This window comes from Rhodoferax sp. (assembly GCF_028715765.1).
Classification (GTDB): domain Bacteria; phylum Pseudomonadota; class Gammaproteobacteria; order Burkholderiales; family Burkholderiaceae_C; genus Rhodoferax.
On sequence record NZ_JAQURE010000003.1, the window covers coordinates 1 to 106,374 of the forward strand.

Here is a 106,374-nt window from a genome sequence, read left to right on the forward strand (position 1 = left end):
AAGGGCAAATGGCGCTGGCGATCCGCTGTTCTACGGGGGCAGTAGCGATGAGACAGTGTTCGCGGAAATTCGCGCCACTGCAGGCAGCTCCGTCAATATCGCCGCCTTCACGGTCAAGTCTGGCCGCAGCATCACAGCACACGTCATCGGCGAGCTCGATCACTATCGCCGTTGGCGGCGGAACCGCTTCCTGCCCGCAGGCCTGGAAGACCACGCACAGAACATCCTTGCAGAACTCCGCCCCGACGTTGCACTGGCAGTGCAGTTGGTCGATGCATTTCTGGCTGACCGGTTCAGCCGCCCCGGAAAAGATGCCTACCGGGTCACCAATCTGATTGCCCGTGAATTCCTCAGATCTCAGTCGATAGACGCGATCATCTACCCCAGCGTAGCTCACCCTGGCGGAACGAACTACGCCATCAAGGCTAATGTCAGCCGGGAACGGCTCGAAGCACGGGCCTGTGTCGCGGTAGAAATACTCAACGACTATGGGTACGGCAGTTTTCGCGGTGGGCGATACGGTCTCGCCAAGCTACGCCCCGAGACCAGTGAGATCCCCTGGGTCACGCCCCAAGACCATCCTGAAGTCATCAAAAAACTGAAGCTGGAAACGGAAAAAGACCCCGATCCCATCATCGCTTGGATGATGAGACCGGGGTCTCGATAATCGAACTGTCGTGCGCTACCGGGTCGGCCCTCGCCACTTGTCGAAGCTGCGCGCCCCGGTGTAGCCCAGGTAGCCGGCACCGAACAGCCACCATAAGCTCTCGGGCACTGCGCCCAGCAGCTTGTTCAGGTTCTCCGCTGCCTGGAAGACGTGGGTCGGCCACCAGATGCCGATGATGGCGCCCATCACGCACAGCAGGATCACGCCGTAGATGACGTACAGAAAGGTCGGCCGTGCACGGCTGGTCCAGGGGTCGAGCGAGTTGGCTTCGGCCAGGATCGCCGAAAGACTCGTCTGCATCTCCTGAAGGGCCAACTGCCCTTCGGCTTGCAGCAGCGCGAGCTTGGCTTTCTCCCGTTCGGCGGGGTCCGGCACCAGGCGGTCGATCAGGCGGCTACCGGCTTCGAGCAGGCCCGGTGCCAAGGTGGTCAGCAATGGCGTCATACCGTGCCCTCCACAAATTCCGCCATCCGGTTCATCCAGCCAGCGGCGAACGCTGACTGCTTGGGGTCGTTGGTGATCATGCGTCCGAGATGACGCAGACGCTGTCCCAGCACCTTGCCGTAGAGCACACCTTGGTCGGCGGCAGCGATTGCTGCGCGGGTCTTGGGACCGATCACGCCATCAGCGGTGACGCCCAGCGCTGTCTGCAGCCACTGCACCGCTCGTTTGGGTCCGGAATGCACACCGGCATCGACCAGCAGATGCAGCAGCGCCGGATGCGCGATGGTCTCGAACCCGGGACCGGTGATGTACTGCTGGCGGTAGATCGCGCGGGCTTCCGTTTCTGTCAGGGCTTGCACCTCTGCTGCCGTGGCAGCACGACCCAGCTTGCGCCAGGCCCCCAGTGTCTGCGCTGTGATACCGAAGTTGGTCGCGCCGCCCCGGTCAGCGGGGTGATTCACGTAGCCGCCCTCGCGGCGCAGAATGTCATCGAGGATACTGTCGATGGTGCTCATGGCCGCTCCTTACCCAGGCGCGTCTGCGCCCAGCGCTCCAGTTGGTAGATGGCCTGGCTGCCCATGTGGCCGGAGATGCCGACCAAGGCTGCAGTGACCAGGGGATTGAACTGCGCAGCCTCGCAAAGCCAGAAGGTGATGAGGCCGGCGAAAGCCGAGGTGGCAATCTCGCCGATGAGCTCCACTACGTTGAAGGCCCGGGTCTCGCCGGACTTCACCTTGCGGTAGAAATTGACCAAGCCACCCCAGGCGGCCAGCCCGGTCACCCACAAGTAGGTGATCAGGCCGTAGGTCGAAGGATCTTTGTCAGGGGTCACAGTGCTTGTCTCCTTATCTGTTAGATTCGGTGGTGGCTGTAGTCGGCGTGTCAGTCACTGGCACAGGCGACGCCGTGAAGCGCTCGCACTCGACCTGCGTGGTGTAGCCCTGGGTGCCGAGGCGGTGCTCAACGCGCTTGATGCGCCACTCGGTTGGGATGCCCGGGCGCAGCGAAATCGACAGCCGTCCCTCGGCTGCCAGCCTCGGGTCACCGGGTAGGCTGAAACTGAGTTCCCCTTGCCCGCGCTCGCCGGTGTTCTTGCGGGTGGCTGCGGCGGCCTTGGCCTCGGCTTCCGTAGCGTGGACGTAGCGGATCTCCTCGAACGGTGGCTGGCCAGTGGTCACTTCCCGGCGCTCACCTTTCTCGAAGTCCCACCAGTACGCGCGTGTGCCACCGGTTGCTGTCGTCGGTGGTGTCGAAGTGTCGCGGTCACTGGTGGAGCCACTCCCGCCGGGTTTGCGCGCCGAGTGCCGATAGCGCCATTCGGCCAGGTCCCTGGCACTGAGAGAGATCGTCGGCATCACCTGGCCGGTGATGGTCTTGATCGCCCCCTGCTTGGCCAGCACCAGAAACCCCGCCACGGGCTTGGCCACGGCATCGTGCTTGGCGGCCAGCCTGGTGAGCAGCGCCATGTCCGACTCGGCCGTCTGGTCCAGATGCGGGATGGCAATGGCGCCGAGTTCGGGATCGATCCTGGCCTTGTACCGATGCTCGGCAGCGATGGCCTCTACCAGTTGGCCCAGCGTGGTCGCATCCCAGGAGCGGGTCTTGGGACTGCGAAACGGCCCGACCATATCGGCGGCCTTGGCCGAGACCGTCAGCGTGGCCGGAGGCGAGCGCATCTCGACCTCGTCGACGATGAAGCGCCCCATCGACACCAGCCGGGTTTCGGCATAGCCCAGCGACACCGTGAGCACCGTGCCGATGCGCGGCAGCTGCGCAATCGCGCCGTCCTCACGGCGGCGATCATCGAGGGTCAGCTTCAGCTCATCGGACTGGATGCCAGCTTCGTCGGTGACCACCAGCTCGATCAGCCGGTCGCGGATGGCAGCGGTGATCTCTTGGCTGTCGGCGTAGAGACGGAAGATCGGTTGCATCTGTCTGTCCTCATGACCACAGCCGGATCACCGGCGCTTCTACCGGCAGTGGCAACTCAGGCAGCTCGATCACCAGGCCAGCGGTAAGGACTGGGGGCAACTGCGCCAGTGAGGGATTGGCCTCAAGCACGGCGGCCAGCACTTCGCTGCGTCCATAGTGCTGCCAGATCAGGTCATCGAGCACATCCCCATCCCGGGTGATCACGCGCTTGAAGATCGCTCGGGTCATGGCTGATCCTCCCCGTAGGCCTTGAGCTTGATGCGGAACTCCAGCTTCCTGGGCTGGCCGTCATCGGCAAACACGGTGCGGGTGTCCCCGATCTCCGTGATCGCCCAGGCGCCCCAGATGCGGCCGAGACCATCGACCAGTTGCAGCGGCTTGCCAGCGTCCGCAAGGGATCTCATGGCTTCGATCTGCCCAAGACCACCCTTGAAGCTCGGGTAGATCACGCCGTCGAGTTCGATCTCACCAACGTTGCGTCCGACGAACTGCAGGGCAGGATCGCGGTTGATGCGCGCCTGCTCCTGCCAGCGCCAGGACTGGTTGAGTGAGAATTTTTGGTAAGCGAGCGTGGCGATTTCAAAACGAAATTCGCCCAGGCCCAACATCACCCGTTCGGCCATGGCACACCTCGGTAAAGAATGAGAAAAGGAAACGTCTGATCAGGATCAGTCGTACATCGCAGCCGCCGGACTGCGGGTGGTCTCACGTATCAGCGCGCGCAGGCGTGATTCGATGAGTGCGGCGATCTCGCGCGCATCCATCCCGGGCGGTGCGTTGACCGTGATCGGGGCCGACAGCGACACACTGGTGTTGCCGCGCGCAGCCATCGGTTGAGAAGGCATTGCCATCGGCCGGGTGTTCGCTGCAGGCGGATTGCCCGCTGACATCGGCATTACCCCAACGGGTGCAGAGCCGACCGAGGGGCGTGGTGCGGTCAGCGAAGTCGTGCTGCCCAGCGCTGCTGGACGCGAGGACGTCGGTGCCGTGGATGTCGGCGCAGCCTGCTGCTCGCCGCCAAAGAGCGAAACGAACCAGTCGCCGACCTGCTTGCCGGCGTTCATCACCCAGCCGATCTTGTTGGCTATCCAGTCGATAGCTTGACCAACGGTGGCGGTGATGCCCGACCAGAGACCGGTCATGAAATCCGCCACCGGCTGCCAGGCGGCGCTGATCAGGGTCAGTGGTGAGAAGGACGTGAGCAGCTGAAACCCCTCGATCACCCACCCCACCAGCGTGCCCACGGCCCGGATCGGTAGGGTCAGCACCGTAAAAGCCGTGCTCAACACACCACCGATCACCGCGCCGAGGGACTGGCCGGATGCGGAGAGCGTGTTGAACTCCTCCGTGGAAAGCGTCACCGGCGCGAGCAGTCGCCCAATCCAGCCCACCACCCGGCTCACGCCATCGGCGATGAAGCCAAAGACGTTGGCGATGAGAGTTCCAATCGGCGCCAGCGGTGCCAGTGTTGTGGAAAGACTGCTGATCGCCGGCTGCACGGCGGCGCGAATACCCTCGAACACCCCACCGACGTAGGCTGCTATCGGGTCCCAATACTTGCGGATCACCAGCGCGAGACCGGCGACAGCAGCACCAATCCCCGCCACAATCCAGGTGATCGGGTTGGCCAGCAAGGCTACCGTGGTGGCACCAATGGCCGGCAACATCGACCAGAAGGCCAACGCTGCCGATTTGATCGGTGCGATCAGACCGAGGGCGCCGGTCTGCAGCCGCTGCCAGGCAATCGACAGAAGACCGGCACTGCTCCCGGTCGCTGCGGCCTGCACTTGCAGTAGCGCCAAGCCAGCCCGCGCCGACTGGAACGCCACCTGCGCCCCGAGGATCGGCCCCTTCACAAAGGTCCAGGCATAGCCCAAGGCGATGGCCGCCACCTTCAAGGCCAGCACAGCACCGACCGTGCCCACCACCACTTGCGTGACGATGGGAAAGCGTTCGGCCAGCGCCGTGATGCCTTCGATGGGCGCCATCAGCGCACCCACGAGGTTGTTCAAAGCCGGCAGCAGCGCATTACCCACCGTAATGCCCAGCCGGCTCATCTGGTTCTTGAGAAGCTGCAGGTTGTTGGCCGTGGTGGCCGAGCGTGCTTCGTACTCGGCCTGCATCGACCCCGCGTAAGCCGTCTGATCGGCGACCAGCCCCACCGCCTTCTCGTAGGTGGCCATCGAGCCCACCAGCTTGGCGATGTCGTCGGCGTACTCCATGCCGAACAAGTCCGACAAGGTGCCCATCAGGTCGGGCGCCTTCTTGACCTGCTGCAAGAAGGTCGTGAGCGCCCCCTGAGCATCACGGGCGATCATCTTCTTCATGACCTCGGCCGACAGCCCGATATCCTGCAGCCCCTGCTGGAACTTCTCGTTTTGCTTGTCGGCGGTGGCCAGCTTCATCAAGAGCGCATTGATGCCGGTGGCCGCCACCTCAGGTGGCGTCTTCAAAGCGAGAAAGGTCGCGCCCAGGGCATTGAGCTGCGCGCCAGACAGGCCGAACAGCTTGGCCGTCGAGCCCGCCCGGTTGGCGATGTTGAGCAGGTCGGACGCCTTGGCATCCATGTTGTTGGACAGGTGGTTGATGGCATCCCCGAGCTTCACCACCTCGTCTTGCGTCAGTCCAAAGATCGAGCGCAAGCCCGTCATCGCCGCCCCGGCCTGCTGCCCCGACAGATCGAAGGCCACGCCCATCTTGGCGGCGTCCTCCGCAAAGCGCAGCAACTCCTCGCGGGCAATACCGGCCTGACCGGCAGCCGCGACGATGGCCCCAATGCCGTCAGCGGCCATCGGGATGCGCGTCGACATCAAGAGCACATCTTTGGACATCTGCCCAAACTGATCGGGCGTGTCGAAGTTGACCACCTTCTTGACGTCGGCCATCACCGACTCGAACTGGACAGCCGGCTGCACCAGGCCGTAGAGCGCCCCGCCCAAGGCCACGGCATCCATCATCTGGGCGCGATAGGCGCTGCGGTTCTCCAGATTGCGGGCTTGGGCCTGCTGGGCACGGGTCAGGGCTTCGGTGCGGGATCGCAGGGTTTCGAGCTGGCTGCCGAGTCGGGCAGACTCGCTACCCATCGCGCGGGTGTTGACGCCTGCGCGTTGCAGCGATCCCGAGAGTTCATCCACCGCTGCCCGCTGACGACGGTAGGCCTCCTCGGCTCGGGTGGCTGCCGCGCGGGCACGCTCCAACTCTCTGGACTGCTTGGCCGTGGCGCCTCCATCCTGGCCGGCGATGTTCGCTTCCAGCCCAGAGACCTTCTGCTGCGCCGCGCGCATGGCCAGCGCCGCATCCTTGGCTTGGCTACGCAGGGTTTCCAGCTGACGGATGCCGGATTGCTTGTTGCCCAGTTCGGCCATCGTCGAGCCCAGCTGGTTCAGTTGGGCCTGAGCACCGCGCACCGCCGACCCGAGCGAGGCCGCCAGCGTGGCACCGATACTGATCTGAACGGGATGCGCAGTGGCCATGGCGTACCTCAGGAAGACGGGGTGGCCGACAAGCGCCGCGCCAATGACAAGGCCTCGACCAACTCACTCACCTCCAGGGCAAGCAACTCGGATCGAGGCCAATGGGTGTAGAGGGCGAGCTCCACCACGAGGGCGGAGAGCTCACCCGGATTTACGACAAAAAACCGCCCAGCACCTTCTGCAGTTGGGCGTAGTCCTTCATATCGAGCTGATGGATCGCGGCGGGTGGCAGTTCAGCCAGGTTGGCGATCAGCCGGATCTCGCGCTCGGCATCGGTGCCGGCCGACTTCTGCGCGGCCAGGTGATCACCGACGGTGGGACGGCGTAGGGCGATGTCGGCAATTGGCACGCCGTCGTGCTCGATGGGAAAGTTGAGTTTGATGCGTTCAGCGGTGTTCATGGGTGGGCTCCTTGTTGTTCATCACGGCATTCATCACAAACCAATCGCCGCGCGAATGGCTTCCATCTGATCGGTACCGCCCACCTTTCGGACCAGGTTGATGGCGTCGATCTCAATCAGCTCTTCCTCGTCAATGGTCAGCTTGTAGTAGCTGGCCGCTACCGAGACCTTGAGGGTGCTTTTGTCGCCAGGCTTCCAGGTGCCGGCATCGAGCTCTTTCCAGCCACCGCGCAGGTTGACGATGACGGGCTTGGCTTCCGACCCTTGTGCCTGGATGGCGCCCCGGATGGTGATCTGCGTCGCGGCGTTGTCCAGCAGGCCGAAGAGCTTGAAGACTTCCGGGTCCTGGTCGGCGATGGTCAACTCGGCTTCGAGCTTTTCCATACCGAGGTCGATCTCGACCGGCAAATCCATGCCACCAGCGCGGTGCTCTTCGGTCTTCAAGGTGAGTTTGGGCAGTTGGATCTCGTCGATGCGCCCGGCGTAGCCGCGACCATCGACGAAGAGGTTCATGTTTTTCAGAACACGTGGCAGTTCGATGGCCATTACAGAATCTCCTCAAGATAGTCATCGACCAGGTGCGAGCGGAAGATGATGTGCTCGGCCGGGTACGGCGGGGTGAAGTCGAAGTTGAAATAAATCTTGCCGTCGGCAATCGAGGTCGGTGAGTTCAGATCGGGGTCGGCCCAGCACTTGCCACCCAGGATTGCGCCTTGGGCTTTGAGTTGGCGCAGGTAGGCGTTGACGCCTTCGGTGACTTCCTCAACGTAGGTCTTGGTGATGTTGCGATCCACCGCCCAGAGGTGGGCGCGCAGCAGCGACTCGTTGATCATGTCGGCGGTGCGCCGCACCGAAAGGAAGGCCCACTTGGGGTCCGAAGAACAGGTGCGGTTGCCCCACAGGCGGTAGCCATCCTCCTGAATGATCGTGGCCACCTCGTTCTCGTTGAGCAGGTTGGCCCGGGCATTCGGATCGCCCAGCGCGAAGTCCACCGGACGGTGGCTGCCGACGATGCCGTTGATGACGTTGTTCGACGGCGACCACCAAAAACCCCGGTCGTTGTCGATCTTGGCAATCAGGCCAGCGACGCGCGCCGACACCGGTTCGGTCACGACTGCGCCGCTCTTCATCACCTTGACGTGCGGATCGACCACGTAGATGCGCGGCGAGCCCCAGTCCTCGCGGTAGTCGATGGCGGCAGCGTCCGTGGTGTTGGGGCCATCGGCGATGATCACCGCGCGCAGGCGTTCGGCAATGCCCAGCAGTTCCGCCACCACCGGGTTCGCCAGTTGGCGGGTGTCGTCATCGGGATCAATGGGGCGCTGGTGCGTAAAACCCGGTGCGATGAGGATGCGTGGCGTGACCTTGGCCACCGACTGGGCAGCCAAGAGCGCCTGCAGGCCAAGGTACTGACCGGCCTCATCAACGCCACCGAGCACGTGGGTCTGTGTCTCGGCCTCGGTCGCCCCTTCGGCCACCCGGATCACGACCACCAGCGCACCGGCCTGATCGAAGATGCCGTCAATGGCCATCGGCAAGGTCCCAGTGGCGCCCAGCTTGGCCGCCTCCAGGCGAGAGCCGGCAATCAGCACCGGCGTGTTCAGGGGAAAGCTGTGCTCATCGGCATCCGGTGCGGTGCCGACAAGCCCGATCACGGAGGATCGGACCGTGCGAATGGGACGTGGGCCGTTGTCGATTTCAACGACCTCGACCCCGTGAAGAAAGTGATCTGCCATGGGTGGGCTCCAGAAGTAAAAAATCCGCCAGCGGCGGATCGGTTGAATGGATGGTTGCAGTGCGGCAGGCTCAAACGGTGGGCTTGCCCTCATCGGGTTCGATGGCCTTCTCGCAATGGTTCGGATCGAGCCGATCCAGCAGCCGACACAGCACACAGGCCCAGCGCTTGCCGTCACGCGCGGCCTTGCCGGCGCGGGAACTGAGCGTCTCGTCCTCGTGCCCGCCGAAAGCGGCATTGGCTAACTGGTCGTGGGCGACCGCCAAGGTCCAGGCACGCCGACTGCCGGTCAGGGCAGCGGCCAGCATCCAGATTGACGCGATCACCGCCGCGATCTGGCACAGCCCCCACAGCCCCAGCATCGACAGGCGATGTTGGATTGCGGCCATCACTGCAGCACCTCCTGCACCCGAGCCTCGGTCAAGAGGCCGCTGGCGGCGAGCGCCTGCAGGCCACCGATGGTCTGGGCATCGGCCAGATTCACCTCTTCAGCGATCTTCAACTTGTCGAGAAACACCTCGACCATGACCTCGGTCTTGGCGGCGGTGTAGATCGCGGCCAACTCCTCCATGGTGAAGCGATTCATGAAGGCCAGTTTGGTGATGACCTTCTGGGATGGAGCAGCCACGACCTGGGCTGCTTGTTCCGAAGCGATGAGGGCCAACACCTCCTCATCGGTTTTGCCGGGGAAGCGATCAACCGCCTTGCCGTCCTGCAGGGCATAGCGCAGGGCCAGTGTCGAAGTGGCTTTGCTGGGTGCTGGTAAATAGCCCTCCAGCGCCTCGGTGGCGATATCGCACACCACCCCGTTGTCATGAAATGCAATGTAGAGCTTGGGCATCGCGGTCTCCTTTAGATCTTCCAGTTCTCAACGGGCATCAGGCAGGGGTAATTGGTGCTGGTGTAACCGGTATCGATCCAGTAGCGACTGGTCGACAAACTGACCGTACCCCCATTGGCCAGCACCCCCGTGGTCTGGAACCCCGCCCCCGCAAAATCCATCAGGCCGACATTCAAGCCCTGGCTGGAGTCGGCGTTGTTCTCGTGGAAGGAATAGGCAAAGGCGCTCGCCCGGATCGGGAGGATCGACACGCCACAACTAGAGCTGCTGTAGGACAGCCGGTAGTAGCGCGTGGGGTCATCGGTGTTGACCACGTGCCCCGAGAGGCCCGAGCCGTAGTAGTAATAGGGCGCAAAAGCCGCCACCCACTGGTTGTCCCAGGTGATCTGGTGGCGCATCCCGTAGTAACTGCCCTGCTCGATGCCGTAGGACGTGGTGCAAGACACCGTCGTGAAGTTGGTGTCCAGCGCGCCGGTGTTGCCAGCGCCTGGGGTGAGCACGGCCATGTGCGAGCAGTTGCTCGGCACAAAACGCACCAGGGCGATCTTGCCGCTCTTGGTCGGGATGACCCGCATCCGGTACTGGCTCTCGGTATAACTGGTCGAGCCGTTGGCATTCCAGCTGAAGTCGACGTGCTGATAGCTGGCCCCGTTGGTACCGGCCTTGGCCTCCAGGATGAAGCGATCCAGTTCCCCAGGTTTGCCCGAGAGCTTGGCGCTGGGGTGCTTCCAGATGTGGGCGCGGTAGTTGCAGCTCGCATCGCGCGCTTCGATCAGCACCAGGAGCCCGGCAGCCCAGTGGTAGCCCACGGCGCTGCGCATATTGGTATTGGCCCCGGCCCAGGTGGCGGCCGAGGCAGTTGCCAGGCCGGTGGTGAGTTGATCCAGCTGGGCAAAGCCACCGCGTGTGTATTGGCGCAAGGTGGTACCGGAGAACCACAGCGACATCGGCTGACGGTAGCCTTCGGGACCCACAACCACTCCGAAATTGGCCATGAAGCTGCCCATCTGGTCGGGCTGGCGCATCGCCATGCCGCCGTTGGCCGACAGGCGTAGCAACTGGTGACCGTCGACCGAGTAGCAGGGTGTGGCCTTGACCCAATAGGTACCTGCCGCGCTCGAGCTCACCTGGCCATTGGTGTAATTCCAGCCGGTGTAGTCTGACCAGATCTCGCCTGAGGTCGCCCAGGCGTTGCCGGCATTGGTCTGGTTGGCCCGGCTGACCAGATTGAAATCCGAGTCGTAGATGCTGCAGTCCGGGCTGTTGTTGTATGAGGAAAACACCCCCACCAGCGGCAGCGGCTGCTTCTCATAGGCCGGTGCGGTGTCCACCGGCAGCGTGCGCAAGAATCGTCCCATTACGCCACCTCCTCAATGCCCCAGGCGTTGAAGCTGACCGTGGCGGCGCTGGCCTGCACCACGATCTTCTGCCCCGCAGCCAAGGAGAGCGCAGTGCGTTCCAGCACCTCGGTCGCCGCCAGACTCACATCGAATTCAATGAACTCGCTCTCGGCCGGCGTGGCGGACGCGGTCAGCGCCACGCGCAGCTTGGAGGCTGCCGTGCCCTTGTTGCAGGCCGCGACATTGACCACGGCGCGGCGGCCGGTGGGCACTTCGTAGAGGGTCGCCAGCGTGTTGGCGGCTGGCAGCGCCGTTCCCAGAATGGACATCGAAAAGGCTCCTTAGAGTTGGGCAAGGAAGAAGGTCTTGCGCCCCAGCACCAGTTGCTGGGTGACGCTGTTGGCAGCGGCCTGAGCCGTGGCCACGGCCTGATCGGCTGCGCTACTGACGGCCGCAATCGCCTGATCGCGGGCACTGGCAGATTGCTGGATCGAACTCTGCGCGGCAGCATTGACGGTGGCCACTGTGCTGGTCTCGGTCTGTGCCATCACCGCCAAGGCAGCCTCCTTGGTCTGGGTGACCGCAGATTCCGCCGCCGTCTTGGTCGCCGTGATGGAACTCTCAGCGGCGATCTTGGTGGCCGTGACGTTGGCAATGGCCACATCGGCGGCTGTGGCAATGGTGTCCAGCGTCGCCGTCTCGACGGAGGTAGCATGCTCAGTAAGCTCCGCCATCTTGATGTCGCCCATCTCCTCGACTTCGAGGACGGTGGCGCGACCACCGATGCGGTCGATGGCGGTGCCGAGATAGGCCAGTTCTTCCGGGGTGGCGATCTCGGCGGCGGTTTCGATCTTGGCTTTGATCGCGCGCACCGCATCGCGCAGCAAGGGGTCTTTGGCCATGGGAGGTGCTCCTTAAAAGCCGAACTGGTGAAACACCCGCAATTGCTGGCGGTGTAGGCGTTCGGTGAGTTGGTCTTGGCCCTGCTCAGAGGACGTCTCCTGCGCAGCGACATCCGCATCGATGCGGGTGATGGCTTCGCGCAGGTTCAGGACGTCTTCAGAGAGCAGGTGCTCGGGATGCGGCAAGGGATAGCCGCGCGGTGTGCGCTCAGGGGTCATCGCTCACCCCCTTCAGGTAACGATCACGCGCAGATTGCGCACGAAGGGCCGGTGCTGAGGGTTGCCGGACAGGGCCAGCTTCACGCGCGTGGTGCGATCCGCCCCCACGCCCACCAGGCTCGTGGCCTTGTAGGTGCGCTCGACCCAGCCGTTGCCGACCTCCACCCCCGAGGACAAGGAGAGCGCCTGGAAACTGCCGGGCGTGCCGGACTCGGCCTGCACTGCCACGCTGGACGTGCCCGGCGTCAGTGCATCAAACGTCACCGACACATTGAAGGTAGCGGCAGCGGGAATCGCCCGCGACAGGTAGTCCCCGGCCGCTTCCAGCGTGCCGAACACCAACAGCGTGCCCGGATACAGGATCGGGCTTGCCGTCTCGGTACCCGTCAGCTTGGCCGATACGGCCAGATTGCCGGAGAGCTTCTCGTTCAAGGCCAGCCCCTGGTCTTCCGACAGGGTGTAGATCCGCCCCTGCGCATCGGTCGCCAGAAACTGCACATCGGTGCCAGCGGCCGGACGCTCGACGCCCGCGAGCGCCATCACATCCGACAGGTTGGTCACCGTGTACTGGCCCAGCGAAACGGTCTTACTGGTCTGCGTGAAGCGGCACCCCAAGAGCCGGAAGGTCAGGTCCTGCGTCTGGTGCGGTGTCCAGGTGATGCCATTGCTGGACGAGAGCAGCACGCCGATCTGGTAGGGCTGAGCGGTGACCCAACCGGTGCGCGGGTCGTACTTGCCGAGCTCGGCCACCGACACCGCGTGGTTCGCGTCGTCGGTGAGCACCACAATGGCGTACTCGCGGTTGGCTTCCAGAGCGACCGGGGCGAGCGTGATGCGCGTGGCATTGCCGTCGGTCTTGATGTCGGACGCCAGCAACCGGCCTTCGGTCAGCACGGTGGTGGTGGGCATACCGACTTGCGTCTCACGGATCTGCACGATCACTGGCGCCGATCCCCCTTTGGTGGTGAACCACAACTCCAGCCCGCCGATGGTGCGGCGCTCGGGCAGTGTGAAGGTCTGGGCCAGCGGGTCCCAGCGGCGCACCACCGTGGTCAGGATGCGGCGGCGGGTTTCGGTGACGATCTGGCCGCGCCCGACGTAGGTCGCTGAACCATAGCTGCCACCCGCCCCAAGAAACTCCACCAGCTTCGCCCCGGCCGGAATCGCCTGCGGGATCTGGAAGCTGCCGGTGAGCAGGCCCGACGCATTGGCAGCGATACCCGCCGGTTGCGAAATACCGATGCCATCGAAACGCAGTTGTGCCAAGGCTTCACTGGGGCCAAAGCCTTCCACCCGATACGCCACCTGCAACGCACGCAGAAACTGCGCCTCCTCGCTGGTGGACGCCAGCACCTGTTCCGAGCGCCGCGTTTCCACCACTTGTTCGAGCACACCACTGCCGGTGATCAGACGCTCGGTCACGTCCGAAGCCCAGGTGGTGTTAGTCACCGTGAACTGGTCGACAGCCGGGTTCAAGGTAACCCGGGCCGGCACCGGCTCGAAGGCTTGGTAGGGGTTGATCTTCATCGACCCAGTGCGCGCCAGTTGCTCGATCACCGGGATCAAGGTGTAGTCGAGCGTGATGAGGGCGTTGCCGTTGTCCTTGGCGTGCTGCGCACTGGCGGTGATCGGCAGGGTCAGCACCCCGGCCACAATCGCACCGGTTTGCGCCACGCCCTGATCGCGCAGGTCGTCATCCAGGAAGTTGTCGACGAAGAGGCCCTTCTTGGCAGCGGGCTCGCGGATGTTGGCATCGACCCGCAGGCGCTCCAAGGCCATCAGATCGTAGAGGTCGGCGATCTGGCGCTGCATCGCCGTGAGTTCCGAGACCTTGATGGTGCGAATCGCCACGTTGCGCACAGTGGGTTCCGAGCCCCTGCGCCAGTCGTAGGCAATCTCGGCCAGCGCCAGGCGCGAGGCCGGCACCGTGGGTGCGACCGGATTCCTGACCTGGGAGATCCCCTTGATGCGCTCGACCTGACCGTCAGCAGTGAGCGCCAGCACATCGACGCGCGGCAGCTTCCACTGGTAGTCGATGTACATCGTGGAACCCTGAACGACGCCTGTCACCTTGAAGCCGGTATCGGACAGATCCGTCGGGGTGATGCTGGCGATGTACTGGTAGGTGACCTGATAGCTTGATCCGGGTGCCGGCTCAGCGCCACCGGGTGACCAGTCGACCTCATCACCCACCACTTTGTAGTCGGTACCTTGGGTGTAGGTCGTGCCGCCTTGTTTGACCTCCAGCACCGCGACCACGGTCGGTTCAGTCAAGACATCGCGGCTGCCAGTGAAGGCGCCATGGACCACCGTCTCGGTCTTCTGCTGCGTGACCTTAATGTCGATCACCTGGGCGAGCGGCGGCCGGTTGATCGTGACGACCATGGAGCCGTCACCGCTATCGTTGAAGACCTGCGGTTCGCTGGAGACGCGCTGCAGATCGGGATCAATGGGCAGACGCAGCCGCTGCGATTGGCTGCGCTCGACCTTGAAGCCATCGATGTTGGCACGGCCTTCTGCCACGGAGAAGATGTGCTCTTGGGCATCGGCATCGGTGCTGAGGAATCGGACACCCAATCCTTCGGTGACGTAATGGCCATTGGCGTCATAGTCGTAGCGCGCCAGACTCGCAATCACGCCATCGAGCACGGGCGGCTGGCGGCGGTTCTCCAGCAGGCCATTGTCCAAGGCATAGACAGCGTGGAAGTCGCCGGGCTGACCGTCACTGGTTCCCGACCCTTCCCAACCCCAGGCCAGGGTCTCTTGCAAACGGCCGGCACCGGGTTCCTGGTAGTTGCGCACGCCCACTGCGGGCTCACGCAGATGGGGGTCTTCCAGTTCGGTGATGGTGCGGGTGGAGAACCGCACGCCAACCGCGACACGTCCCTCCGTGGGGACAGTGAAGGTCGCTGCCGGCACTTCGCGTACCGCGCCGCGCAGATAGACGCGACCTGCCTCCAGCGTGACCAAGCCGGTATCGGCGTCGATCTGCAGGTTGGCGCCGCTGACGATGTCGCCGTCCTTCAACAGCGCATCGGCCACGCCTTGCAGGCGGTGGATCAGGGTGGTCTGGATCTCGTTGAGTTCTCGGGACTGCAGGCCGTCGCCAGCACGGAACAGCAGCTGGGTGTAGTGCTTGGCCGGGTCAAACAGGTTGTAGTAACGCTCGATCATGGGTGGCCTCGCGGATTAGAAAGTGACAACGAATTCGAAGGTCTCGCGCGTGCTGGGCTGGCGCACGATGGGCACCGAGTTCTGCAGCACGAGGAGGATGCCGGGCTCAACGACTTGGCTCGGCACGAAGAATTTCTGCCCAACGGGCAGTTCGGGATCGGTCTGGGTGCCGACGAAGAGGCCTTGCTCGCGCACCACGCTGGTGGCGGCATCCTCGAAGTCGAAGCGCACCCGGATGAAAAGGTGGTTCGTGGGCTCGGTGACCAGCCGGTAGCGCCCAGTCGGCACCACGATCTCACCCTCGGGGTCGGCGGCAACGAAATGCACCTCGTCCACCACCCGGCGGCCCACTTCGCGCAGCAGCGCCGTCTGGCCAATCGACTCGGGCGGGTGCGAGATCTTGAAGTAGACGGTGACGTCTCCGCCTTGCGGGATGGTGCTGGCCGGCAGACGGTGGATCACGCCCTCACGGGCATTGGCGCTATAGTCGATGTCGAGCGCGTACTCGGTCTGGTCATCCAGCGAGGTGACGCGGATGTCGGCCAGGTGCGTAAAGCCCAGCTCGATCACACCCGCCTCGTCAAAAGGTGTGCTGATCGCCTTGGTGGTGTCCCACAGCGGATCGCCCTCGCCCAGGGCGAGGTGCAGGGTTTGTTCTTTGATCGCGGCGGCAAGCGCAGCGCGACCGCTGGCAGTCAGGATGGCCATCGGGTGCTCCAGAAAATGAATGAGGGAGAAATGCAAAGCAGCAGCGCTCAGTGCGCCGCCGAATCAGTTCAGCGTCTGATGGGTCGCGCCGATCAACTCACGGGTGCCGGTCCAGGTTGAAGACGGCCAGCGCACACTGGTCCAGCTCTGGCCCTGCCAGCCAGCTTGGTGACTGGCCACGGCAACACGCGATGGCGCCGCTTGCGTGCTTGTGTTGCGCTCGGTGGCGCGGGTGAGCAGGCGCTGCAGGTTGGAGGGTGTTTCCTCAAACCCGTAAGGCGCCACATCGGTGAAGCCCGAGACGGCGATGTGCATCTCGGTCAAGGCTCGCCATTCGACCTCGGCCAGATCACCCAAGGTGAGATCGCCCAGGGTGGGCAGTGGACGTGTGCGAAACAACGAATGCCGGGGCGTGCGGGTATTGACCTCGCCCAGAATGACTTCACTGAGCACCACCTGCGCCCTCTGGTACAGGCGTGGCCGCCAGCCAGCGGCATCGGGCAGGCCCAAGTTGCCTCGGGTGTGATCCCGACGCACGAAGCCCCGATCCAGACTGGGTACCGATTCGCCCAAGGCCAACATCCCCAGCGCCTGATCGGCGCGGGCCTGGACACGATGAACAGCGAGATGGTCGCGGTGGGCCAGCAGGCTCAAGGTCGGCACGACCAGGTCGCCCGGATGGCCTCGAGCAAATCGCTCCAGGACTTCGACGCGAATCAGCCGGTGCGGCGTCGCGGACAGCTTGTCACTGCCACCCAGGGTGATCGCTTGCCCCAGCTCCTGCCAGACAAAGCGCGGCAGGTTGGCGTTGATGTCGCCCAAGGGCGGGCTGCTTGATAGCACCACCATCGCCCGTGCAAAGCGGCGTTCGGGCAGCAAGGTGGTCGCATCCGGCACGCCCAGCGCATTGGCGAGCGTGAACAAATGCGAGTGCAGGATCTCCTCGTTGAGCGTGTGCCCAGGATCGCCCAGCGCCGAGAAGTCGAGTAAATACCGGTCGATCAACCTCGCCACGGCAAAGCGCGTCGCTTCGCGCGTGGGCGTCAGCACGATGCTGGCCGGTGGGCTCGCCAATTGGCAGACCCGGCCAAACGACAACTTGGTGCGCCCGTCTCGCCAGAACACCCCACTATGATCCGACAGCAGCGCCTCGCCCAGCCGACTCTCATCGAGCACGACGCGCCGCAGGTCATGGCCGTGATAGATACGTGACAGGCGAGAGCGGGCCGGTGCCGACAGGCGGGCAATGGCGATCAGGTTGGCAATCTCTGTGTCGCTGTCGAGCACTTGCCCCGGATCGAGTTGGAACTCGGCAAAGTGAACACCGGGCGGTTCCTGCTCGACCGTGGCGCGCATCCCGATCCAGGACAAGGCGGTCGCCAGTGCGGCCGGCGTGCCACGCAGTCGCTGCCAGAGGATGCCCTCGGCGATGGCGCGGCGCGGCTCCGGCAAATAGGGCAACAATTCGCCGAGGCCATACTCCCAGATCAGCCAGGGCAGCAGCGGGTCCGACGGATCGGTCTTGAACTGGCGGATCGCATCTGCCGGCAGTGCCAGCCTGGACAGCGGATCGGTCGCCAGGGATAACGCCTGCTCCAGCGGTGTGGCATTGGCGGGCAGCAGATGGTCAGCAGTCATGTGCCCTCCAACGCAGGGGGAGAAATGGGAAGGCGCGAAGCGCTATCGATCCCGCCCCGCAAATTCCAGATTCAGATGGATCAGCCGCACCGCCTGGTTGGCGTTGGCGCGAATGTCGGTGCTCGGCGCGAGCAATTCGACCTTGTGCACGCCGGCACGCTGCAGCTCGCCGATCACCCAGGAGGGCGTCAGATCCCAGCCCAGGCCCGACTGCGCTGCCAATGCCTCCTTAAACCGTGCCTCGATGGCCTCGAAGGCGGCCATCGGCGTATCGGGGTAGAGCCAGATCCGGGCGGTCACAGTGACGGGAATGAGTTCGGCCGGCACCACCTCGACGGTGTCGGTCAGCACCCGGATGTCGTCACGCAGCACCACGGCGCGCACGGCATTGAGTACAGCATTCGATACCGTCTGTTCTTCGCCCTTGGCCAGCACACTGATGCTTACCCGCCCAGGCTCCGGGCTGCCGACCTCTACATCCGCGACCGCGGGAGAGGCCGAGAGCGCCCAGTACCTGTAATGCGCCGCGCCACCGGCGTTGGCAAAGCCGATGATGCGTTGGCGGATGCGCAGGCGCAGCGCCTCGTCGGTCTCATCGGTCAGACGCGTGACACCATAGAAGGCCGCCAGGTGGTCGAGATCGCTACCGGTGGCAAAGGCCAGGAGGGAAGCTTTGGCCGCTGCGTTGATGCGATTCCTGAGCAGGACCTCCCGGTAAGCCGCGACCTCCAGGAGCTTGACGGCCGGGTCTGAGGCCAAGAGGGCCGAGTAGTCCGGGTAGCGGGATTGAAACTCGGTCTGCAGTTCCGAGAAGATCGTCTCGAAGGACAGGGTCTCGATCACTGCCGGGGTTGGCAAACTCGCCAGATCGCTGAGCGTCGTCATTCACACCTCCACTGCGGTGAGCACCGTGGCCTGGCCATCGGGCAGATAGATGCCTTCCAGATCGAGCACGACTTGCCCGACTTCTGCCCTGGCGATGCGCACGCGGGTGAGCTTGAAACGCGGCTCCCAGCGCGCCAGCGCCTCGGCGGTGGCTGAATACAGATCCATGGCCAACCTCGGGGTCATCGGGCGGTCGACCAGCGTGGGCAGGCGCGAGCCATAGTCGCGACGCATCACCCGGGTGCCGATGCGAGTGGTCAGGATGTCGCGGATGCTCTGGCGCAGGTGGTCGATGCCAGCCAGGGGCTGACCGGTTTGGGCATTGATTCCGAGCATCGCTGATTACCCTGCATAGACATTGGGTGACCCTTCGGCCACGCTCGAACCACAGGCCACCGGATCGCCGATGCGCCCGACGGCCTGACCCTCGGCAAACACACTGGAACTGCCCTCCGCCAGCAGGCTGGCGTGACAGGCGGGACCACAGCAGTGGGTCGCCCAGGCATCCCCCACCCGATGCACCGCGATGCTATTGATGAACACCGATGCGGCAGCGGAGCTACTCGGGCGTGCCGGGAAACAGCCGTGGCCGGTGCATTGATCACCAAGACGAGTGACGGCTGGCATGGCGATCTCCTTTAGTGTCGCGAAAGACTTGCGCGACACCATTAATGTCGCGATAATGGTTTCGCGACACTAAAGTGCGTTTAATGTCGCAATTTGAGCGATGCACGACAGGAGGACCCGTGGCCAGAACCATCCCGACAGACACCTACGAGTCGGTGCTTACAGCCATCGCTTGCTTTCCAGACGGCGCCAGCATCGAGCAGATTGAGGAACATCTGTCTGCGCCGCCAAATCGTCGAACGCTGCAGCGCTGGCTCAATAACCTGATTGATCAGGAGCGAGTGCGTCGTGAAGGCCAAGGGCGCGCTGTTAAGTATCTGCGCGGCAAAGTCGTCAGTGCTCAGGTCAATATCGTCGCAAGTGCAACCGTAACCGCTCATGCCGAAATCCTGATCCCCCTCTCACCTGAAGCAAAAGAGGTCGAGCAAAAGGTGCGGCAGCCCCTGATGTTGCGCAAACCAGTGGGTTACAACCGAGCGTTTCTGGATGAGTACCGTCCCAACGAAACCTACTACCTCAGCCAATCGATTCGAGACGAACTGCTGTCACAGGGACAGGCCGTCAGCAGCAATGAACCGGCAGGAACTTACGCCCGGCAGCTGGCCAATCGGCTACTGATCGACCTGTCCTGGAACTCCAGCCGACTGGAAGGCAACACATATTCCCTGTTGGAAACCGAACGGTTGATCTCAGCTGGCGAGGCCGCATCAGGCAAGGATGCACTCGAAGCGCAGATGATTCTGAATCACAAGGAAGCCATTGAGTTCTTGATCGACTCGGCCGGGGAGATTGGCTTCAATCGCTATACGCTGCTCAATCTGCACGCTTTGCTGTCGGACAACCTGCTGGACGACCCCACCGCCAGTGGTCGCTTACGCACCATCGCGGTTGGCATTGGCCAGACCACTTTCCTGCCGCTGGAAGGGCCACAACGGATCGAAGAGTGTTTTGACCAGGTGCTGGATACGGCCGCTGCCATACGAGACCCCTTCGAACAGGCGTTCTTTGCGATGGTGCATTTGCCGTATTTGCAGCCCTTTGAGGACGTCAACAAACGGGTGTCTCGCCTGGCCGCCAACATTCCGCTGATTCAACGCAATCTTTGCCCTCTGTCTTTCGTCGATGTATCGCAAAGCACCTACATCAGCGCCATGCTGGGCATCTATGAAATCAACCGTGTTGAGCTTCTGCGCGATGTATTCGTCTGGGCCTACAAACGCTCCTGTGCACGCTATTCCGCTGTGCGCCAGTCGCTAGGCGACCCTGATCCCTTCCGTTTGCAACACAGGCAGCACATCACCCAAGTGGTCGCTACTGTGGTGCGCGAAAAGATGAGCAAGCCACAGGCCATCAGTCACATCCACCGCTTTGCACAGGAGCAGATCGAGGCCCCGGATCGCGAACGATTCATTGAAGTGGTCGAGAACCAACTGCTCAGTCTTCACGAAGGCAACATTGCCCGATATCGCCTAAGACCCAGTGAATTTCATGCTTGGCGAGAGGTCTGGAAATGAACCCAGTGAACAGAAACGAAACGGTCGCCACAAAACTGGCGAAACTCGACCGAGACATCGAGACAGGTAATGTTCACCCTCTGCCACCCGATCTCGAAAGATCCATGATGAAGGTGCTTGAGAATAGCGGTCGCATCGACACCAACGAAATTGAAATCACCGGGGATGTCGATTTGTAGCTGATCAGTTCAGATCAATCCGGGGTGCAGTCAGCCGCGCGCCCTGATCGCTGAGTTCTAGTCGCGTCGGGCCAATCTCCAGCACGATCTTTCCACCTGCAGGAACGGCTAGGCGCCAGTGATGCTGCGCCCGGTCGTACTCCATCACCGCTCCATCCTTGAACAGGGTCCGCGAGACGTCTGCTGAATCGGCCGGAGCAGGATGCTCGCTGCGGTAGATCGATCCGACCACCACACCTTGGTTGAGATCGCCACCTGGCGCGACCAGCAATACCTGCTCACCGGGCTCTGGTGGATGCCAGGTCCGGTCGAGTCCTGCGCGCACCGTCGCAAAGGGCAGCCAGCCCGTGGTGATGGGACCGGCCTGCACCCGCACGCGGGCACGAGCCGTGTCGAGCGCCACCACTTGGCCCATCAGCGCCACATTGCTGATGCGCCGCTCCGCCTCGGTCATGTCCTGGTGCAGGTTGCGCTGGCTCATGAACCTGGCTCCCGGTACTGGGTGCCGACCGGCTGATAGCTGTGCTCATGGCGAGTGCCGATCTCCGGCACCCAACTCACCAGCACCTGCAGCGGCAATTGACCTTCTGTCACTTCAACGGGTTTCGTCCAGTAGCTGACCTCGAACGACAGGCGAGCAGCCAGCACCGGCGTATCGCCCTCTCCACCATGATCAACCTCGGTACGGGTGAGGCGCGTACCTTCCACCAGTAGGCCCAGGGTCTCATCAGCATCGAGGGTGGCTTCCACCGCCTGCGCCAGGAGATCTGCCTCTTCGGCAGCGGCTTCGCCACTGGCGATGATCTCGACCGACAACTCCAACTTCCGATAACGCAGCCCCGGATCGGCGTTGGGCTGATCCTCGATGCGCTCGTCCCGTGTGTAGATCAGGACGGCCGGCAACTTGCCGGCAAAGAGCGGCGTGCTGCGGTGGATGCTGATGCGTGCGGGGGTAATGCGCGCATCCACCTTCGGCAAATTTGCAGAAAGTTGGGCTGCCACCGCCTCACGGATCAGGGTGCGCGGATGCTTCATGGCCACTGCCTCCCTTGTGCAGCATCAATTTCAGAAAGCCGTGCCCATCGGGTCGCACCTCGACGATCAGGTAGAGCACACCTTGCACCGTCACCACATCACCTTCAGTCGGGGTAGCCGGCAGATCCGCCTGTCGCACCTCCAGCACCGGCTGCACCATGGACACCGGCACACCCGTGCTGGCATCCACCTCCTGGTGCGCCGCCGAGAACACGCCCCGACCTGGCAACGCCTCGGCTTGCCCTTCAAGGTGAAACACCACCGGCTCACCGAAGGTGGTGAGCACGATGGCGGACATGGCCCGGGTCAAGTCACCGAAGACCGTCATGACCATCACCAGCCGTTGCTAGAGAAGAGCCGCACGGTCAGCGCCGGGCGTTTCACAATCGGCAGCGGGTTGGACTGGGTGTAGATGTCGACGCCGGTACCGTTCGGACGCGCCAGCTGGTGGGCGTAGAGCTCCTGGCCGTAGGTGCCAACCGCCTCCATCAGGTTCGCCGGGGCGAAGTAGGTGCGGAAGGTGTCCAGCGTACCCAGGGGGAACGCCACCCCTTCGCGCGGCGGGATCAGGCGAACGCTGGTGCCGTTGGCCAGCGTCACCGTGCCGAAATATTCCTCGAACAGGATCGAGCCAAAGCGGAAGCCCCGGCGCACATCGTCGCGCAGCGGGTTGGTGCCGGCGGTGCCTTGGTAGAAGGTGTAGGCCTCCTTGACGGTCTTGTGCTTGACCAGGGCATCGAAGAACTCGGGGCTGACCAGGGCGTGGATGGTGGTCATCATCTCGCCCTTCAAGTTCTCCTCGATGTGGCGGGCCACCTGGGTGCAGTGAATGACCATGTCCTCGGTACCACCGAACACAAAATCCACCTCGGGCTTCTGGATGTCGAACTCGTCGTGCCAGTCGTAGAGGGTGTTACCAGCACCATCCTTGGTAATCCCCAGCAAGGCGTTCACACGCATGTACTCCAGCGTCTGCGCGTGCTTGGCGCGCATTCGGGCGAGCTTGCGGGTCATCACCGTGACCAGCGGATCTTCACCAACGGCCAGCCCCAGCCCCCGGATGCCCTGGATCTCCTCGGGTAGCACCACGTCGTTGTGCGGGATATGGGGCACAGCAAACGAGCGCACCGAGCGTTTGTCGGTGGTACCAACAGTCGCCGGAGCCCCCGGCGCTACCGCCGGCAGCAGCCGCAGTTCGCCTTCGATGGACTCGATGGTGACGTTGCGCTGCGAGATAGGCTCGGGTGCAAACAGCCCCAACTGGCCCACCCGGCCATAAGGGTTGGGCAGCATCTGGATGGCTGCCGACATCTCGGCCAGCGTGAAGCCGCCGGCGTCGAAAGGATTGACGATCACGGTCATGAGGAAACTCCTGTTCAGGCAGCGGCGCGCACGACGATGCCGTGGGCTGCCAGTTGCTGGTGTTTGAGGGATTGGGCGGCAGCGTCCGTGACCGAGGCATCAAAGGTCAAGGCACGGTCGGCGACGATCACCTGCCCGCGCGCGAGCACCACGGCTTGGGTATCGGTGTCAGAGGCAGACACAGCGTGCAGCAGCACGGCCGACGCAATCTCGGCACCTTCGATGCCTGTGGTCGAAGCAGCCGGCGACAAGGCATAGACGCCCGTGGCGGTGATGCGGCCGAGTACGGCGCCCAGGGGATAGGCGGCACCGGCCTTCAGGGTCACGGTCTCGCGGGTGTAGTCCGGGTCGGACTCGCGCTTGATCAGATCACCGAGGGTCGCAGGCGAAATCAAAGGTGTGCTCATTTACGGGCTCCATAAGCTTGGGCCGCTTTGACCAAGGGGCTGTCAGCGACGGATTGGGGTTTGGTTTGGGGTTGCTGTGGGGCCTCGGCGACGATGTCTTGCGCCACATCGCGCTCAGCGGCCTGCTTCAGCACCGACTGACGCAGTGCATCCGGAGTGACACCACGGGCCAAGGCCTGCGCCGGATCGACGGTGACCCCGAGGCGTTTGGCCTGGGCGGCGATCTCGGTGAGCTCGGCAAGCTGGCGGCGCAGTCGCTGCTCCACTTGGGCAGTGATGGCCGCCTCATCGAGCGGCGGCGGGGTTTGCGGTGACTGCGCCGGGGTCGGGGCTGTGTTCTCTTGGGTGTCGTCCACCGGCGTGACAGGGTTGTGATCATTCATGGAGATCTCCTTCGGGGATGGTTGGGATCGGGAAGTGGTGCGGGTGGCCGACAGTGCGGCGGCCTTGTTGCGCAGGCTGCGACCCGCAGACATCGCCAGCTTGCGTTGCAGGGCCGTGACCGCCTCATTGCGGGTGCCGATCTGATCGGCCAGGCCTGCCTGCAGAGCCGCCTCACCGCGATAGACGCGGGCTTCGGTGTCACGAATCGATTCGGGTGTCAGACGCCGAAACCCGGCGACCAGGCTGATGAACTGCTGGTGCAGCTGCTCGATGTCGGCCTGGATATCGGCAGCCACTATCGCTGGCAGCGGCGCGTGCGGATGGCCATCGACCTTGTGGGCACCGGCGTGCAGGAAGGTGTAGGTCATCCCGGCTTTGGCATCGGCCACCGACTCATCAACGTGCACCGCAACCACCCCGATGGACCCCACCTCGGCGGTGCGGGTGAGCCACAGGCGGTCAGCGGCACAGGCAATCGCGTAGGCGGCAGAGAGTGCGGCTTCATCGGCAATCGCCCACAGCGGTTTGCCCGAGGTCTGCGCCAGCTGCCGCAGGCGCTGGGCGAGATCGAACACACCACCGGCTTCGCCGCCGCTGGAGTCAATCTCTAGGAGCACGGCCTTGACCATCGGATCGGCAAAGGCCTGGCAGGCCTGCGCCTCGATGTCGTGGTAGCTGGTCAGGCCACTGGCCGCGCCGAGATACGACGAGCGGCGCACCAGCGTGCCGAGGACCGGGAGGATGGCGATGCCCTCCAGGATTTGGAGGCCACCGGTCATCCCGCCATCGACATTGGCCGGCGGTGGCGTGGCGAGCGTGTCGCCCGCCATCTTTCTGGCCACGACCCCAAGAATCACTTCGAGTTTGGGGCGCGCAATCAGGAGCGGCGTCCCGTACAGGCGGGACGCCAGGTAAGGCAAATCGGTCATGGGAATTCCTCAGTTCGAGGGGGCTGGCGGTGGTGCCTGCGCGGGCACTGGCACAGGCTCCCGCCCAAAGCGCAGCCCTAGGCTGTCCTCGCGCCGGTGGTCGCCTGCGATCTCTGCATCGACCATGGCCGCATCGAAGCCCCGCTCGGCAATGGCCTGGGTACGCGACTTGAGTCCTGCCTCAATGGCGTTGATCTCGGCGCGAATGTCCTTCAAGGGATCGACCCAGTCCCAGCGTGGCGGCAGCCAGCTGCAGTCCAGATAGTCGGCGCGGCGTTGCTCGTAGTCAGGCAGGTCCAACGCCCCCGAGAGCACCGCCGTGTCCATCCAGCGCGCCCACACCGCCCGGCACAGCTGAAACACCAGCACCGAGTGCTGGAAGGCTTCAATACGGCGGCGAAACTCCAAGAGCGCCGCGCGGGTGTTCGAGTAGTTGGCCTTCAACATATCCGCCGAGAGGTTGGCATAGGGCAAGCCCAGCGCGGCGGCCACCTGCAGCAAGGTGCGGTACTGAAACGACTCGTAGTTGCCCCCGACATCGGCCGGGGTCGAGAAGGTGATGTCCTCGCCGTCGTCCAGGATCTGGAGTTGCCCGGGTTCGAGCGGCAGCAGCGGCTCGCCCCGGTCATCGGTTTCATTACCGTTGTCGAAGTCGCGCTCGGGCCGGCGCACGAAGCCGACGAACATCGCCGCGACCTTCTTGCGGTCGAGCTCAGCGTCGTCGTACTGATCGAGCAGAAAGAGCTTCACCAGCGCCGGAGAGAAGCGCGACACCCCGCGCAACTGCCCGGCATCCACCGGATCAACGATGTGCAGCACCGACTCGGCCGGCACCCGCACCGTCTCCCCGGCCAGGCCCGGATCGGTGATGTCGCCCGGGTGGCGGCGCAGGAAGTGGTAAGCGACGCGCCGACCGATGCGGTCGAACTCGATGCCTTGGCGGATGCGGTGGCCGTTGTCGAGTGCCTGGTTGTGGTTCAGGGGCAGCATCTCGGCCGGGAGCATCTGCAACTGCAGCGGCACGCTCAGGCCATCCTCCGGCCGGCGTGGGCGGATGCGGAAGAACACTTCGCCAGCGATGAAGAGCTCCCGGGCGGCCCGGCGCTGCTGGCCGTAGAAATCGGTCAACCCCTCGGCGTCCGACTCGTCGGTCCAGCGCAGCCACAGCCGTTGCACCCGATCCTTGAGCACCGCATCGGCAATACCCGAGGAGGGCTTGATGCCCGTGCCCACGGCATTGCCGGCCCAGGACTCGACCGCATTGGCGGCGTAGCCGTTGTTGCGGATGAGATACCGGGCACGGGCGGTCATGTCGGCGCCGGCCGCCTGGATCAGGGTGTTGACGTGGGCACGGCTGGCTTGAAAAGTCTTGAGGCGGCGGGCGGACAGTCCGCCCTCGAAGCCCCCCACCATGGCACCCACCATGCGGCGCAGGTTCTTGAGCATCCCCATCACAACCCCTTCCCGGCGTAGGTGCGGATGCGCCGCGCACGCGGGCGGCCTTCTGTCTTGGCGATTTCACGTTCCAGATCTCCCAGGGCCGACTGCAGTTCGGCATCCGACTTGTAGGTCACCCACTTGTCGCCGGCCTTCACAGTGAGCACCCCATTGAAGCGCGCAGCCTGCAGGGCTTCGCGCTGGGCCTTGAGTTGTTCGAGGGTCATGGACAGCACTCCCGGCCAGCGGGAGGCTGGCGGTGTCAGAGGTAGTTGGAGGAAATCGCCATGCGCCGACGGCGCGGGCTGGCGGTCATCGGAGTCGTCACGGGCGTGGCGTTGCTGGCTGGCTTGCGATTGACGGGTGCGGGAGGCAGCGCCTCGACCCGTTTGTTGAGGTTCAGCCCCATCGACAGCAGGCCGTGCAGCGCGGCGTAGGCGTACACCCGGCAATCGAGCGCTTCGTTGCGCCGGCCATCGGGTTTCCACCAGAAGCGCTGCGGGAAACCCTTCACATACCGGGTGCGAATCCGCTCGGCGGTCAGCTGCTCGAAATACTGCGCATCCCGATCCAGCGGAAAGTGCATCGCGCCAGCACCAGCCTCGGACTTCTTCAGGCGGGCGTAGATGGCTTCCTTGGCCGCATCGACACCCACCGTGAACAGATTGACCTTGCCCTTGTTCGCCTTGCTCGGACGCTTGGGCCAGATCGGGCGTTTGCCCGAGCCCCCCTTGATCGCCCAGATGCGCTTACGCTCCCGGCCCTTGCAGAAGGCGTAGGCCGCCAGGGTGTGGTGGCCACCGGTATCGAGACACCCGGCTTCAATCGTCAGGCCGTTGGCCAGGGTCTCGTGCTCGAAGCGATTGCCGAGATAGGCATCCAGTTGCGACCAGGTGTCCGGCACCGAGGGATCGCCCCACAGCACCTTGTAGTCGATGGACCAGGACTCCTCATCCCGGCCCCAGCCAACCACTTCGAGTTCGAGCCGGTCGTCCTGCACGTCGATGCCGCAGGTCAGCAGTGCCACCTCGGCAGGAATCGCCGGCCCGTAGGCTTCGCGGCGTTCCATCAGACCTTCAGCATCCAAGGTCTCTCCCTCCCGGTCTTCCCAGGTCTCGGCCAGCTTGGTGTTCACCCAGACTTTGAGCCGCACCGGATCGTCCTTGGCGGCGTGGTGCTCCTGCGCGATCTCGCCCCAGGTCAACCACGGGCTGTACAGGCTGGAGAGGTGAAATCCCACTGTCTTGCCATCACCCTCAGCTCGTGACGTCCAGCGACCGTTGGCCAGCAGTGCCGGCTTGCGGTACTCGGGATGGACGCCGTCGCAGGCTGGGCAGTGCCAGGCGGCATCCGCCATGTTGTCCTTGGGCCAGCGGATGTCGCGCCACTGGATCTGGCTGTGCGCCCCGCAGTGATCGCAGGGCACCTCGAACACCCGCTGGTCCGACTCGAGGTAGGCCGCCTCGATGCGCGAGAAGCCTTTGAGCGTCGGGGTTGAGCACAGATAGACCTTGCGATTGACGAAGGTGGCGGCCCGTTGCACGGCGAGCGCTACCGGATCGCCTTCGCCGTCGGCGTCGCCCGGATAGCCATCCACCTCATCCAGAAACAGGTAGCGCACCGGCATCGAGCGCAAGCCCACGGCACTGTTGGCGCCGGTCATGATCAGCACGCCGCCCGGGAATTCCTTCATCAGCTGGGTGTTGCCCGAATCGCGGCTGCGGGGGTCCTTCACCCGGCTGGCCAGCTCGGGGCTGGCTTCGATCAGCGCATCGACCCGTTGCTTGGAGACGCGCTTGGCGCCTTCCACTGTGGGCTGCACCAGCAGCATTGGCCCCGGAGCGTGGTGAATCACGTAACCCAGCCAGTTCAATCCGGCTTCGGTCTTGCCGATTTGAGCCCCGGCCATCAGCACCACACGCTCCACGCGCGAGGTCGCCGACAGCGTTTCCATCACCGCCTTGAGATACGGCGTGCGGCTGGTCGACCAGCGCCCCGGCTCAGCAGAGGCCACCGACGAGAGCATCCGGTGGCGGTTGGCCCAGTCATCGACGGTGAGGATGGGGTCGGGTGCCAGGCCCCGTTTCCAGGCGGCGTCAACGAGGGATTCAACAGTGTCGAGCACACGCAACCCCCGCTGAAAAATTGTTCAAAAAACAAGCAGAACCCGCTTGGCTTCTGAGGCGAACAGAGCGTGAATGGACCCATCGACACACGCTTTTGAAAGGAGCACCGCCATGAGCCAACACCATCCTGCCAGCCCTAAACACGCCCCAGAGCACGCCCTGCTGATCGATGAACTGCGCGACATCCAGAGCGAATTGCTCGATGCCGTGCAGCGCGCCGAGTACCTGCTGCGCCAGTCCGGATTCGACGGCGCCCGGCTGCGCGCCGAGGCCTACTGGATTCCGCACATCGTCTGCGCGCTCTCGCGCGATCACGGCTACCTGGGCGGCTCGATGGTGACCATGGAAGACACCATCCAGGAGATCGCCGAGGCCTTGGGTGAAGAGGACGAGGACGACTGCGCGTCCGACCCGCTCACCGAAAGCCTCGGCGAAGAAGTTGATGCAGAAATAGATGCGAAATCGCTGGAATGAGCTTGGCTTCTGCGCCGAACAGAGCGTTCATACAGACACGCCCACACACCAAAACGGAGATTGAAATGGCCAAGACCACGCCCCAGACAACCCGCCGCAACACTGCCCAGACGCTGGATGCACTGCTGACCCAGATCGCCCAGGAACACCTCTTCATTGACACACTGGAAACCCGCAAGAGCGACTCGCTGGACTTCCACGATGTCAGCGTCTGGGGCGTCAAGGAGGCCCTGATCGCCGCCTACCAAGCCGGCCTGGCTGCCGCCCAGAAAGCCGCCTGAGCCCACCCACCACCGAAGGAGAAACGTCCATGAGCAACCAGATTGCCCCAATCACCGAACGCCAACTGGATCTGATCACCCGCGCCCATTGCGATGCCAATGGCCTGATCGAGCCTCTGCTCGAGCTCAAGGGTGGCGCCAAGCTGAAGATGATCGCCAGCCTCGCCAGCCGCCACCTGATCGAGCAGGCTGATGGCCAGTGGCGCATCACGGGCGCCGCCATCGCCATCATCAAGGGCGATGCCAAGCCTGAAGAGGTATTGCCAAGCCCTGTGGCAGCCGATAACGCCACCGAGGAAGACGCAATCGCCACCACCGCCGCCGCCACGACCCCAGCCCCCTTGGCCACACCAGCGAGCGATTTCGCCCCAACCGGTCGCGGCCACAGCAAGCAGGCGCTGGTGATCGAGATGTTGAAGCGCCCCGAGGGCGTGACCATCGCGCAGATCTGCGAAGCCACCGGTTGGCAAGCGCACACGGTGCGCGGCACCTTTGCCGGTGCGCTCAAGAAGAAGCTGGGCCTGAATATCGTCTCCGAGAAGATCGAAGGCCCTGCTGGCACCCCGGGCGCCGGCCAGCGCCTCTACCGCATCGCCGAGGAGGTCAGCGCATGAGCACCATGACCCTCAGCATCGAGCGCACGCCGCGCACCTTGACGATCAACGGCCAGCCAGTGGTCGTGGAGGAGTTGGGGGTACGTCTGCCCTTTGCCCGCAAGCCTGTCGACCTCGATGAGGTCGGCGGCCATGGCCAGACCAAGGTTTTTGTGACCGAGACGCGGGTGATGACCCCGGCCGAGTTCGATGCCTTTGCGCGCAGCTTGATGGCCTCGCGCGATTGGCTGGCCGGCAAAGGGGGTGGCGTGAAGGATGAAGGAGGCAGCGGCTACCTCTGCGTGGAGGTCACAGCCCCCGGTCGCCCCTACCTCTACGTCAATCCCGAAGGCTGCGATTACGCCCGCTACGTGGCCTGCTTGGGCTGAGGCGGGCGCTGTGGCACACCCCCAACTTTATCAAAATACAGTCGATCCTCTGCTTGCTATATCGTCCAGGTAGAGCGTTCATAGACCCAACGAAACACCACCCGCAAGGAGCCCAAAATGAACGCCACCACCCCGATCCCCGCCACCCAGAACGACACCTGGGGCTTTTACGGCACGATGAACGAGCAGGCCGAAGCCGCCTGGCCCTTGGCCATGACTGCCATCTCGGACGCCACCTGCCAGCCGCTGGAGTCGGTCCGCACCTTCCTCGACAGCCGTCACGGTCGCCACTTTGCCGACGATGTGCAAAACGGCCTCTACACCGGCGCCACCCTGGCCGACGCCATCAACGCCGCCACGCAACGTTGGATGGGCTGGACGATTGGCCGCAGCACCAGCAAGCAGTACGGCATCCCCAAGGGCCTGCCTTACCTCACCGGCTTCGTGATCCAATGCGAGATCATCGAAGAGTCCCTGGCGGCTTGAGCCAAGAGCCGCACGGTTCGCGCCCAGCGCTTTGACGCCAACCAGCGGCCACGTGGCCAGTGCCTGATCGGTCTGGAGTGGCGCGGCTGCACCATCGTAGCCGTTACCCATCAAGAACGTCGTTACCTGCCCACCGGCCGAACGACCACCCACCCCACGGGCGAGCCAGTCATCGAAATGATGGCGCGGGACTATTTTGTGGAGCGTCTGTGGTTGAGCACCGATGGCACAGCACTGTGGGAGCAGCAGCCGCTGGCGCTCTGACCCGCCAGGCCTCGAAGGCGCGGCGCAGCACATAGCTCCGGACCAGCGACACGGCCGTGAAAATCAGGCCGATCAGCAAGTTCTCCTGTAGCGTGGCGTGCAGACCAAACAGCGGAAACACCGCCCACTGGGTCGCCACCGCCACGCCATACCCGACCAGCACATTGGTCACGGCTTCCAGCAGCGACATCCAGCGCGACTGCTTCACAGCGCCTCCTCGGCATCCACATCACTGGCTTCGGCAGCATCGGCTGTGCCGACCAGGTCATCGAATTTCACTCTATCGGCTTCACGCATCGCCTGCGCTCCGGCGAATTCCTGCCAGCGGCGAACAATCACGTCGACGTATTTGGGATCAAGCTCGATCAGTCGTGCCTGACGCCCCGATTTCTCGGCGGCGATCAGCGTCGTGCCGGAACCTCCAAAGGGATCAAGCACCACATCACCCGGTCGGCTGGAGTTGCGGATCGCCCGCTCGACCAGCTCCACCGGCTTCATCGTCGGGTGCAGGTCGTTCACGCGCGGCTTGTTGAAGTGCCACACATCCCCCTGGTCGCGGTCGCCGCACCAGTGGCGGGTAGCACCCTCGGGCCAGCCGTAGAGGATCGGCTCGTACTGGCGCTGGTAGTCCGAGCGCCCGAGCGTAAAGGTGTTCTTGGCCCAGATGATGAAGGTCGACCACTTGCCGCCAGCAGCGCGGAAGGCGGACTGCAGGGTGTCGAGCTCACTGGAGGACATGGCGATGTAGATCGCCCCCTGGCAGTGCGCGATCATCGGGGTGAGCACCGCCTTGAGAAAGGGTTCGAAGTCCTCGCCCAGGTTGTCGTTCAAGATCGGGCGGTTCGTGCCGCGCATCTTGTCCTTGGCGCTGTTGGCGTAGTTAACCCCATAGGGCGGATCAGTGAAGGTCATCGCTGCCTTCTCGCCAGCCATCAGCAGGGTGTAGTTCGCAGCATCGGTGCTGTCGCCACAGAGCAGCCGGTGCTGGCCCATGACCCACACATCACCAGGCTTGGACACTGGGGTGACAGGGACCTCCGGGGCGGCATCCTCGTCGGTGTGGCCCTCGGTGGTGGTCTCCTCACCCGCCATGATCTCGAGCAGTTCGTCGGCGTCAAATCCGGTGAGTGCCAGATCGAAATCGGCCTCCTGCAAAGCGGCCAGTTCGACGCGCAGCAAATCTTCATCCCATGTGGAATTGAGGGTCAGCTGATTGTCGGTGATGACGTAGGCGCGCTTTTGCGTTTCGGTGAGATGTGCCAATTCGATCACTGGCACTTGTTTGAGTCCCAACTTGCGCGCGGCGAGCAACCTCCCGTGGCCAGCAATCAGACCATTCTGGCCATCCACCAGAATCGGGCTTGTCCAGCCAAATTCGACCATGGAAGCGGCGATCTGGGACACTTGCGCTTCGTCGTGTAAACGCGGGTTTCTGCAATACGGCAAGAGCACATCTATCGGTCGCAGCTCGACCTTGATATTGGATAGCTCACGCATGGAGGCTCCTTCAATTCAGTGCTGATGCATTTTTTTCACGGCGCCGTCCAATGGCCCCAGGCAGATGCCGCCAGGTGGTTCCAACAACCGCGTCGTACAACGTGAGCTTTGGAATTCGGTATCGCCTAGACATTTCCGGATAGGTCATCCCGTCTCGTCGTTGCTTGCGAAGCTCCAAAACGAGTTGATCATTGAGCTTGACCATTGGATGGCGCTCACCTTTTCGATCTGGGACGGTGCCATGTAGCCGTCTGTCCATCGAGTTTTCTGAAGGCGTTGCCCAGCGCAGGTTGCTCAGATGGTTGTTCCTTGGATTGCCATCGTTGTGCGCAACCTGGTGTCGTCCTGACGGCGGATCCCCTAGAAAAGCAAGTGCAACAATCCGATGTACGCAGAAATAGCCATACCGCCCCTCATCGCTGAGTGCGATTTGCTGATATCCCTTTGCATCGGATTTTGGCTTGATGAGCATTCCTTTTGGGTAATGCCTGAAAGAACGCGCCCGGCGAATTTCACCCTGATCGGATACTTCATAGTTGGGGTACCCCGGGACCGCCTTCCATTCGATTTCGGTCATGGTCAACCTCCTATGTGAGTTTTTTTGGGCGGCTTGTCGCTACCTGGAGAGTTCCTCCAGGGCTTCGCGGATCGCGTCCATCAGCAGGTCTTCCACCACGCGCTGGTCGGGCTGTGCGACCACGGCCGCCACGATCTGCGGGGCGAGCTTGCGAGGGATTTGTTGGATGCGGTCACGCAGCAGCCGCGCGAGGTTGAAGTGCTTGACCTTCACCTCGTCGGCATTGAGCAGCTTGCCCGTGCGTTCTTCAAATTCGAGCTTGGCCAGGCGCGCGGCATAGGCCTCGCGAATGGCGCGACTGGTCTGGTAGTCAGGCGCGGCAGCCCGGGTTTCCAGAGGCACTTGCACCTCACGAGTGGAAACTGGGGTGGAAACCGCAGTGGTTGCCACCTTGGCCGCAGGTTTGCTGGCTCCGGTGTTCAGGTTCTGCGACGGCAGCGTATTGCGCGCCCACTGGGCGTCGGCCTTGGCCGGGTCAATCTTGCCGTCGGGCTCGACGCTGATGCGCCCGGCCTTGATGGCCTTGGCCACAGCGGTGTGGCTCACGCCACGGTGTTGGGCATAGGCCCGGATGGACAGTCCCATCGCATTCCTCCGGGCCGGGCGGGTCAATCAATCGTCAGGGGTGGATCACCTCGGCGTGGAAACGGGTGGAAACCTGGGTGGCAACTGGCAACCTGTTTTCGGCTCTGACGCTAGGCAAGCGTCGCGCTGCGCGCGGCCCCCGCGCTTCAGATGGCCCGGGAGGACCCGTCAGATGTGTCAGATGCGTCAGGTCGCACGGGCGAGTTCCTCGCGCAGTGCCCGTTCCATCTGCCGCTGGTACTCACGCAGCGCCACACTGCGCACCGTCTCGGCCATGCCAAAGCGCGGCTCGACCTTCTGTTGTTTGCGCAGCAGGTACAAGGCCAGGATGCGCTTCTCGTCACGGCGCTCGAACACGGCACCAGCACGATAGAACACGTTCTTCTTCGCCATCACCTGGCCCGGCCACTGGCTCTTGGGGATGACGCGGGTCTGGGCGGTCTGTGCCATCGGCCCGACAGGAATCGCCAGCTTGCCGCTCTTGGTGCCACCGGTTTCCTGCAGCGCCATGAAGCGGTCGCGCGACCAGACCTCGGCCATCAGGGTACGGGGCTTGGACGGCGTGACGCCAATGCCTCGGCTGATCCATGGGCGGCGCAGATTGAAGCGCTCGGGCAGACCGTCGCGCACCGCATCACGGGCGTCGAAAGCCGTGCGAGTCAGGGCCTTGGCGGCAGCGTTGGGTACGTGCTGCTGTGCCAGTTCCGAGAGGTGCTCGGTCGCCTTAGCTATGTCGGCGGTGACGTCAAGTTTCAGCATCAGCAGGCTTCCGGCGGCGAGGAGTAGCTGGCGCTTCGGTGTTTGCAACAGGCTCGGCAGCGATGCCGGCTTGCTGCGCCAGGATCTGTTCGGCGGTGGCTGCGTCGACCTCGACCGTCAGGCCCGGGACAAACGAGCGCACGCCGCCGTCGCCGGCGATGACCACCGGGCGGGTGATGAGGATTTTCATGGGGGAGTCTCCAGCGCTGGGCAGGAGGCGAACGCCCCGCCCAGAAACGACAACGCCCACCGGAACGAATCGGGTGGGCGCAGTTATCAGCAGTACGTGAATACTCTACCTTGTGTGTTCAAACATTCAACTAGGTTTTGTCGTCGGGAGCAGAATTTTTTTCTGTGAACCGGGCTTCGATGTCCATGGCACCGTGCAGCACGCGGATGATCCGCAGCAAGCGACCATCTTCCGTGAAAAAGATCACGTAGTTGCCGTAAGCGCAAGAGCGGATGCCTTCGCCAAGTTCCGGCCTGGGCCGGTAGGCTTGGGGCGCCACCAGGATCTTGCGGCACTGCGCGCGCAGTTCCTGCAGGAATGTGATTGCCCGGCGCGGGTTGTCCTGAGCTATGTAGTCACCGATGCCTTCGAGATCGCGCTCGGCCTGCGGCTGGAACTCCAACCGCATCAGACCGCTTTCTCAGCCATCGCGCGATACTTCGCCTCCAGGCGATCAAAGACCTCCTCTTCCGGAACCCCAGGGCCGCTGGCCAAGCCCACCGCAATCGCTTCACGCAAGGCCTGCAGCTTCGTGGCCTGTTCGGCTTCGCGCTCTTCGAGCAAGCGCAGTCCAGCACGGACTACCTCGCTGACGTTGTTGAAGCGGCCCGAGTCGACCTGCTGGCGGATGAAGGTCTCGAAATGGGGGCTGAGAGCAACACTGGTTGGCATCGCTGTTCCTCCTGTTAGTTAATAACAGTTATTAAACTCAACCCCGCGTCTCTTGTCAAGGAACGGCCTCAGTCTGTTGAGGGCGTCTGCTGCGCGCACTGCCGCTACGGTCGTAGCCATAGTACCGAGCCAACACCCCCAGCCCCGCGATCAGAATGCCCTTGGCCTCGTGCAGCGAGATGGCCTTGCCTGCCCAGCCCTGGCGAAGTGCCCATTCCCGAACAGACTGGCCCAATCCGGCCACGTACCAGAGCGCCGATCCGGCCGGAGAGCCACTGCCGCCCACCGCATCCAGCGCATCCCGCACTGCCCGGGCAGCACCGGCATTCTTCTCGACCATCATCTGCCCGGGTGCTGTACCACCCGGCAGACCATCGAGCTTGGGACTGGCGATACCACTGCCGAACGCCCGGGCAAAGTCCTGCGAGAACTGCTGCCCCGCGTCGTGCATCGCGCCGGTGATGCTGCCGTTCCTGAGCATCAGCGCCAGCGTGTCCACGGTGCGGTAGTGGTCGACCGGCTTCTGGTCATCGTCCTCCTCACGCACGTAGCGGATCACGCTGCCATCCGGGCGGATGTGCTCCTCGCCGATGCGCGGCTTCTTCTCGGCACGGGCCTTGGCGCGTTGGGTTTTCTTGGTCATGGCCGTCCCTCCCCGAGTTGTCCGAGGGTCGCCAGCGCGCCATCACGGCTCCGCTGAAGCGTCACCGACTTCCCGGTGGTCGCCACCACCGTCCAGGTCTCGCCATCACCCCGGTCGATCACCTCGCCCTCGGCCCAAGTTGTGCTCTTGCGGGAAGCGACATTACGCGCGCCGTAGAGCTTGGTGGCGATGCCGGTCAAAAATGCTCGGTCCCAGTCATCAAAAATCTCGTCCAGCGGCACGACCACGATGCCTTGCTTGTGCCAGGCCGCTGCACGCATCGCGCGCAGTTCGTCGCTGCTGGCGGGTGAGGCCGGCGCCAGACGCCCAAGGGCGCAGGGGATGGAAGCGGTATGGGTTCTCATGCCACACCTCCTTGGGCCATCGCCCAGTCCAGCAGCGCCAGCGCATCGGCGTGGTTGTCATCGACCGGATTAAAGCCGCGCGCCTTGGCCGCCGCGATCATCTCGGCCTTGCCGGCATTGCCCTTGCCGGTGGCGTGCTTCTTGATCGTACCCACGGGCACGCCCTGGTACGGGATCTGGTGGTGTTCACACCAGGCCGTCAGGTGCGCCATGAAGCCGCCATAGGCATGCGCCGCATCGACGCCCATGTGTCGACGTACCTCCTCAAACACCACCCAGTCGAGCCCATCGGCGCACTGCTTAATGTCGGTGAGCCAGCGCTTGAAGCGCAGGTAACGAAAGCCACCACCTTCGAAGCGCTGCGGCTTGAAGGATTCGCTGCCGCCGTTGATGAGTCCGTCGCGGCCGGTCAGTGCCCAGCCGGTGGTCGTGCCCAGATCCAGGGCCAAAATCGTTGTTGTCATAGTGTTCAGTTCCTCATTCGTTTGGGAGCCGACACCGGGGCTGAAGGATTTGAAGGGTCTGAGGGTTAATCTCTCATACGTGTGTACGCGCACGCGTGTGGGCGTAAATCCGTAAACCCTTCAAATCCTTCAGGCCACCCCGGCAGGCTCGTCGTTTTCAGTCTGGGTAGCGGGCGTATCCCGGGTATTCCTTGGGCTGCAGGCTGATGCCTTGAAAGCCCATCGCCCCCTTCGGGTTTCGCCATCGAGCAAAGCGTCGCGAGACCAGGGTTTCGGAGAAGCGCTTGATCGAGCCGACGAATTCGCCGTGCTTTTCTGCCCACTCACGCCAGTCGGCAAACAGGTCTGCCGTGAGGGCGCGCGCAGCAGGTCCGACATAGCAGCGTTCACCCATCCACTGACCGATGGCGTCCTCGTCCTCGAAGTACTCGTCCGTCGCATCCAGCACCGATTGCGGCTGGCGCAGCCCTTCGCGCTGCCAGGCCAGGCACCCTTCAACGCCCCAGCTGAAGATGCCATTGGCCTCGGCCAGCAACTTGACCTGCAGCTGCTTGTCGCGCTTTTCCGGGGGCACGGTGATCGTGAAGGGGATCAGGTGCAGGCGCCGGCGCATGGCCTCATCGATGTTGCGAATGGCCGGCTTGTGGTTGCCGGCGATCACCAACTTGAACTGCGGCACATAGGTGAAGAAGTCCTGGCGCATGAAGCGTGCGGACACCCGGTCGCCGCCGGTGATCTCCTTGATCTTCGACTCGTTCCAGCGCCGACCCTGTTCGGTCTCGGTCGCGCCGACAAAGCGAGAACCCCGCAGCCCCGCCAGATCGGTCGGATGCCGATCCCCGCGTGTTTCCATGAAGGTGTCCATGGGCGCGTTGGCGGCGTAGTCCCCAAGCAGCGTGAAGAGCGTGTTCACGAACACCGACTTGCCGTTGGCGCCGGTGCCGTAGAGGAAGAACAAGGCGTGCTCACTGGTCGCCCCGGTCAGGCAGTAGCCGAACATCCGCTGCAGGTAGGACTGCAGCTCCGCATCGCCGCCGGTGACCTGCTCCAGAAACCGCATCCAGGTCGGGCAGGTGCTCCCCGGCACCAGGGTCGCCGAGGCGATCTTCGTCATCCGGTCGGCGCGGTCGTGCGGGCGCATCCGCCCGCTGCGCAGATCCACCACGCCACCCGGCGTGTTGATGAGCCACATGTCCGCATCCCACTCGTCGGTGGTGGCGGCGTGCCGGCGGTCGGTGCGGGCCAGACGTTCCACACCACCCACAGTGCTGCTGGCGGCGAGCTTGGCCGCGACCTTGACGCTGTCCGCGCGGACCGCCGCGTGGCGACAGACGTGACGGATGAGATCGGTGGCAGCCAAGGTTTCTTCGGCCCGCCAGCGCTGCCCGTCCCACATCAGCCATTTGCCCCAGGCCGCGATGTAGCGCCAGTCGCGCTGGTAGCGGCGGGTAAAGCTCACCGCCAGTGCATCCTCCGTGCCCCAGACCGTGGCATCGCTGTCGTGAGACTCGTCATGGTCGGCAGCATCGAAGTGATCCGATGGCGCCTGGTCGTCATCGAAGGGCTGCACCGTGATGCGCGGCCCGGTGGCAATGAAACCCGCCACATCAAAGCCCTCAACCAATGCATCCGCCGCATCCCAGCCCTCGGGTTTATCGTCGGGTGGCAGCAGAATGGCGCAGGAAGGGGCCCCGGCCATGAGCACGGCTTGCGAGGCAGCCTCAGCGTAGCCGAATCCCGGTTTGTCCCGATCCGGCCAGATGAGCACGGCTTTGCCAGAGAGCGGCGCCCAGTCGGTTTTGTCAACCGGCGCGTTGGCACCGTGCATCGCGGTGGTCGCCACGATGCCTGCCTCGATCAAAGCCTGCGCGCACTTCTCGCCCTCGACCAGGATCACCTGCTCGGCAGAGACGATGCCCGGCTGGTTGTAGAGCGGACGTGGCTCGGGTGGGGCCAACTTGCGGCGCTTGGCATCCCAGGGGCGGAACTCCTTGCGACCCGGTGCCGGGTCGTAGCGGTAGACGCAGGCGATCAGGTTGCCGGCGGCATCCAGGTAGTCCCACTTGGCCGTCGCCGGACCCAGCTCGTCGACCGGGGCTTCCGGCTTTTTGCGCTTCGGAGGATGGCTGGTGGCCCGACCGACCAGTTGCCCGGCGATCTCCAGCACCCGGGCGAAGTCCGCCTGGGTATCGAGCCCGTGGTGGGCGGCGATGAGATCAAAGATATCACCGCCTTCGCCGGTGGCGTGGTCGTGCCAGAGGCCAGCGGTTTCGCCCTTGAGCGAGACCTCCAGACTGTCGCCGGGACTGCCGAGCACATCGCCGACCAGGTACTTCTGGCCACGCTTCTTGCCGGCTGGCAGCAGCGTTATCAGCACCGATTCCATCCGCGCCAGCAGATCGGCACGGATGGCGTCGCGTTGTTGGTTGAGATCACCGCCAGCGGGGAAGGCCTGCGGCGGCACCGAATTGAAATCAAGCATGGATCAGTCCTCCCTGTGGCGGATGGTTGTGGGCATGGCAGGTGATGGAATGCACGGGCGCGCTGCTGGCGTTGACGACCGGCTCAGTCGGTACCGGCAGGACCGGCACCTTGACAGGGACCTTCTGCCAGTGCGCCTTCTCGTCAGCGAGGTAGCCGGCCTTGCGTGCCACGAAGCGCACGAAGTCCGGATGCAAGCCAACCAGGTCACACCAGAGCGTGAGGTCGTCCCCGAGCAGAAAACGCCTTGCTTCGCGCCGCATCCGGCGGTTGGTCAAACTCAGGCTGTCGTGGATGGCGCGGGCGAGCACTGCTACCACCAGCCGGGACTCCGGGCACACGAGGAAGGTGTGCCGGTTGAGCACCTTCTCGATGGCCTGCAGCCCGACCAGGGGTTTGGGCGGCGTCCAGCGATCCACCCACTCGGTGCGGTAGGTCTTGCGTGCACTGGCGCGCTTGGAAGCTGTGCTCATCACACACCTCCCCAGCAACGCTGCGCATAGGGGCAGAACTTGCACTCGAAGTGGCTGGCCTCGGCGAAGGCGCGTGGCAAGAGCTCACCGGCTTCGGTCGCCTGGATCACCCGCACCGCGCGGTCGGACATCTTCTGCGCCAGTGCGGCATCGAAGGGGACCAGCTCGGTGTAGATCTCCATCGAGTCGGCATTCACCGCCGTGAAGATCGCCGGGTGCTCGTGCAGTCCGAGATAGGCCTGATAGGTCACGACCTGGGCGTGGTAGATCGGCTTGGAGACCGCCAGGCCTTTCTTGGCGAGGTCGTTCCAGGACTTGCTGCCCAGCGCTTTGCACTCCCACAGCGCCGGGTAAGCAAAGCCCTCGGGACCGCCAACGAATACGCCGTCGCAATGCCCCTGCAACTTGCCATCGGCCACCGAGAAACCGAACTGCTGCCCGTCCTTGCCTTCGGTCTTGAGCACAAAGCCTGCCGCCCGCAGCCAGCCGACCATGGCCTCTTCCATGCGATGGCCGCGTTCGAAGATGCGCAGGATGCGGCCCGAGAACCCCTTGTCCGGATCGACCGGTGCCTGGGCGTATTCGTACTGCAGCTGGCGCTCGCAACTCACCCCGAGGCGCGAGGCCCCGAGGTACTGCCGACGCGCCTGCTGTTGCTCGCGTGCCTGCAGCCCAGCATCGATCAAGGCCTCGAAGCGTTCAGGGAAGGTCGAGGTGGAATTGAAGTCCAACATCACTTGGCCCTCCCACGCGGGGTGCTCTTGGCCACCACCGGCTCCCCGGTCTCCCAAGGCAGGTCGTCCTCCAGATCCGCGAAGGGATTGGTCGGATCGAAGGCGGTTGCTGTAGTTGCTGGTTCCAAACTGGCCACCGGCTTCGGTGCCTGCGTCTCATAGGGCTCGAGCCCACGCACCGGCGGATATTTCGCTTGGCTGTGGTGAGCCGCCATTGCCTCCGCCCAGCCGGTGACAATCGCCTCGATCACCTGTAAGGCCTCGGCCTCGCTGTAGTGACCCAGCGGTTTGTTAAAGCCGATCTCACCGGCCGCCTCGCCGAAGCACTTCAGGCAGGCGCGCATCGCCGCCCGCTCGAATTCGGTCGGATCAACCATGAGCACCTCCTCGTGCCTGGGGTCGGTTCGCAGCCACTGGCCGTAGAGCGCGTGAAACGCGTCCTGGCATTTGCGGCTGCAAAAGACCCAGTCCATCGGGTACCGACGGGATTCGCCGACCTTGAAGCGGTTGTCGCTGTGGCCGAGGCCACGGGCCTGCCGCTTGCAGACCCAACATTGGCCGGCCATTCATTGCCCTCCCTCCAACGCACCGATGAAGAGGGTCATCTGCAGCGGCTGGCTGCCAAACGCCGTGGCGCAGCGGGTATCGAAGTCCCGGTAGGTCATCGACGAGCGCGCGATCATGGTCACCGCGTGGATCTGCTTTTCCAGGAGGGCAAGACCGCCTTCGGAGAGCCACTGGTGCGCCTTGTCGGACAGGCGCTTGCGGTTGCGGATCTCCTCGATGATTTCGCGGGGCATGATCACGTCGTACACCCAGCGCAGCGTGATCTGACCGATCACCACCGGCGGATTCTGCTGATGACCCTGGTAGTGCCAGCCAAACAGGCGAAACAGCGCCCGGTAGTAATCCGGGCTGAAGCGCCGCTCCCAGCTGGCCACCCGTTCGCGCAGCAATCGCGAGATCAAGGCCTGCAGCGCATCGGGGGCACGGTGGTACTGGTAGCCGGTGGCCTCATCGATCAGCGCGACCTCGCCGGACTTGGCCAGCGCCTTCAGGATGCGCTGGCAGTTGGGCACCAGGTGCTGGCGTTTGCGGTGCAGCCGACCTTCGAGCGCGGCGTCGATCACGCCCGAGGCGACCTCGCTGATCACCCCGGCCGGAAAGAAGGCCGTGGTCTGGCCCGACGGCAGGCGGATGCTGCAGGCGTTCTCCTGCAAGACCTCCGCTGCACCGGGGGCGACATCAGACAGCAAGGTCTTGAGTTGGCTGCCACGGCGCGATTCGTGCAGGCCGATGGCTGTGGCCAACTGGCGCTGCACGTAGCCACGCGTGCCGTCTTCCAGCACCACGGCTTCCACCGCCAGGTCACCAAAGCGCACCACGCCGTAGTGGCTGGTGGTCAGGATAGGTGTGCTCATCATCGTCACGCCCTCCCTTACTGCGCCCAGGCAGGCTTGCCGCTGGGGACGGTGGAAGACGCAGGACGTGCAGCAGCAGGGGGCGTGTAGCTGGGTGCAGCGACCGCTGCCGGCGCACCGGAGTTGCCACCGGGATTGCCAGCCACCCCCATGACCAGGGCGTAGTCCCTGTGGTCTGGCTCAATGGCGGCCTTGATGGTGTTGCGGTCCTCGCCCCGGCCATCCTTCTCGATGTCGATGCGCGCGGCGAACTCCAGGCCATCGAGGTCGGCAAAACCGCTGATGCGACGGGCCGCCTGCGCCTGCGGGCTGTTGTCGGCCGGATGCACGTTGCGCGCGGAATTGAGCGCCGCCCGGATGAAGGTCCGGCCCATGTTTCCCCAGGTCGGCCCCTTGGCGCTGTGCAGGCCGACGTTCCACCAGATCTTGCGTTTGGCAAACGGGCCTTCCATCACCACGCCCTCGCAGGCGAGATAAACCGCGCCGGTCTCGAAGCTCTGGGTGGCCCAGCCACCGGTCCAGCCCTGTGCCGGGTCATCGAAGCCACCGGGCTTGATGCTCAGACGCAGCCTGGCCGCCGTGTTGCGCGGGATGAGGTCGAAAGACTGCTGCTGTTCAGCGTCGTTGAAATCGTTCCAGTTGGACATGGCGGGTTACTCCTGGGATGCGTGGAATTCGGGGGATGGGGTGCTGGCGCTCGAGAAAGCGGGGGCCGGTGCAGCCGGGCGTGCGATAGCATCGCGACCAAGGCACTTGGCGATGAGCTTTCCGAGGTGGGGTTCTTCGATGGGGTCGAGCCGGCCGCTGCGGTCCTTGCTCGGGAAGCCCCAGGCGTTGTCCGCGCCGGTGACGAAGGCGCGGTACGGCGTGCCGTCATCAGCCTTCAAGATGGCCAGCGTGATGACTTCATCGAGCACGCCCGGCAGTTCAGCCGAGGTCTTGGCGCCTTCAAGTTGCAGCTGGTAGATGCGGCGGTTGAAGTCGTCCAGCTTCTCTTCCAAGATGCAGACATAGATGACGTGCTTGTCGCGCACGTGCTGCAGGTGCGTGAGCGCACCGATCATTTCGGTGCCCAAGAGGCCGTAGGCGCCGCGGGTGTCGGGCTTGCCGGTTTTTTCGGAGAAGGCCGCCGGCTGGGTCTTGCACCAGGCCAGGCACATCCGCGAGAGCACGGTCAAGGAATCGACGAAGTAGGTGTCGTACTTGGCGAGCTGAGCCGGATCGCCGTACTTCTGGCAGACGTGGTCGAAGTGGGCCTGCGAGAAGGCCTGCTCGGGCGAGGCGCTCGGGCTCGGCCCGGCCAGGAACACCACCAGGTCCTTGAACTCAGGCCAAGTGCGCGGGCGCAGGGTGTCGCCCGCCCAGTCGAGGATGGACAGATCGCCGGCTTCGGTGTCCACCAGCAAGGTGCGCTCGGCATTGAGGGTGCGGATCTGGGAGGTCTTGCCGGCACCCGGTACGCCCACGAGGGCGACCTTGGCGCAGCGTTTTTCTGACAAGCGCTGATCAGCGCTGATGATTGGGAGTGCCATCACTTGCCCTCCCCGTTGATCGCCAGGCGGAAGGCCGGCTTGGCGGGTTTGAGGGTGCGGGCGGCCTCGAAGGGGCGACGCAGGGTTTCGGGCCAGGCGGCGAACTTGCGCTCGGAGACCGAATACTTCACGTCGATGTATTCGGCCGGGTCGTCGCCGTTGCTGGCAATGCGCTGCGCGATGGCGGCCAGTTCATCCTGATCCCAGGACACCGATTTCTTGATCTCGACCGTGATGGCCAGATCCCCGTCGGTCAGATGCGTGGTGCCGGTGTCCTTACCGGCGTCGAGCAGCTGCGCACGGGCCGCGTCGCCGTAGAGATCATCGAGCGCGGCGGTCAGCTGCTCACGGGCGTGGCCAATGCCACGGTCCATTTCGGCAAGCAGGACGGAGAGTTCCTGCAGCGCCGGCTTGGGCAGCGCCTTGATGCGCTCGCGGGTCAGGTCTTCGAGTTGGAGGGGAAGACTGCCGATGTCGAGGACGGTGGCAGCCGGTTGTGGGGTGGCCGCGAGGGCCGAAGAACGGGTTTGCATTTCGCAACTCCTTGGTGGTTAAGGAGTTACCCATTCTTCGCACGGCTTGGCAGACGTTTAGCCCATGGTTTGGCAGATGATTTGGCAAAGATGCCGATTGGCCTATGACCGCCGCAGCCGATATTTCCCTCGCGTGACGATCTCGATGAAGAGCTCGCGCCGCTCCTTACCACCCATCGCCTTGTCGAGCGTTGGGGCCACGGAGCCGGACCGGCCTTTGACCTCGGCGGTCCACGACAGTGGTGCACCGTCCCGCGCCTTCCAGAAGAACTCGATGATCTTGGCCTGGATGCCCTCGAACATCACCGGCGCCTCCAGATGCTTGAGCTGCAGTCGGCCCGTCTTCGCATCGAACCATTCCTCGGGCTCGTTGGCCGGGTCTTCGGGCAGCCCGACCAGAATGCGCTCCAGCACCGGCAGATCGAACTGCTCCTCGCCGCCCTCCACGATCAACAGATCAGCGACGGCGCGCACCTGGTGGCCGTTGGGCAAAGCCTGCTTCGGATCGGTCAGCGCCAGCACTACGCCACCCGTGCCGAACGCCGGGTCGGACAAGGCCGAGGTGATCTGCTCAACTGGTGCATCCTTGAGCCGTCGCCCGAAAAACATCGGCGCGAAGGCATGGCGATTGCCGACACGAATCTCACCGAGATACCAGAGGTGATGCTCGACCAGGCAACGCCGGCGACTGGCAAACCGGGGCTCGATACCCAGCAGGGTGGCCAGATGATCAAAGAAGGGCTCGCGCTGGAAACGGTAGCGGGTGATCTCGGCCAAGGAGCCGCTCAGGATCACCTTGCGCCGGAATGGGTGCGGGTACGTGTAACGGCCAGCGGCTTCGTCGACCGTGACCTCGACCTCTTCAAAGATGTCGTCCATCACCTCGACATCGATCCGACTGAAATAGCCGATACCGGCGATCCAGCCCTTGTCCAGTAGCAAGCGGCCAAAGCTCAGCAGTTCTCTGCCGAACAGCGTGCTGTCCATCCCGTCCAACCGCTCCAGCCGTTGCAGAGTCTCTGTCAGCATCGGCAGCCTCCTCAGAACTCGGTGACGATGTGCCAGCGTTTTAGCAGTCGCATCACCAGCTGGCGCTCGTCTTCGGTCTTGGCGTTGTCGTTCAGGCCGTTGGGCGCAGTGATCTGCACGACGATGTTGTGGGCGCGACGGTCCTTTTGCTTGGCCATGCGCAGCACCAGTTTGACCTGCACCAAGTCAAACCCGCTGAGATCGTTCTGTTTGTAGTCTTCCCGGGCCACGCGATAGACATCGCGCTGATCACGGCGGTCGCGGTGGATGGTCATGCCGCTCGTGACTTCCAGCGTGCCGTCTTCGCCTTGTTGTTCGAGGCGCTTGGCCACCTTGATGAGGTTGATGCTGATGCGCTCGATGCCGTCGCCGGGCTCAGGTTTCAGGAGGTTGAACACCTCGGCGCTGCCAAAGGCGGTGAGACTGAACTCGCGCAGCGGCATCTCGGCGATTTCGGTGTCGCTGGCCAACACCACGTCGCGCAGTGCTTTGGCGAGCTCCTGGCGGGCATTCCGGTCGTCGCAAAACACCGACAGCGCGCCAGTGCTCGGCTCATACGAGAAGGTGATGCGCTGCAGGGCTTGGTCATGGCGGGTGGTCACTTCGCCGTCGACGATCTTGTCCCAGTGGGTTTCCTTACCGTTGAAGCCGACCACGATGGTGTGCAACCAGACCGGCGCCGCATCCTCATCACCACCACGATCCTCTGCCTGGGTCAGATCCCGACGCTGGAAATGCTCAATAACCACGTCGTGCAGCGGCGCTTCTGGGTAGATGGCAGCAATCGCCACCTTGAGCTTGTCCTTCAAAACCTCATCCAGGGCGATGTCGAGACCCTTCGGCCCCCGGAAGTGGCTGGCGTAGGCCTCGGATTTCCACTGCTTGTTCTGCTGGCGTGCAGTCTCGGCCTGTTCGAACCGGCGGTCACTGTCGTCTGCCAGCCGGCACAGATACAAGTAGAGCGCGCGGCCGTACTTGTCACCGGCATCCGCCACTGCCTGTTGCTCGGTTTGGTCGTCCTCGCTCAGCAGCGACTTGACGGCCTCGCACCCAAAGTCATCCGACAGCAGCAGGATACGCTGCGCTGCTTCCTCCAGCCGCTGACGGATGGCGCCGGGCAGGCCCGCGACCACGGTGAACAGGCTCTGCTTGTAGCTGGTGCAGACCTTGTGCTCCCATTCAATGGTGGGCAGTGGGTCAGGGTGCAAGTGCTGCAGCCATTGCGCCGCCAGCGCGCGATGCTTGATCTTGCGCACTAGCGTCACGTAGTGCCCCATATCGGGCAGGATCTCCGGCCCACCATCGGTGGCCCGTGGCTTGCGTGGTTTGCCGCCACCCGTAGCAGTCGCCTCGGCGGCGAGGGCCGTCGGATCTGACTCGCGGTTATCTTGTCCCTGGACTTCTGCCATTCTTGTTCTCCTTTACGAGTGGCGGGTTGTTATACGATTGCGCGATTTGTTAATCGCAACGTTCAAAAAATGCCGGCACCAGGCCGGCGTGTCGGGTACTTGTTCAGCAGCTCATCCTTGTCCTCTTCCAGGCAGAGCAGGCAGCAGCCCGTAGCGCTCCATCCGCACCCGGATGAATTTGGGGTTCACGCCAAAGCTCGCAGCCAGCTCGCGTCGCAGGCTTTCCATGCCGACAAAGCCGAAGGTGCCTTGCTCGACCAGCCGGGGCGTGGCGGCGTGCAGTTCGTCGGAGAGGCCGCCGTCGCGTTCGATGGCGACATCGAAATCCGGCGCGCGGGCCACCGCCAGCTCGACCAAGCGGTCGCGCGGTACCAGCAGCGAGCCCATGAACTCATTCGCACGGAACTCGGCGATGCGGATTTCTTTTTCGAGGGCGGTGTTTTGCGGCAACGCCATGGCGCCCAGATGTTCAGCATCCGGCGTGGCAGTACGGTAAGCACGGCGCTGACTGGTATCAGGCTCGTCAAAGAGCCCCGGTCCTTGCTTGGTGGCGATCAACCAAGCGGGGGCGTCGAAAATGGCATGACCCAGTTCGTGAGCGAAGGTGGACAGAGCCAATTCGGGCGTGAGTTGCTCGCCCACCGGGGAAACCAGTACCGACACGGCGTCTTCGCCGCAGTCTGGGTCAAACTCGCACAGGCCCAGCACGGGTTGGCCATCTTCGTCGGTGACGGGATGATCCAGGCTGACCCACAGCTGATACGGCAGGCCGTTGATGGTCAGGTCGGAGATGGCCGCCAATTGCTCCAGCGTCAGCGCATCCGCGCCAGGCGACAAAAGCTGTGCTCTGGCCTCGCGGGCCACTGTCTCAATGGCGAGCTTGTTCAGGTAGCGTGGTTTGTGAAGGGCGCAGTGGTCATACCGCAGGGAAAGCGCTGGCATTCGTCACCGCCTTAACCCAGGGATTTGCGATACAGGCGAACGACGGTGCTGACGTCCTTCTGCATATCCGGCGGCAGCCGGCTGGCCTCGATGAAGGCTTCGTCGGGGTTGAGGCCGAGCTTCTCGGCAGCCTTGACGATCAACTCGTCCTTGGGTGCCTTCTCCAGCTCGCGCTCAATGCGCGACCAGTAGGCCGGCGAGATACCCAGGCTGCGGGCGAACTCGTTCATCGGCACATTGGCCTGCTCGCGTTTTTCTCGGATGAAGGTGCCGAAGCCCATGATCGTTAACCGTTGCGTGATTGATTAACGGTGATTGTAGAGAAGGTGAAGGTTTGACGTCAACTGTTTTGTTAACGGTCAATCAAAGTGAGGTCCATGCAACCGCCCTGACCTGACTTGCCGGCAAGCCCAAGTTAACGAGCCGCTGAGTTTTTTCAGCAGCATCGTCGCTGTGGCGGCAAGCCACCGTCCAGGTGGCCGAGGCCACAGCTGGCACCGCAAGCAGCGCCCGAAAATACTCAGCGTCCACATTCGAAAGGGAGTGCCCAAGAACGGTGACCTGCTTGACCGCGCCCAAGGCCCGAAAGAATGCCTGATGCTGCGCGATCAGCTGTTGTGACGGCTTGAAGGTGGCGGTGAAGTACCGATCCAGGATCTGGTTCGCCTCGATCATTCGGGTGTCCACATCCTCGATGTCTGGACGGTCATTCAGCGACTTCCGCATCGAAGGATTCCAGCCGTGCCCCAGAATCAGTTCCTGGTCATGATCGGAAGCAGCGCCATGGATATGAAGCGTGCGCTCCAACGCCACGCCGTATAGATCAGCCAGGGTGGGCGTGTAGTTGAACGTCAAGAACGATGCACTGGGGTCAATGCTCGTCAGGCGATGGATTTCAGGCGCATTGGCATGATCAGGGACTTCGACCTGCCGGACCCATCGGGCAAAAACCGACCTCAGCTCCATCGATAGCTGGCGGACCACGCGATCCACCTCAAACTGAAAGTCATGGTGACCGGAGTCGCGCCAGTCATCTGCAGCGTAGGATGGCATGAAGCAGCTCAAATCGTCCTTGACGGTTTCGACATCAAGGGCGGCCAGGGCATCCTCCAGATCTGACCAGTTGGCGCTGACTGGCACATAGCGATCAACGGCACGGAACACATCTGGCGCAGCCTTTCGAGCAAAGGTGCGGAAATCTGCAAACTGGGTCGGCATCCCGTGATGGAGATCGAAGCCGTTGCCTATGACGTACAGCTTGTCGTGCAATGTGCGCCCCTCCTGAAGAGTTTTTCTCTATGGTAAGTCAGGGGCGCGACATTGGTCTCAATCAGCCATGGAGACCACCTCCACTGCCTCCCGCAGCCGCTCCCGGCTCAGGTGGGCATAGCGGCAGCCACCCGAAAGTCTGGAAATTCGAGCTGCAAGGTGTGCTCATCCATCACGGCAGCTTGATCGTGTCGCCGCTCGCCACTGTCGGCAACGCCGCCTTCAGGGCATTCGCGTAGGCCATCCGCGCCGTCTGCATCGCCGCCACCTGCGCCTGCAGGCGGGCGAGTTCCTGGTCTACGAACTGGATGCTTTGCAGTTGCGCCTTGGCGTCTTCTGAGAGGCTGTCGAGGTCGTATTCGATGTTGTCGATCTTGATGGTGGGCATGGTTTTTTCCCGATGAATGTGTTGCTGGTGCCAGCGGGCAAGGTGCAAATTCACCTGCCGTGCGTCCTGGATGACCCGGTTGGGACGGTGGGGGTCCAGGTGCGAGCGCTTGGCCTGCTGCTGGCGGCACTGCTGCAGCGCGAGTGTGCGGCCGTGCTCGGGGCTACTGGGAAGCTTGTGGCCTGCATCTTTGAGGGCGCGACAAGCTTGCTTGAACACCGATAGCGGCATGGGCGCTTCGCGCAGCACCTGTTGGCTGGGCAAAAACGCTTCAGCGTGGGTCATGGCGAGCGTGTACTGTGTCGCGTCGTGCAGCTTGATGCAACCGCCTTGGGTCACGTGTATCAGCGGGCAGTGGGGCGCAAGGCTGGGCAGTACATGGTTGGGGTAGATCTCGTCGCCCCAGTAGCGGCGGGCAATCTGGCGGAAGTGCGCAAAATCCCGAATGGGGACGAACTGTGCCTCATGGAAAGGCAAGATTTCCACCTTGGGCTTGGTGGGCGTGACGGTGTCGTTGGCCACATCGATGTACAGCGTGCCGACCTGAAAAGCATTCTGAAAATACTGGCCGCGCAGGTCACCCCAGACCAGGCGGAAGTCGCCGCCTGCGCGCTGAAACGCCCGCAGCGCTCTGAGGCCTATGGCGGCTTCTGCAGGCAGGTCGGACTCCCCCACCGTGCGCAGACGTGCCTGAACCGCCTCGGCAATTTCAAGGCACTGCCCCAGCGGGTAAGGCTTGCCCAGCTTGACGGGCTGCCGGCGTTCCAGCTCAGGGTCCAGTTGCAAACGTACCGAGAGTAGGAAGACTTCCAGTTCGCGCAGCACGGGCGGCAGGTAGCGCTCGGTCAGCGCAGTCTGACGAACGGGGTCGGCGATGCATGGCTCGTTGGGCAGCAGTGGCTGAAAAAATGCCCGGCGGATTCTGCGCGATCCATCCGCGTGAAGTTCCACTGCGCTCACTGTGCCGTCCAGCTGCCATGCAGGATGCGAAAGTACGCCAGCGGCGAGTCGCCGTCGGTGAGGATCAGCGGCAGGTAGGTGAGCTTGGCGGGCGTGCTGCCGCCTTCGATCAAGCGGAACAGCGCGACCTGATCGACGAACCACGGCTCGGGGTGCTGGCCCAGCAGGCTGAGAATGGTGGCTGAGAGGCGCTGGCAGAACGTGATGGCCGCCTCGGTGGGCTGGAACACCAGGGCCGTGGCCGGGTAGCGGTCCCAAGCATCGCGCACGGTACCAAAGCGGGTATAACCAATGTCGCCATCGTCCATGGCGCTCACCAGTTGGGTCGGGTGCCGGAGCGGGTCAACATCGATGTCGGTGACCAGCATCGGGCGGTTGTACTTCTGAAGCAGTTCATGCAGAAACAAAAAGCGTTCGCTGGCGAAGAAGGCCTTGCGCTGATTAGGCGTGGCGCCTTGCAGGTTTGCCTCTCGCTGGGTGAAGTGCAGAGAGAGCCGGGGACTGACGCCGGCCATGGCCTGCAGGACGTCCATCGGCAGTGGGGTACCGGCCTCGACGATGCCATGCACATGCAGATGGATGCGAGGGCTGTCTGGCGACGCGTTCAACAACGTGGCAATGCCCTGAGCCAGGCGCAGGCCGTAGCGCTGGATGTACACCGGATCAGCCGCTACCAGCCAGACGAGCTCGGCGCCTCGGGCATCAAGCCCGGTGAAGACGTCGCCAGGGGCTTGGGCGGCGTCAGGTACCGGCAGGGCAAACAACTGTTCCAGGGCGTAGGGGTAGCGACTGCGCAGGCTGGCGAGCAAGTCCCTGGCCCGGGCGTGCTGGTAGATCATCAGCCACAGGTCGATCAAGCGGAACTTGAGAAAGGGGTTGTCGGGACAGGTACTGAGGCCTTCGAGGTAGGCCGATTCCGCTTCGCCGTAGCGATGCAGTTGGCGCAGCGCATTGCCCCGAACGATGAAAGGCACGGGATTGTGCGCATGGGCAAGGTCCGCCCCGTACAGCGTGGCGAGGTGGCTCAGGTGCTGCTCGGGCGTGAAGGCTGAGAAGCGGCTGTGGATGCCCGCGTAGCGCGCGCAGTTCCAGAGGTTTGAAAAGTCGTGCGGTTGTTGTCTGCCACTGGCCCACAAGCGCACGCCCGCTTGCACCGCCCAGACGGGCTCGACTTCGACGCAGACGGACATCAGCTGTTCCAGTAGCATCTGAGTGCTTGATGGAAGCTGCGTCGATGCATATCCCGTCAGGGGGGCGTTCAGTTCCGCCACTACCTGGCTTAGTCGGAAAAACAGCTCTTCAGGTCGATTGGGCAGGTCGCGGTAACGCTGTACTTCTGTAATCAGGGTTTCCAGGTCGTTCATTAGCAAGGGAAAGGCTCACGAAAGCAGCTATTCAAGAAAAAACCTGCCCCTCGTGAGCAAGACAGCCGATCGAATCAGTTTCGATGGCGGCGAGCTCTTGCAGCTCTGCCTGCAGAACCAGAAGCATCTTTCTCACGCTGGCAGCGAAGGTCGTACATAGTAATATTTATCAAAAGCCTCAACCACTGCATCAGGCAACAAGTGACGACAATCTATATGCCATCGACCGCTTGCTCTACCATCACCCCTATCCGTTAGTGCATACACATCAAGGAATCCCAGACCGGAAGATAATGAAAACTCCTTCAGGATTAGGTTGAACGACTTGATGAGATGGATCAGTAATCTCTGCTCATCTGCAGTCATTGAATTCATATCGATGTTGCTAGCAGGCACACCACAAATGATGACAAAAAGGTTATTAAGGTGAGCAGTCGATATTACAAACCTTACGTATGCGCGAACTGTTTCTTCAATTAATGACTCCAAAGACTTCTCATTTTTTTTCTTCCAAGCCTTAATAATTCCCTCATCAGGGCGGCAGTCAATTTCGCCTATGGTGAGGAGAACTATTGATGACATAGGCAACCGCCTCATTACTGCCTCAAATTTTTTCTTATATCGATTTGCGAACTCGTTACCAAGGTGCCATTGTTTGCAACCTGGTATCCACTCGGCTAAGCACTGCATTTTCTCTTGCCGGCAGTTAACTACAGCACCGTGAGCTGAGAGCGCATGACTTTCACCTACCACGTAAAGTATTCTATTTTCCCGGTTAAGATCATACGATGCTCCCCTTCGCTGACCGGTCGATAGCAACTTATCCAAATATTCCCTATAGATACGAGCATTTTTATGCTCGATGCCGAGTTGACCTATAATTAACTGAGACGCATTAATATTGCATCTGCACCGATCATCATCTCCATTTATATAGTCAAGTACCGCTAAATTTACCGCAGCAACCAATCCACTTTTTTCTGGCTCTGTGTTCATCGCGTTTTGATAAGCTACAGATGCTTGGTTTAGATTATCCAAATCAAGAAGCGTGTGCCCAAGATACAAGTAGGCTCTGCCCAATCTCTTATTAATCTCAAGAGCCCTCCTGTAAGCGATTACTGCATCGTGCAATCGGCCGAGCGCTCTATACGCGTTGCCAAGATTCATGCATGCTTCTGCATAGTCGTGCTTGATCTCCAATGCTCGTCTATAGCAAGCAACTGCATCATCTAGGCGCCCTAATTCTTGCAAGGCGTTACCTAAATTATTATGCGCCTCAGGAAAATTAGGGTTTATTTCTAGCGCCCGAACTCCACTTCTGAATGCCTCGTCAGGACGTGCAAGCTCCGTAAGCGTAATACACAAATTGCTATGCGCTTCGGCATATTCAGGATTGATCCTCAGTGCTTGGTGATAACACTCAACAGCAGCATCATATTGCCCGATCTCATGCTGGGCGTTACCAAGATTATTGAATGCCTGATAATAATTAGGTCTAAGACTCAAGGCGCGATGATAGCTCACGATTGCATCGTCGAAATATCCGAGTCCTTTATACACAACGCCTAGGTTGTTGTGCACTTCAGCATCGTCTGGTAAAAGATCTGCAGCGGTTTTCATAGGTGAGAGCGCATCTGCTTCTCGCCCCATCTGGCTATATGCCGCCCCAAGGGCTTTCCAACCAATACCAAACGTTGGAAAGCAGTCAATCATCATCTGGGCAATTGAAGCTGCCTGTTCATATTGCCTCTCTTTGAATAGGGCAACCAACTTTTCTATATCAATGTGACTAGGTGTTGCTTCAGGTGCTGCTTGCTCCTTTAATCGTTGGGGGAGCTGTTGGGCTATTTCCTTCTTGCTATCCATGCAACATTTCTTATATTTTTTGCCACTACCGCAAGAACATAGTGCGTTTCTACTTGCTTTCATAGTGTTAGCTTGCTCTCCCGTCGTCTCGCTTCGACACTCTCGGCATTGATTCTCAAAAAAAAACCGCCTCATTGTCTGAGGCGGTTTTAAAGCTAATACACCCTCAATTTTTTGAGGATGTACTCCGCGTTTATTTAGCCGATGGCGACCAGGTTAACCGTAACAGCGCTTGCGCCGATTGCAGTAACACCGGTAACGCCGACCAGCTCGATCACGGAGTCGCTTGCACCCTGGTTGAACACGATGGTGGCATCAGCCGTACCGTCGCTGTTGCTGTCGAAAGCGAAAGCAACCGTGTCACCAGCGGTGCTGATGTTGGTCGCAACGTAGGACAGAACATCAGCCAGGTTGGCTTCATTGACAGTCAGGGCAGTCGTGAAGCTGTCGATGTCATCAAACGTGATGATACCGCTGGCGATGGCGTGCGACTTGATGGTGCCGCTGTCGGTACCGTTGGTGCCAGCAGTGTTAGCTGCAACGTTCGCGGTGTCGAAGTCGAGAACGTCGGAGCGGTCAGTGCCATCAGCCTTCAGGAAGCCAGTGATCTTGTCACGAGCAGCAGCAGTGGAGTCACCATCAACAACCTTGAAGCTGATCAACGCAGTAGCGGTCGTGTCGTTGGTGTGCGACACAGTGATCGTGTCAGCGCCAGTACCACCGTTGACCACGATGTTGCCCGAGGTGGTTGCCAGCAGGTTACCAATCGTCAGGCTGATCTTGTCGGCACCAGCGCCGCTTCCAACCGTGATGTTAGAAGCCGCACCAGCAGCACCAACCCAAGAGCTAGCAGTCAGCGACACATCATCAGCACCGCTACCAGTGTTGATGGAGAGGTCTTCGCTGGTTGCGTTACCAAGACCAGCGGAAGTTGCCACAACCTTGGCTGCACCAGTGAAGGAGGCCAAGTCGATAGAGATCGTGGCTGCGTCAGCGACGGTACCGGTGGTCAGCGTGACACCCGAAGCCTTGAAGTTGTTATCAAAGAAACCGCCGGTCGTGAAGGTCAGAGCGGTGGTGTTTGCCAGAGTGACTTTTTCAACATTCGTGACGTACTGGAAGCGTGCGTCAGTAAACGTTGCATCAGCAGCTGCAAACGTCAGCGTGTCAGTACCTGCACCGCCGTCGATCTTCAGAGAAGCCTGGGCGTTGTTGACGTTGTTCAGGCCAGTCAAGCTAGTAGAGATGGCGTCGTCACCAGCACCAGCGTTGTACGTGACATATTCACCAGCAACACCAGCCACAGCAGCCAGCGCGGTTTCGATGGTGTCACCGTTGGCAGTGGTAGTGATAGAGGAACCCTTGATCACTTCACCTTCCACGCGCATCGCAGCAGTGCCGGACAGCGTATTGGCAACAGTCACAGCCTTGCTGGTGCTATCCAGAATCAGATTGACAGCGTAAGCGCCAGCAAGGTTGATCGCGGTCAGGTCAGTTGCAGCAGCAAAGCTAACGATGTTGGCGGCAGCGTTGGTTTCGTCGACGTTACCAGAGGAGGAGGTGACGTTCAGAGTTTCAAAACCGTTGACGGTTGCGCCAGCCAAGTCAGCGGAAGCGGTAGCCGTGGCGTTCTGCAGCGTCACAGACAGCACATCGGCGGTGCCGGTAGCAGTAGTCAGCGCCAGGGTAACCGCGGTGTGATCAACCTTGTTGGTCACAGCAGCGGCTTGCGTTGCGTTCAGGCCAGTGAAACCACCGTTGATGCCGTTGGTGATGACCGAGGTCACGCCGGTGTAGCCATCAGCAGAGATGTTGCTGGTGGTGTTGTTTTGCAGCGTTTCGAAGCTGGTGTAAACAGCGCGCTTAGCGGCACTGTCCACATCCGTCGTCGCAGCCACAGCCAGCGTATCAGTACCGTCGCCGCCAGAGATTGCGCCAGCGGTCGTGGTGTTCACGGCTGCGGTAGTGACAACGTCGTTGCCAGCACCGAAGGTGGCCGTCTTCACGCCAGTGTTCAGGGTGATGGTGTCAACACCAGCGCCGCCCTTGTAGTCTTCGGTACCGGTACCCAGCGTGGCCTTCACGCCACCAGCGGTCAGACCAGAAGCGTTGATGGTCTTGATGGTGTTGTCGAGAGCGGCGGTGAGCTCAACCGTGGTCGCAGCGCCGGAGATGGTCACAGCACCGTCAGTACCCACTTGGTCGGTAGCCTGGGACAGGAGGTCACCCTTCAAGTTGGAGGCGGCGTTGATAGTGACGGAAGTCAGGGATGCCTGGGCCAGATCAACGGTGCCGATGGTATTGGCTGCGCCGGTGGAGTTGATTGTGGCAGACGTGGCAGTACCGGTAATGGTCACGCCGGCAGTCATCTTCGTGCCGTCAGCGATATTCAGGGTTACGGCGTCAGTCGTTGTGGCATAGCCAGCCACAACAGCACCACCAACAACGGTGCCGTTACCGATCACGCCGAATGCGGCGCCAGTGCCAAGATTGGAGAAGGTAACGGAGTCGGTGGAACGATCAGCATTGAAAGAGGTTGCGCCAACGAAGTTGCTCGCGTTAACCGTCAGAACCTCAGCAGTTGCATTGCCATCAACGTTACGGACATTGACAGTTTCGATGCCGCTAACCAGCGCGCCCGGCAGGGTCACAACTGCGTCGTCGGTCGCGGTGATATTGAGAACGTCGGTACCAGCGCCGCCAGCCAGAACGTCAGAGACGTTGAAGGTGCTGGTAGCAGCACCGTCGTAGGTGCCGGTGAAGGTGTCATTGCCCGTGCCGCCGGTCAGGTTGTCCGTACCAGTAGTGAGCGTGAAAGCCGAGCCAGTAGTGAGCGTGCCCAAGCCACTTACTGTAGTTGCCACACCCGTGACAGCAGCTGCAGCAGTAGCTTGGCTGGTCACGCCTGACAAATATGTGCGACCTGCAGCAGCAGAAGCGCTGCCCACTTGCGAATAAGCCGCATTGAGGGTTGGATCTGTCAGCGCATTGCTAAACGCGTCGATGGCAATCAGCTTGGACTGCGCGGGCAGTTTGTAAGCGTCAGGCACATTGGTGGCGCCCAGGTACGAAGCGAAGATAGTCCATGCAGCAGCTTCGCGCGAAACGCTGCCGTTGGCAATCAAATTGCCCCAGGCGGTTTGCTCAAACGCGCTAGCAGCAAAGCCAAACTGGTTCAAAAAGATTTTGTTAACAAGAGTCGACACACTGTCAGTGGCGGCAAACACACCTTCGGCCACAGCCACGTTGTAAAACGCGGTTTGCAATGCAGCCGATGGTTGGTCGCCTTGGGCGGTGGTCAGGGTGGCCGTGTTTGAGCGCCACTGTGTGTCAGCAGCACGCCCCATGTAGGCCAAAAATAGTTGGTCAGCAACAGCAATTGACATATAAATCTCCAAAAAAGTAAAACAACTGAAACCAAATTTTCGACAACATTCGACGCGAATCAAACGCTGAAGACATTGAGAATGTTAGCAGAAAGTAAACTTTCTACGCACATGCTCATTGTTTACGATGTGTCTGCACCCAAGATGTGATGTGCATCACATCGATGCATGCCGAGCCCGATGCTATAGGTGGCTTGCCAGTTTGGAGGCTGCACGCTGCCAATTGCATTTGGCAAGGATGTGGGCGCCATAGGCCAGCGATTCTGCTCGCAGGGTGGGGCTGTGGTGCATGCGCAACATCGCTTGGGCTATGCTTTCATCTGAACTTGGGTCAAATTGGCAGTTGGGAGGGGTGACCTCGGTCAAAGATGACGTGCCTGAGGCTAGGGCTGGCACACCAAAATGGTAGCTCTCTAGCACCGGCAGCCCCAAACCTTCATAGAGTGAGGGGAACACCGTAGCGAAGGCGTTGCTGTAGCAAGTGGCCAGTACCGCATCGCTGACATAGCCTGTGATGATGATGTCTACGCCGGGTTGCATTCGCAAGGTGTCTGCCAAAGACACCAGGTCTTTGCGCTGCGCAGGGCGCAGGTTGCAGGCAATCACTAAGGCTGGGCGGCCTTGCGCTGGTGCCAATTCAGCCAAGACGCTGGCAAAGGCGCGCACCAGGCCTTGCACGTTTTTACGAAAGTCGTCCCCGCCTACATACAGCCAATAAGGTGCACGCAGCACAAAGCGCTCGCCTTGCTCATTGCAAATTTCAATGTTTTGTGGATCTGCTGGCCGGGTTGGCGCTGTGAGCCAGCGGGTTTCGTCAATGCCGCCGTAGATATTGGTGATGCTGCTGGGTGGTAAATTACCAATACGTATGATATCTTCGCGCGCACATTCGCTGATGGCAAACAGGTGATGCACTGCTGGCAGTAGACTGAGCTGGTAGGCGTAGCGCCGCGCCAGGTAGGGGTCTGCCAGGTATTGTTGCGGATATAACCAGGGGATGAGGTCGTAAACAATGGCGCTGAGGTGGGGACGAAAGCGAGCCAGTTCTGCCGGAAACAGCTCTTCTGCATCTTTGTGTAGCTCAAAAATGCAGCTTTGCAAGAAATGGCTGACATGCGGCAGGGCGCTGATTTCGGCTGCTCCGTACACTATGCGGCCATGCGCCTTGAGAGCGGCTATGGCATCGGGCATGGGCTGAGTTGGGTCCACCAGATAGGCCATGTCGGCATCGACCAAATGCGTTGGCAGTGCCTGTGCCAGCGCTGTGGTGTAGCGGGGTATGCCGCGCTCGCGCATGCTGATTTGGGTGATGCGCATGTCCATCAAGACCAACCGGCGCATTGGGCTGGTGACAGGGCCGATGGTGCCTGCTGCAAGCTGTGGTTGACCCACACGCATGAGGTGCAGCGCCCCCTCAAGCTTAAGGAGTCTAAGCTCTAGCCCCGGATTGGGTTCGGTGACAGGAACCCGGCCTGCATCAGCGCGGCGAGAGCGCCAGTTGTGCCAAGGTGCTAATACACGATGTACCACAAAGTGTTTGGCGCGTGGAAAAGGGTGAAACAACATGCTGGCCAGGCGTAGTCCCCAAGGTTTGCTGCTCATGCTGAGCCTCAACGCGGTTTGTGTGCAAGCAAGCCGTAGTCTAGGGGGCCATCTATGCTGGGCAACACGTCAACGTCTACGGTGGCATGGTCGGGGCCGTCGGTGCGTAAATAAAAGCGGGCTGTGCGCACGGGGTCAAAACCCGCTTGCGCAACGTAAAAACGCAGCATGGCCGGTGGCAGTGGGCGAATGTGGGTGGGGTCGTACCAAAAGGTGCAGCCTCCCACCACCAGGTTTTCGGGGTTGGGGGTTTCGAGGATAAGCAAACCACCGGGCATGAGGGCGCGAAAGGCAGCCTCTATCAACACCATGATTTGATCAAAGGGCAGGTGCTCTACCAAATGGAAGGCGCTGACGACGGAGAGCGAACCTGAGTCCAGGTTGTTGAGGTGTGCCACTGCGTCTGCCAAGACCACTTCTAGGCCCTGAGCTCGTGCGGCATCGGCCATGTTGGGGTTGAGGTCTACGCCTAGCACTGTGAAGTTGTTGCGTTTGAGCTCTAGCATCCATTCGCCGCGGCCGCAGCCGATGTCTAGCATGGGTTTTTGGCTGCCCAAGGCCATGATTTCACGCACGTGGGGGATGTACCAGCGCACGCGCTCCTCTACTTTCCAACGTCCTCTGAAAGCATCTTCAAACTTTAGATAAATGTCGGGCGCAGTTAGGCGAGATGCCAGCGGTGCCAGCATGGTGTTGCCCTGTGCCGCAAGCAGGGCTTGGGTAGTGCGCTCTAGGGTGCGGCTGTTGGTGGCAAGCGTGGTTTTCCATTCGTTGCGCTGGCTGGTGATGGCGTGGCTGATTTCACCGCGAAAAGATTCAAACTGTCGATCAAATTGATCAGTCAAATTGGTGATGGCTTGCGAGGTGTTTTGTGCTGCTTGTGCTGTGTCCTGATGGGCACAGGTGGAAGCGTGTTGGACGGCTAGACCAAGCTCTGTGAGGCGCTGATTGAGTTCGGTTTCAATGCGTCCAATGGTGGCTAGCCGGTGCACCCACCGAAAAATTTTGCCCAAAAGCGGAAGCTGGTAAATGCCTTGATAGTTTTTCATGTTTGGGATCCAGCCTATGCCTGCGCTTTGCGTACAACAAAGCCAAAAGATGTGGTGACTTGGCCGCCCAAACTGAGCCGGAGATGGCGCCGATCGGTGTAGGGTGCAACATCAACATAGCGATCAAGGTCATCATCACCTAGGGTGAAGTTAAGCGTGACTTCGTGACCCGCGGCAGCGAGCTCACTGGCCAGTTTTTCAAAGTCTTGGCGGCGAAAGATCACAATGGGGCCGTTGTCAAGAGTTTCGTCGTTTGAGAAGCAGTTCAGCTCTGTGGTGTGCACCAAAAGTCCACCAGGCTTGATGCAGTTGAGTGAGTTTTTGACAAAAGCCAAGCCTTTTTCAATGCTGCCAAGATGCTCAAAGGCGCAAAGCGACCATGCAAAATCGTAGCCGCTGAGGTCTGGCGAGATGTTGTTCATGTCTTGCACCCGAAAATCAACCAGATTGCTAAAGGTGTCTGGCGGGCAAATCCAGCGCTCATTCAGATCAGCCAAACTGCCAGCGTGTTGGCCGGTAAGTACCCATTCCTGTTGTGCAGAGTCCATATCAAGATCTGTGGCCGTGACCTGTACCCCGCGCGCGGCCAGCACAGCCACTGATGTTTCACGACCCACACCAAAGCCCACGCCTTTGCGTCCGGGTGCCATCATTCCGGAGTGAGATAAGACTTGTAGTAAGTAACAGTATTCCCAGAGCTTGCGGTGGTAGCGAAAGGGCTCACGCACTTCACGGCACCAAAATTGAAATTCGGGGGTGTCAAACTGTGCTTGGCTACAGGCTTGGGATACGGGATTGGAAAAAGTGGGGGGGGTGGTGATGTGTGTGACGGGCATGGCGGGTGGCGTGTTGGGTGATGCACCCTGGCATTGAGTAGCTCTGATGTTGCCAGGATAAAGAATTATACTTATCACATCTACTCTATCGAGGATGTATGAAGCTCAGGTTTGTCAATTGTTGTGCACGCCAATGGCTGTGCATATTGGTGAGTTTTGTCATGCTGGGGGGGGCGCATCAGGCGTTTGCGCAAGGCGTCGCTGTGGTGCTGTATACGCAGGGCGATACGTTTATTGACCGGGCAGGGGTGTTGGAGTCTCTGTCTGTCGGCGCCACGGTGCCTGAGGGCGCCCTGCTGAAAACCGGTCCTGAGGGGCATTTGTATTTGCGCTTGGCAGATGACGGTTTTCTGGTTCTGCGTCCCAAAACTGTGGTTAGGATTCCGTTGTATCTTCCCGTGCCAGAGCATCCTTCACAAAGTGCTTTTCAGCTTGAGCTGGTGCAAGGTGTTGCGCGAGCGATTACTGGCAAAGTGGCTGAGCAGGCAAAAGAACGGTTTCGATTTAATACGCCTTTGGCTGCCATAGGTGTCAAGGGAACCGATTTTGTAGTTTCAGTCACATCTGGTGCTACCTTCATCATGGTGAACGCCGGTGCGGTGGTGGCCAGTCAATTTACCGCAGATTGCACCCGGGCAGGTCTGGGGCCTTGCAGTTCAGACACGGCAACAACGTTGTCAGCCTCAAAAGATTTGTTGTTGTCCATCACGGCCAGTCATTTGGGAGCGAAAACGCTTGACATCAGGGCTAATCCTGCTTATAAGCACATGATGCCAGATATTATCGCACCACCGGCCAGTCATGAGGATAGTTTGCCAGGCAAGCGCACTGATCGCAGTAGTTTGACTGATTCGATTTTGAGTCGCGATGAAAGCCTGATTTCAACTGCCAACTTGTTGCCAGCACCGGTTGTGCCCCCGGTGGCTGTGGCTTCTGTTGTGCCCAAGATGAGTGAGCAACAAATTTTTTGGGGGCGTTGGGCGCCGGTTGCCAACTTGGGGCCAGGGACTGATTTGGCAGAGTTTGTAAAAGGACTTGAACCGTTGGGTATTTCATGGCCATCGTATGTTGTGGCACGCCAGAATGATGCGCTGGTTATGCCTGGCGCAGGGGTGGTGCATTTCGGCTTGAGTGCGTTTGAAGCGGGTTTTTATCTTGATAACAATGCAGGCGCGGCTGTGGCTGCACAAATAACCAACCCCACTTTGTCCGTAGACTTTGGCAAAAAAACTTTTGTGACGCAGTTTAGTTTGGATGGTGGTGGCTACACAGGTAACTTTGTTGCCATGGGCAACTTGGTGCGAAACGGTGTTTTCGAGGCAAATGCAGGTCGCTCTAATATGACACTGGCGGGCGGTCTGGCGGGCAGTCCGGCAGACCAAGCTGCGTATATTTTCTCAGGCCGCGTGGGTCCACAGGTGATTGGTGCAGGTGGCACTTTCTGGCGCAAGAGAAACTAATTAATTTGATCGCTGGTACGGTTGATGGTTAGTTGGGGTTTAAGCAGCGCCATTCCAATGCAGGGGGGGTAATCCCGGTTGATAAGCTCAAACACCAAGGCTCCGTCTTTCCAGTCATAGGTGTGGCTGACTCCGTCGCTTGTGTCGGTCAGGCCAAAGCTGACCGAGTAGCTGCCGGCGCCCAAGTCTAGTGTCTGCTCAAATTCAATCGTGATCAATTCATTGGCTTGCAGGTTGGTCAGCGTTTGACCCATCAGGTGACTGTTGGTCCCAAAAACAGGGTTACCTACTTTATCGCGAAACATGATGCCGACCACCAAGGATGGGGTGTTCTGATACACCCGACACGCCAGGCGCAGCATGCTGCTTTCACCGCAATTGAGCAATGAGCGGGCAGCCCCATCACGCCCCAGCAATTCAATGGCTTCAACTTTTATTTCGCCACCGCCGGATTGGGTGGTTGTTCCGGTCTGCCCCCCAGTTTGCTGAATAATGCCGGCTTTGCGCTCTCTGTCTAACACGAGTGCATGATAAAAATCAAGTATGTCTGATGGGTTGCCGTCTTTGAGTTTGGTACCATTTTCAATTAGTACTACCCGATCGCACAGGGCTCGTATGGCACCAAAATCATGTGATACAAATAGAAGCGTCGTACCCAGTCGGCGAAACTCGCGGATGCGCGCAAAGCTTTTGTGCTGGAAGTAGGCATCACCAACAGAGAGCACTTCGTCAACGATAAGTATGTCTGGGCGTATGGCTGTTGCGATGCTAAAGGCCAACCGCGCTAGCATGCCGCTGGAATAGGTGCGCAAAGGTTCGTCTAGGCGGTCTGATAGTTCGGAAAAAGTTGCAATATCGTTCAGTGATGCGGTAATTTCAGCACCCGATAGCCCCATGAGTCGTCCCGCCATGCGTATGTTTTGGTGACCTGTGAGCTCGGGATGAAACCCAATGCCAAGCTCCAGAATCGCAGCAAGGCGGCCTTCCAGATGTACGCTTCCAGCTGAGGGGGTGGTAGTGCCTGCAATTAGCTTGAGCAGAGTGCTTTTGCCAGCACCGTTGTAGCCGAGTAACGCCACAGCCTCGCCCGTTGCGATAGTTAGATCGATGTTTTTCAGCACCCAATGCGGGGTGTGACGCATCAGACATCCAAAGGAAAAAATTTCAGCAGCCTTGCTGCCATTGCTGGCATAGCGTTTGTAGTATTTACCAACGCCATGCAATTGAATACTGCCGTTTGTCATAATTCGTCTGCAAATTCTGAAGCTCTGCTTCGAAACATGGCATAACCGATCCAAAGTGTTACTACTGCAAATAACGCTCCCCGCAGTAGACCCATCGTATCGAGGTTGCCAGAGCCAAGAAACAAGCTGTGCATGGCATTCACCATGGGCTCAAGTGGGTTTAAAGGCAGCCATGAACGCAGGGCTGGTGGTAGAGCTTCAACCGGCCAGACAATTGGTGTCAACCAAAACCAAAACTGCAGCAAAATGCCCTGCACCTGATGCACGTCGCGAAAGAATACATTCAGGGTTCCGAGCGCCAGCCCCAACCCCACCGCTGGCAAGATCATCAGTAAGCTCAATGGAATGCAGAGAAAAAAAGCAGACCAGCTCAGACGCCCGACAAGTAGCATGAAGAGCAGGAAAATGCCCAGCAATATTGCAAAATTAATCAACGAGGAAAATAGCACAATGACCGGCAAACAAACCCGGGGAAATGCTGACTTTTTGATCAGATTGCCATGCTCAATGAACATATTGGTGGAGCGCGCCACAATTTCAGCAAAACACGTCCACGGAATAAGACCAGCGCAAAGGTAGATGCTATAGCCCAGCACGTCTTCAGCTTGCCCCGGCATGCGCGCGCGCATGACGTGTGCGAACACAAGCGTGTACACAAGAATTTGCACAAAAGGGTTGATGACAGCCCAAAGCATTCCAAACGCAGACCCGGCATATCGGGCTCTGAATTCTTGCAACAGGCTGTGCACAATAAACCCGCGGTATTGCCATAACTTTAAAATCATAAGCGGCGCAGCCCCTTATCTGGCTTTGTTGAATTTCGTGTGTCAGGCATTTGCTGTAATTTGTTATGGACGGCAGGGGTTAAAAAATGGTGGTTATTTCTTCGCGTGGTCTTCTATGGGTATGGTCACAGCATCTACTACAACGGGTCACAACAGTGGCAGCAAATTCATGATGCCAGTGCTGCGTCGCTCAGGTTGTGTAACACCTCGCCGGTGGCTGGTTAGCTCCCTGTGGCATGCTTCGCTTGGCCAACAACTATTTGCCGCTCTGGCAGCACACAGCCATTTGTTAAAAAACAGAGTTGTCACAGCGCTTAACGTGGCTGTATTATCGTTCAAGCCTATCCTCTGGGCGATTCTGATGTTGACTCTTTGTTTGGCACCTTTGCAGCTCAGTATCGCAGCACCACAGGCCGATGACGACGACAACATTTACAGCCGCGCGCTTGGCGACTTGGGTGAAGGCAGAACACAGTCTGCCATCGATGGGTTCAGGGTCATTGTGGAACGTCACCCCAATCACCAGGGTGCATTGCTGGATTTGGCTTTGGCTTATTGTCAGGGGGAATTTCTGCAAGATGCATCACTGCTGTTTGAACGTTTGCTAGCAATCCCCGATTTGCCCCCGGCTATTCAGGCGCTTATCAAGTTTTATAGGATGAGAAGTTGCCAGCCCCCTGCTACAGCTTGGCACGCGGTGTTGAGTACGAGTTTTGGCCGGGCAATCAATTTGAATCAAGCACCCGTAAGTGGACTCCTGTATTCGGCACCGTTAGGTGTAACGCTGGAGCTGTCTGAAAAATCGCGTCCCAAAAATGACAACTTTTGGGCTACCGAAGCCGTCTATTCTCGTCAACCCGGTGGCTCCGGCTGGAGCGGCGGGATCTTTTTAAAGAATACATCGCACGCTATGCAACACACTTTTGACAACACTACTGTTCAAGGCTTGCTGGCGCGTCGAACACAGTTTGGGGGCGTCCAGGTGGAGTGGCAGGGCGTCTTGCTGCGTCAGCAGTTTGGCGCTCAGGTTCATTTGAATTCAGTGGTATTTGCAGGCTCGACCATGTGGGGGCAATCAGAGTGGGTTGCTTCAGTTGCAGACTTTAATTATCCGACTTTACCTGACTATCATTCGCGCCAGGTAGAGTTACGGGCACGATTACAAATACTGAACAATTCAGCCTTTAATCTGGCTGCGGATTTTGGTTGGAGCTATGACCATGCACTTGCTGATCGCCCAGGTGGTAACCGAGTTGGACCATTGGCACAGGCGACCGCTCATTGGACGTTTGCGCCAAATCAGTCTTTAGTAGTTACGCATCGGCGCATCTGGAAACGTGACAATCTCGCTTACAGCGCTGTGTTTTTGGGTGACGTGAAGCGGCAAAACATGCAAACGTTCTGGCAAGCCGCATGGCGTTATCGTATTTCAAAGCATTGGCAATGGGGGGTGGATGCACAGCTGTCACGCAGTGTAGACACTGTCGCACTGTTTACTCATGGTGCTTCAGCCATCACAACGACGCTTGAATGGGATTGGCGTTGAAGCATTGGATCGGCTTGCCAGGGCTGGAGTCGTTCGCATAGCCGCTCAAGAGATCACCGGGCGAATGACGCGCTTTACAATATGTTTGAAGTGTGTTTCACACCCTGCGCGCGTTGACAGATTTTTCCCCTTGGTGTCCATGTGTTGATGGTTACTAAATTGCGAGGAACACTTTTTGCTAAATAAGCAATCTATTACCATTCACCTGCAGAAAATTCCGCTGCTTGCCGGGGTAGATGCAGAAACGTACAAAAAAATTGGGTCGAATTTATATGTAAAAAAAGTTGCGCGCGGCTGCCATGTGTTCCATAAGGGTAGCGTCGGGGAGTATTTGTTTTTTTTGCTTGTGGGGCGTTTGCAAGTCATTGATTTTGCGGAAGATGGTCGCGCCATTGGGTTGAATTTTTTGAATCCCGGCGACTATTTTGGTGAGCTATCTATTATTGATGGATTAACCCGGTCGGCATCGGTGATGGCTACAGAGAATTCAGTTGTTGCATCGCTTTCGCGTACACATGCCTTGGCATTGATTACACAAAATCCGCTGATTGCAGAGCGACTGCTTCGAAAGATGGCAGCATCTGTTCGCACAGTAACTAATTACCGGGCAATTCTGGGTATTCCAAATGCTTTCCAACGGGTATTTGCGTTGCTGAATCAGTTTGCTACTGTCGCACCGGGCGGATTGGTTGTGATCGATAACATTCCAACCCAACAGGAGATGGCTATTATGGTGAACACCAGCCGCGAAACGGTGTCTCGGGCAGTAAGGTTTTTAATTCAGGATGGTATTGTTGAAAAAGACTTACGCCGACTTATCATCAGAAAACCAAATGATTTGAAGAATATTTACATATCTATCGAAAATAAAAATGAATATTAAAAGTTTTATTTCTATGCTACCAATGAAAATCAAAGAAGAAGATAAAATAAAACATATTTTATGGAGTTTTTGGTTGACAGCAGTCGCTTTGATTTTTTTGTCGGAGCCGGTTTCATTGTTTCTGGTTTTTTTGATCGGGTTTTTTAAAGAAGTATGGGATCGATATTATGGTAGCGGTTTCTGTTTGTATGATTTGTTTGGCAACATGATTGGCATTTTGATGGCATTTATGACTTATGTTGTTTTAATTTGGAGTTTTGCTTTGACATGAAGGTTCTAGTGAATGGTGTTCCGCTGCTTTCACCATTGACCGGTATTGGTCAATACATTCGCCACTTATTTACCGCCATGGATCAACTGCAATTGGCAGAGGTCTGTGTGCACTACGGTTTGCGCATTGAAAAAGGGCTGCACCTGCCCTGTGAGCGCACGGCGCAAACTTTGACGCGTGTGAATGGGCTGGCACAACGGTTTGTGCCCTACCCCCGCACGGCACGACGCCTGGTCGAGAAGGCTCTATTTGCCTATCAGACCCGATTTGCCTTGCAGGACGCGTTGTATCATGAGCCTAACTATGTGCCTATGCCGTTTGATGGCCCCTTGGTGTTGACGATTTGCGATATGTCTTGCTTTGATCACCCTGATACGCATCCCATAGAACGGGTCAGGTTGATGCAGCGCGAGATGCCCAGGGCATTGGATCGCGCAGATCACATTGTGGTGATTTCAGAGTCTTCGGGGCATGCCTTACAACGTTGGTTTGATATTCCTTCTGAAAAAATAACCACCACCTATCTGGCAGCTGATGCGCGTTTTCGCCCCCACAATCCTGCTGAACTTGTGGTGCCACTGGCCGAGTTGAAGCTGGTGGCTGGTTCTTATATATTGTGTGTGGGTACGCTTGAGCCACGTAAAAATTTAACCACTTTGTTTACAGCGTTTGCGGGGTTGCCTGCAGCACTGCGGCAGCGCTATCCGTTGGTGGTGGCTGGCATGAGTGGATGGAATACGCAGCAGCTGATGCAGTCAGCCCAAGTGTTGATAGATAAGGGGGAGCTGCGATTGCTGGGCTATGTACCCGATGCGTTGATACCTCCCTTGTATGCCGGGGCTGCGGCGCTGTGCTACCCATCGCGATACGAGGGGTTTGGTTTGCCTGCGCTGGAGGCCATGGCCTCAGGCGTGCCGGTGCTGACATCAAACCAGACTTCGCTGCCTGAGGTGGTGGGTGATGCTGGGTTGATGGTGAATCCGGATGATGTGAGCGCTATGCGCGACAGCTTGCAACTCATGCTTGAAGACCGGGTTTTTGCGCAAGCGCTGGGTACCAAGGGTTTGGCTCGTGCTCAGTCATTTAGCTGGGAGCGCTGCGCACGGGAAACTGTCGACGTATACAAGCAGGTCATGCGAAGCCGTGGGCGTGCAGTATGAGCAAGGTTCGTGTCCTGCACCTGTACCGTACGTATTTTCCAGAAACCCAGGGCGGCTTGCAGGAGTCGATACGGCAGTTGTGTTTGGCTACCAGCCAGATGGGTGTTGAGAATGTCGTGTTTGCGTTGGCTCGAAACCCGGAGCCGGTTATGTTAACTTTACCAGAAGGGTGTTTGGTGCGCGCTCGCTCGTGGTTCGAACTGGCTTCTTGCGACTTTGGTGGTCTGGATGCGGTGCAGCGCTGCCGTGCAGCAGCAGCTCAATGTGACATCATTCAAATTCACTACCCTTGGCCTTTTGCCGACATGCTGCTGCCCTTTGTTCGCAGGCGTGAACAGCCGGTGCTTGTGACTTATGTATCAGACATTGTGCGACAAAATAGCCTGGGTTTGGGGCAGCTTTATGCGCCGCTGCGCCGCAAATTGCTGGGGGTAGCTGCCAGTGTGGTGGCTTCATCGCCTAATTACGCACAAAGCAGCGAGGTGCTGCGTGACTATCAGCACAAGCTAACTTGTATTCCACATTGCTTGGAAGATGCTCCACCTGTTGACGTTTCACTTTGTGAGCGCTGGAGTACCCGGCTCGGTCACAATTTCTTTTTGTTTGTGGGCGTATTGCGGTACTACAAAGGGCTGCAATTTTTGCTGCAAGCAGCAACGCAGGTGACCACGCCTGTTGTGATTGTTGGTGAGGGTCCAGAGGGTCAACGTCTGCGCGACTTGGCGCATGCTCTGGGCTTGCGTCATGTGTATTTTTTAGGTGCGCTCGATGATGCTGATAAAAACGCCTTGATAGCGTTGTGCCGTGCCGTGGTGTTTCCATCGCACCTGCGCTCTGAGGCTTTTGGCATTACTCTGCTAGAGGGGGCTCGCGCCGGCAAGCCGTTAATTTGTTGTGAAATTGGCACGGGCACCACGTGGGTCAATCAACATGGCCAAACTGGCTTGGTAGTTCCTCCCGGTGATGCTGATGCCTTGGCACAGGCCATGCGGACGTTGGCGGGCGACGATGCGCTGTGCCAGCGCTTGGGCGCAGGTGCGCGCCAGCGGTGGGGGCAATTTTTCAGACCCGAGGTGGTGGGTGCTGCGTATCGCCAGCTTTATGATGAATTGCTGGCTTGAGGCTTGACAGCGCTGATATGACCAGTCGACGCGCTCACTTATCAGGTGTCTGGTGGGTGCGCGCTGGCTTAGGTCTGACTGCGTTGGTGCTGGCGCTGGGTTTGGAATGGCTGCGTCCGCCCTGGCTAGACCGGTTGGACGAAGGCACGCGCGATGTGTTTTTGCGCTATACCGCAAGCCAGCAACAGGAGCAGCGCTTGGTGGTGGTGGATATCAGTGAAGCTGCATTACGCGACACGAGCTCTTGGCCTTGGCCGCGCCAGCGCGTGGCTGACTTGGTTGAAATTTTGCTTGAAACTTACGGTGCGCGTGCTGTGGGTCTGGATATTGTGTTTCCGGAGCCGGCAGACCCACAAGGAGATGCCCGCTTGGCATCCCTTGCCCAACATGCACCGCTGGTTTTGGCGCAAATTTTTGACTACAGCCGGCGGGATTCGCCTAATGTGCAGGGTGTGCTTGCTGGCGGTTGGCGCCCTCTGGACGAAGGCGGGGGCGCTCAGGCCTTTGGCTACATGGGTAATCATGTTGGCTTGGAGTTGGCCAGCTGTGTAGGCAATATTGGCTATGTACCGGATGTTGATGGCGTGTTGCGTCAGATACCCATGCAAACCTTGTTTCATGGTAAGACGTATCCGCATTTTGCCCGTGCCTTGCTGGCCTGCAACACCAATAGGGCTCCTGTTGCGTGGGGTGAAAAAGGGTTATGGCGAGTACCTTACACACGTGATTTTTCTGCCTATACGGTCATTGCTGCCACAGATATTCTCAATGAAACCGCACCACGCGCTTTGTTAGCTGGGCGTTATGTGCTGGTGGGTTCTTCAGCGTTGGGCTTGGGGGATCGGGTGAGTACACCGCTGGCTCCGCTGGCCAGTGGTGTCATGGTGCACGCAGCCAGCTTGACAGGTTTGCTTGATGTGCAAGCGGGGTTGCGCCAAGCACCTTGGTCAGGGCGTGGCTGGCTGCTGGCTTGGTGTGTGCTGAGCTTTGCCTTGGCTGTGTATTTGATGGCCAGGGTGGTGGCTTGGAAGGGTTTTTTTCTGCTTTTGATTTTGGTTTTTGGCTGGCTGGGCTTGGCGTTTTGGGGGGTGTCACGGCAGGCGGAATGGTCGCTTACCGCTCCCTTATTTGGGTATTTCTTTTTGCTATTGGTGGCTGTTCCGCATGAGTGGTGGCAAGCACAGCTGAGGGGGCGCCAGCTGTTGCGCTCGTTTTCGCACTATGTGGCGCAGCCTGTGCTGGATGAAATTGTGCGGCTGAATTTGCAACATAGTCTGGAGCCGAGGTTGCTGGATGTGACGGTGTTGGTGGCCGACATGGAAGGTTATACGCGTGCCACTTCATCTTTGTCACTTGAGGATGCGGCAGTGTTGACCAAAGATTTTTTGGGCTGTTTGACTCGTCCTGTGTTGGACTGGCAAGGCACTTTGGACAAATACACAGGGGATGGTTTGGTGGCTTTTTGGGGCGCGCCGCTGCCATGCTCAGATCAGGCCGACCAGGCAGTGAGTGCGGCTTTAGCCATTTTGGCTGAGGTTGAAGCTTTGAATTTGCGTCGCCAACTCAAGGGATGGATGCCGGTGCAAGTGCGTATTGGCATTGAGAGTGGTCGTGCCTTGGTGGGCGATTTGGGTACTGCCTTTCGGAGCACCTATACCGCTGTGGGGGACTGTATTAATTTTGCGTCCAGGTTGGAGGCCGCTGCACGGTACCTGCCAACACAGCTGGTGATAGGGCCTGTTGCGCAGCATAAATTGATGAAGCACACGACGAAATCGCTTGGGGAGATCAGTCTGCGTAACACCAGCACCACCATTGAGGTGTTTGCCGTGCAGGATTGAGAATTTATATAAAAATAGCCCCTAGACCATATATTTATTGTGCAATTGGCTATATTTTTGATACTGAAATGAAGTTGCTGTGCTTAATTTTGAAGGGCTGAGTTGACAGCCCTCACAGCCCCTTCATCCGCTCCCCCCACCAATGCCAGCAGTCTGATCTTTGAGATGAGGTACATGTAGCGCGCTTGCGCCAGGTCACGCAGCACCACAACGCGTTGTTGCTCGGCATTCAAGATGTCGAGCACCGTGCGGCTGCCGGCCTGGAACGACTTGCGGCTTGACAGCACCAGTTGGTCAGCGGAGCGCAGGGCTTGTTCCAAGGCTTTGATTTTTGGCATGTTTTCTGTCATACCGCGAAATTCCTTGTAAACACGCATGCCCAGGTCGCGCTTGCCAGCCTCAATGGTTTGTTCGGCACGGTCTTGTGTGGCTAGCGCTTGGCGTACGGCAGAATTGACGTAGCCACCGGCAAACAAAGGTATGTTCAGCTGTAGCCCTACAGAGTTGTTGGTGTAGCGGTTGCTGGTGTTGGTGACGTTTTCGCTAGCGCTTTGCTGCCATTGCGCGATTGCGTCCAGGGTGGGATAGTGGCCGGATTTGGCCTTGTCAACCTCTTGGCGCGCAATCTCAACTCGCGCTTTCAATGACTGGATTTGGGGGCTGTTTTGCTCAGCGCGTGCCGTCCAGACGTCTAACTGATTGGGCTCGGGGTTGGTCAAGGTCAGCGCTTTGACGTTGAGCGTGGCCAGCTTGTCAATAGGCTGGTTGATAAAGCTTTGAAGCTGTTGCATGGTGTAGCTGACATTTTGGCGTGCCTCAATTTCAAGCGCCACGTTCATGTCGATACGTGCTTGGGCGTCGTCAATGTCGGTGCGCGTGCCAGAGCCGGCCGCCAAGGCCTTGCGGGCAGCATCAAGCTGGGTGGTGTAAGCCACTTGCTGGGCCAGTACCAGGGCTAATTGGTCGTGGGTCAGCATGGCTTCAAAGTAGGCGCTGCTGACCCGCACGGCCAGGTTTTGCTCTTCCAGTGCCAACGCTGCTTCAGCATCATCGACCTGGGCACGAGCTTGGCGGTATTGGGCTGCTAGTTGGGGGCGGTACAGTGGCTGACGCAGTGACAAAGTTTTGTTGCTACTGGGGTAGCCAGTATTCGTGGTTTGCTCTTTACCTAAAAAATTGGGACTCGTACTCTCCAATTGGTTGTTGGTCTTGGATAAGTTTGCACTCAGGTTGGGCAACATTTGCGATCTGGCCTGGGGTAGACGTTCGCGCTCTGCTGATGCATTGGCTTTGGCCGCCATCAGGGTGGCATCCTCCATCTGCGCTGCTTGATAGACTTGCAGTAAATCCATTGCATGAGCCGACAGCGTGCTGATCAGCAACACCGCCGATAACATGGCGTTTTTTGCAATCAAGGGGTAACGCAAGTCTAGGTTCAGGTGGTGTTTCATGTGCTTGTTACTCCTCTTTCATGGATGCAGCCAGACGCTTGGTCAAAGGGCTGAGCAAATAGGTCAACATGGAGCGCTCGCCCGTCAAGAAGACCACTTCGACCGGCATGCCGGGTTGCAGCTGACGCTTACCTAGCTGCTTGTAGCCTTCAGCGGTTACGCCTACCCGTGCCAAGTAGTAGCCCACGCCGGTTTGAGGGTCAACCAGCACGTCGCCCGAGACGGATACGACTTTGCCCTGCACCACCAGTTGTGGGGTGTGTGCAAACGATGAAAAACGCACGTCCACCAGCATACCGTTATTGACGCGATCAATCAGGTGTGGCGCAACACGCGCTTCAATTAGCAAGGCTTGATCTTGCGGCACGATGTCCATCAACTTTTGGCCTGGGCCAATGACGCCACCTACGGTTTGGAAAGCCAGGCCAACAACTTGGCCGGTGGCGGGTGATTTGATGTCAATACGGCTGAAGTCGTCTTTGGCCGCTCGTAATTTTTCGGCATCACCTGGCAGCTCGCGGCCGACATCGGCCAGCTGGGTTTCAACTTCTTTGCGGTATTCTTGTTGGCGGGCAATGGCACGCTGCTGCAGTTCTGCCACGGCGCGCTTGGCACGAATGGTGTTACCCATCAGCTCGGCAATACTGGCGCTGGACTCGGCGTTCATGCGTTCCAGTTCCAACTGACGGTTGCGCGGGGCGTAGCCTTCTTTGACCAGACTGCGCGTGTTGGCCAGCTCTTCGGCCAGCAGGGCTTGCTGACTTTTGCGATTGGCCAGCATGCTTTCATACGCCTGAATCAAGCCTTGTTGGCCTTGGATGCTCTCTTGGGTGGATTGCAGGTCGGCTTGCAAGGCAGCGCTGCGTGAGTTGAAGAGTTGCTCTTGTGTGAATAGTACTTCGCGGATTTGCGGGTCGTTGGCGGCTTGTATCACGTCTGGGTGGAAGCTGATTTTTTTCAATCCACGTTGTTCCGCTTGCAAGCGACTCTCCATTGCGCGCAAACCCACATAGCGCTGGCGTGCCGCTTCAAAGTTTGCACGTGCCACGGCTTCGTCCAGGCGAACCAAGAGCTGGCCTTCTTTGACCAGTTCACCTTCGCCCACCAAGATTTCTTTGACCAAGCCACCCGTCAGGTGCTGCACGGTTTTGCGTTTGGTGTCGATGGAGATCATGCCCTGGCTGGGCACACCTTCGTCAAGTGGTGCGAGCCCGGCCCAGAGCAAAAAGCCACCAAAACCCAGGCCCAACGCCCACAGCCCGATGCGGGCCGAGCGGCCAGTATGGGCTGTGAGTTTCTGGGTGTCGTGGGCTGCGTCCGGGGCAGCAGTATTGAAAGTGTCTTTGATAGCCATGACGGTCTCAGCAATCTATAAAGTAAGTTAAGCGGGGAGGGCAGTGACACCCGGCAATTGCGCCGGGTTGACTGGGGTCGGGGTGGTGGCCGGGGCGGTTGGTGCGGGGCGCGGCGTTTGCATGGCGGCAATGACGGCGTCGCGCGGGCCGTTGGCCACCACCTGGCCATCGCGCAAAATCAGCAGCCGGTCGGCCACAGAAATGGCGCCCGGGCGGTGGGTGATCAAAAACACCGTGCTGCCTTTGGCTTTGAGCTGCGCGATGGCTTTGAAAAGCGCAGCTTCACCCGCATCGTCTAGATTGGCGTTAGGTTCATCCAGCACCACCAGCTGCGGGTTGCCGTAAACGGCACGTGCCAAGCCGATGCGCTGGCGCTGGCCACCTGACAGCAGGTTGCCAGCCTCGCCAATAGGCGTGTCGTAGCCTTTGGGAAAACGCAAAATCATGTCATGCAGGCCGGCGCTTTGTGCGGCTTCAATCACCTTAGCGGGTTCTACTTCACCAAAACGGGCAATGTTTTCGGCAATGCTGCCTTCAAACAGCTCAATGTCTTGCGGTAGGTAGCCCAAATAGGGGCCAAGTTCTACCCGGTTCCAGCCTTCAATGGGCAACTGGTCGAGCAGCACCGTGCCCGCGCGTTCGGGCCAGATGCCCATCAGCACACGCGCCAAGGTTGATTTGCCCGAGCCTGAAGGGCCAAGTACCGCAGTGACGGTGCCTGCGGGTACATTGAGGCTGATGTTTTTCAGGATGGGGTCGGCGCGGCCAGGTGCCGTGGCAAACACGTCTTGCAGCGTGACTGCGCCGGTAGGGGCCACACGTTTCAAGGCGGGGTCGCGCGCCGGGTAGTCAATGAGCATTTGCTCCAGCCGGGCAAATGCGAAGCGCATGCCAATGAACTGGCGCCAGCTGCCCACCATCATGTCAATGGGGGCCAGGGCGCGGGTCATGAGCACATTGGCTGCAATCATGCCACCCGGTGAGAGCTGACCGTCAATCACCAACAAGGCACCTGCACCGAGCGACAAGGACTGCTGGCTGTAGCGAATGAACTTGCTCCAAGCCATGATGCGGTGCTGGAGCTGTTGGGCTTCGCTGCTTTTATTCAAGTGGATTTGGTGCCGGGCTGCCCAACGGTCGCGCAGGTTGTGCACCATGCCCATGGATTCAAGCACTTCGGCGTTGCGCAGCTTGCCTTGCAAAAATGCACCGGCATCAGCGCCGGCTTTGGTGGCGGCTTCCGAGGGGGCCAGCGTGTGGCGGTGGCCAAACCAGGCCAGGGCGGCTTGTATCAGTGCGAACACAATGCCCAGCACGCCCAGCATGGGGTGCAAAAAGAACAGTACGGCCATGTAAATAGGCGCCCAAGGGGCGTCAAAAAACGCAAAAATGCCGTTGCCGGTTAAAAACTGGCGAATCTGGATCAGATCACCAAAAGCCCGTGACGGGCTTGTCCCGGACTGGCTCAAGTGGGCCTCAAAGCTGGCGTTAAACACTTGCGTGCTGAGCTGCTCGTCAAGCCGCACGCCGGTGCTGACCAATAGCCGTGAACGCATCCATTCGGCAAACGCCATTACGGCAAACAAAAACAGGGTCAGCAGCGACATGGCGATCAGTGTCAGCTCGCTCTGGCTCGTCAGCACACGGTCATAGACCTGCAGCATGTACAACGTGGGCGTGAGCATGAGGACGTTGGCAATCATGCTGAAGGCGCCGACGATGAAAAATTCGCGCCGGAACGCCCATAAAGTGGACGTCAACTCGCTGCGTTTGAAAAAATCAGGTGTTTTCATAGTGAGAGGGGCAATCAAGCGTGGGCTGCGGTGGGTGCCATGGCGGGTTGGCGGGCTTTGGCCGCTGCGTCGTTGAGGGCTTTGAGAACATCGTCACGCGGGCCAAACATCTGGGTTTGACCATCGCGCAGCACCAGCATTTTGTCGGCCACCGCCAGCACGCTGGTGCGGTGTGTCATCACCACAAAGGTGGTGCCGCGCGCCGCCAGTTGCGAGATGGCGCTGGCCAGGGCGGCATCGCCTTGTTCGTCCAAGCTGGAGTTGGGCTCGTCAAGCACCACAAAAGCGGGTTTGCCGTAAAGTGCGCGGGCCAGGGCAATGCGTTGCCGCTGACCGCCCGAGAGCATGGCACCTTCGCGCCCCACCGGGCTGTCGTAGCCTTGCGGCAAAGCCAGAATGAACTCATGAAGACCCACCGCGCGGGCAGCGGCTTCTACCTTGGCCATGTCCACCTCGCCAAAGCGGGCAATGTTTTCAGCCACCGAGCCGTCAAACAATTCAACGCCTTGGGGCAGGTAGCCGATGTGTGGGCCCAGTTCAACTTTGTTCCATGTGTAGACATCGGCGCCATCCAGGCGCACTTTGCCGTTGATGGCTGGCCACAAACCTACCAGCAAGCGCGCCAGCGTGGTTTTACCCGAGGCCGACGGGCCCACCACCGCCAGCACTTCGCCGGGCTGCAGGCCAAAGCTGACGCCCTTGAGAATGGAGATTTGCGTGCCAGGGGCGCTGGCCATGAGGTTGTCCACCAGCAGCTGGCCTTGCGGCGCTGGTAGCGGCATGCCGGCCGGGCGCAGTGGCACCGAGGCCAGCAGGTTGTCCAGTCGGCTGTAGGCCCCGCGCACGTTCACCACGGTTTGCCACTGGGCCACAATTTGCACCAAAGGTGCTAACACCCGACCGCCCAGAATGGAGCCCACAATCATGTAAGCCGCACCGCCGTTGAGTTGGTTGCGCAACAGCAGCCAGGCCCCCAGGCCCAGCAGCATGGAACTGACGGTGTTTTGCAAAAATTTACCGATGGCCTGGTAAAAGCCAGCGTGTTCTGAGGCTTGGGCCTGCAAGCCCAGAAATTCGCGTTGCTTGCTGATCCAGCGCTGGTGAATGTCGCGCAGCATGCCCATGGATTCAATCACCTGGGCGTTGCGCAGGGTGCCGTCTGCATATTGCTGGGCGGCTGCGGCACTGCGGTTGGCAGCCATCAAGGGTGGCTGGGTGCTGCGCTCATTGAGCCAGCCGACAAAGGTTTGCAAAACGGCGGCCACCACGGCCGACCAGCCCAGCACCGGGCTGATGGCAAAGATCAAAATCAAAAACACCAGCGATACCGGCGCTTCCATCAGGGCCAGCAGCACAGGGGTGTGAAGAAATTCACGCAGCGAGCGGAAATCGTTCATGGGCTGCGTTGTGCCACCGGGGGCGCGTTTCAGGTTGGCCTCAAAAATGGCGGTGAAAATGCGGCTGCTTAATTTGCGGTCAAACGCCAAAGAGGCTTCATGCATGACCTCTGAGCGCACCCATTCCAGCACCTCCATGAGTACAAAAGCGGCCAGCACCAGCAGGGTCAGCATGGCCAGTGTGGTGTGGCTGCGGCTGTTGACTACCCGGTCATAGACCTCAAGCATGTAGCCCGACGGTGCCAGGATCAACAAGCTGGAAAACAAGCTGAACCAGGCGGCTTGTTTGAAGTAGGGGCTGAGATCAGTAACGGCTTGACGCAGCTCTGTGGCAGGTTTGTGTTGACTCATTGGGCCTCCTCGACCACGACATATTCCGGAAATTCCGAATCGGTTGACATTTTTGATTGCGCCAGGCTGTCAGCGGGTTCAACGCCAAACTGGAACACCAGTTCGAACATTCCGTCTGGCCGCCTTGATAAGACGATTTCACGTAGCTTTTTGGTGACGAAGTCAGCCTCGTTCTCGGCGCTGAGTGCCAAGGCAAAGCGCAGCCGACCATCCAGCGTGTACATGGACAACTGGCCTTTGTTGACGCTCAAGGTATGGCGGTCAAAGTACACCGGGCAGTTGTCCGAGAACTTCAACAGCGGCAGCAGCTTGTCGCCCAGGCGTGCCAGGTTGAAGGGGCTACTGGGGTGCTGGAACACGGTGCGGCAGGTGCGTGAGACCGAGTAAATGGCGTTGCACACCATTTGGGAGCCCATGTCGGGAAATTGTTCGCGCAGCGCTTTGTATTTAAGGTGGTGCAGTGCCACGCGGTTCCACACCTTGGTTTGCTGCACCGTGGGAGCCAAGGCATTGCACACGCCCGCAAACGCCGACTGCAACTGCGCCAGGCGAGCGTGTTGCTCGGCATTGGTGTTGAGCGGTATGCGCAGCGTGAAATTCATATAGGATATTGTAGTGTGAATATTCATATAGGAATATTGCGGCGATGAAAAATCGTGTGCGCCAACGCTGGGCAGCACAGAGCAGGGATAATCCAGCGTTTTAAACATTTTCTGGAGCCTGACCATGAGCAAAGAATTCCGTACCGAAGCTGAACGCAAAGCCACCCCCCGCCCTGTCGCCCCCAAAGGCGTGTGCTACACCGCTGGCCATGGCCAGCTGCGCAGCCTGGAGCGTGGCGTGGCCACCAACAACAAGAAGAACCCCGGCAAGCGCTGCAAAAAAGGCGGTTGAGCACCCATGGTGCACCAAACAAAACGGCCCTTTCGGGCCGTTTTGTTTGGGTGACTACATGTTGCGCCGGTACTGCCCGCCCACCTCAAACAGGGCGTTGGTGATCTGACCCAACGAGCACACACGCACGGCGTCCATCAGCACCTCAAACACGTTTTGGTTGTCGATCACGGCTTGTTGCAATTTTTTCAGCATGGCAGGTGCCTCGCCAGCGTGACGGGCATGGAAGTCGGCCAGGCGTTGCAGTTGGCTCTGTTTTTCTTCATCCGTCGAGCGCGCCAGCTCCAGCTTGTCATTGACCGGGTCACCATGCGGGTTGCGGAAGGTGTTGACGCCGATGATGGGCAGCTCACCGGTGTGTTTGAGCATCTCGTAGTGCATGGATTCGTCCTGAATCTTGCCGCGTTGGTAGCCGGTTTCCATGGCCCCCAGCACGCCGCCGCGCTCGGTGATGCGCTCAAACTCCAGCAGCACGGCTTCTTCGACCAGCTCGGTCAGGTCTTCGATGATGAAGGCACCTTGTGATGGGTTTTCGTTCTTGGCCAGGCCCCATTCGCGGTTGATGATGAGCTGGATCGCCATGGCGCGGCGCACCGAATCTTCGGTGGGCGTGGTGATGGCTTCGTCAAACGCGTTGGTGTGCAGGCTGTTGCAGTTGTCGTAAATCGCAATCAAGGCTTGCAGCGTGGTGCGGATGTCGTTGAACTGGATTTCTTGCGCGTGCAGGCTTCGGCCGCTGGTCTGGATGTGGTATTTCAGTTTCTGTGAACGCTCGTTGGCACCGTATTTTTCCTTCATGGCCACGGCCCAGATGCGCCGTGCCACCCGTCCCATGACGGTGTATTCGGGGTCCATGCCGTTGCTGAAGAAAAAGCTCAGGTTGGGCGCAAAGTCGTCAATGTGCATGCCGCGCGCCAAATACGCTTCGACAAAGGTGAAGCCGTTACTCAGCGTGAAAGCCAGCTGGCTGATCGGGTTGGCACCGGCCTCGGCAATGTGGTAACCGCTGATGCTCACGCTGTAAAAGTTGCGTACGTTGTGGTGCACAAAGTAGCTGGCGATGTCGCCCATCACCTTCAGGCTGAATTCAGTGCTGAAGATGCAGGTGTTCTGACCCTGGTCTTCTTTCAGGATGTCGGCTTGCACTGTGCCGCGCACGTTGCTCAGCACCCATTCACGGATTTTTTCGCTCTCGGTTGCGGTGGGTTCACGGCCGTTGTCAGTGGCGAACTTTTCCAGGTTCTGGTCGATGGCGGCGTTCATGAACATGGCCAGAATGCTGGGCGCGGGGCCGTTGATGGTCATGCTGACGCTGGTGGCCGGGTCGCACAGGTTGAAGCCGCCGTAGAGCACTTTCAGGTCGTCCAGGGTGGCAATGCTGACGCCGCTGTTGCCCACCTTGCCGTAGATGTCGGGGCGCGGGTCGGGGTCGTTGCCGTAGAGCGTGACCGAGTCGAATGCGGTGCTCAGGCGTTTGGCCGCCATGCCTGAGCTGAGCAGCTTGAAGCGTTTGTTGGTTCTGAATGCGTCGCCTTCACCGGCAAACATGCGGGTGGGGTCTTCGTTTTCGCGCTTGAAGGCGAAGGTGCCGGCGGTGTAGGGGTAGCTGCCGGGCACGTTGTCAAGCATCAGCCATTTCAGGATTTCGCCGTGGTCTTCAAATTGCGGCAGACAGACCTTGCGGATGGTGGTGCCGCTGAGTGACTTGGTGGTGAGTTGGGTGCAGATTTCCTTGTCGCGGATTTTCACCACGTACATGTCACCGGCGTAGGCCTGCTGCATGGCGGGCCATTGCGCCAGCAACTTGGCTGCTGCCGGGTCCTGGTTGTTGCGGTGGTCTTCGGCCAGTTTCAGCACCGTGCCATACGCGCCGGGTTTGGCGCTGCCGTCTTTGCCGGGGTCGGCTGCCAGCAACATGCGGGCGGATTCGGTCAGTTGCTGGATTTCGCGCGCCAGTTTGGCTTGTTGACGGGCGCGCGCCTTGTAGCCGCGCACGGTGTCACTGATTTCGGCCAGGTAACGCGTGCGCGCAGCCGGCAGCACTGGGGTTTGGTTGGTGCTGTGGCGCACCGTGACTTGGGGCAGTGCGCCCTCTGAAACCTTCATCCCCAATTCGGCCAGCCGGGTTCGCAACGCCTGATAAAGCGCGGTGACGCCGTCATCGTTAAAGCGCGCCGCCATGGTGCCAAACACTGGCATTTGCTCAGCCGGGGTGGTGAAAGCCTCTTTATTGCGCTGCACCTGTTTGGCCACGTCGCGCAGCGCGTCGCTGGCGCCTTTGCGGTCAAACTTGTTGATGACGACAAATTCGGCAAAGTCGAGCATGTCGATTTTTTCCAGCTGGCTGGCCGCGCCGAACTCGGGCGTCATGACATACATGGGCACGTCCACCAGCGGCACGATGGCGGCATCACCCTGGCCGATGCCCGAGGTCTCCACAATGATCAAGTCGAACCCGGCGACCTTGCAGGCAGCAATCACGTCAGGCAGCGCGGCGCTGATCTCGCTGCCAAAGTCGCGCGTGGCCAAGCTGCGCATGAAGACCCTTTGGTCCTGGCGCCAGGGGTTGATGGCGTTCATGCGGATGCGGTCGCCCAACAGCGCGCCACCGCTCTTGCGTCGCGACGGGTCGATGCTGATCACGGCCACGCGCAAGCTGTCGTTCTGGTCCAGTCGCAAGCGCCGGATGAGTTCGTCGGTGAGCGATGATTTGCCCGCGCCGCCGGTGCCGGTGATGCCCAGCACAGGTATTTTTTTTGTAGCTGCTAGCGCTTTTATATCAAGGGATAGAGCACTAAAAGTCTTAGAAAAATTGCCTTTGGTCTGGCCAGCAGCGGCCTCGTTCTCCAGCCCGGTGATCAGTTGTGCCAAGGCGCGCCAGCTCATCTCGGTGTGGCCTTGAATGGCTTCAACGTGTGTCGGGGCGTACTGCGTCAGGTCATGGTCGCAACGCTTGACCATGTCGCCAATCATGCCCGCCAGACCCATGCGCTGGCCGTCCTCCGGGCTGTAGATGCGCGTCACGCCATAGGCCATCAGCGCCTTGATTTCGCTCGGCACGATCACGCCGCCGCCGCCGCCAAAGACCTGGATGTGCGCGCCACCGCGGGCTTTGAGCAGATCAACCATGTATTTGAAATACTCCACATGGCCGCCTTGGTAAGAGCTGATGGCAATGCCCTGCGCGTCTTCCTGCAGGGCTGCGGTCACGACCTCGTCGACGCTGCGGTTGTGCCCCAGGTGAATCACCTCAGCGCCCATGCTTTGCAAAATGCGGCGCATGATGTTGATGGCCGCGTCGTGCCCGTCAAACAGGCTGGCAGCGGTGACAAAACGCACCTTGTTGACGGGGCGGTATTGGGCCAGGGCTTTGAAGTCGGTGGTGTTGTGGGGCATGGTGCAGGTCTCTGGTGTTGGTGTTGTTTTGATGGCTTTGTGGTTGACGTTAACGTCAACGTAAGAGCGCATCTTATCGGGTTTTTCTGATGGCCAACCGATGTGTTGAAAGACCACCAGGCTGCTAGAGTACAGTTCAATTGTGATCAATTCATTTGAGCCCCTCATGAAACCTATTCAACTTTTCGACACCGCATCGAGCACTTACACCTATGTGCTGACTGATCCACAAAGCCATCAGGCGGTCATCATTGACCCGGTTGACACCCAACTTTCGCGTGATCTGCAAGTCTTGCGCGAGCAGGGTTTAAGCTTGGTGTGGTGCTTGGAAACGCATGCGCATGCAGACCACATCACCAGTGCGGGCAAGTTGGCTGAATTGGCGGGGGCTCAAACAGCTGCACCGGCGGGCTGCGGCATTGCCACCGCCTCGCATCAACTTGAGCATGGCGCAATTTTGAAATTTGGCTCAGAACAAATTCAAGCCTTGCACACGCCGGGGCACACCGCCGGCAGCATGTGTTTTGTGTGGCGTGACCATGTGTTCACAGGCGACACGCTGTTGATCAATGGCTGTGGGCGCACTGATTTTCAATCGGGCAGTGCACCAGCCATGTTCCACAGTTTGACTGAAGTGTTGTTCAAGTTGCCCGAGAACACCACCGTCTGGCCGGGGCATGACTACCAAGGCAAAACCAGTTCAACCATTGGCATAGAAAAAGCCACCAACGCGCGGGTGGCAGGTAAAACAGAAGCTGAATTTGTGGCCATCATGGCGGCGCTGAATCTGCCGCCACCCAAGCGAATGTCAGAGGCTGTGCCGGCCAATTTGCGCAGCGGTTTGCGCCATGATGCCCATGTGGATGTGACGAAACAAGTGAATCCTGCCGCTGGCTATGCGGGTGATGTTCATCCTAAGCTGGCCTGGGATTGGGTGCAGCAGGGCGAGGCAGTACTGGTGGATGTGCGCACCGATGCCGAGCGCGCTTGGGTTGGGTTTGTGCCTGATGCGGTGGCCATCGCGTGGAAACAATGGCCTGGCATGGTGAGCAATGCCAATTTTGATGCGGAGCTTCTGGCGGCTGTACCACCAGAGTGCAAGGTTGTTTTTTTGTGCCGCAGCGGTGTGCGCTCTGTGGCTGCGGCGCTCAGAGCGACAGAACTGGGTTTGCAGGCCTACAACATTTTGGAGGGTTTTGAAGGCGATCCCGACAATTTGGCGCACCGCGGGCAATTGGGCGGATGGCGCTTTCATGGGCTACCCTGGCGGCAAGGCTAGTAGTTTGTTTCATCAAAAAGCTTACAAAATGAAATCAATGGATTTTTCAGTCTGGCTAGGCAAGATGAGGCGACATAGACGTAGCTATGGCAACGACGAACAACAACGCCAGGCTGGAAAAGACATGATTTCATGTAAGCGGTTTGGTGAAACGGACTACTAGAGATTTGGCATGACATTTTTGGCCATTGACATTGGCAACACCCGCTTGAAGTGGGCTTTGCATTCCGCGCCACAGCGCAACGCTCCCTTGCTGGCGCAAGGGGCAGAGTTTCTGGAAAACGTAGACCGTTTGGCCGATGGTGATTGGGCCGGGTTGGCACCCCCGACGCACATGCTGGGGTGTGCGGTGGCGGGGGATGCGATCAAACGCCGTGTCGAAGAACAAATGGAGTTGTGGGATGTATCAGCGCACTGGGTGGTGGCCAGCAGCGCTGAGGCTGGCTTGATCAACGGCTATGACTATCCTGCCCGATTGGGTGCAGACCGCTGGGTGGCCTTGATTGGTGCCTGGCACCGAAGTCGGGCTCAAGGCGATCTAAGGCCTTTGGTGGTGGTGATGGTGGGCACGGCCGTCACGGTGGATGCCATTGACTTACAGGGTAAATTTTTGGGTGGCCTGATTTTGCCTGGTCATGGCATCATGCTGCGCGCCTTGGAGTCTGGTACTGCAGGCTTGCATGTGCCCACTGGCAATGTGTGCGAGTTTCCTACCAACACCAGCGACGCACTGACCAGCGGCGGAACGTATGCGATTGCTGGCGCAGTCGCGCGCATGGTGCAACACTTGCGAGAGCATTGCGGTGTTGAGCCTCGTTGCATCATGACCGGGGGCGCCGGTTGGAAAATGGCACCCAGCATGTCGGTGCCCTTTGAGTTGGTGGACAACCTGCTGTTTGATGGTTTGCTTGAAATTGCGGCTCACCGCAACGCGAGTTAGGCAGCTTTGAGCTGCAAGGCTTGCAGCAACTTGGTGTGCACATGGCCAAACCCGCCGTTGCTCATGCACAAAATATGGTCGCCACCGCGTGCGTGCAGCATGATTTGATCTACCAAACTGGTTAGGTCGTTGGCGACAAGGGCGCGCGCGCCCATAGGGCGAAGCGCTTCGTGGGCATCCCAATCCAGACCTGCGCTGTGGCAAAAAGCCAAGTCGGCCTGCTCAAGACTCCAGGGTAGCTGTGATTTCATGGTGCCGAGTTTCATGGTGTTGGAGCGGGGCTCAAACACGGCCAAGATGCGTTCGTTGGCGTTTAACGTGCGCTTGAGGCCGTCAACGGTGGTTCGAATGGCGGTGGGGTGGTGCGCAAAGTCGTCGTACACGGTGATGTTGCCGCTGGCCGTGTGGACAGTGCCGCGTATTTCCATGCGGCGTTTGACGTTTTCGAATTGCCCCAAGCTGCGTGCCGCCAAATGGGTGTCTACGCCAAGGTGTTGGGCTGCTGCAATGGCGGCGAGCGCGTTGAGTTGATTGTGCGTGCCTGTGAGTGACCAGCTGACGTGTCCCGCGTGCTGGCCATGGTGAATCACATCAAAATTGCTTGCATCACCTCGTGCCTCAAAGTCGCTCACTGCCGAGCCAAAACTACGCACTTCACTCCAGCAACCCAGATGCAGCACCCGTGCCAGGCTCTCTTCTAACCCGTTCACCACAATTCGCCCGCTGCTGGGTACAGTTCGCACAAGATGATGAAATTGGCGCTCAATGGCTGACAGGTCATCAAAAATATCAGCATGGTCAAATTCAAGGTTGTTCAGCACCGCAGTTTTCGGGCGGTAATGCACGAACTTGCTGCGCTTGTCAAAAAATGCAGTGTCGTATTCATCCGCTTCAATGACAAAAGCCTGGCCTTGACCGAGTTGGGCTGAAACACCGAAGTTAAGTGGCACCCCGCCCACCAAAAAACCTGGTTTTAAGCCCGCACTTTGCAAAATCCAAGAAGTCATGGCAGTGGTGGTGGTTTTGCCGTGCGTGCCCGCAATGGCCACCACATGCCGCCCTTGCAACACATGTTCTGACAGCCATTGTGGGCCACTGGTGTAAGGCAGCCCAGCATCCAAAATGGCTTCCATCAAAGGAAATTTGGGACTGCCATCAGACAAATGCGCCCGGCTGACCACATTTCCCACCACAAACATGTCGGGTTTGAGCGAAAGTTGTTCCGAGCCAAAGCCTTCGATCAGTTCGACACCCAATGACCGAAGTTGGTCACTCATGGGGGGGTACACGCCAGCATCACAGCCAGTGACTTTATGCCCTGCTTCGCGCGCCAAAGCCGCCAATCCACCCATGAACGTGCCGCAAATACCAAGAATGTGAATATGCATCAGCTGATTTTAGGGGGTTCGATGATGGCTTGGGGTTGCATCGTTCTGGCATGTGATGCATTGCAAAACAAGGCAAAATGATTCGATGATGTCGAACACAAAATCGAAAATAGCCGCATTGGCAGCACGCTGGGTGGTGGAGGAAGGGCTTGAATATGGCTCAGCCAAGCGCCGAGCTGTCAAGCAATTGGCTTTGAATGGGCGCGCTGGTTTGCCATCAAACGATGAAGTGGAAGAGGAAGTTAAGGCGTATTTGGCCATGTTTTGTGCAGACACCCAGCCACACGAACTTTTGGCGTTGAGGCGTTTGGCATGGACCTGGATGACACGCCTGGCGGCCTTTAGACCCTATCTTACGGGGGCAGTTTGGCGGGGCACGGCCACCAAAAACTCTGATGTTTACATTCAGTTATTTTGTGATGACAGCAAATCAGCTGAAATAGCGCTCATTGACGACCATGTGCGCTATGAGGTGCGTAGCGTGACGGGTTTCACGGGTGAGACGGTGGATGCGTTGAGTGTGCATGCGTTTTGTCGTGAGCTGAATGAAGAGATTGGTGTGCATTTGATGATTTACGACTTTGACGACTTGAGGGGCGCACTCAAGCCCGACGGTCAAGGCATGTTGATGCGCGGCAACATCCAAGCGTTGCAAAATTTAATGGAAAGTGAGGCTTTATGAGTGACAACCCAATGCGGCGACGTGGCTGGCTGGCCGCCGCTGCTGGTTTTGGTGTGATGGGCGTGGCTGGTGGCCTGGCGTGGCAAACGTCGCAACGCCAAGCGAAAGCCTTGACGGATGCTGAAAATCAATTTTGGCTGCAAAGTTTTACCGTTTTGGATGGTGCGCAGCTGACTGCAGCGGCGTTCAAAGGTAAGCCGTTGTTGTTGAATTTTTGGGCCACATGGTGCCCGCCATGCGTTGAAGAATTGCCTGCAATCAACGCTTTCTTCAATCAAAACAAGGCAAAAGGATGGCAAGTTTTGGGTTTGGCGGTGGATCAAGCTGGCGCTGTGCGGCGGTTTTTGAACCAAACACCGCTTGATTTTTCAATCGCTATGGCTGGTTTTCCAGGCATTGATGTCAGTAAATCATTGGGAAATTTGACGGGTGGTTTGCCATTTACAGTGGTTTTTGATGCTGCAGGCGCGGTGATACAACGCAAAATGGGCAAATTGAATGCCAATGATCTGCAAGTTTGGTCAGATTTAAAAATTTAGCCTCCATTCCATTGGCACTAAAATAAACACTTTTACAGCTGTTTTGTTTAAATTTGTTGGATTTTCATCAAAATCACAGCTCATTGAACACAGTTCTTAATGCTCTAACCGTTGGAGATTTCATGGACCTCAGAAAACTTAAAACATTGATTGACTTGGTGTCAGAGTCAAATGTCTCCGAACTAGAAATTACCGAAGCTGAAGGCAAGGTTCGCATTGTCAAAGGTGGTGGCTCCATCATTCAGCATTACACCCAAGCCGTTCCCATGGTGGCGCCTGCGATGGCTGCGCCCATGGCTGTCCCTGAAGTTGCCGTTCAAGCACCACCACCTGCCCAGACGGGTCATGCCGTCAAATCGCCCATGGTGGGTACTTTTTACAGGTCTGCTTCACCTGGTGCCAAGTCTTTTGTGGAATTGGGTGACGAAGTCAAAGAAGGCCAAACGCTTTGCATCATTGAGGCCATGAAGATTCTCAATGAAATCGAATCAGACAAGTCAGGCGTGGTGCGGAAAATACTTGTTGACAATGGTCAAGCTGTTGAATATGGGCAGCCTTTGTTCATTATTGAGTGATGACAGGCCGTATCCATGTTTAAAAAAATTCTGGTTGCTAACCGTGGCGAGATTGCCTTGCGGATTCAGCGAGCCTGCCGCGAACTCGGTGTCAAGGCGGTCATGGTTTATTCTGAAGCAGACCGAGATGCCAAGTATGTGAAATTGGCCGAAGAGGCTGTTTGTATCGGGCCAGCGGCATCTTCATTAAGTTACCTGAACATGCCAGCGTTGATTTCTGCAGCCGAGGTCACAGATGCTGAAGCCATCCATCCTGGTTATGGCTTTTTAAGCGAAAACGCTGATTTTGCAGAGCGGGTAGAGCGCAGCGGCTTTCAGTTCATTGGTCCTACACCAGAGTCCATTCGCATCATGGGCGACAAAGTCTCTGCCAAACAAGCCATGATCAAGGCGGGTGTGCCTTGCGTTCCAGGCTCTGAAGGTGAATTGCCAGACGACCCCATTCAAATCAAACGCATAGCCAAATCGGTCGGTTATCCGGTCATCATCAAAGCGGCGGGCGGTGGTGGTGGACGTGGTATGCGCGTGGTGCACACCGAGGCGGCTTTGGTCAACGCGGTTGCAATGACCAAAAATGAAGCGGGTGCCGCATTTGGAAATCCCGCGGTGTACATGGAAAAGTTTTTACAAAACCCGCGCCATGTCGAAATTCAAATTTTGGCAGACAAATACAAAAATGCGGTGTACCTGGGTGAGCGTGATTGTTCAATGCAACGGCGGCACCAAAAAGTCATCGAAGAAGCTCCTGCGCCAGGTATTCCAAGAAAGATCATTGAGCGAGTGGGTGAGCGGTGCGTGGCCGCGTGTAAGAAAATTGGTTACCGTGGCGCTGGTACCTTTGAGTTTTTGTACGAGGACGGTAATTTTTACTTCATTGAAATGAACACACGGGTCCAGGTGGAGCATCCTGTGACAGAGATGACCACTGGCATTGACATTGTCAAAACGCAAATCATGGTGGCTGCGGGTGAAAAATTGCCATTTACCCAGCGGCAGATTGAAATTCGTGGTCATGCGATTGAATGCAGGCTCAATGCCGAAGATGCATACAAGTTCATCCCATCGCCTGGCCGCATCACCATGTGGCACCCACCGGGGGGGCCAGGTGTCAGGGTTGATTCACACATTTACACCAATTATTTTGTGCCACCGAACTATGACTCAATGATTGGCAAAGTGATTGTGCATGGGGATACGCGGGAACAGGCTTTGGCTCGTATGCGTACCGCTTTGGCTGAAACGGTGGTGGAGGGCATCAACACCAATTTGGCTTTGCACCGTGAATTGATGGTTGATGCGAAATTCATGGAAGGTGGCACCAACATTCACTACCTTGAAGGTTGGCTTGCCAATCATTCCCGGTAAAAGGTGTCATATGTTTGAACTTCAATTGATGAGTCCTGAGTCTCAAGTGGAGACTTTGTGCGACGCGCTTGATGCTTTGGGGGCCTTGAGTGTCAGCGTGGAAGATGCTGATGCGCAAACTGACGCAGAGCAGGCGCTATTTGGCGAGCCAGGTATGCCGCCACCCAAAGAAGGTTGGCAGCGCTCCAGGATATTGGCGCTCTTTGAGTCTCGTGAAGCCGCACAAAGTGCCTTGGATTTGCTGCTGGTTCAAGATTTTTTTGCAGATTGCCAGGTCTTGGGTATTCAGCATGTACCTGAGCAAGATTGGGTGCGTTTAACTCAATCACAATTTGCTCCAGTGGAAGTCACACCAGATTTTTGGATTGTGCCGACTTGGCATGAGCCACCAACGCAGGCTCGCACGGTGATTCGGCTTGACCCTGGACTGGCTTTTGGCACTGGCACGCACCCCACCACGCGCATGTGTTTGCGGTGGATTGCGGCGAACCGACACAGTGCACATTTGAGTCGAGTGTTGGACTACGGTTGTGGTTCAGGCATTTTGGCCATCGGTGCGGCCAAGTTTGGTGCAGCTGACGTTGATGCCATCGACATTGACCTCGCTGCAGTTGAGTCAAGTGTGCTGAACGCCCAAGCCAACCATGTGGTTATCAAAACAGGTTTGCCTGAATCGGTGAGTGGTGTGTATCAAACCGTTTTGGCGAACATTTTGGCAACGCCGCTGAAGGTTTTGGCACCTTTGCTGTGGTCTCATGTGGCTCAGGGTGGCAATTTGGTGTTGGCTGGAATTTTGGCTCGGCAGGCGGATGAGTTGATAGAAGCCTATGCGCCCTATTGCGTCTTGCAAGTGACTGATACTGAAGACGGTTGGATTTTGATGACGGCCAAGAACAGCTGAAGAGGGTGCCTTCAATGAGCCATGATCTCACTGTTTCATGAGTCTGTTGACACGTTGCCCAACGTGCAACACCTTATTTCGGGTAGTGCCAGACCAGCTTCGCATTTCTGAGGGGTGGGTGAAATGTGGTCAGTGTGGTGAAATTTTTGATGGCTCAAAACAGTTGCTGGATGCTGATGCTGATGCTGATGTTGGGGGTAAATCAGCACAACACGCCATGCCTGAGGCGACGTTAAAAGACACATTTTCAGAAGTTTTTCCACAAGAACCAGCGATACCGTACGGTGACAACGGGGAAGTAAGGGCACAGCCAATAGGCGAATCATGCCCGCCAGATGACTTCGTTGAATCGAATCAGCCTGTTGAAGATATTCAGCACCATGCAAGTCTTGTCACAGAAATTGAACCGCACCTGAGTGTTGAACCGCTCACAACGCATGAAGATGTTGACCAGACAGGGGCTCAGATTGATGCTTCACAGGTTGAAGAGCAATCAACCCTGGTCGAAAAAACCACGACTGAAGACGCGACGGTCTTTGATTCAGCCACTTTCTTAGCTCCTGCCCAACCGCCAAGCTCGGCTGGGCAGATGGTCAAAAAATCACTGGTTTGGATAGGTGTTGTGGGGATGGTTGTGACGATCGTCGGGCAAGCGGTGTTTTTTAACCGTCATCATTTGGCACAGCAGTATTTGGCATTTCAGCCGGTTGTCGAGTGGGTGGCCTCACTCACTTCAAGCCCGATTGAACCTCTTCGGCAAATTGAGTCATTGGCCGTTGATGCTGTTTCTTTCCAGGAATTGAGCCCAGAAACTTATCGACTGAGTTTCATTGTTAAAAACAATGCCAATTTGGAGGTGGCGCGTCCATGGATAGAGCTGACTTTGACAGATGCTGAAGACCAGCCGATTCTCAGACGCGTGATGAGTACCCAAGAATTAGGAAACTTGCAAGAAGCGATTCCTGCTGAGTCGCAATGGTCATCCAGTGTGGTGCTGAAGTTGTCGTTGTCAGAAAGCAAGGGCAGATTGATGGGCTACAAGTTGCTTGTTTTTTACCCATAAAGCGGGTTGGTGCGCCTGATGCCACCCAACATCAGGCAATGAACACGCACACGAATCCAACACTCAAGGCTTGGTGCCCGTTGGGAAAGGCCAGGATGCGTGGGGACTGATGGTGGTCTTGGATGTGGGTTTGGCAGCGGGCTGCGCAACAACAGGCTTTTTAGTTGCCACTGCTTTTTTGGCCGGAGTTGATATGGCTGCCGTTGCAGCCTTTTTTGCTGGTGCAACTTTGGGTGCAACAGGTGCGGCTTCAATTTTCTTTGCTGCTGCTACTTTCTCAACAGCCGCTGCTGTTTTGGCGGTGACAGTTTTCTTGACAGTCGCAGCAGGTTTTTTGGTTGCAGCAGGTTTGGCATCTGTTGCAGGCGTTACTTTTTTGGCTATGACAGCCTTTGATGTGGTGGCTTTTTGAGCCGTTGCAGTTTTTTTAGCGGTTGCCATGGGGTTCTCCAAGATCAAGTTGCAGAAGGCACTTCACGTCAAGAATTCAACGTCAAGCGATTCAAGGTGCTGGGTGGGTTCCTGCACCATGAACAGGGTGGCACAACCACAATCAATTTGTGAGGGACATGCCATAAATTTTGCCATTGATGCCCGGCTTTATTCCCAAGACAGCGCACCACCAGATTGGTATTCAATGACCCGGGTCTCGAAGAAATTACGCTCTTTTTTCAGGTCAATCATCTCGCTCATCCAAGGAAATGGATTTTCTTCGTTTGGAAACAAGGCGTCCAGCCCAATTTGAGTGGCACGGCGATTGGCAATGTAGCGCAGATAGCCTTTGAACATCGATGCATTCATGCCCAACACACCTCGGGGCATGGTGTCCTCGGCGTAACGGTATTCAAGGTCAACGGCAGTTTCAAACAAGGCTTTGATTTCGGCTTTGAATTCGGGTGTCCATAGCTGCGGATTTTCCAACTTGAGTTGGTTGATCAGATCAATACCAAAGTTGCAGTGCATTGACTCATCGCGCAGAATGTATTGGTATTGTTCAGCCGCTCCTGTCATCTTATTTTGACGCCCCAGCGCCAAAATTTGTGTGAATCCCACATAAAAGAAGAGACCTTCCATCAGGCAGGCAAAAACTATCAAAGATTTAAGCAGTGTTTGATCGGCTTGCGGGGTGCCAGTTTTAAACTCCGGGTTCATGATGGCCTCGATGAACGGAATCAGAAATTCATCTTTGTCACGAATAGATTGAATCTCTTGGTAGGCGCTGAAGATTTCGCCTTCATCCAACCCTAAAGATTCAACAATGTATTGGTAGGCATGGGTGTGAATGGCTTCCTCAAACGCTTGGCGCAACAAAAACTGACGGCATTCGGGCGCAGTGATGTGCCGGTATGTTCCCAGAACGATGTTGTTGGCAGCAAGTGAGTCAGCCGTCACAAAGAAGCCCAGATTGCGTTTCACAATCCGACGCTCATCTTCGGTCAATCCGTTAGGGTCTTTCCAGAGCGCAATGTCGCGCGTCATATTGACTTCTTGCGGCATCCAATGATTAGCACAACTGGAGAGGTACTTCTCCCAAGCCCATTTGTACTTGAACGGTACCAATTGATTGACATCCGTTTGGCCATTGATGATGCGTTTGTCGGCTGCATTGATTCGGCGTGTTGCTGGGGCAGACTTTGTGCGAATGTCAGACGCTGCTGCTGAGGTTTTTGCAAGAGGGGTTTGCGCAGCGGATGCCAGAGCCACGCTGACCGCGGGGGTAACTTCTTCGTCCCAAGAAAGCATATTGAATTCCTATGAAGTGATGAGGTGAGGTGAGCCAAAGGCATGAAAGCAGTTCAAGACGAGATGGCCAAACCTAAGCATTGTTTGAAGGCCTTCAACATCCGTTACCGTTTCAATGCTCCCGTTTATTGACACGATTCACATGTTGGGTCGTCCACACCACAGAACTTGATGTCGGTGGCAGGCAAGTTGGCCATCTGCTGCTGAGCGGCTGCAGCGGCAAGATCCAGGGCACTCATGCCCTTTGCGTTGGATGACTCACCGTTGGAGACGGCATTCAAGCGACCGGCCGCCACAGTGGACTTTTCCACTTGCGTGGCTGACTGTGTGCGCAGGTAGTAAGTGGTTTTGAGACCTCTCACCCAGGCCAGTTTGTACGTGTCATCAAGTTTTTTACCAGATGCACCGGCCATGTAAATATTCAAAGATTGGGCTTGATCAATCCATTTTTGTCGGCGTGCGGCCGCTTCTACCAGCCACAGGGTTTCAACTTCAAATGCGGTGGCATAAAGCGCCTTGATTTCAGCTGGCACTCGGTCTATGGGGCGCAGTGAGCCGTCAAAGTGTTTCAAATCCATCACCATCACATCGTCCCAAAGTCCCAGCCGTTTCAAATCACGCACCAAATAGCTGTTGATGATGGTGAACTCGCCAGAGAGATTGGACTTGACCGACAGGTTGCCAAAACAAGGCTCAATTGACGCGTCAACCCCAATGATGTTGGAAATGGTGGCGGTGGGCGCAATGGCCACACAGTTGGAGTTGCGCATACCGTCTTGTGCAATTTTTCTTCGCAAAGCCTCCCAATCTAGGGTGCTGGAGCGGTCAACTTCGACAAATCCGCCACGCTCTTGTGCAAGCAAGTTCAAGGTGTCTAAAGGCAAAACGCCTTGATCCCAAAGCGAACCTTTGAAACTGGAATATTTGCCGCGCTCTCGTGCCAACTCGGTCGATGCGAGGTAGGCGTAGTAGCAAATGGCTTCCATGGATTCGTCTGCAAACTGAACCGCTGACTCGCTGGCGTAAGGGATGCGCATTTCATACAAACTGTCTTGAAAGCCCATCAAACCCAAACCCACCGGGCGATGCCGCATATTGGCGTCACGTGCCTTCTTGACCGCGTAGTAATTGATGTCAATCACGTTGTCGAGCATGCGCATGGCTGTGGTGATGGTTTTTTGCAGCTTGGCATGGTCAAGCTTGCCGTCTTTCAAATGTTGCACCAAGTTCACCGAGCCCAGGTTGCAAACTGCCGTTTCAGTGCTGCTGGTGTTGAGCGTGATCTCAGTACACAAATTACTAGAGTGCACCACGCCAGCGTGTTGCTGTGGCGAGCGAATGTTGCACGCATCTTTGAAGGTGATCCATGGGTGACCCGTTTCAAACAACATGGTCAACATCTTGCGCCACAGATCAGTGGCTTGCACGGTGCGGTAGGGTTTGATCTCACCACACGCCGCTTTCTCTTCATATGCCACATAGGCTTCTTCAAAGGCTTGGCCAAACTTGTCATGCAAATCAGGCACGTTATTGGGTGAAAACAGCGTCCATTGACCCTTTTCCATGACGCGACGCATGAACAAGTCTGGAATCCAGTTAGAAGTGTTCATGTCGTGTGTGCGACGACGGTCATCACCTGTGTTTTTGCGCAACTCCAGAAATTCTTCAATATCCAGATGCCAAGTTTCCAAATAAGTGCAAACGGCACCTTTGCGCTTTCCACCTTGGTTCACGGCAACAGCGGTGTCGTTGACCACTTTCAAAAAAGGCACGACACCTTGAGACTCGCCATTGGTGCCTTTGATGTGGCTGCCTAACGCACGCACGGGCGTCCAGTCATTTCCCAAGCCCCCAGCAAATTTGGACAGCAAGGCATTTTCTTTGATGGACTCGTAAATGCCATCCAAATCATCAGGCACGGTCGTCAAGTAACAGCTTGAGAGCTGTGAGCGCAGCGTACCTGCATTGAACAGTGTCGGCGTGGAAGACATGAAGTCAAAACTGGAAAGCACTTCATAAAACTCAATGGCTCTCGTTTCGCGGTCAATCTCACCCAAAGCCAAACCCATGGCCACGCGCATAAAAAAGGCTTGAGGCAATTCAATGCGCTGTTTACCAATGTGCAAAAAATACCGGTCGTACAGGGTTTGCAGTCCCAAGTAATCAAACTGCAGGTCTCGCTCGGCTTTCAGTGCGTTTGCCAGGCGCGGCAAGTCAAATTGCAAAAGTTTTTCATCCAGCAGCTCATTTTTCACACCCAACTTCACATACTCTGGAAAGTAATCAACGTAGGCTTGTGGCATATCTGCCTGCGCCACATCCTGCCCCAAAACCTCTTTGGCAATGGTGTGAAACAACAAGCGGGCAGTTGCAAAAGTGTAATCAGGGTCTTTTTCAATCAGCGTACGCGCCGCGAGCACCGAGGCCTTATAGACCTCCTCCATGGGTACGCCATCGTATAAATTGCGCATGGTTTCAGCCATGATGGGCTCTGGCATCACATCTGCACCCAGCCCTGCGCATGCGTCCGAAATCACGCCTTTGAGTTTGGTTAAATCCAACACCACACGTTGGCCGTGGTCAATGGCATGCAGCACCGGGTGAGCGGGAGCCTGTTGTTCCATCTTCTGGGCACGTTCTTGGGTGCGACGTTCACGGTAAAGCACATACGCCCGAGCAATTTCATGGTGTCCCCCGCGCATCAGCCCCAATTCAACCTGGTCTTGCACATCTTCAATATGAAAAGTACCGCCGGCTGGGCGTGAGCGCATCAGCGCCCGAATAACGGCTTGAGTGAGTTCTTCTACCGTTTCGCGCACACTGGCCGAGGCTGCACCTTGGGCGCCGTGCACAGCCAAAAATGCTTTCATCATGGCTACTGCAATTTTGTTCGGCTCAAAAGACACCACAGAGCCGTTGCGGCGAATGATTTGGTACAAGTTCATTTGCCCTTGGGCTAAGGCTGACAGAGCTTGAGGTTCGTCTGGTAGGTGTTGGGCTGAATGGTGCGCAGTGGCGGTGTATTGAGATGTGAGCATGGAAATGAAGGGTGTTGTGACAGAGGAAAAATAAGATGTTGAGTTCCAGTCAGGCTGTTTTCAAATCTAAAAGTTTTCCAAGCTTAACACTATATCTATGACATTTAGTGGCTTCACACACTACCCGTAGTGTTTTTGAGACTCTGACTGCCCGCTATGACGGCCGTGATAGAACACCAATTCTGATAGCTAGAAACCGAGTTTTTCCGCGCGAATCTGGCGGATATGGCTCAAATTTTGGAGTGTGTCAAGACTAGGCAGGTACGCATATCAGGCGTTGATAGCGGGTAAACACTGAGACGGCACACACGCAAGTTTTTGGAAAAGTTTCCAATCAAAGCCTGAACCGGGGTCAAATTTTCGACCCGGTGCAATGTGTTCATGGCCAGCAATGAACGCAATTGGGTAATGCGCCATGATGGCTTGACTCAAGACTTTCAAGGTTTCATATTGCGCATCTTCAAAGGCCTCACCTTCCAACCCCTCAAGTTCAATGCCAATGCTGTCATCGTTGCAATTGGTGCGTCCTCTGTAACTTGAGGCGCCAGCATGCCAGGCACGGTCATCGCAGCTGACAAATTGCCACAACTCTCCACTTCGTCTGATATAGAAGTGTGAAGACACTCTCAGCCCTTCGATTTGCTGAAAATACGGGTGCGCTTGCCAATCGAGTTGGTTGGTAAACAATTGTTGCACTTCGGCGCCGCCATATTGGCCTGGTGGCAAGCTGATGGAGTGCAACACCATCAAATCGATCAGTGCATGGGGCGGCCTTGCGCCAAAGTTGGGTGACATCAGCTTTGTCGCCCAACTTAGCCACCCGTTGTGCCAAGTCAAATCAGGTGTGCGCAGTGGGGTTGGCATGTTCCATGTCTTGTTCAAAATGGACCTGCAAACGTGCCATGCGGGTGCGGATTTGCCGCACACTCAGCCCCAGTTGTGTGGCTGCCGTGTTGGCATTGAAGTTCGCAGATTGCAATGCTTGCATCAATATCTTTCGCTCAAAATCATCCATCATTTTGGGCAAAGGGTCTGGTGCGGTGGCATGGGGTGACGCGCCTGGTAATGGTAGAGAGGTGGGCAGTGCGTTAGAGGGCGAATCAAATTGCAAAGCGTCAGTACTGCCCAAAGCCACAGCCCGATGCAACAGGTTTTCCAGCTCTCGTACATTGCCTGGCAATTGCAAAGCGCTGAGTTTTTCAATGTCGGCAGGCTGAATTTGGGGGACTGCAATGCCAGACTCTTCGGCAATGCGGTTCAGCAAAGCTTGGCATAGCTCTGGCAAATCTTGCCAACGCTCGCGTAGCGCAGGCATCACCAAGTCAATGACGTTCAAGCGGTAATACAAATCTTGTCTGAAGCGTCCGTTTTGCACTTCTTGAGCCAAGTCCTTGTGTGTGGCACTGACAAGGCGCACATCTGTCGTGTCTTCGTGAGGCGACCCCAGTGGCCTGACGCGTCGCTCTTGGATGGCGCGCAACAGCTTGGATTGCATGGGAAGCGGCAAATCGCCAATTTCATCCAAAAACAGCGTGCCACCACTGGCCGCCTGAAAGAAGCCTTCTCGATCCACATGGGCGCCGGTATAGGCACCTTTTTTGGCACCAAAAAATTCAGCTTCAAGCAAAGCGTCTGGGATGGCGCTGCAATTGACCGCCACCCATGGGCCCTTGGCGCGGTGGCTGTTGGCATGAATGGCGTAAGCTACCAACTCTTTGCCCGTGCCTGACTCTCCGGTGACCAGCACCGGCGCCATGCTGGTGGCAATTTTGACAATGCGTTCTCTGATGGCCTGCATGCTGGCAGATGAACCAATCAACCGATCCAGCGCACGCTGCCCCAAAACACCTGCCCCTGCAGACGCTATGTTGGGCTTGGCGGGGACTGCCACCTTGGGTTGGGTGCAAACCGCAGAGGCAATCACGCGCCTGAATTGCTTTAAATCTACCGGTTTGGTGAGGTAATCAAAGGCGCCACTCTTAAGGGCTTCAACGGCGTTTTCAGCCGAGCCATACGCCGTAATCACCACACATTGTTCGTGACGTTGATGAGCCTTGAGTTCGCAAATCAAAGACAGTCCCAAGCCATCGGGCAAGCGCATGTCCGTGATCAACACCTCGTAGTGTCGCTGTGCCAACAGCGCACGGGCTTGCGCCATGTCGGCTGCGGTGTCCACGGCGTAACCCTCTCGCAAAAGGGTCAACTCGTAAAGCGTGCACAGGTCGGGTTCGTCATCAACCACCAAAATATGCGCTTGGGAATGAGGTTGGGTCATGCGGCAGATGTCGTTTGAGAGATTGACGCAGATTCGGGTGGCATGGCACAAAAACTGACAGAAAAAGCGTTCCCCACCTGGCTCTGTTGTTTGCTGCGCAGTGGCTTGCGCTCGTAGCTCATGCTGGCACCGTGGCTTTGGCAAAGTTCACGGCAAATGTACAAACCCAAACCGCTGGAGCGGCTATCGCTGGAAAAAAATGGCTCAAACAAATGTTGCTCCACTGCGGGTTCAAGCGGCTTGCCATCACTCCAGACGGTCAACGTGATGTTTTGTTGCGGTTGAAGCCGTTCCAAGTTGACCTGAATCGCATCCGCATTGCCACTGCAAAAGCGCCTGGCGTTGTCAAGCAAATTCACCACAATGCGGCGCAAGTGTTCAGCATCAAACCACGCCGTCACGGGCTGCTGCGGCCAAGGGTCAGACAAGGTCACGGGCGTTGAATTTTGGCGCTGCCAGTCGCGGCAAATGCGCAAAACGTCTTCAGCCAGATTCAACATTGCTCCTGAATCGGCCTGCGCGTGCTGCGGGGCATGTGCCAAATGCAGCACATCACGCACAATTTTCTCTAGCCGCTGCGCGTTTTGACGAATCATTTCCGTCATGCGCAATTGGCTTGCTTCTTTCAGGTCTTCTGCCAATAAGGCATTGGCCTGCACGATGGCGGCCAGTGGGTTGCGAATTTCGTGCGCCACAGCGGCCGACATGCGTCCCATGCTGGCGAGCTTTTCGCTGCGCACCCGGGCTTGGATTTCGCGCTGATCTTGCATGAACACCACACACAGGCCCTTGCCGTGCTCTGGCAAGGGTGGGGTGATTTGTGTGCGCACCCGCAAATGCCGCGGGCCATGATCGGTGTGCTGAAAACTCAAGTCTGCCTGCTGTCCATGCAGGGTTTGGTGACTCAACTGGACCACCTCCACCAGAGCCTGCCATTGCGTTTGCTCGGTTAACTGCCAGACGCGAGGGGATGGCTGCGGTGCAAACCCTAACAAAGCCAACGCGGCAGGGTTGGCTGACCTGACCCAAAGCAGGTCGTCAACCACCAGCACACCTTCGTTCAGCGTGGCAATCACCAGCTCGTTCACCTGTCGCTGCACCGTCACGGCCAGTTGGGTGTGCTGCGCCTTGCGCTCGACACTGGCCAGTCGGGTGGCCAACTGGTTGGCCATGAAAGAAATGGCAAAGCAGCCTGCGCCAGTCAAGGCCGCCTGTACCACCAAGCTGGTTGTCTCGGTAGACAATTCCAGCGACATCCAGAAGGCGTGCGCAAACAACAACAAGGTCACGCCTGCAGCCGTGCCCATGGCCATGATCAATGACCCCAAAATGGCAGCCATCAGCACCGGCAGCGTCAGCAGCAGCGCATAGTTCACGTTGCCAGACTGTAAAACTTGCAAGGCTGAAAAAGCCATCAAATCCACACCCACCGTTCGCAGCCATTGCGCATTGAAGGTGTGCCCCATGTACTGAGGTTGCGATTTAAGCCGCACCGCCAAAGCTGCGGTGAAGTACATGCCTGCAATGATCAAACTCAAGCTGTGGTGTGTGCTGGCCGTGAATGTCAGACCGGCTTGCAGCACCAGCAAAACCAGCCCTAAAGTGACTCGTGCGGTCATGAAGGCGCGCCATAACCGCTCGAACTCAGAGGCTGCAAGTGCTTGACTGACGTTGGCATTGAGCACCGTAGACCCAAACCAGCTTGCGGTTTCAGGTGGCTCGCGCATTCACTGCTCCGATTGCTGCCGATGCTCCTGACAGCAATACTGGCCTTTGACACCCGTGACAGCTTCGTTCGCCGGCACATGTGTGCTGCACCGTGCACAACGAACCATGTTCAAAAGGTCGTCCTTGGGCGGGTTGGGTTTGGGCATGGGGGGGGGCACCTGCCGATTGCGCCACAACAGCACACCTGCCAACACCACCAACAACAAAAGCAAAACTTTCAAAGTGTGCGTCCCAACACAACTTCCATTACAAAACGTGAACCCACGTAGGCCAACAGCAGCAACCCGGTGCCGATGTAAAGCACGCGTACTGCTTGCTTGCCGCGCCAGCCAAAACGAAACCGCCCCACCATCAGCACAGCAAAGGTCAGCCAAGACAGCACGGAGAACGCAGTTTTGTGATCCCACTTGATAGCGTGGGTAGCGCCATACAGCTGGTTACCAAAAAAGAAGCCTGCCAGCAACGTGGCAGACAACAGCACAAACCCCAAACTCACAAAGCGAAAGGTGAGCCGCTCCATGGTCAACAGTGGCAAACCAGCGGGTGCATTGCCCTGGCGCATGCGAGCCTCCACGCGCGTCATCAACCAGGCATGCACCACCGCAATGGCAAACAAGCCATAAGACGCAATGCCTAACGCCCAGTGCAACGGCAACCATGCCGACGCACTGGCGTTCAAAGTGTTACCTGGAAAAAGCAAAGCCAGCAATACGGCTGCAGACCCTGCGCCAGAGAGCAGCCAAGGCGTTTTGAGCTGTGGGAAAATGTAGCTCTCTGCCGCATAAACCAACCCCACCAGCCAGGCGGTGATTGACAAGGCGGGTGCAAACCCAAAACGTGGCTCACTGCCCCACAACCCCCAGGCCAGCAACACCCCGTGCATTGACCACGCCAGCCACACTGCCACCCGAGCAAAGCCCGCACCCACGCGAGCCGACCCCGTGGCCGAGGCCGCGTAAGCGGCAGCGGCACCTAATGCAAGGGTCAAGGTCAAAGGGGTGGCACTGGCTAAAATCATGTGCACAGTTTAGCGTTTTGTACCCGCCATTTCCTTTTTGGCTCTAACCCAGGTTCCGCCCGCCGGAACACCTTCTATGGCATCCGCTCTTACCGACAAACTCAGTCGCCTGGTCAAAGAAATTCGTGGCCAAGCCCGCATCACCGAAAGCAATGTCTCTGACATGCTGCGCGAAGTGCGCATGGCGCTGCTCGAGGCCGACGTGGCCTTGCCCGTGGTGCGCGACTTCATCGCTCGGGTCAAAGAAAAAGCCCTCGGTCAAGACGTGTTGGGCTCACTCACCCCAGGGCAAGCGCTGGTCAGCATCGTCAACAAAGAGCTGGCCGCCACCATGGGCGAAGGCGTGAGCGACATCAACTTGGCAGCCCAACCCCCGGCGGTGATCCTGATGGCTGGTTTGCAAGGGGCAGGCAAGACCACCACCACCGCCAAGCTGGCCAAGCACCTGATTGAGAAACGCAACAAAAAAGTCCTCACCGTCTCGGGTGACGTGTACCGCCCGGCTGCCATCGAACAGTTGAAAACCGTCACGGCCCAAGCTGGCGCCGAATGGTTCTCCAGCTCACCCGACCAAAAACCGGTGGACATCGCCCTGGCCGCATTGGACTATGCCCGCAAGCATTACTTTGATGTGCTGTTGGTCGACACCGCCGGCCGTTTGGCCATTGATGAGGCCTTGATGCGCGAAATTCGCGAACTTCATGCCGCCATATCCCCGGTGGAAACCCTGTTTGTGGTGGACGCCATGCAGGGTCAAGATGCCATCAACACCGCCAAAGCCTTTAAAGAGGCCTTGCCGCTCACCGGCATCATTCTGACCAAACTCGATGGCGATTCCCGTGGTGGCGCCGCGCTGTCAGTGCGGCAAATCACCGGTGCCCCGATCAAATTTGCAGGCACCAGCGAAAAGCTCGATGGCCTTGAAGTGTTTGATGCAGAGCGCCATGCGGGTCGAGTGCTGGGCATGGGTGACATATTGGCGTTGGTGGAGCAAGTCACCTCAGGTGTGGACATGGCCGCTGCACAAAAGCTCGCAGCCAAGGTCAAAAGCGGTGGCGGCTTCGACTTGAACGACTTTTTGGCGCAAATCCAGCAAATGAAGCAAATGGGCGGCCTAAGCAGCTTGATGGACAAACTCCCCTCCGCCTTGGCGGCCAAAGCCGGGCAGGTGGACATGGGGCGCGTTGAAAAAGAAGTCAAACGCAAAGAGGGCATCATCCAAAGCATGACCCCGCTGGAGCGGCGCAAGCCCGAGCTCATCAAAGCCACCCGCAAGCGCCGCATTGCCGCTGGCGCCGGTGTGCAGGTGCAGGAAGTCAACCGCATGCTCAAAGAGTTTGAGCAAATGCAAGACATGATGAAAAAAATGAAAGGCGGCGGCATGATGAAAATGATGAAGCGCTTGGGCGGCATGAAAGGCATGCCCAAAATGCCGTTCTGACCCTCAACAGCTGCCACATGCTTGCACAACGCACCCTGAAAACACTCACCCGTGCCGTGGGCGTGGGGCTGCACAGCGGCCAACGGGTTGAAATTACCCTGCGCCCCGCTCCGCCCGATACCGGCATTGTGTTTCGTCGGGTTGATTTGCCCGAACCCATTGACATTGTGGTGTCCACGCTGGCGGTGACCGACACCCGCATGGCCTCGACCATTTCCAATGGCGACGTCAAAGTCCACACCATCGAGCACTTGATGTCTGCCTGCGCGGGCTTGGGGCTAGACAACCTTTATGTCGACATCACCGCCGAAGAAGTGCCCATTTTGGATGGCTCGGCGGCTTCTTTTGTGTTTTTGCTACAAAGCGCAGGCATCGTCATGCAAAGCGCACCGCGGCGCTTCATCCGACTGCTTGAACCCGTCGAGGTGCGCCAGGGCTTGGGTGACAACGTCAAGTGGGCACGACTCGCCCCTTACCACGGCTACCAGCTCAGTTTTGAGATTGACTTCAGCCACCCGGCGGTGGACTCTACCGGGCAGCGCGTGCTGTTTGACATGAGCACCGGCTCGTATTCCAAAGACATTGCCCGCGCCCGCACCTTTGGCTTTACCAAAGATGTGGAAATGATGCGCGCCAACGGCCTGGCGCTGGGCGGTGGGCTGGACAACGCCATCGTCATGGACGACTACAAAGTGCTCAACGCGGGTGGCCTGCGCTATGACGATGAGTTTGTCAAACACAAAATCCTCGACGCCATGGGCGACCTCTATGTGGTGGGCAAACCCTTGCTCGCCAGCTACAGCGCGTTTCGCTCTGGCCATGCCCTGAACAACCTGCTGCTGCGCGAGCTGCTCAACCAGCCGCAAGCCTGGGACGTGGTGACGTTTGACAACGAAAAACTGGCTCCGTCCGGTTTCGCCCAGCTGGCGCGCGCTTGGTAAGCCGGTTCACACCCATTTCCCATTCACCCACACGAGTCGCTTCATGCTGCTGTTTCGCTGGTTGGTTTTGCTGATGTTGTTGGCTGCGCTGGTGTCGTTTGGCTTTTACGCCGGCACTGGCGACCCGCGTTTCAAGCGCTACGGCTGGGTGGTGCTGAAATGGGCGTTGCTAAGCGCCTTTGGCTTTTTCGCCGTACTGATTCTTGAGCGGGTGGTGTAGCGCCGCTTGTTAACTGTTATTTCAGCGGCTGCGACCGGCCTTGTAAGCGGCTTTTTGGGTCTGAATCTGCGCCCCACCCAGCCCTTTGGCCTGGGTGAGCCGGGCAATTGAATTGGCGGCATGGGCGTGGGTGATGGCCAGGCCCAGCGCATCGGCCGCATCGGGTCCGGGCAAACCGGGCAGGTTCAGTAAACGGCGCACCATTTCCTGAATTTGCGTTTTGTCAGCGCGGCCATAGCCCACCACCGCCTGCTTCATTTGCAAGGCGGTGTATTCGGCCACCGGCAGGTCACAAGACACTAGCGCAGTCACCGCTGCGCCACGCGCTTGCCCCAGCAGCAGGGTGGACTGCGGGTTGACGTTGACAAACACAATTTCAACCGAAGCTGCGTCTGGCTCATAGCGCGCCACCACCTCCCGAATGCCGTCAAACAGCACTTTCAGGCGCGCCGGCAACTGGTCTTTTTCGATCTTGGTGGTGCTGATGGTGCCGCTGGCCACATACGTCAGTTCAGCGCCATGCACGTCCACCAGGCCAAAACCAGTGGTGCGCAAGCCGGGGTCGATGCCTAAAATTCGCATGTATTTTTATAGCTACTCATGCTTTATTGATAAGGGCTAGAGGCCAAAATACCATCGAACTGAGTGGAAGAACACCGGGGCAGAAAAACACAGCGAATCAATCCGGTCGAGCATGCCGCCGGCACCGGTGATGCTTTTGTCGCCACCTTGCCAGATCGGTATGCCGCGGTCGCGCTTGAGCGCCTTCATCACCAAATGGCCAAGTGACCCCGCCGCGCAGGCCACCAACCCCAGTGCAAACGCTTGCCCTGGCACAAACGGCGTGATGCCTGCCAGCAGCGCGCCCAGCAAGCTGCCGGCGGCCATGCCCCAGCGCCAACTGTGCCAGGTAAAGCTTTGGCTGATGTTGGGGGCGGCCAGCGGGCGCTTGCACTGGCGTGCCACCAGGTGCTGGGTGACCATGCAGGTTTGCACCACCAGCACCAGAAAAAATACCAGAAATGCGTTTTTCTTATCGTAGCCCGAGAAGTCCAGCAACAGCAGCGCAGGCACATGGCTCATGCCGTAAATGCACACCATGATGCCCCACTGCAGCTTGGCATTGCGCTCCAGAAAATGTTTGGGATCATTGGCCAGCGCGCTGGCCACCGGCAGTGCCAAAAACACATACACCGGAATCATCACGGTGAACAAGTTGAAGTGTTCGGTGCCCACCAGCACATACTGCAGCGGCAGCACCACAAAAAAGGCCAGTACCAGGCTGCGGTGGTCGCCTTGGCGGGTGGGCGACAGGGTTAAAAACTCGCGCAGGGCAAAAAAGGAACCCAGCCCAAACAGCACCAGCCGCGCTACGTCACCCGCCAGCCAAGCCAGCCAAAAAACAAAAATCAGCAGCCAGCTGGTGCGCAGCAGGCGGCTCAAGGTGGCGATGTGGTCGTGCTGCGCCTGCTCAGCCTGAGGCTCGGCATGCTCACGCATCGACAGCAAAAACACCGTCACAGAGGCCAGCAACAGCAGACCAAACACCAGTACAAACAGCGCGCCAATCTGGTGTTGCGGGGTGAGGTGTTTCAGGGTTTGGTACATCGGCAGGGTTGACTGTGGGTGGGGTTACACATCGCGCAAGGCCATCACCGCAAGGCGCGCCCGTTGCAAGAAATCATGCCGATCTTCACCCGACTGCAGGTGCATGGGGGCGCCAAATGTCACCGAGCACAGCACGGGCACGGGCACGGGCACCACTTCGCCCTTGGGCATGACGCGCTGCACATTGGCAATCCAGGCCGGGATCAATTCGACCTGCGGAAACTGCAGCGCCAGGTTGTACAGGCCAGCCTTAAAGGCTTGCGGCTCCTCCATGTGGCCGCGGGTGCCCTCGGGAAACAAAATCAGCGAGTCACCCGCGTGCAAGGCGTCTATGAGCGGCTCCAGCGGGTCTTCTTGGGCGTTACGCTCGCGCGAGACATAAATCACATTGAACACGGCGCGAGTGATCCAATGTTTGAACGGTGTTTTAGTCCAGTAGTCACGCGCGGCTACCGCACGGGTGTTGTGGCGTAGCTCTTTGGGCAAGGCCGCCCAGATCATCACCAGGTCGGCGTGGCTTTGGTGGTTGGCAAAATAAATGCGTTGCTCGGCCTTGGGCGGGCAGCCCCACCAGCGTGCCTGCGCCCCAGTCAGCACACGAATCAGCCCCAGCAAAAAATAACCCATCAATTTGGCACGCATGGCGGGGATGATAAAGGGGCAGCGTGACAACGCTCAGTGTGGGTGTGGTTCGAAGAGATGTGGCACTGCTGCTGGCGTGGCGACTCTGGTGTTGTTGCGTTCTTGCTGCTGTTGCGGTTTCTCGGGCACGGATGCTGTTGCGGTGTTTCTGGCGCAATGCGGCTTTGGTGTCACTGGCACGGCGCGGCGGCTGGGTCAGGTGCGTGCGGTTTTGGGGGCAAAACACGCGCGGGGCTGAGGCCTGAGTACGCCCAGAACCTTTTTCGCGCGCATTTGCCCCCAAAGCCCGGTCACCTGACCCAACCACCACGCCTTGTCTGTGTGGATGTTGTGCTGGCAGCCGTCACAAAATCAATAGCTACTCACGCTTATTCAGTAAGCGCTACAGGCTGTTTTCTTATAAATTTTCGAGTCCCAGTCGCCCTGCCGGGTTCCACCCACTAAACCGCCGCCCGCACGTCAAGGCAACTCAGCCCCGCCCATGCGCCGCTCAATCACCGCAGCACGTCCAGCCACGTAACTTGAATGGGGCAGTTTTTCAAAATACTTGGGGCGTGGCAGCATCACGGCCAGCCGGGCTGCTTCATTGGCACTGAGTTGGGCTGCGGGTTTGCGAAAGTAGTGTTGTGCGGCCGCTTCTGCACCAAACACGCCTTCGCCCCATTCCACGCTGTTGAGGTAAATCTCAAGAATGCGACGCTTGTCCAAAATGGCTTCCAGCAGCAGCGTCAGCACAAACTCTTGCCCCTTGCGCAGCAGCGTGCGCTCGCCGGATAAAAACAGGTTTTTGGCCAACTGTTGGGTGATGGTGGAGCCGCCCACCACTTTGGCCGGTTTGGTGAGTTTGGGGGGCGTTGGCGCCGGTGCTGTGCTGGACTTGCTGGGAGATTTCTGGGCGGTGCGGGCTTGCTTGGCTTGCGCGGCAGCTTCGGCTTTGGCGGCCAGCTCTTGCGCCTTGGCGTTTTTTTGCCAGGCTTTCTCTAGCGCGTTCCAGTCCACGCCGTCGTGGTTGGTAAAACCATCGTCTTCACTGGCAATCACTGCGCGCTTGAGGTGGTCTGAAATCTGCCCATAGGGCGACCACTGCTGGCGCCAGCGCAGGCTGTTTTTTTCAGAGGCCACGCGCCAGGCTTCCGAGCGCTCAAAGGCGGTGGACTGCGGGTCGATCACCAGCATGGCGGCAATGCGGAGCACAAAAAACACCTGCAGCAGCACGGCCGCCAAGGCCACCAGTGCCAGCCAGCGCAGCAGCGGTTTCATGCTTGATCAAGCACCTGGCGCAGTTCGGTCAACACCTGTGCTGCGGGCGGGCGCACGCCGCGCCAGATCAAAAATGCCTCAGCCGCTTGCTCAACCAGCATGCCCAGCCCGTCACGCGGCTCGGCGCCATGCTGGCGCGCCCAGTCCAAAAAGGCTTGTGCACCCGCGCCGTACATCATGTCGTAAGCCAGGGCGCCGGGTTTGAGCACGCTGGCCGCCACCGGCACATCCGCCCCCTGCAAGCTGCTGGCTGTGGCGTTGATGATCACATTAAAATCACCCTCTAGCGCATGTAAATCAAGCGCGAGTAGCTCTGTATTTTGTAGTGTTGCCAAGACTTGGTGGCGCGCCACCAAGGAACTGGCTTTGCTGACGGTGCGGTTGGCCACCGTGATGTGGCTGGGCTGGGCTTGAATCAGCGGCCCCAGCACGCCTGCGGCAGCACCGCCTGCGCCCAGCAGCAGCACGCGCCGGGCTTTCAGGGGCAGTTGGAGGTTGCGCTCAATGTCGTTGACCAAGCCAAGCCCGTCGGTGTTGTCGGCCAGCACCTGGCCGTCTTGAAACGTGAGCACATTGCAGGCGCCGGCCAGCAGGGCGCGTTCGCTGGTGTGGCTGGCCAGGGCTGCGGCTTGAAACTTGAACGGCACGGTGATGTTGCAGCCACGCCCACCTTCGTCCACAAAGCTTTGCACGCTGTGGGCAAAGTGATCCAGCGCAATGTCACGCGCCTGGTACACCAGCGCTTGCCCGGTGAGCTCGGCAAAGCGGGTGTGAATCCAGGGGGAGCGGCTGTGGCTGATGGGGTGCCCCATCACGCAGTAGTGGTCAAGTGGCATGGTGCAAAGGGGGTAGGGCGTGGGTTGCGAAAGA

112 protein-coding genes and 1 pseudogene are annotated in these 106,374 nt (G+C 59.0%); 28 read left to right on the forward strand and 85 right to left on the reverse strand.

The window, feature by feature from the left end:
- Positions 1–667 (forward strand): RES family NAD+ phosphorylase (locus tag PHT20_RS01580; RefSeq protein ID WP_301019137.1); only part of this gene is annotated, 667 nt, incomplete at its 5' end.
- A gap of 15 nt (positions 668–682) precedes the next feature.
- Here PHT20_RS01580 and PHT20_RS01585 read toward each other — a convergent pair.
- From PHT20_RS01585 to PHT20_RS01690, 22 genes are all read right to left on the reverse strand, one after another.
- On the reverse strand, positions 683–1,111 hold the full coding sequence (locus PHT20_RS01585) for a holin family protein (RefSeq protein WP_301019138.1): 429 nt from the start codon (positions 1,109–1,111) through the stop codon (positions 683–685).
- On the reverse strand, positions 1,108–1,626 hold the full coding sequence (locus PHT20_RS01590) for a glycosyl hydrolase 108 family protein (RefSeq protein WP_269263651.1): 519 nt from the start codon (positions 1,624–1,626) through the stop codon (positions 1,108–1,110). The genes PHT20_RS01585 and PHT20_RS01590 overlap by 4 nt, the downstream gene beginning before the upstream one ends.
- Entirely contained in the window at positions 1,623–1,943 is a 321-nt protein-coding gene (locus PHT20_RS01595; protein ID WP_145770238.1) for a phage holin family protein, read from the reverse strand. Before PHT20_RS01595 ends, PHT20_RS01590 begins: the two co-directional genes overlap by 4 nt.
- Before the next feature lie 13 nt (positions 1,944–1,956).
- On the reverse strand, positions 1,957–3,042 hold the full coding sequence (locus PHT20_RS01600) for a contractile injection system protein, VgrG/Pvc8 family (protein ID WP_301019139.1): 1,086 nt from the start codon (positions 3,040–3,042) through the stop codon (positions 1,957–1,959).
- 10 nt (positions 3,043–3,052) lie between these two features.
- Positions 3,053–3,271 (reverse strand): tail protein X, encoded by a 219-nt coding sequence (locus PHT20_RS01605; RefSeq protein ID WP_301019140.1) that lies wholly within the window; start codon positions 3,269–3,271, stop codon positions 3,053–3,055.
- Positions 3,268–3,666, reverse strand: a complete 399-nt coding sequence (locus tag PHT20_RS01610) for a phage tail protein (protein ID WP_269263656.1) — start codon at positions 3,664–3,666, stop codon at positions 3,268–3,270. Before PHT20_RS01610 ends, PHT20_RS01605 begins: the two co-directional genes overlap by 4 nt.
- Before the next feature lie 45 nt (positions 3,667–3,711).
- Complete coding sequence (locus PHT20_RS01615) at positions 3,712–6,516, reverse strand: phage tail tape measure protein (protein WP_301019141.1); 2,805 nt, start codon at positions 6,514–6,516, stop codon at positions 3,712–3,714.
- A gap of 151 nt (positions 6,517–6,667) precedes the next feature.
- Positions 6,668–6,916 (reverse strand): phage tail assembly protein, encoded by a 249-nt coding sequence (locus PHT20_RS01620; RefSeq protein WP_301019142.1) that lies wholly within the window; start codon positions 6,914–6,916, stop codon positions 6,668–6,670.
- A 33-nt stretch (positions 6,917–6,949) separates the two neighbouring features.
- Positions 6,950–7,462: a phage major tail tube protein gene (locus PHT20_RS01625; protein ID WP_301019143.1), complete on the reverse strand. Its 513-nt coding sequence runs from the start codon at positions 7,460–7,462 to the stop codon at positions 6,950–6,952.
- Positions 7,462–8,652 (reverse strand): phage tail sheath protein, encoded by a 1,191-nt coding sequence (locus PHT20_RS01630; RefSeq protein WP_301019144.1) that lies wholly within the window; start codon positions 8,650–8,652, stop codon positions 7,462–7,464. Before PHT20_RS01630 ends, PHT20_RS01625 begins: the two co-directional genes overlap by 1 nt.
- 70 nt (positions 8,653–8,722) lie before the next feature.
- Positions 8,723–9,040 (reverse strand): hypothetical protein, encoded by a 318-nt coding sequence (locus PHT20_RS01635; RefSeq protein WP_301019145.1) that lies wholly within the window; start codon positions 9,038–9,040, stop codon positions 8,723–8,725.
- Positions 9,040–9,492, reverse strand: a complete 453-nt coding sequence (locus PHT20_RS01640) for a hypothetical protein (RefSeq protein ID WP_301019146.1) — start codon at positions 9,490–9,492, stop codon at positions 9,040–9,042. The genes PHT20_RS01635 and PHT20_RS01640 overlap by 1 nt, the downstream gene beginning before the upstream one ends.
- A gap of 11 nt (positions 9,493–9,503) precedes the next feature.
- On the reverse strand, positions 9,504–10,850 hold the full coding sequence (locus tag PHT20_RS01645; protein WP_301019147.1) for a hypothetical protein: 1,347 nt from the start codon (positions 10,848–10,850) through the stop codon (positions 9,504–9,506).
- Entirely contained in the window at positions 10,850–11,161 is a 312-nt protein-coding gene (locus PHT20_RS01650) for a hypothetical protein (protein ID WP_172205892.1), read from the reverse strand. The genes PHT20_RS01645 and PHT20_RS01650 overlap by 1 nt, the downstream gene beginning before the upstream one ends.
- A 12-nt stretch (positions 11,162–11,173) precedes the next feature.
- Positions 11,174–11,734 carry a hypothetical protein gene (locus PHT20_RS01655; RefSeq protein WP_172205891.1) on the reverse strand — a complete coding sequence of 187 codons (561 nt, stop codon included), beginning with the start codon at positions 11,732–11,734 and terminating at the stop codon, positions 11,174–11,176.
- Positions 11,735–11,746: 12 nt separating this feature from the next.
- Positions 11,747–11,953 carry a hypothetical protein gene (locus PHT20_RS01660; protein ID WP_172205890.1) on the reverse strand — a complete coding sequence of 69 codons (207 nt, stop codon included), beginning with the start codon at positions 11,951–11,953 and terminating at the stop codon, positions 11,747–11,749.
- Between the two features lie 12 nt (positions 11,954–11,965).
- Positions 11,966–15,127, reverse strand: a complete 3,162-nt coding sequence (locus PHT20_RS01665) for a DUF4815 domain-containing protein (protein ID WP_172205889.1) — start codon at positions 15,125–15,127, stop codon at positions 11,966–11,968.
- Between the two features lie 15 nt (positions 15,128–15,142).
- Entirely contained in the window at positions 15,143–15,835 is a 693-nt protein-coding gene (locus tag PHT20_RS01670) for a hypothetical protein (RefSeq protein WP_301019148.1), read from the reverse strand.
- A 63-nt stretch (positions 15,836–15,898) separates the two neighbouring features.
- Positions 15,899–17,473, reverse strand: a complete 1,575-nt coding sequence (locus tag PHT20_RS01675) for a phage tail protein (RefSeq protein ID WP_301019149.1) — start codon at positions 17,471–17,473, stop codon at positions 15,899–15,901.
- A 42-nt stretch (positions 17,474–17,515) separates the two neighbouring features.
- Positions 17,516–18,358 (reverse strand): baseplate J/gp47 family protein, encoded by an 843-nt coding sequence (locus PHT20_RS01680; protein ID WP_301019150.1) that lies wholly within the window; start codon positions 18,356–18,358, stop codon positions 17,516–17,518.
- Complete coding sequence (locus tag PHT20_RS01685) at positions 18,359–18,694, reverse strand: GPW/gp25 family protein (protein ID WP_301019151.1); 336 nt, start codon at positions 18,692–18,694, stop codon at positions 18,359–18,361.
- A 6-nt stretch (positions 18,695–18,700) separates the two neighbouring features.
- Positions 18,701–18,985: a PAAR domain-containing protein gene (locus tag PHT20_RS01690; RefSeq protein ID WP_301019152.1), complete on the reverse strand. Its 285-nt coding sequence runs from the start codon at positions 18,983–18,985 to the stop codon at positions 18,701–18,703.
- Between the two features lie 119 nt (positions 18,986–19,104).
- Between PHT20_RS01690 and PHT20_RS01695 the strand changes: the two genes are divergently transcribed.
- Together PHT20_RS01695 and PHT20_RS01700 are read left to right on the forward strand one after the other, a co-directional pair.
- On the forward strand, positions 19,105–20,499 hold the full coding sequence (locus PHT20_RS01695; protein ID WP_301019153.1) for a Fic family protein: 1,395 nt from the start codon (positions 19,105–19,107) through the stop codon (positions 20,497–20,499).
- Positions 20,496–20,678, forward strand: coding sequence for a hypothetical protein (locus PHT20_RS01700; RefSeq protein WP_301019154.1), 183 nt, complete (start codon positions 20,496–20,498; stop codon positions 20,676–20,678). The genes PHT20_RS01695 and PHT20_RS01700 overlap by 4 nt, the downstream gene beginning before the upstream one ends.
- 4 nt (positions 20,679–20,682) lie before the next feature.
- On the opposite strand, the gene PHT20_RS01705 is transcribed toward PHT20_RS01700, so the two are convergent.
- Genes PHT20_RS01705 through PHT20_RS01745 form a run of 9 tightly spaced genes read right to left on the reverse strand, consistent with a single transcriptional unit; the run spans position 20,683 to position 28,357 of the window.
- Positions 20,683–21,159 carry a phage baseplate assembly protein V gene (locus tag PHT20_RS01705; protein ID WP_301019155.1) on the reverse strand — a complete coding sequence of 159 codons (477 nt, stop codon included), beginning with the start codon at positions 21,157–21,159 and terminating at the stop codon, positions 20,683–20,685.
- On the reverse strand, positions 21,156–21,713 hold the full coding sequence (locus PHT20_RS01710) for a hypothetical protein (RefSeq protein WP_301019156.1): 558 nt from the start codon (positions 21,711–21,713) through the stop codon (positions 21,156–21,158). The genes PHT20_RS01705 and PHT20_RS01710 overlap by 4 nt, the downstream gene beginning before the upstream one ends.
- The gene (locus PHT20_RS01715) at positions 21,685–22,041 is read right to left on the reverse strand and encodes a hypothetical protein (RefSeq protein ID WP_301019157.1); all 357 of its coding nucleotides are present in this window, start codon (positions 22,039–22,041) and stop codon (positions 21,685–21,687) included. Before PHT20_RS01715 ends, PHT20_RS01710 begins: the two co-directional genes overlap by 29 nt.
- Before the next feature lie 5 nt (positions 22,042–22,046).
- Positions 22,047–23,075 (reverse strand): major capsid protein, encoded by a 1,029-nt coding sequence (locus PHT20_RS01720; RefSeq protein WP_301019158.1) that lies wholly within the window; start codon positions 23,073–23,075, stop codon positions 22,047–22,049.
- Positions 23,076–23,089: 14 nt separating this feature from the next.
- Entirely contained in the window at positions 23,090–23,482 is a 393-nt protein-coding gene (locus PHT20_RS01725; RefSeq protein WP_301019159.1) for a head decoration protein, read from the reverse strand.
- Positions 23,479–24,795, reverse strand: a complete 1,317-nt coding sequence (locus tag PHT20_RS01730) for a S49 family peptidase (protein WP_301019160.1) — start codon at positions 24,793–24,795, stop codon at positions 23,479–23,481. Before PHT20_RS01730 ends, PHT20_RS01725 begins: the two co-directional genes overlap by 4 nt.
- A gap of 9 nt (positions 24,796–24,804) precedes the next feature.
- Positions 24,805–26,247 (reverse strand): phage portal protein, encoded by a 1,443-nt coding sequence (locus PHT20_RS01735; RefSeq protein WP_301019161.1) that lies wholly within the window; start codon positions 26,245–26,247, stop codon positions 24,805–24,807.
- Entirely contained in the window at positions 26,247–26,459 is a 213-nt protein-coding gene (locus PHT20_RS01740; RefSeq protein WP_301019162.1) for a hypothetical protein, read from the reverse strand. The genes PHT20_RS01735 and PHT20_RS01740 overlap by 1 nt, the downstream gene beginning before the upstream one ends.
- 35 nt (positions 26,460–26,494) lie before the next feature.
- Positions 26,495–28,357, reverse strand: coding sequence for a phage terminase large subunit family protein (locus tag PHT20_RS01745; RefSeq protein ID WP_301019163.1), 1,863 nt, complete (start codon positions 28,355–28,357; stop codon positions 26,495–26,497).
- 112 nt (positions 28,358–28,469) lie between these two features.
- Between PHT20_RS01745 and PHT20_RS01750 the strand changes: the two genes are divergently transcribed.
- From PHT20_RS01750 to PHT20_RS01770, 5 genes are all read left to right on the forward strand, one after another.
- Positions 28,470–28,832: a hypothetical protein gene (locus PHT20_RS01750; RefSeq protein ID WP_301019164.1), complete on the forward strand. Its 363-nt coding sequence runs from the start codon at positions 28,470–28,472 to the stop codon at positions 28,830–28,832.
- Positions 28,833–28,897: 65 nt separating this feature from the next.
- Positions 28,898–29,113: a hypothetical protein gene (locus tag PHT20_RS01755; protein WP_301019165.1), complete on the forward strand. Its 216-nt coding sequence runs from the start codon at positions 28,898–28,900 to the stop codon at positions 29,111–29,113.
- Positions 29,114–29,142: 29 nt separating this feature from the next.
- Complete coding sequence (locus PHT20_RS01760) at positions 29,143–29,727, forward strand: DUF3489 domain-containing protein (protein ID WP_301019166.1); 585 nt, start codon at positions 29,143–29,145, stop codon at positions 29,725–29,727.
- Entirely contained in the window at positions 29,724–30,095 is a 372-nt protein-coding gene (locus PHT20_RS01765; protein WP_301019167.1) for a hypothetical protein, read from the forward strand. The genes PHT20_RS01760 and PHT20_RS01765 overlap by 4 nt, the downstream gene beginning before the upstream one ends.
- A gap of 117 nt (positions 30,096–30,212) precedes the next feature.
- On the forward strand, positions 30,213–30,581 hold the full coding sequence (locus tag PHT20_RS01770) for a hypothetical protein (protein ID WP_301019168.1): 369 nt from the start codon (positions 30,213–30,215) through the stop codon (positions 30,579–30,581).
- A gap of 169 nt (positions 30,582–30,750) precedes the next feature.
- On the opposite strand, the gene PHT20_RS01775 is transcribed toward PHT20_RS01770, so the two are convergent.
- The 31 genes from PHT20_RS01775 to PHT20_RS01925 form a co-directional block, all read right to left on the reverse strand.
- Positions 30,751–31,053, reverse strand: a complete 303-nt coding sequence (locus PHT20_RS01775; protein WP_301019169.1) for a hypothetical protein — start codon at positions 31,051–31,053, stop codon at positions 30,751–30,753.
- Positions 31,050–32,342, reverse strand: a complete 1,293-nt coding sequence (locus PHT20_RS01780) for a site-specific DNA-methyltransferase (RefSeq protein ID WP_301019170.1) — start codon at positions 32,340–32,342, stop codon at positions 31,050–31,052. Before PHT20_RS01780 ends, PHT20_RS01775 begins: the two co-directional genes overlap by 4 nt.
- Before the next feature lie 10 nt (positions 32,343–32,352).
- Complete coding sequence (locus PHT20_RS01785; protein ID WP_301019171.1) at positions 32,353–32,919, reverse strand: NUMOD4 motif-containing HNH endonuclease; 567 nt, start codon at positions 32,917–32,919, stop codon at positions 32,353–32,355.
- Between the two features lie 39 nt (positions 32,920–32,958).
- Positions 32,959–33,504: a hypothetical protein gene (locus tag PHT20_RS01790; protein WP_301019172.1), complete on the reverse strand. Its 546-nt coding sequence runs from the start codon at positions 33,502–33,504 to the stop codon at positions 32,959–32,961.
- A 186-nt stretch (positions 33,505–33,690) separates the two neighbouring features.
- Entirely contained in the window at positions 33,691–34,263 is a 573-nt protein-coding gene (locus PHT20_RS01795; protein ID WP_301019173.1) for a hypothetical protein, read from the reverse strand.
- A complete protein-coding gene (locus tag PHT20_RS01800) occupies positions 34,250–34,453 on the reverse strand; it encodes a hypothetical protein (protein ID WP_301019174.1) in 204 nt (67 codons plus the stop codon). Before PHT20_RS01800 ends, PHT20_RS01795 begins: the two co-directional genes overlap by 14 nt.
- Positions 34,454–34,583: 130 nt before the next feature.
- Positions 34,584–34,901, reverse strand: a complete 318-nt coding sequence (locus tag PHT20_RS01805) for a type II toxin-antitoxin system RelE/ParE family toxin (RefSeq protein WP_301019175.1) — start codon at positions 34,899–34,901, stop codon at positions 34,584–34,586.
- The gene (locus tag PHT20_RS01810) at positions 34,901–35,164 is read right to left on the reverse strand and encodes a type II toxin-antitoxin system ParD family antitoxin (protein WP_301019176.1); all 264 of its coding nucleotides are present in this window, start codon (positions 35,162–35,164) and stop codon (positions 34,901–34,903) included. The genes PHT20_RS01805 and PHT20_RS01810 overlap by 1 nt, the downstream gene beginning before the upstream one ends.
- A gap of 55 nt (positions 35,165–35,219) precedes the next feature.
- Positions 35,220–35,807 (reverse strand): hypothetical protein, encoded by a 588-nt coding sequence (locus tag PHT20_RS01815; protein ID WP_301019177.1) that lies wholly within the window; start codon positions 35,805–35,807, stop codon positions 35,220–35,222.
- A complete protein-coding gene (locus tag PHT20_RS01820; protein ID WP_301019178.1) occupies positions 35,804–36,172 on the reverse strand; it encodes a hypothetical protein in 369 nt (122 codons plus the stop codon). Before PHT20_RS01820 ends, PHT20_RS01815 begins: the two co-directional genes overlap by 4 nt.
- Positions 36,169–36,636 carry a hypothetical protein gene (locus tag PHT20_RS01825; protein WP_301019179.1) on the reverse strand — a complete coding sequence of 156 codons (468 nt, stop codon included), beginning with the start codon at positions 36,634–36,636 and terminating at the stop codon, positions 36,169–36,171. Before PHT20_RS01825 ends, PHT20_RS01820 begins: the two co-directional genes overlap by 4 nt.
- Before the next feature lie 157 nt (positions 36,637–36,793).
- Positions 36,794–39,118: a phage/plasmid primase, P4 family gene (locus PHT20_RS01830; protein WP_301019180.1), complete on the reverse strand. Its 2,325-nt coding sequence runs from the start codon at positions 39,116–39,118 to the stop codon at positions 36,794–36,796.
- Positions 39,111–39,590, reverse strand: a complete 480-nt coding sequence (locus PHT20_RS01835; RefSeq protein WP_301019181.1) for a hypothetical protein — start codon at positions 39,588–39,590, stop codon at positions 39,111–39,113. Before PHT20_RS01835 ends, PHT20_RS01830 begins: the two co-directional genes overlap by 8 nt.
- Positions 39,590–40,324, reverse strand: a complete 735-nt coding sequence (locus PHT20_RS01840; protein ID WP_301019182.1) for a hypothetical protein — start codon at positions 40,322–40,324, stop codon at positions 39,590–39,592. The genes PHT20_RS01835 and PHT20_RS01840 overlap by 1 nt, the downstream gene beginning before the upstream one ends.
- The gene (locus PHT20_RS01845) at positions 40,324–40,890 is read right to left on the reverse strand and encodes a DUF6511 domain-containing protein (RefSeq protein WP_301019183.1); all 567 of its coding nucleotides are present in this window, start codon (positions 40,888–40,890) and stop codon (positions 40,324–40,326) included. The genes PHT20_RS01840 and PHT20_RS01845 overlap by 1 nt, the downstream gene beginning before the upstream one ends.
- A complete protein-coding gene (locus PHT20_RS01850) occupies positions 40,891–41,748 on the reverse strand; it encodes a P63C domain-containing protein (protein ID WP_366520867.1) in 858 nt (285 codons plus the stop codon).
- A 14-nt stretch (positions 41,749–41,762) separates the two neighbouring features.
- Entirely contained in the window at positions 41,763–42,392 is a 630-nt protein-coding gene (locus PHT20_RS01855) for a hypothetical protein (protein WP_301019184.1), read from the reverse strand.
- 6 nt (positions 42,393–42,398) lie between these two features.
- Positions 42,399–43,277 (reverse strand): ATP-binding protein, encoded by an 879-nt coding sequence (locus PHT20_RS01860; protein WP_301019185.1) that lies wholly within the window; start codon positions 43,275–43,277, stop codon positions 42,399–42,401.
- On the reverse strand, positions 43,277–43,810 hold the full coding sequence (locus PHT20_RS01865) for a hypothetical protein (RefSeq protein ID WP_301019186.1): 534 nt from the start codon (positions 43,808–43,810) through the stop codon (positions 43,277–43,279). Before PHT20_RS01865 ends, PHT20_RS01860 begins: the two co-directional genes overlap by 1 nt.
- 102 nt (positions 43,811–43,912) lie before the next feature.
- Positions 43,913–44,839 (reverse strand): hypothetical protein, encoded by a 927-nt coding sequence (locus PHT20_RS01870; protein ID WP_301019187.1) that lies wholly within the window; start codon positions 44,837–44,839, stop codon positions 43,913–43,915.
- Positions 44,840–44,850: 11 nt separating this feature from the next.
- Positions 44,851–46,248 (reverse strand): hypothetical protein, encoded by a 1,398-nt coding sequence (locus PHT20_RS01875; RefSeq protein ID WP_301019188.1) that lies wholly within the window; start codon positions 46,246–46,248, stop codon positions 44,851–44,853.
- Between the two features lie 111 nt (positions 46,249–46,359).
- The gene (locus tag PHT20_RS01880; RefSeq protein ID WP_301019189.1) at positions 46,360–47,190 is read right to left on the reverse strand and encodes a hypothetical protein; all 831 of its coding nucleotides are present in this window, start codon (positions 47,188–47,190) and stop codon (positions 46,360–46,362) included.
- Positions 47,191–47,201: 11 nt separating this feature from the next.
- The gene (locus PHT20_RS01885) at positions 47,202–47,471 is read right to left on the reverse strand and encodes a helix-turn-helix transcriptional regulator (RefSeq protein ID WP_301019190.1); all 270 of its coding nucleotides are present in this window, start codon (positions 47,469–47,471) and stop codon (positions 47,202–47,204) included.
- Between the two features lie 82 nt (positions 47,472–47,553).
- The gene (locus PHT20_RS01890; protein ID WP_301019191.1) at positions 47,554–48,459 is read right to left on the reverse strand and encodes a bacteriophage abortive infection AbiH family protein; all 906 of its coding nucleotides are present in this window, start codon (positions 48,457–48,459) and stop codon (positions 47,554–47,556) included.
- Between the two features lie 172 nt (positions 48,460–48,631).
- The gene (locus tag PHT20_RS01895; RefSeq protein WP_301019192.1) at positions 48,632–49,633 is read right to left on the reverse strand and encodes a DUF6447 family protein; all 1,002 of its coding nucleotides are present in this window, start codon (positions 49,631–49,633) and stop codon (positions 48,632–48,634) included.
- Between the two features lie 170 nt (positions 49,634–49,803).
- Positions 49,804–51,171 (reverse strand): hypothetical protein, encoded by a 1,368-nt coding sequence (locus tag PHT20_RS01900; protein WP_301019193.1) that lies wholly within the window; start codon positions 51,169–51,171, stop codon positions 49,804–49,806.
- A 132-nt stretch (positions 51,172–51,303) separates the two neighbouring features.
- Positions 51,304–53,172, reverse strand: a complete 1,869-nt coding sequence (locus tag PHT20_RS01905) for a tetratricopeptide repeat protein (RefSeq protein ID WP_366520868.1) — start codon at positions 53,170–53,172, stop codon at positions 51,304–51,306.
- Positions 53,173–53,234: 62 nt separating this feature from the next.
- A complete protein-coding gene (locus PHT20_RS01910) occupies positions 53,235–56,486 on the reverse strand; it encodes a hypothetical protein (RefSeq protein ID WP_301019195.1) in 3,252 nt (1,083 codons plus the stop codon).
- Between the two features lie 120 nt (positions 56,487–56,606).
- On the reverse strand, positions 56,607–58,025 hold the full coding sequence (locus PHT20_RS01915; protein ID WP_301019196.1) for a glycosyltransferase family 1 protein: 1,419 nt from the start codon (positions 58,023–58,025) through the stop codon (positions 56,607–56,609).
- Between the two features lie 8 nt (positions 58,026–58,033).
- Entirely contained in the window at positions 58,034–59,074 is a 1,041-nt protein-coding gene (locus PHT20_RS01920) for a class I SAM-dependent methyltransferase (protein ID WP_301019197.1), read from the reverse strand.
- A gap of 14 nt (positions 59,075–59,088) precedes the next feature.
- Entirely contained in the window at positions 59,089–59,910 is an 822-nt protein-coding gene (locus PHT20_RS01925) for a methyltransferase domain-containing protein (protein ID WP_301019198.1), read from the reverse strand.
- A gap of 149 nt (positions 59,911–60,059) precedes the next feature.
- Here PHT20_RS01925 and PHT20_RS01930 point away from each other — a divergent pair, with 149 nt between their 5' ends.
- Positions 60,060–61,370 (forward strand): FecR family protein, encoded by a 1,311-nt coding sequence (locus PHT20_RS01930; RefSeq protein WP_301019199.1) that lies wholly within the window; start codon positions 60,060–60,062, stop codon positions 61,368–61,370.
- On the opposite strand, the gene PHT20_RS01935 is transcribed toward PHT20_RS01930, so the two are convergent.
- A complete protein-coding gene (locus PHT20_RS01935) occupies positions 61,367–62,614 on the reverse strand; it encodes an ABC transporter ATP-binding protein (protein ID WP_301019200.1) in 1,248 nt (415 codons plus the stop codon). The genes PHT20_RS01930 and PHT20_RS01935 overlap by 4 nt on opposite strands.
- On the reverse strand, positions 62,611–63,399 hold the full coding sequence (locus tag PHT20_RS01940; protein WP_301019201.1) for an ABC transporter permease: 789 nt from the start codon (positions 63,397–63,399) through the stop codon (positions 62,611–62,613). Before PHT20_RS01940 ends, PHT20_RS01935 begins: the two co-directional genes overlap by 4 nt.
- Positions 63,400–63,424: 25 nt before the next feature.
- On the opposite strand from PHT20_RS01940, the gene PHT20_RS01945 reads away from it, so the two are divergent.
- The 6 genes from PHT20_RS01945 to PHT20_RS01970 all read left to right on the forward strand — a co-directional run bounded on the left by PHT20_RS01945 (position 63,425) and on the right by PHT20_RS01970 (position 70,221).
- On the forward strand, positions 63,425–64,945 hold the full coding sequence (locus PHT20_RS01945; RefSeq protein ID WP_301019202.1) for a hypothetical protein: 1,521 nt from the start codon (positions 63,425–63,427) through the stop codon (positions 64,943–64,945).
- A 175-nt stretch (positions 64,946–65,120) separates the two neighbouring features.
- A complete protein-coding gene (locus PHT20_RS01950; RefSeq protein ID WP_301019203.1) occupies positions 65,121–65,828 on the forward strand; it encodes a Crp/Fnr family transcriptional regulator in 708 nt (235 codons plus the stop codon).
- Positions 65,829–65,850: 22 nt separating this feature from the next.
- Positions 65,851–66,099, forward strand: a complete 249-nt coding sequence (locus PHT20_RS01955; protein WP_301019204.1) for a hypothetical protein — start codon at positions 65,851–65,853, stop codon at positions 66,097–66,099.
- The gene (locus tag PHT20_RS01960; protein WP_301019205.1) at positions 66,096–67,259 is read left to right on the forward strand and encodes a glycosyltransferase family 1 protein; all 1,164 of its coding nucleotides are present in this window, start codon (positions 66,096–66,098) and stop codon (positions 67,257–67,259) included. The genes PHT20_RS01955 and PHT20_RS01960 overlap by 4 nt, the downstream gene beginning before the upstream one ends.
- Positions 67,256–68,380, forward strand: coding sequence for a glycosyltransferase (locus PHT20_RS01965; protein WP_301019206.1), 1,125 nt, complete (start codon positions 67,256–67,258; stop codon positions 68,378–68,380). The genes PHT20_RS01960 and PHT20_RS01965 overlap by 4 nt, the downstream gene beginning before the upstream one ends.
- Positions 68,381–68,397: 17 nt before the next feature.
- The gene (locus PHT20_RS01970; RefSeq protein ID WP_301019207.1) at positions 68,398–70,221 is read left to right on the forward strand and encodes an adenylate/guanylate cyclase domain-containing protein; all 1,824 of its coding nucleotides are present in this window, start codon (positions 68,398–68,400) and stop codon (positions 70,219–70,221) included.
- A gap of 83 nt (positions 70,222–70,304) precedes the next feature.
- On the opposite strand, the gene PHT20_RS01975 is transcribed toward PHT20_RS01970, so the two are convergent.
- The 5 genes from PHT20_RS01975 to PHT20_RS01995 are packed head-to-tail and all read right to left on the reverse strand — an operon-like array spanning position 70,305 to position 77,170.
- A complete protein-coding gene (locus PHT20_RS01975; protein WP_301019208.1) occupies positions 70,305–71,672 on the reverse strand; it encodes a TolC family outer membrane protein in 1,368 nt (455 codons plus the stop codon).
- Between the two features lie 7 nt (positions 71,673–71,679).
- A complete protein-coding gene (locus PHT20_RS01980; RefSeq protein WP_301019209.1) occupies positions 71,680–73,026 on the reverse strand; it encodes an HlyD family type I secretion periplasmic adaptor subunit in 1,347 nt (448 codons plus the stop codon).
- A gap of 27 nt (positions 73,027–73,053) precedes the next feature.
- The gene (locus PHT20_RS01985; RefSeq protein ID WP_301019210.1) at positions 73,054–74,820 is read right to left on the reverse strand and encodes a type I secretion system permease/ATPase; all 1,767 of its coding nucleotides are present in this window, start codon (positions 74,818–74,820) and stop codon (positions 73,054–73,056) included.
- A gap of 14 nt (positions 74,821–74,834) precedes the next feature.
- Positions 74,835–76,568 (reverse strand): type I secretion system permease/ATPase, encoded by a 1,734-nt coding sequence (locus PHT20_RS01990; RefSeq protein ID WP_301019211.1) that lies wholly within the window; start codon positions 76,566–76,568, stop codon positions 74,835–74,837.
- A complete protein-coding gene (locus PHT20_RS01995) occupies positions 76,565–77,170 on the reverse strand; it encodes a hypothetical protein (protein ID WP_301019212.1) in 606 nt (201 codons plus the stop codon). Before PHT20_RS01995 ends, PHT20_RS01990 begins: the two co-directional genes overlap by 4 nt.
- Positions 77,171–77,294: 124 nt before the next feature.
- On the opposite strand from PHT20_RS01995, the gene PHT20_RS02000 reads away from it, so the two are divergent.
- Entirely contained in the window at positions 77,295–77,462 is a 168-nt protein-coding gene (locus PHT20_RS02000; protein WP_301019213.1) for a hypothetical protein, read from the forward strand.
- 54 nt (positions 77,463–77,516) lie between these two features.
- On the opposite strand, the gene icmF is transcribed toward PHT20_RS02000, so the two are convergent.
- Together icmF and PHT20_RS16700 are read right to left on the reverse strand one after the other, a co-directional pair.
- Entirely contained in the window at positions 77,517–80,858 is a 3,342-nt protein-coding gene (gene icmF, locus PHT20_RS02005; RefSeq protein ID WP_301019214.1) for a fused isobutyryl-CoA mutase/GTPase IcmF, read from the reverse strand.
- Positions 80,859–81,009: 151 nt separating this feature from the next.
- Positions 81,010–81,096, reverse strand: a complete 87-nt coding sequence (locus PHT20_RS16700; RefSeq protein WP_366520873.1) for a hypothetical protein — start codon at positions 81,094–81,096, stop codon at positions 81,010–81,012.
- On the opposite strand from PHT20_RS16700, the pseudogene PHT20_RS02010 reads away from it, so the two are divergent.
- From PHT20_RS02010 to PHT20_RS02020, 3 genes and pseudogenes are all read left to right on the forward strand, one after another.
- A pseudogene (locus PHT20_RS02010) lies at positions 81,067–81,525 on the forward strand (MBL fold metallo-hydrolase); the annotation flags it as partial. The gene PHT20_RS16700 and the pseudogene PHT20_RS02010 sit on opposite strands and share 30 nt — an antisense overlap.
- A gap of 198 nt (positions 81,526–81,723) precedes the next feature.
- Entirely contained in the window at positions 81,724–82,137 is a 414-nt protein-coding gene (locus tag PHT20_RS02015) for a rhodanese-like domain-containing protein (protein WP_301019261.1), read from the forward strand.
- Positions 82,138–82,309: 172 nt separating this feature from the next.
- Positions 82,310–83,077 (forward strand): type III pantothenate kinase, encoded by a 768-nt coding sequence (locus tag PHT20_RS02020; RefSeq protein WP_301019215.1) that lies wholly within the window; start codon positions 82,310–82,312, stop codon positions 83,075–83,077.
- Here the strand turns inward: PHT20_RS02020 and mpl are convergent.
- Complete coding sequence (mpl, locus tag PHT20_RS02025; protein ID WP_301019216.1) at positions 83,074–84,465, reverse strand: UDP-N-acetylmuramate:L-alanyl-gamma-D-glutamyl-meso-diaminopimelate ligase; 1,392 nt, start codon at positions 84,463–84,465, stop codon at positions 83,074–83,076. The genes PHT20_RS02020 and mpl overlap by 4 nt on opposite strands.
- An 88-nt stretch (positions 84,466–84,553) precedes the next feature.
- Here mpl and PHT20_RS02030 point away from each other — a divergent pair, with 88 nt between their 5' ends.
- From PHT20_RS02030 to PHT20_RS02055, 6 genes are all read left to right on the forward strand, one after another.
- Positions 84,554–85,147 (forward strand): hypothetical protein, encoded by a 594-nt coding sequence (locus PHT20_RS02030; RefSeq protein WP_301019217.1) that lies wholly within the window; start codon positions 84,554–84,556, stop codon positions 85,145–85,147.
- A 56-nt stretch (positions 85,148–85,203) separates the two neighbouring features.
- Positions 85,204–85,686, forward strand: coding sequence for a TlpA disulfide reductase family protein (locus PHT20_RS02035; protein ID WP_366520874.1), 483 nt, complete (start codon positions 85,204–85,206; stop codon positions 85,684–85,686).
- A 122-nt stretch (positions 85,687–85,808) separates the two neighbouring features.
- A complete protein-coding gene (gene accB / locus PHT20_RS02040; protein WP_301019262.1) occupies positions 85,809–86,261 on the forward strand; it encodes an acetyl-CoA carboxylase biotin carboxyl carrier protein in 453 nt (150 codons plus the stop codon).
- A gap of 15 nt (positions 86,262–86,276) precedes the next feature.
- Complete coding sequence (accC, locus tag PHT20_RS02045; RefSeq protein ID WP_300088068.1) at positions 86,277–87,626, forward strand: acetyl-CoA carboxylase biotin carboxylase subunit; 1,350 nt, start codon at positions 86,277–86,279, stop codon at positions 87,624–87,626.
- 10 nt (positions 87,627–87,636) lie between these two features.
- Positions 87,637–88,527: a 50S ribosomal protein L11 methyltransferase gene (gene prmA / locus PHT20_RS02050; RefSeq protein ID WP_301019219.1), complete on the forward strand. Its 891-nt coding sequence runs from the start codon at positions 87,637–87,639 to the stop codon at positions 88,525–88,527.
- A 37-nt stretch (positions 88,528–88,564) separates the two neighbouring features.
- Complete coding sequence (locus tag PHT20_RS02055) at positions 88,565–89,590, forward strand: zinc-ribbon and DUF3426 domain-containing protein (RefSeq protein WP_301019220.1); 1,026 nt, start codon at positions 88,565–88,567, stop codon at positions 89,588–89,590.
- Positions 89,591–89,653: 63 nt separating this feature from the next.
- On the opposite strand, the gene PHT20_RS02060 is transcribed toward PHT20_RS02055, so the two are convergent.
- From PHT20_RS02060 to ccsA, 8 genes are all read right to left on the reverse strand, one after another.
- Positions 89,654–90,031, reverse strand: a complete 378-nt coding sequence (locus PHT20_RS02060) for a histone (RefSeq protein ID WP_301019221.1) — start codon at positions 90,029–90,031, stop codon at positions 89,654–89,656.
- A 159-nt stretch (positions 90,032–90,190) separates the two neighbouring features.
- A complete protein-coding gene (locus PHT20_RS02065; RefSeq protein WP_301019222.1) occupies positions 90,191–91,333 on the reverse strand; it encodes a ribonucleotide-diphosphate reductase subunit beta in 1,143 nt (380 codons plus the stop codon).
- Positions 91,334–91,458: 125 nt separating this feature from the next.
- Complete coding sequence (locus tag PHT20_RS02070) at positions 91,459–94,371, reverse strand: ribonucleoside-diphosphate reductase subunit alpha (RefSeq protein ID WP_301019223.1); 2,913 nt, start codon at positions 94,369–94,371, stop codon at positions 91,459–91,461.
- A 270-nt stretch (positions 94,372–94,641) separates the two neighbouring features.
- Positions 94,642–95,235, reverse strand: a complete 594-nt coding sequence (gene ampD / locus PHT20_RS02075; RefSeq protein WP_301019224.1) for a 1,6-anhydro-N-acetylmuramyl-L-alanine amidase AmpD — start codon at positions 95,233–95,235, stop codon at positions 94,642–94,644.
- Positions 95,210–96,646 (reverse strand): sigma-54 dependent transcriptional regulator, encoded by a 1,437-nt coding sequence (locus PHT20_RS02080; protein WP_301019225.1) that lies wholly within the window; start codon positions 96,644–96,646, stop codon positions 95,210–95,212. Before PHT20_RS02080 ends, ampD begins: the two co-directional genes overlap by 26 nt.
- Positions 96,643–98,373 carry a PAS domain-containing sensor histidine kinase gene (locus PHT20_RS02085; protein WP_301019226.1) on the reverse strand — a complete coding sequence of 577 codons (1,731 nt, stop codon included), beginning with the start codon at positions 98,371–98,373 and terminating at the stop codon, positions 96,643–96,645. The genes PHT20_RS02080 and PHT20_RS02085 overlap by 4 nt, the downstream gene beginning before the upstream one ends.
- Positions 98,374–98,595, reverse strand: coding sequence for a PP0621 family protein (locus tag PHT20_RS02090; RefSeq protein WP_300085154.1), 222 nt, complete (start codon positions 98,593–98,595; stop codon positions 98,374–98,376). It abuts the gene before it with no gap.
- Positions 98,592–99,392 (reverse strand): cytochrome c biogenesis protein CcsA, encoded by an 801-nt coding sequence (gene ccsA, locus PHT20_RS02095; protein WP_301019227.1) that lies wholly within the window; start codon positions 99,390–99,392, stop codon positions 98,592–98,594. Before ccsA ends, PHT20_RS02090 begins: the two co-directional genes overlap by 4 nt.
- 76 nt (positions 99,393–99,468) lie before the next feature.
- On the opposite strand from ccsA, the gene ffh reads away from it, so the two are divergent.
- Genes ffh through PHT20_RS02110 form a run of 3 tightly spaced genes read left to right on the forward strand, consistent with a single transcriptional unit; the run spans position 99,469 to position 101,994 of the window.
- Positions 99,469–100,833, forward strand: a complete 1,365-nt coding sequence (gene ffh / locus PHT20_RS02100) for a signal recognition particle protein (protein ID WP_301019228.1) — start codon at positions 99,469–99,471, stop codon at positions 100,831–100,833.
- 17 nt (positions 100,834–100,850) lie between these two features.
- Entirely contained in the window at positions 100,851–101,774 is a 924-nt protein-coding gene (gene lpxC / locus PHT20_RS02105; protein ID WP_300085160.1) for a UDP-3-O-acyl-N-acetylglucosamine deacetylase, read from the forward strand.
- A 43-nt stretch (positions 101,775–101,817) separates the two neighbouring features.
- The gene (locus PHT20_RS02110) at positions 101,818–101,994 is read left to right on the forward strand and encodes a hypothetical protein (RefSeq protein ID WP_300084205.1); all 177 of its coding nucleotides are present in this window, start codon (positions 101,818–101,820) and stop codon (positions 101,992–101,994) included.
- A 21-nt stretch (positions 101,995–102,015) separates the two neighbouring features.
- Here the strand turns inward: PHT20_RS02110 and ruvC are convergent, their stop codons facing one another.
- From ruvC to aroE, 5 genes are all read right to left on the reverse strand, one after another.
- Positions 102,016–102,576, reverse strand: coding sequence for a crossover junction endodeoxyribonuclease RuvC (ruvC, locus tag PHT20_RS02115; protein ID WP_300084209.1), 561 nt, complete (start codon positions 102,574–102,576; stop codon positions 102,016–102,018).
- Between the two features lie 36 nt (positions 102,577–102,612).
- A complete protein-coding gene (locus PHT20_RS02120) occupies positions 102,613–103,602 on the reverse strand; it encodes a phosphatidate cytidylyltransferase (RefSeq protein WP_301019229.1) in 990 nt (329 codons plus the stop codon).
- Positions 103,603–103,626: 24 nt separating this feature from the next.
- On the reverse strand, positions 103,627–104,244 hold the full coding sequence (locus PHT20_RS02125; protein WP_301019230.1) for a lysophospholipid acyltransferase family protein: 618 nt from the start codon (positions 104,242–104,244) through the stop codon (positions 103,627–103,629).
- Between the two features lie 459 nt (positions 104,245–104,703).
- Entirely contained in the window at positions 104,704–105,504 is an 801-nt protein-coding gene (locus tag PHT20_RS02130) for a transglycosylase domain-containing protein (RefSeq protein WP_300084214.1), read from the reverse strand.
- Positions 105,501–106,340, reverse strand: coding sequence for a shikimate dehydrogenase (gene aroE, locus PHT20_RS02135; protein ID WP_301019263.1), 840 nt, complete (start codon positions 106,338–106,340; stop codon positions 105,501–105,503). Before aroE ends, PHT20_RS02130 begins: the two co-directional genes overlap by 4 nt.
- Between the last annotated feature and the right edge of the window lie 34 nt (positions 106,341–106,374).

Bases quoted from the DNA above. Each gene is read 5' to 3' on its own strand.
- PHT20_RS01585 (WP_301019138.1), bottom strand. From the start codon at position 1,111: ATGACGCCATTGCTGACCACCTTGGCACCGGGCCTGCTCGAAGCCGGT.
- PHT20_RS01590 (WP_269263651.1), bottom strand. From the start codon at position 1,626: ATGAGCACCATCGACAGTATCCTCGATGACATTCTGCGCCGCGAGGGC.
- PHT20_RS01600 (WP_301019139.1), bottom strand. From the start codon at position 3,042: ATGCAACCGATCTTCCGTCTCTACGCCGACAGCCAAGAGATCACCGCT.
- PHT20_RS01605 (WP_301019140.1), bottom strand. From the start codon at position 3,271: ATGACCCGAGCGATCTTCAAGCGCGTGATCACCCGGGATGGGGATGTG.
- PHT20_RS01610 (WP_269263656.1), bottom strand. From the start codon at position 3,666: ATGGCCGAACGGGTGATGTTGGGCCTGGGCGAATTTCGTTTTGAAATC.
- PHT20_RS01615 (WP_301019141.1), bottom strand. From the start codon at position 6,516: ATGGCCACTGCGCATCCCGTTCAGATCAGTATCGGTGCCACGCTGGCG.
- PHT20_RS01620 (WP_301019142.1), bottom strand. From the start codon at position 6,916: ATGAACACCGCTGAACGCATCAAACTCAACTTTCCCATCGAGCACGAC.
- PHT20_RS01625 (WP_301019143.1), bottom strand. From the start codon at position 7,462: ATGGCCATCGAACTGCCACGTGTTCTGAAAAACATGAACCTCTTCGTC.
- PHT20_RS01630 (WP_301019144.1), bottom strand. From the start codon at position 8,652: ATGGCAGATCACTTTCTTCACGGGGTCGAGGTCGTTGAAATCGACAAC.
- PHT20_RS01635 (WP_301019145.1), bottom strand. From the start codon at position 9,040: ATGGCCGCAATCCAACATCGCCTGTCGATGCTGGGGCTGTGGGGGCTG.
- PHT20_RS01640 (WP_301019146.1), bottom strand. From the start codon at position 9,492: ATGCCCAAGCTCTACATTGCATTTCATGACAACGGGGTGGTGTGCGAT.
- PHT20_RS01645 (WP_301019147.1), bottom strand. From the start codon at position 10,850: ATGGGACGATTCTTGCGCACGCTGCCGGTGGACACCGCACCGGCCTAT.
- PHT20_RS01650 (WP_172205892.1), bottom strand. From the start codon at position 11,161: ATGTCCATTCTGGGAACGGCGCTGCCAGCCGCCAACACGCTGGCGACC.
- PHT20_RS01655 (WP_172205891.1), bottom strand. From the start codon at position 11,734: ATGGCCAAAGACCCCTTGCTGCGCGATGCGGTGCGCGCGATCAAAGCC.
- PHT20_RS01660 (WP_172205890.1), bottom strand. From the start codon at position 11,953: ATGACCCCTGAGCGCACACCGCGCGGCTATCCCTTGCCGCATCCCGAG.
- PHT20_RS01665 (WP_172205889.1), bottom strand. From the start codon at position 15,127: ATGATCGAGCGTTACTACAACCTGTTTGACCCGGCCAAGCACTACACC.
- PHT20_RS01670 (WP_301019148.1), bottom strand. From the start codon at position 15,835: ATGGCCATCCTGACTGCCAGCGGTCGCGCTGCGCTTGCCGCCGCGATC.
- PHT20_RS01675 (WP_301019149.1), bottom strand. From the start codon at position 17,473: ATGACTGCTGACCATCTGCTGCCCGCCAATGCCACACCGCTGGAGCAG.
- PHT20_RS01680 (WP_301019150.1), bottom strand. From the start codon at position 18,358: ATGACGACGCTCAGCGATCTGGCGAGTTTGCCAACCCCGGCAGTGATC.
- PHT20_RS01685 (WP_301019151.1), bottom strand. From the start codon at position 18,694: ATGCTCGGAATCAATGCCCAAACCGGTCAGCCCCTGGCTGGCATCGAC.
- PHT20_RS01690 (WP_301019152.1), bottom strand. From the start codon at position 18,985: ATGCCAGCCGTCACTCGTCTTGGTGATCAATGCACCGGCCACGGCTGT.
- PHT20_RS01700 (WP_301019154.1), top strand. From the start codon at position 20,496: ATGAACCCAGTGAACAGAAACGAAACGGTCGCCACAAAACTGGCGAAA.
- PHT20_RS01705 (WP_301019155.1), bottom strand. From the start codon at position 21,159: ATGAGCCAGCGCAACCTGCACCAGGACATGACCGAGGCGGAGCGGCGC.
- PHT20_RS01710 (WP_301019156.1), bottom strand. From the start codon at position 21,713: ATGAAGCATCCGCGCACCCTGATCCGTGAGGCGGTGGCAGCCCAACTT.
- PHT20_RS01715 (WP_301019157.1), bottom strand. From the start codon at position 22,041: ATGACGGTCTTCGGTGACTTGACCCGGGCCATGTCCGCCATCGTGCTC.
- PHT20_RS01720 (WP_301019158.1), bottom strand. From the start codon at position 23,075: ATGACCGTGATCGTCAATCCTTTCGACGCCGGCGGCTTCACGCTGGCC.
- PHT20_RS01725 (WP_301019159.1), bottom strand. From the start codon at position 23,482: ATGAGCACACCTTTGATTTCGCCTGCGACCCTCGGTGATCTGATCAAG.
- PHT20_RS01730 (WP_301019160.1), bottom strand. From the start codon at position 24,795: ATGACCGATTTGCCTTACCTGGCGTCCCGCCTGTACGGGACGCCGCTC.
- PHT20_RS01735 (WP_301019161.1), bottom strand. From the start codon at position 26,247: ATGGGGATGCTCAAGAACCTGCGCCGCATGGTGGGTGCCATGGTGGGG.
- PHT20_RS01740 (WP_301019162.1), bottom strand. From the start codon at position 26,459: ATGACCCTCGAACAACTCAAGGCCCAGCGCGAAGCCCTGCAGGCTGCG.
- PHT20_RS01750 (WP_301019164.1), top strand. From the start codon at position 28,470: ATGAGCCAACACCATCCTGCCAGCCCTAAACACGCCCCAGAGCACGCC.
- PHT20_RS01755 (WP_301019165.1), top strand. From the start codon at position 28,898: ATGGCCAAGACCACGCCCCAGACAACCCGCCGCAACACTGCCCAGACG.
- PHT20_RS01760 (WP_301019166.1), top strand. From the start codon at position 29,143: ATGAGCAACCAGATTGCCCCAATCACCGAACGCCAACTGGATCTGATC.
- PHT20_RS01765 (WP_301019167.1), top strand. From the start codon at position 29,724: ATGAGCACCATGACCCTCAGCATCGAGCGCACGCCGCGCACCTTGACG.
- PHT20_RS01770 (WP_301019168.1), top strand. From the start codon at position 30,213: ATGAACGCCACCACCCCGATCCCCGCCACCCAGAACGACACCTGGGGC.
- PHT20_RS01780 (WP_301019170.1), bottom strand. From the start codon at position 32,342: ATGCGTGAGCTATCCAATATCAAGGTCGAGCTGCGACCGATAGATGTG.
- PHT20_RS01785 (WP_301019171.1), bottom strand. From the start codon at position 32,919: ATGACCGAAATCGAATGGAAGGCGGTCCCGGGGTACCCCAACTATGAA.
- PHT20_RS01790 (WP_301019172.1), bottom strand. From the start codon at position 33,504: ATGGGACTGTCCATCCGGGCCTATGCCCAACACCGTGGCGTGAGCCAC.
- PHT20_RS01795 (WP_301019173.1), bottom strand. From the start codon at position 34,263: ATGCTGAAACTTGACGTCACCGCCGACATAGCTAAGGCGACCGAGCAC.
- PHT20_RS01800 (WP_301019174.1), bottom strand. From the start codon at position 34,453: ATGAAAATCCTCATCACCCGCCCGGTGGTCATCGCCGGCGACGGCGGC.
- PHT20_RS01805 (WP_301019175.1), bottom strand. From the start codon at position 34,901: ATGCGGTTGGAGTTCCAGCCGCAGGCCGAGCGCGATCTCGAAGGCATC.
- PHT20_RS01810 (WP_301019176.1), bottom strand. From the start codon at position 35,164: ATGCCAACCAGTGTTGCTCTCAGCCCCCATTTCGAGACCTTCATCCGC.
- PHT20_RS01815 (WP_301019177.1), bottom strand. From the start codon at position 35,807: ATGACCAAGAAAACCCAACGCGCCAAGGCCCGTGCCGAGAAGAAGCCG.
- PHT20_RS01820 (WP_301019178.1), bottom strand. From the start codon at position 36,172: ATGAGAACCCATACCGCTTCCATCCCCTGCGCCCTTGGGCGTCTGGCG.
- PHT20_RS01825 (WP_301019179.1), bottom strand. From the start codon at position 36,636: ATGACAACAACGATTTTGGCCCTGGATCTGGGCACGACCACCGGCTGG.
- PHT20_RS01830 (WP_301019180.1), bottom strand. From the start codon at position 39,118: ATGCTTGATTTCAATTCGGTGCCGCCGCAGGCCTTCCCCGCTGGCGGT.
- PHT20_RS01835 (WP_301019181.1), bottom strand. From the start codon at position 39,590: ATGAGCACAGCTTCCAAGCGCGCCAGTGCACGCAAGACCTACCGCACC.
- PHT20_RS01840 (WP_301019182.1), bottom strand. From the start codon at position 40,324: ATGTTGGACTTCAATTCCACCTCGACCTTCCCTGAACGCTTCGAGGCC.
- PHT20_RS01845 (WP_301019183.1), bottom strand. From the start codon at position 40,890: ATGGCCGGCCAATGTTGGGTCTGCAAGCGGCAGGCCCGTGGCCTCGGC.
- PHT20_RS01850 (WP_366520867.1), bottom strand. From the start codon at position 41,748: ATGATGAGCACACCTATCCTGACCACCAGCCACTACGGCGTGGTGCGC.
- PHT20_RS01855 (WP_301019184.1), bottom strand. From the start codon at position 42,392: ATGTCCAACTGGAACGATTTCAACGACGCTGAACAGCAGCAGTCTTTC.
- PHT20_RS01860 (WP_301019185.1), bottom strand. From the start codon at position 43,277: ATGGCACTCCCAATCATCAGCGCTGATCAGCGCTTGTCAGAAAAACGC.
- PHT20_RS01865 (WP_301019186.1), bottom strand. From the start codon at position 43,810: ATGCAAACCCGTTCTTCGGCCCTCGCGGCCACCCCACAACCGGCTGCC.
- PHT20_RS01870 (WP_301019187.1), bottom strand. From the start codon at position 44,839: ATGCTGACAGAGACTCTGCAACGGCTGGAGCGGTTGGACGGGATGGAC.
- PHT20_RS01875 (WP_301019188.1), bottom strand. From the start codon at position 46,248: ATGGCAGAAGTCCAGGGACAAGATAACCGCGAGTCAGATCCGACGGCC.
- PHT20_RS01880 (WP_301019189.1), bottom strand. From the start codon at position 47,190: ATGCCAGCGCTTTCCCTGCGGTATGACCACTGCGCCCTTCACAAACCA.
- PHT20_RS01885 (WP_301019190.1), bottom strand. From the start codon at position 47,471: ATGGGCTTCGGCACCTTCATCCGAGAAAAACGCGAGCAGGCCAATGTG.
- PHT20_RS01900 (WP_301019193.1), bottom strand. From the start codon at position 51,171: ATGAACGACCTGGAAACCCTGATTACAGAAGTACAGCGTTACCGCGAC.
- PHT20_RS01905 (WP_366520868.1), bottom strand. From the start codon at position 53,172: ATGAGGCGGTTTTTTTTTGAGAATCAATGCCGAGAGTGTCGAAGCGAG.
- PHT20_RS01915 (WP_301019196.1), bottom strand. From the start codon at position 58,025: ATGAGCAGCAAACCTTGGGGACTACGCCTGGCCAGCATGTTGTTTCAC.
- PHT20_RS01920 (WP_301019197.1), bottom strand. From the start codon at position 59,074: ATGAAAAACTATCAAGGCATTTACCAGCTTCCGCTTTTGGGCAAAATT.
- PHT20_RS01925 (WP_301019198.1), bottom strand. From the start codon at position 59,910: ATGCCCGTCACACACATCACCACCCCCCCCACTTTTTCCAATCCCGTA.
- PHT20_RS01935 (WP_301019200.1), bottom strand. From the start codon at position 62,614: ATGACAAACGGCAGTATTCAATTGCATGGCGTTGGTAAATACTACAAA.
- PHT20_RS01940 (WP_301019201.1), bottom strand. From the start codon at position 63,399: ATGATTTTAAAGTTATGGCAATACCGCGGGTTTATTGTGCACAGCCTG.
- PHT20_RS01955 (WP_301019204.1), top strand. From the start codon at position 65,851: ATGAAAATCAAAGAAGAAGATAAAATAAAACATATTTTATGGAGTTTT.
- PHT20_RS01960 (WP_301019205.1), top strand. From the start codon at position 66,096: ATGAAGGTTCTAGTGAATGGTGTTCCGCTGCTTTCACCATTGACCGGT.
- PHT20_RS01965 (WP_301019206.1), top strand. From the start codon at position 67,256: ATGAGCAAGGTTCGTGTCCTGCACCTGTACCGTACGTATTTTCCAGAA.
- PHT20_RS01970 (WP_301019207.1), top strand. From the start codon at position 68,398: ATGACCAGTCGACGCGCTCACTTATCAGGTGTCTGGTGGGTGCGCGCT.
- PHT20_RS01975 (WP_301019208.1), bottom strand. From the start codon at position 71,672: ATGAAACACCACCTGAACCTAGACTTGCGTTACCCCTTGATTGCAAAA.
- PHT20_RS01980 (WP_301019209.1), bottom strand. From the start codon at position 73,026: ATGGCTATCAAAGACACTTTCAATACTGCTGCCCCGGACGCAGCCCAC.
- PHT20_RS01985 (WP_301019210.1), bottom strand. From the start codon at position 74,820: ATGAAAACACCTGATTTTTTCAAACGCAGCGAGTTGACGTCCACTTTA.
- PHT20_RS01990 (WP_301019211.1), bottom strand. From the start codon at position 76,568: ATGAGTCAACACAAACCTGCCACAGAGCTGCGTCAAGCCGTTACTGAT.
- PHT20_RS01995 (WP_301019212.1), bottom strand. From the start codon at position 77,170: ATGAATTTCACGCTGCGCATACCGCTCAACACCAATGCCGAGCAACAC.
- PHT20_RS02000 (WP_301019213.1), top strand. From the start codon at position 77,295: ATGAGCAAAGAATTCCGTACCGAAGCTGAACGCAAAGCCACCCCCCGC.
- icmF (WP_301019214.1), bottom strand. From the start codon at position 80,858: ATGCCCCACAACACCACCGACTTCAAAGCCCTGGCCCAATACCGCCCC.
- PHT20_RS16700 (WP_366520873.1), bottom strand. From the start codon at position 81,096: ATGGCTTTGTGGATCAGTCAGCACATAGGTGTAAGTGCTCGATGCGGT.
- PHT20_RS02020 (WP_301019215.1), top strand. From the start codon at position 82,310: ATGACATTTTTGGCCATTGACATTGGCAACACCCGCTTGAAGTGGGCT.
- mpl (WP_301019216.1), bottom strand. From the start codon at position 84,465: ATGCATATTCACATTCTTGGTATTTGCGGCACGTTCATGGGTGGATTG.
- PHT20_RS02030 (WP_301019217.1), top strand. From the start codon at position 84,554: ATGTCGAACACAAAATCGAAAATAGCCGCATTGGCAGCACGCTGGGTG.
- PHT20_RS02035 (WP_366520874.1), top strand. From the start codon at position 85,204: ATGGGCGTGGCTGGTGGCCTGGCGTGGCAAACGTCGCAACGCCAAGCG.
- accB (WP_301019262.1), top strand. From the start codon at position 85,809: ATGGACCTCAGAAAACTTAAAACATTGATTGACTTGGTGTCAGAGTCA.
- accC (WP_300088068.1), top strand. From the start codon at position 86,277: ATGTTTAAAAAAATTCTGGTTGCTAACCGTGGCGAGATTGCCTTGCGG.
- prmA (WP_301019219.1), top strand. From the start codon at position 87,637: ATGTTTGAACTTCAATTGATGAGTCCTGAGTCTCAAGTGGAGACTTTG.
- PHT20_RS02055 (WP_301019220.1), top strand. From the start codon at position 88,565: ATGAGTCTGTTGACACGTTGCCCAACGTGCAACACCTTATTTCGGGTA.
- PHT20_RS02060 (WP_301019221.1), bottom strand. From the start codon at position 90,031: ATGGCAACCGCTAAAAAAACTGCAACGGCTCAAAAAGCCACCACATCA.
- PHT20_RS02065 (WP_301019222.1), bottom strand. From the start codon at position 91,333: ATGCTTTCTTGGGACGAAGAAGTTACCCCCGCGGTCAGCGTGGCTCTG.
- PHT20_RS02070 (WP_301019223.1), bottom strand. From the start codon at position 94,371: ATGCTCACATCTCAATACACCGCCACTGCGCACCATTCAGCCCAACAC.
- ampD (WP_301019224.1), bottom strand. From the start codon at position 95,235: ATGCCAACCCCACTGCGCACACCTGATTTGACTTGGCACAACGGGTGG.
- PHT20_RS02080 (WP_301019225.1), bottom strand. From the start codon at position 96,646: ATGACCCAACCTCATTCCCAAGCGCATATTTTGGTGGTTGATGACGAA.
- PHT20_RS02085 (WP_301019226.1), bottom strand. From the start codon at position 98,373: ATGCGCGAGCCACCTGAAACCGCAAGCTGGTTTGGGTCTACGGTGCTC.
- ccsA (WP_301019227.1), bottom strand. From the start codon at position 99,392: ATGATTTTAGCCAGTGCCACCCCTTTGACCTTGACCCTTGCATTAGGT.
- ffh (WP_301019228.1), top strand. From the start codon at position 99,469: ATGGCATCCGCTCTTACCGACAAACTCAGTCGCCTGGTCAAAGAAATT.
- lpxC (WP_300085160.1), top strand. From the start codon at position 100,851: ATGCTTGCACAACGCACCCTGAAAACACTCACCCGTGCCGTGGGCGTG.
- PHT20_RS02110 (WP_300084205.1), top strand. From the start codon at position 101,818: ATGCTGCTGTTTCGCTGGTTGGTTTTGCTGATGTTGTTGGCTGCGCTG.
- ruvC (WP_300084209.1), bottom strand. From the start codon at position 102,576: ATGCGAATTTTAGGCATCGACCCCGGCTTGCGCACCACTGGTTTTGGC.
- PHT20_RS02120 (WP_301019229.1), bottom strand. From the start codon at position 103,602: ATGTACCAAACCCTGAAACACCTCACCCCGCAACACCAGATTGGCGCG.
- PHT20_RS02125 (WP_301019230.1), bottom strand. From the start codon at position 104,244: ATGCGTGCCAAATTGATGGGTTATTTTTTGCTGGGGCTGATTCGTGTG.
- PHT20_RS02130 (WP_300084214.1), bottom strand. From the start codon at position 105,504: ATGAAACCGCTGCTGCGCTGGCTGGCACTGGTGGCCTTGGCGGCCGTG.
- aroE (WP_301019263.1), bottom strand. From the start codon at position 106,340: ATGCCACTTGACCACTACTGCGTGATGGGGCACCCCATCAGCCACAGC.